This window comes from Paraburkholderia phytofirmans, assembly GCF_046028095.1.
In the GTDB taxonomy this organism is placed as follows: Bacteria; Pseudomonadota; Gammaproteobacteria; order Burkholderiales; family Burkholderiaceae; genus Paraburkholderia; species Paraburkholderia phytofirmans_A.
In genome coordinates this window covers 113,471-228,813 of record NZ_JAQQDJ010000005.1, presented here as the reverse complement: position 1 = coordinate 228,813, position 115,343 = coordinate 113,471, and the positions used below count along the sequence as shown (strand labels likewise).

Annotated in this window: 94 protein-coding genes and 1 pseudogene (2 of these 95 running past the window's edge); 56 read left to right on the top strand and 39 right to left on the bottom strand. The window is 63.3% G+C overall.

Features of this window, described 5'->3' with window-relative positions; translation table 11 throughout:
* Positions 1–321, bottom strand: partial view of a mannose-1-phosphate guanylyltransferase/mannose-6-phosphate isomerase gene (locus tag PQR54_RS16830; protein ID WP_408247558.1) — the beginning only. It extends 1,233 nt beyond the left edge of the window; the window shows 321 of its 1,554 coding nt (coding positions 1–321); it begins with the start codon at positions 319–321; its stop codon lies beyond the left edge, outside the window.
* 633 nt (positions 322–954) lie between these two features.
* Here PQR54_RS16830 and PQR54_RS16825 point away from each other — a divergent pair.
* From PQR54_RS16825 to PQR54_RS16780, 10 genes are all read left to right on the top strand, one after another.
* On the top strand, positions 955–2,352 hold the full coding sequence (locus PQR54_RS16825) for an undecaprenyl-phosphate glucose phosphotransferase (RefSeq protein ID WP_408247556.1): 1,398 nt from the start codon (positions 955–957) through the stop codon (positions 2,350–2,352).
* A 135-nt stretch (positions 2,353–2,487) separates the two neighbouring features.
* Positions 2,488–3,942 (top strand): UDP-glucose dehydrogenase family protein, encoded by a 1,455-nt coding sequence (locus PQR54_RS16820; protein ID WP_408247553.1) that lies wholly within the window; start codon positions 2,488–2,490, stop codon positions 3,940–3,942.
* Between the two features lie 42 nt (positions 3,943–3,984).
* On the top strand, positions 3,985–4,440 hold the full coding sequence (locus PQR54_RS16815; RefSeq protein ID WP_408247551.1) for an arsenate reductase/protein-tyrosine-phosphatase family protein: 456 nt from the start codon (positions 3,985–3,987) through the stop codon (positions 4,438–4,440).
* Positions 4,434–5,663: a polysaccharide biosynthesis/export family protein gene (locus PQR54_RS16810; protein ID WP_408248068.1), complete on the top strand. Its 1,230-nt coding sequence runs from the start codon at positions 4,434–4,436 to the stop codon at positions 5,661–5,663. The genes PQR54_RS16815 and PQR54_RS16810 overlap by 7 nt, the downstream gene beginning before the upstream one ends.
* 136 nt (positions 5,664–5,799) lie before the next feature.
* Positions 5,800–7,998: a polysaccharide biosynthesis tyrosine autokinase gene (locus tag PQR54_RS16805; RefSeq protein WP_408248066.1), complete on the top strand. Its 2,199-nt coding sequence runs from the start codon at positions 5,800–5,802 to the stop codon at positions 7,996–7,998.
* A gap of 62 nt (positions 7,999–8,060) precedes the next feature.
* Complete coding sequence (locus PQR54_RS16800; RefSeq protein WP_408247549.1) at positions 8,061–8,993, top strand: glycosyltransferase family 2 protein; 933 nt, start codon at positions 8,061–8,063, stop codon at positions 8,991–8,993.
* Between the two features lie 106 nt (positions 8,994–9,099).
* Entirely contained in the window at positions 9,100–10,278 is a 1,179-nt protein-coding gene (locus PQR54_RS16795; protein ID WP_408247547.1) for a glycosyltransferase, read from the top strand.
* A gap of 3 nt (positions 10,279–10,281) precedes the next feature.
* Positions 10,282–11,763 carry a glucose-6-phosphate isomerase gene (locus tag PQR54_RS16790; RefSeq protein WP_408247544.1) on the top strand — a complete coding sequence of 494 codons (1,482 nt, stop codon included), beginning with the start codon at positions 10,282–10,284 and terminating at the stop codon, positions 11,761–11,763.
* Complete coding sequence (locus PQR54_RS16785; RefSeq protein WP_408247542.1) at positions 11,760–12,989, top strand: glycosyltransferase family 4 protein; 1,230 nt, start codon at positions 11,760–11,762, stop codon at positions 12,987–12,989. Before PQR54_RS16790 ends, PQR54_RS16785 begins: the two co-directional genes overlap by 4 nt.
* Positions 12,990–13,068: 79 nt before the next feature.
* Entirely contained in the window at positions 13,069–14,235 is a 1,167-nt protein-coding gene (locus PQR54_RS16780) for a glycosyltransferase family 4 protein (RefSeq protein WP_012432972.1), read from the top strand.
* A 144-nt stretch (positions 14,236–14,379) separates the two neighbouring features.
* Here the strand turns inward: PQR54_RS16780 and gmd are convergent, their stop codons facing one another.
* From gmd to PQR54_RS16765, 3 genes are read right to left on the bottom strand one after another with little or no spacing between them, the layout of a single operon-like run.
* Positions 14,380–15,423: a GDP-mannose 4,6-dehydratase gene (gene gmd / locus PQR54_RS16775; RefSeq protein WP_408247540.1), complete on the bottom strand. Its 1,044-nt coding sequence runs from the start codon at positions 15,421–15,423 to the stop codon at positions 14,380–14,382.
* A 41-nt stretch (positions 15,424–15,464) separates the two neighbouring features.
* Positions 15,465–16,184: an SGNH/GDSL hydrolase family protein gene (locus PQR54_RS16770; RefSeq protein WP_408248064.1), complete on the bottom strand. Its 720-nt coding sequence runs from the start codon at positions 16,182–16,184 to the stop codon at positions 15,465–15,467.
* Positions 16,185–16,189: 5 nt separating this feature from the next.
* Positions 16,190–17,287 carry an acyltransferase family protein gene (locus tag PQR54_RS16765; RefSeq protein ID WP_408247538.1) on the bottom strand — a complete coding sequence of 366 codons (1,098 nt, stop codon included), beginning with the start codon at positions 17,285–17,287 and terminating at the stop codon, positions 16,190–16,192.
* 667 nt (positions 17,288–17,954) lie between these two features.
* Between PQR54_RS16765 and PQR54_RS16760 the strand changes: the two genes are divergently transcribed.
* The 3 genes from PQR54_RS16760 (at position 17,955) to PQR54_RS16750 (ending at position 24,150) form a co-directional block, all read left to right on the top strand.
* Entirely contained in the window at positions 17,955–20,156 is a 2,202-nt protein-coding gene (locus PQR54_RS16760) for an NHL repeat-containing protein (RefSeq protein ID WP_408247535.1), read from the top strand.
* Positions 20,157–20,230: 74 nt separating this feature from the next.
* Complete coding sequence (locus PQR54_RS16755) at positions 20,231–21,697, top strand: flippase (protein WP_012432977.1); 1,467 nt, start codon at positions 20,231–20,233, stop codon at positions 21,695–21,697.
* Positions 21,694–24,150, top strand: a complete 2,457-nt coding sequence (locus PQR54_RS16750) for a glycosyltransferase family 4 protein (RefSeq protein ID WP_408247532.1) — start codon at positions 21,694–21,696, stop codon at positions 24,148–24,150. Before PQR54_RS16755 ends, PQR54_RS16750 begins: the two co-directional genes overlap by 4 nt.
* Positions 24,151–24,265: 115 nt before the next feature.
* On the opposite strand, the gene PQR54_RS16745 is transcribed toward PQR54_RS16750, so the two are convergent.
* The gene (locus PQR54_RS16745; RefSeq protein ID WP_408247530.1) at positions 24,266–25,477 is read right to left on the bottom strand and encodes an acyltransferase family protein; all 1,212 of its coding nucleotides are present in this window, start codon (positions 25,475–25,477) and stop codon (positions 24,266–24,268) included.
* A gap of 261 nt (positions 25,478–25,738) precedes the next feature.
* Between PQR54_RS16745 and PQR54_RS16740 the strand changes: the two genes are divergently transcribed.
* Positions 25,739–25,882 (top strand): hypothetical protein, encoded by a 144-nt coding sequence (locus tag PQR54_RS16740; RefSeq protein WP_165923841.1) that lies wholly within the window; start codon positions 25,739–25,741, stop codon positions 25,880–25,882.
* Positions 25,883–26,188: 306 nt separating this feature from the next.
* On the top strand, positions 26,189–27,106 hold the full coding sequence (galU, locus tag PQR54_RS16735) for a UTP--glucose-1-phosphate uridylyltransferase GalU (protein WP_408247528.1): 918 nt from the start codon (positions 26,189–26,191) through the stop codon (positions 27,104–27,106).
* Between the two features lie 205 nt (positions 27,107–27,311).
* On the opposite strand, the gene PQR54_RS16730 is transcribed toward galU, so the two are convergent.
* Together PQR54_RS16730 and PQR54_RS16725 are read right to left on the bottom strand one after the other, a co-directional pair.
* Positions 27,312–29,486 carry a malate synthase G gene (locus PQR54_RS16730; RefSeq protein ID WP_408247526.1) on the bottom strand — a complete coding sequence of 725 codons (2,175 nt, stop codon included), beginning with the start codon at positions 29,484–29,486 and terminating at the stop codon, positions 27,312–27,314.
* 122 nt (positions 29,487–29,608) lie between these two features.
* The gene (locus PQR54_RS16725; protein WP_408247524.1) at positions 29,609–30,013 is read right to left on the bottom strand and encodes a GlcG/HbpS family heme-binding protein; all 405 of its coding nucleotides are present in this window, start codon (positions 30,011–30,013) and stop codon (positions 29,609–29,611) included.
* Between the two features lie 401 nt (positions 30,014–30,414).
* Here PQR54_RS16725 and PQR54_RS16720 point away from each other — a divergent pair, with 401 nt between their 5' ends.
* Positions 30,415–31,290, top strand: coding sequence for an MOSC domain-containing protein (locus PQR54_RS16720; protein WP_408247522.1), 876 nt, complete (start codon positions 30,415–30,417; stop codon positions 31,288–31,290).
* Positions 31,291–31,385: 95 nt separating this feature from the next.
* Here PQR54_RS16720 and PQR54_RS16715 read toward each other — a convergent pair whose 3' ends face one another.
* Positions 31,386–31,766, bottom strand: coding sequence for a response regulator (locus tag PQR54_RS16715; RefSeq protein WP_408247520.1), 381 nt, complete (start codon positions 31,764–31,766; stop codon positions 31,386–31,388).
* A gap of 116 nt (positions 31,767–31,882) precedes the next feature.
* Here PQR54_RS16715 and PQR54_RS16710 point away from each other — a divergent pair, with 116 nt between their 5' ends.
* Positions 31,883–33,091 (top strand): GAF domain-containing sensor histidine kinase, encoded by a 1,209-nt coding sequence (locus PQR54_RS16710; RefSeq protein WP_408247518.1) that lies wholly within the window; start codon positions 31,883–31,885, stop codon positions 33,089–33,091.
* A gap of 33 nt (positions 33,092–33,124) precedes the next feature.
* Here PQR54_RS16710 and cobA read toward each other — a convergent pair whose 3' ends face one another.
* Positions 33,125–33,940 carry a uroporphyrinogen-III C-methyltransferase gene (cobA, locus tag PQR54_RS16705; protein ID WP_408247516.1) on the bottom strand — a complete coding sequence of 272 codons (816 nt, stop codon included), beginning with the start codon at positions 33,938–33,940 and terminating at the stop codon, positions 33,125–33,127.
* A gap of 705 nt (positions 33,941–34,645) precedes the next feature.
* Between cobA and nirB the strand changes: the two genes are divergently transcribed.
* The 8 genes from nirB (at position 34,646) to PQR54_RS16665 (ending at position 45,681) form a co-directional block, all read left to right on the top strand.
* Positions 34,646–37,186, top strand: coding sequence for a nitrite reductase large subunit NirB (gene nirB, locus PQR54_RS16700; protein WP_408247515.1), 2,541 nt, complete (start codon positions 34,646–34,648; stop codon positions 37,184–37,186).
* 32 nt (positions 37,187–37,218) lie between these two features.
* Positions 37,219–37,572: a nitrite reductase small subunit NirD gene (gene nirD / locus PQR54_RS16695; RefSeq protein WP_408247513.1), complete on the top strand. Its 354-nt coding sequence runs from the start codon at positions 37,219–37,221 to the stop codon at positions 37,570–37,572.
* Positions 37,573–37,604: 32 nt separating this feature from the next.
* Positions 37,605–41,816, top strand: coding sequence for a bifunctional nitrate reductase/sulfite reductase flavoprotein subunit alpha (locus tag PQR54_RS16690; RefSeq protein WP_408247511.1), 4,212 nt, complete (start codon positions 37,605–37,607; stop codon positions 41,814–41,816).
* A gap of 200 nt (positions 41,817–42,016) precedes the next feature.
* Positions 42,017–43,384: an MFS transporter gene (locus PQR54_RS16685; protein ID WP_408247509.1), complete on the top strand. Its 1,368-nt coding sequence runs from the start codon at positions 42,017–42,019 to the stop codon at positions 43,382–43,384.
* 102 nt (positions 43,385–43,486) lie between these two features.
* A complete protein-coding gene (locus tag PQR54_RS16680) occupies positions 43,487–44,161 on the top strand; it encodes a type IV pili methyl-accepting chemotaxis transducer N-terminal domain-containing protein (RefSeq protein ID WP_408247507.1) in 675 nt (224 codons plus the stop codon).
* A gap of 61 nt (positions 44,162–44,222) precedes the next feature.
* Positions 44,223–44,711 (top strand): MgtC/SapB family protein, encoded by a 489-nt coding sequence (locus PQR54_RS16675; protein ID WP_408247505.1) that lies wholly within the window; start codon positions 44,223–44,225, stop codon positions 44,709–44,711.
* A gap of 159 nt (positions 44,712–44,870) precedes the next feature.
* Positions 44,871–45,332 carry an SRPBCC family protein gene (locus tag PQR54_RS16670; protein WP_408247504.1) on the top strand — a complete coding sequence of 154 codons (462 nt, stop codon included), beginning with the start codon at positions 44,871–44,873 and terminating at the stop codon, positions 45,330–45,332.
* The gene (locus PQR54_RS16665) at positions 45,316–45,681 is read left to right on the top strand and encodes an ArsR/SmtB family transcription factor (RefSeq protein ID WP_408247502.1); all 366 of its coding nucleotides are present in this window, start codon (positions 45,316–45,318) and stop codon (positions 45,679–45,681) included. The genes PQR54_RS16670 and PQR54_RS16665 overlap by 17 nt, the downstream gene beginning before the upstream one ends.
* Before the next feature lie 10 nt (positions 45,682–45,691).
* On the opposite strand, the gene PQR54_RS16660 is transcribed toward PQR54_RS16665, so the two are convergent.
* Entirely contained in the window at positions 45,692–46,849 is a 1,158-nt protein-coding gene (locus PQR54_RS16660) for a porin (RefSeq protein WP_408248062.1), read from the bottom strand.
* A 286-nt stretch (positions 46,850–47,135) separates the two neighbouring features.
* Here PQR54_RS16660 and aldA point away from each other — a divergent pair, with 286 nt between their 5' ends.
* The 4 genes from aldA to PQR54_RS16640 all read left to right on the top strand — a co-directional run bounded on the left by aldA (position 47,136) and on the right by PQR54_RS16640 (position 52,999).
* Positions 47,136–48,572: an aldehyde dehydrogenase gene (gene aldA, locus PQR54_RS16655; protein WP_408247500.1), complete on the top strand. Its 1,437-nt coding sequence runs from the start codon at positions 47,136–47,138 to the stop codon at positions 48,570–48,572.
* Between the two features lie 154 nt (positions 48,573–48,726).
* Complete coding sequence (locus PQR54_RS16650; RefSeq protein WP_408247498.1) at positions 48,727–50,049, top strand: MFS transporter; 1,323 nt, start codon at positions 48,727–48,729, stop codon at positions 50,047–50,049.
* On the top strand, positions 50,050–51,267 hold the full coding sequence (locus PQR54_RS16645; protein ID WP_408247495.1) for a mandelate racemase/muconate lactonizing enzyme family protein: 1,218 nt from the start codon (positions 50,050–50,052) through the stop codon (positions 51,265–51,267).
* Between the two features lie 70 nt (positions 51,268–51,337).
* Positions 51,338–52,999: a GMC family oxidoreductase gene (locus tag PQR54_RS16640; RefSeq protein ID WP_408247493.1), complete on the top strand. Its 1,662-nt coding sequence runs from the start codon at positions 51,338–51,340 to the stop codon at positions 52,997–52,999.
* Positions 53,000–53,015: 16 nt separating this feature from the next.
* Here PQR54_RS16640 and PQR54_RS16635 read toward each other — a convergent pair whose 3' ends face one another.
* From PQR54_RS16635 to PQR54_RS16620, 4 genes are all read right to left on the bottom strand, one after another.
* Positions 53,016–53,951 carry a LysR substrate-binding domain-containing protein gene (locus PQR54_RS16635; RefSeq protein ID WP_408247491.1) on the bottom strand — a complete coding sequence of 312 codons (936 nt, stop codon included), beginning with the start codon at positions 53,949–53,951 and terminating at the stop codon, positions 53,016–53,018.
* A 114-nt stretch (positions 53,952–54,065) separates the two neighbouring features.
* A complete protein-coding gene (styD, locus tag PQR54_RS16630; protein WP_408247489.1) occupies positions 54,066–55,544 on the bottom strand; it encodes a phenylacetaldehyde dehydrogenase StyD in 1,479 nt (492 codons plus the stop codon).
* Between the two features lie 37 nt (positions 55,545–55,581).
* Complete coding sequence (locus PQR54_RS16625; protein ID WP_408247487.1) at positions 55,582–56,589, bottom strand: hypothetical protein; 1,008 nt, start codon at positions 56,587–56,589, stop codon at positions 55,582–55,584.
* A complete protein-coding gene (locus PQR54_RS16620) occupies positions 56,570–58,555 on the bottom strand; it encodes a primary-amine oxidase (protein ID WP_408247485.1) in 1,986 nt (661 codons plus the stop codon). The genes PQR54_RS16625 and PQR54_RS16620 overlap by 20 nt, the downstream gene beginning before the upstream one ends.
* Positions 58,556–58,753: 198 nt before the next feature.
* Here PQR54_RS16620 and PQR54_RS16615 point away from each other — a divergent pair, with 198 nt between their 5' ends.
* The 3 genes from PQR54_RS16615 to PQR54_RS16605 all read left to right on the top strand — a co-directional run bounded on the left by PQR54_RS16615 (position 58,754) and on the right by PQR54_RS16605 (position 62,774).
* Positions 58,754–59,758, top strand: coding sequence for an AraC family transcriptional regulator (locus PQR54_RS16615; RefSeq protein ID WP_408247483.1), 1,005 nt, complete (start codon positions 58,754–58,756; stop codon positions 59,756–59,758).
* A gap of 263 nt (positions 59,759–60,021) precedes the next feature.
* Positions 60,022–61,473: an APC family permease gene (locus tag PQR54_RS16610; RefSeq protein WP_408247481.1), complete on the top strand. Its 1,452-nt coding sequence runs from the start codon at positions 60,022–60,024 to the stop codon at positions 61,471–61,473.
* Positions 61,474–61,559: 86 nt separating this feature from the next.
* Entirely contained in the window at positions 61,560–62,774 is a 1,215-nt protein-coding gene (locus PQR54_RS16605; protein WP_408247479.1) for a porin, read from the top strand.
* A gap of 2 nt (positions 62,775–62,776) precedes the next feature.
* On the opposite strand, the pseudogene PQR54_RS16600 reads toward PQR54_RS16605, so the two are convergent.
* A pseudogene (locus tag PQR54_RS16600) lies at positions 62,777–63,660 on the bottom strand (LysR family transcriptional regulator).
* Positions 63,661–63,804: 144 nt separating this feature from the next.
* Between PQR54_RS16600 and tam the strand changes: the two are divergent.
* Entirely contained in the window at positions 63,805–64,581 is a 777-nt protein-coding gene (gene tam, locus PQR54_RS16595; RefSeq protein WP_408247477.1) for a trans-aconitate 2-methyltransferase, read from the top strand.
* 185 nt (positions 64,582–64,766) lie between these two features.
* Entirely contained in the window at positions 64,767–65,132 is a 366-nt protein-coding gene (locus PQR54_RS16590) for a hypothetical protein (RefSeq protein WP_168793855.1), read from the top strand.
* A 114-nt stretch (positions 65,133–65,246) separates the two neighbouring features.
* On the opposite strand, the gene PQR54_RS16585 is transcribed toward PQR54_RS16590, so the two are convergent.
* The 4 genes from PQR54_RS16585 to PQR54_RS16570 all read right to left on the bottom strand — a co-directional run bounded on the left by PQR54_RS16585 (position 65,247) and on the right by PQR54_RS16570 (position 69,746).
* Positions 65,247–65,894, bottom strand: coding sequence for a GntR family transcriptional regulator (locus tag PQR54_RS16585; RefSeq protein ID WP_408247475.1), 648 nt, complete (start codon positions 65,892–65,894; stop codon positions 65,247–65,249).
* A gap of 60 nt (positions 65,895–65,954) precedes the next feature.
* Positions 65,955–67,313 carry an aspartate aminotransferase family protein gene (locus tag PQR54_RS16580; RefSeq protein WP_408248060.1) on the bottom strand — a complete coding sequence of 453 codons (1,359 nt, stop codon included), beginning with the start codon at positions 67,311–67,313 and terminating at the stop codon, positions 65,955–65,957.
* 53 nt (positions 67,314–67,366) lie between these two features.
* Positions 67,367–68,716 carry a glutamine synthetase family protein gene (locus tag PQR54_RS16575; protein WP_408247473.1) on the bottom strand — a complete coding sequence of 450 codons (1,350 nt, stop codon included), beginning with the start codon at positions 68,714–68,716 and terminating at the stop codon, positions 67,367–67,369.
* Between the two features lie 199 nt (positions 68,717–68,915).
* Entirely contained in the window at positions 68,916–69,746 is an 831-nt protein-coding gene (locus tag PQR54_RS16570) for an oxidoreductase (protein ID WP_408247471.1), read from the bottom strand.
* 219 nt (positions 69,747–69,965) lie between these two features.
* Here PQR54_RS16570 and PQR54_RS16565 point away from each other — a divergent pair, with 219 nt between their 5' ends.
* The 3 genes from PQR54_RS16565 (at position 69,966) to PQR54_RS16555 (ending at position 72,129) form a co-directional block, all read left to right on the top strand.
* Positions 69,966–70,913 (top strand): AraC family transcriptional regulator, encoded by a 948-nt coding sequence (locus PQR54_RS16565; RefSeq protein WP_408247470.1) that lies wholly within the window; start codon positions 69,966–69,968, stop codon positions 70,911–70,913.
* Positions 70,914–71,021: 108 nt separating this feature from the next.
* Positions 71,022–71,645, top strand: coding sequence for a glutathione S-transferase family protein (locus PQR54_RS16560; RefSeq protein ID WP_408247468.1), 624 nt, complete (start codon positions 71,022–71,024; stop codon positions 71,643–71,645).
* 139 nt (positions 71,646–71,784) lie between these two features.
* Entirely contained in the window at positions 71,785–72,129 is a 345-nt protein-coding gene (locus tag PQR54_RS16555) for a hypothetical protein (protein ID WP_408247466.1), read from the top strand.
* Positions 72,130–72,168: 39 nt separating this feature from the next.
* Here PQR54_RS16555 and PQR54_RS16550 read toward each other — a convergent pair whose 3' ends face one another.
* On the bottom strand, positions 72,169–72,528 hold the full coding sequence (locus tag PQR54_RS16550; protein WP_408247464.1) for a darcynin family protein: 360 nt from the start codon (positions 72,526–72,528) through the stop codon (positions 72,169–72,171).
* A 109-nt stretch (positions 72,529–72,637) separates the two neighbouring features.
* Between PQR54_RS16550 and PQR54_RS16545 the strand changes: the two genes are divergently transcribed.
* Positions 72,638–73,279: a TetR/AcrR family transcriptional regulator gene (locus PQR54_RS16545; protein WP_408247462.1), complete on the top strand. Its 642-nt coding sequence runs from the start codon at positions 72,638–72,640 to the stop codon at positions 73,277–73,279.
* A gap of 53 nt (positions 73,280–73,332) precedes the next feature.
* On the opposite strand, the gene fabV is transcribed toward PQR54_RS16545, so the two are convergent.
* Positions 73,333–74,529 carry an enoyl-ACP reductase FabV gene (fabV, locus tag PQR54_RS16540; protein ID WP_408247459.1) on the bottom strand — a complete coding sequence of 399 codons (1,197 nt, stop codon included), beginning with the start codon at positions 74,527–74,529 and terminating at the stop codon, positions 73,333–73,335.
* Between the two features lie 182 nt (positions 74,530–74,711).
* On the opposite strand from fabV, the gene PQR54_RS16535 reads away from it, so the two are divergent.
* Positions 74,712–77,216 carry a penicillin-binding protein 1A gene (locus tag PQR54_RS16535; protein WP_408247457.1) on the top strand — a complete coding sequence of 835 codons (2,505 nt, stop codon included), beginning with the start codon at positions 74,712–74,714 and terminating at the stop codon, positions 77,214–77,216.
* Positions 77,217–77,410: 194 nt separating this feature from the next.
* Here the strand turns inward: PQR54_RS16535 and PQR54_RS16530 are convergent, their stop codons facing one another.
* A complete protein-coding gene (locus tag PQR54_RS16530; RefSeq protein WP_408247455.1) occupies positions 77,411–78,763 on the bottom strand; it encodes an MFS transporter in 1,353 nt (450 codons plus the stop codon).
* Between the two features lie 94 nt (positions 78,764–78,857).
* Entirely contained in the window at positions 78,858–80,729 is a 1,872-nt protein-coding gene (locus PQR54_RS16525; protein ID WP_408247452.1) for a glycoside hydrolase family 15 protein, read from the bottom strand.
* Between the two features lie 200 nt (positions 80,730–80,929).
* On the opposite strand from PQR54_RS16525, the gene PQR54_RS16520 reads away from it, so the two are divergent.
* Positions 80,930–81,301 carry a hypothetical protein gene (locus PQR54_RS16520; protein WP_408247450.1) on the top strand — a complete coding sequence of 124 codons (372 nt, stop codon included), beginning with the start codon at positions 80,930–80,932 and terminating at the stop codon, positions 81,299–81,301.
* Between the two features lie 101 nt (positions 81,302–81,402).
* Here the strand turns inward: PQR54_RS16520 and PQR54_RS16515 are convergent, their stop codons facing one another.
* The 4 genes from PQR54_RS16515 to PQR54_RS16500 all read right to left on the bottom strand — a co-directional run bounded on the left by PQR54_RS16515 (position 81,403) and on the right by PQR54_RS16500 (position 84,562).
* Entirely contained in the window at positions 81,403–82,818 is a 1,416-nt protein-coding gene (locus PQR54_RS16515; RefSeq protein ID WP_408247448.1) for a tetratricopeptide repeat protein, read from the bottom strand.
* Complete coding sequence (locus tag PQR54_RS16510) at positions 82,815–83,249, bottom strand: hypothetical protein (protein WP_408247446.1); 435 nt, start codon at positions 83,247–83,249, stop codon at positions 82,815–82,817. The genes PQR54_RS16515 and PQR54_RS16510 overlap by 4 nt, the downstream gene beginning before the upstream one ends.
* A gap of 201 nt (positions 83,250–83,450) precedes the next feature.
* Positions 83,451–83,882 carry a cupin domain-containing protein gene (locus PQR54_RS16505; protein ID WP_408247444.1) on the bottom strand — a complete coding sequence of 144 codons (432 nt, stop codon included), beginning with the start codon at positions 83,880–83,882 and terminating at the stop codon, positions 83,451–83,453.
* Complete coding sequence (locus tag PQR54_RS16500; protein ID WP_408247442.1) at positions 83,879–84,562, bottom strand: FMN-dependent NADH-azoreductase; 684 nt, start codon at positions 84,560–84,562, stop codon at positions 83,879–83,881. The genes PQR54_RS16505 and PQR54_RS16500 overlap by 4 nt, the downstream gene beginning before the upstream one ends.
* 233 nt (positions 84,563–84,795) lie before the next feature.
* On the opposite strand from PQR54_RS16500, the gene PQR54_RS16495 reads away from it, so the two are divergent.
* The 5 genes from PQR54_RS16495 to PQR54_RS16475 all read left to right on the top strand — a co-directional run bounded on the left by PQR54_RS16495 (position 84,796) and on the right by PQR54_RS16475 (position 90,312).
* Positions 84,796–85,233 carry a MarR family winged helix-turn-helix transcriptional regulator gene (locus PQR54_RS16495; RefSeq protein WP_408247440.1) on the top strand — a complete coding sequence of 146 codons (438 nt, stop codon included), beginning with the start codon at positions 84,796–84,798 and terminating at the stop codon, positions 85,231–85,233.
* Between the two features lie 70 nt (positions 85,234–85,303).
* Entirely contained in the window at positions 85,304–86,821 is a 1,518-nt protein-coding gene (locus PQR54_RS16490; RefSeq protein ID WP_408247438.1) for an efflux transporter outer membrane subunit, read from the top strand.
* 42 nt (positions 86,822–86,863) lie between these two features.
* Complete coding sequence (locus PQR54_RS16485) at positions 86,864–88,105, top strand: HlyD family secretion protein (protein WP_408247436.1); 1,242 nt, start codon at positions 86,864–86,866, stop codon at positions 88,103–88,105.
* Positions 88,106–88,185: 80 nt separating this feature from the next.
* Positions 88,186–89,748 (top strand): DHA2 family efflux MFS transporter permease subunit, encoded by a 1,563-nt coding sequence (locus PQR54_RS16480; RefSeq protein ID WP_408247434.1) that lies wholly within the window; start codon positions 88,186–88,188, stop codon positions 89,746–89,748.
* A 372-nt stretch (positions 89,749–90,120) separates the two neighbouring features.
* Positions 90,121–90,312, top strand: a complete 192-nt coding sequence (locus PQR54_RS16475; protein ID WP_408247432.1) for a DUF2964 family protein — start codon at positions 90,121–90,123, stop codon at positions 90,310–90,312.
* Positions 90,313–90,444: 132 nt separating this feature from the next.
* On the opposite strand, the gene PQR54_RS16470 is transcribed toward PQR54_RS16475, so the two are convergent.
* The 6 genes from PQR54_RS16470 to PQR54_RS16445 form a co-directional block, all read right to left on the bottom strand.
* Positions 90,445–91,140, bottom strand: coding sequence for an HD domain-containing protein (locus tag PQR54_RS16470; RefSeq protein WP_408247430.1), 696 nt, complete (start codon positions 91,138–91,140; stop codon positions 90,445–90,447).
* 252 nt (positions 91,141–91,392) lie between these two features.
* The gene (locus tag PQR54_RS16465; RefSeq protein WP_408247428.1) at positions 91,393–92,571 is read right to left on the bottom strand and encodes an ABC transporter substrate-binding protein; all 1,179 of its coding nucleotides are present in this window, start codon (positions 92,569–92,571) and stop codon (positions 91,393–91,395) included.
* Between the two features lie 124 nt (positions 92,572–92,695).
* Positions 92,696–93,277 carry a peroxidase-related enzyme gene (locus PQR54_RS16460; RefSeq protein WP_408247426.1) on the bottom strand — a complete coding sequence of 194 codons (582 nt, stop codon included), beginning with the start codon at positions 93,275–93,277 and terminating at the stop codon, positions 92,696–92,698.
* Positions 93,274–93,810 carry a CMD domain-containing protein gene (locus tag PQR54_RS16455; protein WP_408247424.1) on the bottom strand — a complete coding sequence of 179 codons (537 nt, stop codon included), beginning with the start codon at positions 93,808–93,810 and terminating at the stop codon, positions 93,274–93,276. The genes PQR54_RS16460 and PQR54_RS16455 overlap by 4 nt, the downstream gene beginning before the upstream one ends.
* 27 nt (positions 93,811–93,837) lie before the next feature.
* Entirely contained in the window at positions 93,838–95,334 is a 1,497-nt protein-coding gene (locus PQR54_RS16450) for an NAD(P)-binding domain-containing protein (RefSeq protein ID WP_408247422.1), read from the bottom strand.
* Complete coding sequence (locus PQR54_RS16445; RefSeq protein WP_408247420.1) at positions 95,331–96,353, bottom strand: LysR family transcriptional regulator; 1,023 nt, start codon at positions 96,351–96,353, stop codon at positions 95,331–95,333. Before PQR54_RS16445 ends, PQR54_RS16450 begins: the two co-directional genes overlap by 4 nt.
* A gap of 338 nt (positions 96,354–96,691) precedes the next feature.
* On the opposite strand from PQR54_RS16445, the gene PQR54_RS16440 reads away from it, so the two are divergent.
* Genes PQR54_RS16440 through PQR54_RS16425 form a run of 4 tightly spaced genes read left to right on the top strand, consistent with a single transcriptional unit; the run spans position 96,692 to position 101,424 of the window.
* The gene (locus PQR54_RS16440) at positions 96,692–97,870 is read left to right on the top strand and encodes an ABC transporter substrate-binding protein (protein WP_408247418.1); all 1,179 of its coding nucleotides are present in this window, start codon (positions 96,692–96,694) and stop codon (positions 97,868–97,870) included.
* 40 nt (positions 97,871–97,910) lie between these two features.
* On the top strand, positions 97,911–99,734 hold the full coding sequence (locus tag PQR54_RS16435; protein ID WP_408247416.1) for an ABC transporter permease: 1,824 nt from the start codon (positions 97,911–97,913) through the stop codon (positions 99,732–99,734).
* Between the two features lie 11 nt (positions 99,735–99,745).
* Positions 99,746–100,615, top strand: coding sequence for an ABC transporter ATP-binding protein (locus PQR54_RS16430; RefSeq protein WP_408247414.1), 870 nt, complete (start codon positions 99,746–99,748; stop codon positions 100,613–100,615).
* An 8-nt stretch (positions 100,616–100,623) separates the two neighbouring features.
* On the top strand, positions 100,624–101,424 hold the full coding sequence (locus tag PQR54_RS16425) for an ABC transporter ATP-binding protein (protein WP_408247412.1): 801 nt from the start codon (positions 100,624–100,626) through the stop codon (positions 101,422–101,424).
* Positions 101,425–101,484: 60 nt separating this feature from the next.
* Here PQR54_RS16425 and PQR54_RS16420 read toward each other — a convergent pair whose 3' ends face one another.
* On the bottom strand, positions 101,485–102,297 hold the full coding sequence (locus tag PQR54_RS16420; RefSeq protein ID WP_408247410.1) for a VOC family protein: 813 nt from the start codon (positions 102,295–102,297) through the stop codon (positions 101,485–101,487).
* A 275-nt stretch (positions 102,298–102,572) separates the two neighbouring features.
* On the opposite strand from PQR54_RS16420, the gene PQR54_RS16415 reads away from it, so the two are divergent.
* The 3 genes from PQR54_RS16415 (at position 102,573) to PQR54_RS16405 (ending at position 105,781) form a co-directional block, all read left to right on the top strand.
* Positions 102,573–103,919: an LLM class flavin-dependent oxidoreductase gene (locus PQR54_RS16415; RefSeq protein ID WP_408247408.1), complete on the top strand. Its 1,347-nt coding sequence runs from the start codon at positions 102,573–102,575 to the stop codon at positions 103,917–103,919.
* A gap of 257 nt (positions 103,920–104,176) precedes the next feature.
* Complete coding sequence (locus tag PQR54_RS16410; protein WP_408247406.1) at positions 104,177–105,394, top strand: acyl-CoA dehydrogenase family protein; 1,218 nt, start codon at positions 104,177–104,179, stop codon at positions 105,392–105,394.
* Positions 105,395–105,436: 42 nt separating this feature from the next.
* A complete protein-coding gene (locus PQR54_RS16405; RefSeq protein ID WP_408247404.1) occupies positions 105,437–105,781 on the top strand; it encodes a DUF3088 domain-containing protein in 345 nt (114 codons plus the stop codon).
* Between the two features lie 141 nt (positions 105,782–105,922).
* Here PQR54_RS16405 and PQR54_RS16400 read toward each other — a convergent pair whose 3' ends face one another.
* Positions 105,923–107,152 (bottom strand): porin, encoded by a 1,230-nt coding sequence (locus PQR54_RS16400; RefSeq protein ID WP_408247402.1) that lies wholly within the window; start codon positions 107,150–107,152, stop codon positions 105,923–105,925.
* 2 nt (positions 107,153–107,154) lie between these two features.
* The gene (locus PQR54_RS16395; RefSeq protein ID WP_408247400.1) at positions 107,155–107,583 is read right to left on the bottom strand and encodes a hypothetical protein; all 429 of its coding nucleotides are present in this window, start codon (positions 107,581–107,583) and stop codon (positions 107,155–107,157) included.
* On the opposite strand from PQR54_RS16395, the gene PQR54_RS16390 reads away from it, so the two are divergent.
* From PQR54_RS16390 to PQR54_RS16375, 4 genes are read left to right on the top strand one after another with little or no spacing between them, the layout of a single operon-like run.
* Entirely contained in the window at positions 107,584–109,188 is a 1,605-nt protein-coding gene (locus PQR54_RS16390) for an ABC transporter substrate-binding protein (protein WP_408247398.1), read from the top strand.
* A 13-nt stretch (positions 109,189–109,201) separates the two neighbouring features.
* The gene (locus PQR54_RS16385; protein ID WP_408247396.1) at positions 109,202–110,182 is read left to right on the top strand and encodes an ABC transporter permease; all 981 of its coding nucleotides are present in this window, start codon (positions 109,202–109,204) and stop codon (positions 110,180–110,182) included.
* 40 nt (positions 110,183–110,222) lie between these two features.
* Positions 110,223–111,194, top strand: a complete 972-nt coding sequence (locus tag PQR54_RS16380) for an ABC transporter permease (protein WP_408247394.1) — start codon at positions 110,223–110,225, stop codon at positions 111,192–111,194.
* Positions 111,195–111,250: 56 nt separating this feature from the next.
* On the top strand, positions 111,251–112,966 hold the full coding sequence (locus tag PQR54_RS16375; RefSeq protein ID WP_408247392.1) for an ABC transporter ATP-binding protein: 1,716 nt from the start codon (positions 111,251–111,253) through the stop codon (positions 112,964–112,966).
* Between the two features lie 77 nt (positions 112,967–113,043).
* On the opposite strand, the gene PQR54_RS16370 is transcribed toward PQR54_RS16375, so the two are convergent.
* The 3 genes in view from PQR54_RS16370 to PQR54_RS16360 are tightly spaced (at most 38 nt apart) and all read right to left on the bottom strand, a layout consistent with a single transcriptional unit that may run on beyond the window.
* A complete protein-coding gene (locus tag PQR54_RS16370; protein ID WP_408247390.1) occupies positions 113,044–113,901 on the bottom strand; it encodes a MetQ/NlpA family ABC transporter substrate-binding protein in 858 nt (285 codons plus the stop codon).
* A gap of 2 nt (positions 113,902–113,903) precedes the next feature.
* The gene (locus PQR54_RS16365) at positions 113,904–114,953 is read right to left on the bottom strand and encodes an aldo/keto reductase (RefSeq protein ID WP_408247388.1); all 1,050 of its coding nucleotides are present in this window, start codon (positions 114,951–114,953) and stop codon (positions 113,904–113,906) included.
* Between the two features lie 38 nt (positions 114,954–114,991).
* Positions 114,992–115,343, bottom strand: partial view of an ABC transporter substrate-binding protein gene (locus tag PQR54_RS16360; RefSeq protein ID WP_408247386.1) — the end only. The gene runs 1,280 nt beyond the window's last position; only the last 352 of its 1,632 coding nucleotides appear in the window; its start codon lies off the right edge, out of view — the gene reads right to left on this strand; the stop codon is at positions 114,992–114,994.

Sequence of the window (115,343 nt, the reverse complement as noted above, 5' to 3'; positions counted from 1 at the left end):
AATCAGGCGGGTCGGTTTGCCGCTCGTGCGCAATTGCTCGGCAGTGGTGAAGCGCTGTTCTTCATTGGCCACCACGACGAGTTGCTCGGTGAGCGGATAGCCGGCTTCGAGTCCTTCGAGGCGGCGCGTGGTGGATTGCAGCAGCGAATCGTCGCCGAGCAGGCCGATCAACTGTTTCGGATGCTGTTCGCGCGACATCGGCCACAACCGCGTGCCGGAGCCGCCCGCCAGAATCACGGGATGAACCTTGAGCTTGACGTTCAGGGACTTGACTTGCGTGGACCGGGTGTCGGCGGGCGTTGCCGTAACCGGAGCTGTCATGATGGACTCCTCGAGGCTGGGTGAATGCGTCGAGTTTTATCACGAACTCAGGAATCAATAAAAGCGCGTTAAATAGAAACTATATAAAATGCCTAATCAGTTTCTCAATTTCGTGAAGAAAAAATGTCCGGGTAATTTTTTAAAAAGAAAAATTACCCGAAAAAAATCACGGGTCATTTTTTTACCGTCGTCCATGCGTCAGAATGATGGCGGAGGGCGATGTGTAAGCTTCGCAGGAAAACGCTCTGAATTTACGAGATCGGCTTAAATCAAGGCTTGCAGGATGCCTGTCAAACGCCGAATTCGGTAACAATTGCCGAACAAAATTCAGAAAAAATGCCGAAACAATGACCGATACAATTTGAGATATTTTGCGGTCTTGCAGCGGGAATTTTAATATCGCTTTATCTATACCTGAACAAGGGTATTCACTCATTCCGACACAGATTTCCCAATCGGCCGTTCAGGCATTTTTTCGAGTGGGAAACAGAAGGGCAATTAGCACCGGTTCAAACAGTTACGCGTCGCGCATGGAATTGCATGACGCGGTTACCGGCGTTGTGCGTCCCGTCGCCGGACTGCATTTCAACCAACCAACGGATGGCACTTGACTGACGAACTGAGGGGCAGCGCATGCTGAGCGTTCTATCGAGAATCATCGACATCGCCATGGTCGCGCTCGGCGCCGCCATCGCGGCGGCCGTGCACAGCGGGAAAGTCGTGTGGCTGGACGATATGCAAAGCGTCTCGCTCGCGTTCGACTGCCTGCTGGTGGTGGTGTTTTTCCCGGCGCTCGGGATCTATCAGTCGTGGCGCGGCAAGCCGCTCTACGACCTGCTGTGCCGCGTGGCGGGCGGCTGGCTGCTGGTGGAAGTCACCGGCGTGCTGATCAGCTTCAGCCTGCACCGCTCGGACAGCCTGTCGCGGCTGTGGCTCGTCTATTGGGCCGTGGCCACGATCGTGCTGCTGGTCGTCACCAAGGTAATCGTCTATTCGATTCTGCGCGGACTGCGCCGCGAAGGCTTCAATCAGCGCGCGGTGGCGATCGTCGGCGGCGCGCCGTATGGGCGCTTTCTGATCCAGCAGATGCGCAGCCGTCCTGACGCGGGCTTCTCGCCGGTCGTGGTGTTCGATGAAGACAGCACGATCAATCACTACGAAGACCCGGACGCGGGCGAAGCGATCGAAGGCGTGCCGGTCGAGCGCGACTATCAGCGCATGCTGCAGCTCGTGCGCCAGCGCGCGATTCGCGAGCTGTGGCTGGCGCTGCCGATCTCGAAGGAAAAAGCGATCCATCGTTTCGTGATGGATCTGCGCAACGACTTCGTGAACATCCGCTTCATTCCGGACGTGCGCAGCCTGACGCTGTTCAATCAGCCGATGGTCGATCTGCTCGGCGTGCCGGCGATCAACCTGGCCGCCTCGCCGATCACCGATCTGCGCGTGCTGCCCAAGCGCGTGTTCGACCGTCTGTTCGCGCTCGCCGCGTTGACCGCGCTCGCGCCGGTAATGCTGGTGATCGCCGTTGCGGTGAAGATCAATTCGCCGGGCCCCGTGTTCTTCCGGCAGAAGCGCAAGGGCATCGACGGTCATCAGTTCGAGATCTACAAATTCCGCTCGATGAAGATGCACAAGGAAGAGCACGGCAAGATCACCCAGGCCACGCGGCGCGACCCGCGCATCACGGCGGTCGGCGCGTTCCTGCGGCGCACCAGTCTCGACGAACTGCCGCAGTTCATCAACGTGCTGCGCGGCGAGATGTCGGTGGTCGGTCCGCGTCCGCATGCGCTCGAGCACGACGACATCTACAAGGATCTGGTGAAGGGCTATATGCACCGCTACCGGATCAAGCCGGGCATCACCGGGTGGGCGCAGATCAACGGCTATCGCGGCGAAACCGACCGCATCGAAAAGATGATGGGCCGCGTCAAGCTCGATCTGTACTACATGCAGCACTGGACCTTCTGGCTCGACATCAAGATCGTCGTGCTGACGCTGTGGAAGGGCTTCGTCGGCAGCAACGCTTACTGACGGCCCCCACCTGTCGCTTCGCGCCAGCCCCCCGAGGGGGTGCAAGAAGACTTGGGGCGGCCCGGCGTTTTCTTGCGGGCTTCGGTCACGCGTCTTGTGACTTTTTATTGGATTCCATTTTCCGAGGTGCAATACATGAACCTGACGATCATCGGTAGTGGCTACGTAGGCCTCGTGACGGGCGCTTGTCTGGCCGACATCGGCCACGATGTGTTCTGTCTCGACGTCGATCAGCGCAAGATCGACGTGCTCAACAACGGCGGCGTGCCGATCCATGAACCGGGTCTGCAGGAAATCATCGCGCGCAATCGCAAGGCCGGCCGCCTGAAGTTCTCGACCGACGTCGAAGCCGCCGTCGCGCATGGCGATATCCAGTTCATCGCGGTCGGCACGCCGTCCGACGAAGACGGTTCCGCCGACCTGCAATACGTGCTCGCCGCCGCGCGCAATATCGGCCGCCATATGACGGGCTTCAAGGTGATCGTCGATAAATCGACGGTGCCGGTCGGCACGGCCTCGCGCGTGCGCGAAGTGATCGCCGCCGAACTCGTCGAACGCAACGCGGCGCACATGTTCTCCGTGGTGTCGAATCCCGAGTTCCTGAAAGAAGGCGCGGCGGTGGAAGACTTCACGCGGCCCGATCGCATCGTGCTCGGTTGCGACGAAGACGTGCCCGGCGAAAAAGCGCGCGACCTGATGAAGCGCCTGTACGCGCCGTTCAACCGCAATCGCGAACGCACGCTGTACATGGACGTGCGCTCGGCCGAATTCACCAAGTACGCGGCCAACGCGATGCTCGCCACGCGCATTTCGTACATGAACGAACTCGCGAATCTGGCCGATCGCGTCGGCGCGGATATCGAGGCCGTGCGTCGCGGCATCGGTTCCGATCCGCGCATCGGCTACGACTTCCTGTACGCCGGTTGCGGCTACGGCGGCTCGTGTTTTCCAAAAGACGTGCAGGCGCTGATCCGCACAGCCGCTGATTTCAAGGCGAATCTGCGCATTCTCGAAGCGGTCGAAGCCGTCAACGACACGCAGAAGAAAGTGCTCGCGCACAAGATCGTGTCGCGTCTGGGCGAAGACCTGTCGGACCGCACCTTCGGCGTGTGGGGCCTCGCTTTCAAGCCGAATACCGACGACATGCGCGAAGCGCCGAGCCGTCCGCTGATCGCCGAACTGCTGCGCCGTGGCGCTCGCGTCAAGGCATATGACCCGGTCGCGATCGACGAATCGAAACGCGTCTTCGCACTGGATCTCAAGGACGTGCCGCAACAACACGCGCGCCTCGAGTTCGTCAAGGAAGAGATGGATGCCGCGGAAGGCGCCGACGCACTGGTGATCCTCACCGAGTGGAAGGTGTTCAAGAGCCCGGACTTCGACTCGCTCAAACGCATCCTGAAGACGCCGCTGATTTTCGACGGCCGCAACCTGTACGAACCGGACGCGCTGCTCGAACTCGGTATCGAGTATCACGCGATCGGCCGTCAGCACGCGCTGCGCATCGCACCGGCGAAGGTCGGCACGAGCGCCTTGCCGCAAGCGCAAGCGCAAGTGCAAGCGGCAGACACGGCCGAAGCCGGCCGCTGATCCGTCGCCACGTACCGACAAGCCTTCATCACGGAGCCCGCCATGTTCGCCAACGTACTGATCGTCTGCCATGCAAACGTCTGCCGTTCGCCCGCCGCCGAAATGCTCTTCAAGGCCCGGCAACGCGCGGCGCAGCGTTCGCAGGCGGCGCCGATCGCGTTTCATTCGGCGGGCTTGCGGGCGATGAACGGCCACGCCATGGACCCGGTCATGCAACGCCTGCTCGCCGAGCAGGGCGTGGCCTCCGGCATCCACTACTCGCGGCGGCTCGACCGGCAACTCGTGCGCGACGCCGATCTGGTGCTGGTCACCGAGCGCGCGCAGGTGAGCGACGTCGAAGCGCTCGATCCGGCTTCACGCGGCAAGGTCTATCCGCTCGGCAAGTGGGAAGCGGATTCCGACGTCGCCGATCCGCACGGCGGTGCGGAAACCGCTTATAGGGAGAGTCTCGTGCTCATCGAACATCTGGTCATGGGATGGCTGAAAAAAATATGCTGATGAAAAAACCCGCTGCACACTCACTCGCGAACGGCAAGTCCAAGAAGCTCAAGTCGAATCTTGCCGCCACGCTTCTGCTGACGTCCTTTCTGTCGGCTTGCGCCACCGCACCCGGCAATTACCTCGATACGTCCCGTCTGAAAGACGACGGCAAGCACGACAGCCAGGCCGCCGAGACCTATCCGGTCCATGTGATCGATGCCGCCGTCGTGACCGCGCAGGCGCAAGCCGCCGCCGCGAAGACGCAGGTGCTGCCGCCCTCGAACCTGAGCGACCCGTCGCAGTACGTGTACCGCCTCGCACCGCAGGACATCCTCGGCATCACCGTGTGGGATCACCCTGAATTGACCACGCCGCAAGGCAGCACGCTGTCGGCGGGCGGCAACACCACGCAGTCGATCGGCGGCGCCTTGCAGCAGCCGTACACGGCCGCGCTGCCGGGCCAGGCCGATCCGTACGGCCAGACCATCGCTGCCGACGGCACGATCTTTTTCCCGTTCGTCGGCCGTATCCGGGCCGCCGGCAAAACCGTCGGCGAAGTGCGCGACCAGTTGAGCACCGGCCTCGTGCGCTATATCCGCAATCCGCAGGTCGACGTGCGCGTGCTGTCGTACCGCGGCCAGAAAGTGCAGGTGACCGGCGAAGTGAAGACGCCGGGCCCGCTCGCGATGAGCGACGTGCCGCTCACGCTGGTCGACGCGATCACGCGCTCGGGCGGCACGAACTCCGACGCCGACATTCAGCGCGTGCGTCTCACGCGCAACAACAAGCTCTATGTGCTCGACGCCGATCGCATGCTCGATCGCGGCGACACCACGCAGAACGTGATGCTGCAAAACGGCGACGTGATCAACGTACCGGACCGCACCGACAGCCGCGTCTTCGTGATGGGCGAAGTGAAGACGCCGATCCAGCTGCCGATCATCAAAGGCCGCATGACGATCGCCGATGCGCTTACGCAAGGCGGCGGCATTCTCGATACCGACGCCAATCCGCGCCAGATCTTCGTGATGCGCGGCATGAAGGATCACCCGACCACGCCGGACGTGTATCGCCTCGACATGACGCAGCCGGACGCCATCATGCTGTCCTCGCAGTTCCAGTTGCAGCCGCTGGATGTCGTGTACGTGGGCACTGCCGCGTCGACCACCTTCAACCGTGTGTTGCAGCAGGTGTTGCCGAGTGTGCAGACGTTGTTCTACCTGAAACAGCTGACGCGTTGATCGCCGTAACCGCAGTCTGAGCCGTCGTCAGGCCCCGCGCCGCGCCGTGTCCGTGATGGACGTGGCGCGGGACCGAAGCAAATACCGCTGTAACCGATACGGGAAGCGAATTGTGAGCAACCAAATCTCTCCACACATGGCCGGTCCGATCAAGACCGAAGAAGAGGACGTCGTCCTCGGACAACTGGTGCAGGTGATCCTCGACGACATCTGGTGGCTCATCGCCATCGCCGCGGTGATCGTCGGGATCGCCGGCGCCTATTGTTTTCTCGCCAAGCCGATCTATTCGGCCGACGCGCATGTGCGGGTCGAGCAATCGGACAACACGTCGCAGGCGCTCACGCAGACGCAGACCGGCGCGGCGATCACCACCGGCTCGACTTCGCTGCCGACCGACGCCGAGATCGAAATCATCAAGAGCCGCGGCGTGGTCGGCCCGGTCGTGCAGCAACTGAAGCTGAACTTCAGCGTCACGCCGAAGACGTTCCCGCTGCTCGGCAGCATCGCCGCGCGCATGGCCACGCCGGGTCAGCCGGCGCGCCCGTGGCTCGGTTTGTCGTCGTACGCATGGGGCGGTGAAGAGGCCGACGTCGATTCGATCGACGTGATCCCCGCGCTGGAAGGTCAGAAGCTGACCATGAAGGTGATCGACGCCCAGCAATACAACCTGTACGCCGCGAACGGCTCGCTGCTGCTGCACGGCCAGGTCGGCCAGCAGGAACAGGGCGGCGGCGTGACCATCATGGTCAACAAACTGGTGGCGCGGCCGGGCGAGGAATTCACGGTGATGCGCGCCAACGACCTCGACGCGATCTCCGCGTTCCAGTCGGCCATCACGGTGCAGGAGCAGGGCAAGCAGACCGGCGTGATCCAGATCTCGCTGGAAGACAAGAGCCCTGAACATGCCGCGCTGGTCGCCAACGCGCTCGCGCAATCGTATGTGCGCCAGCACGTGTTGAACAAGCAGGCCGACGCCAGCAAGATGCTCGACTTCCTCAAGAGCGAAGAGCCGCGCCTGAAGTCCGATCTCGAACGCGCCGAGGCCGCATTGACCGCGTATCAGCGCCAGTCCGGCTCGATCAACGCGAGCGACGAGGCCAAGGTGTACCTCGAAGGCAGCGTGCAGTACGAGCAGCAGATCGCCGGCTTGCGTCTGCAGATGGCGCAGCTCACCGAGCGTTACGGCGACGATCATCCGATGCTGGTAGCCGCGCGTGAGCAGATGGCCGAATTGCAGGCGCAGCGCACCAAATACGCCGACCGTTTCCGCGATCTGCCAGCCACCGAAGTGAAGGCCGTGCAGTTGCAGCGCGACGCGAAGGTGGCGGAAGACATCTACGTGCTGCTGCTCAACCGCGTGCAGGAGTTGTCCGTGCAGAAGGCCGGCACCGGCGGCAACGTGCATATCGTCGACGCCGCGCTGCGTCCGGGCGTGCCGGTCAAGCCGAAGAAGGCGCTGATCCTGTCGGCGGCGGTGATTCTCGGGCTGATCGCGGGGACCGGCTTCGTGTTCCTGCGCCGCAATATGTTCAAGGGCATCGACGACCCGGATCACATCGAGCGCGCGTTCCATCTGCCGGTGTTCGGCCTCGTGCCGCTTTCCGCCGAACAGGGCGTGCTCGAAGCCAGCTTCCAGCGCGGCGGCGAACGTCTGCGCTCGGTGCTCGCGAACGCGCGGCCGAAGGACGTCACCGTCGAAAGCCTGCGCAGTCTGCGCACCTCCATGCAGTTCACGCTGATGGACGCGAAGAACCGCATCGTCATGCTGACGGGCCCGATGGCGGGCGTCGGCAAAAGCTTCCTGACGGTCAACCTCGCGGTGCTGCTCGCGAATTCCGGCAAGCGCGTGCTGATGATCGACGGCGACATGCGCCGCGGCGTGCTCGAACGCTATCTGGGCGGTGCGCCGGATAACGGCCTGTCCGAATTGCTGAGCGGCCAGATCTCGCTGGAAGAAGCGATCCGCAGCTCGCAGGTCGACGGCCTGAGCTTCATCTCGTGCGGCCGCCGTCCGCCGAATCCGTCGGAACTGCTGATGTCGCCGCGTCTGCCGCAGTATCTCGAAGGGCTCGCCAAGCGCTACGACGTGATCCTCATCGACACGCCGCCAGTGCTGGCCGTGACCGATGCGTCGATCATCGGTGCGTATGCCGGTTCGACCTTCTTCGTGATGCGCTCGGGCATGCACAGCGAAGGCGAGATCAACGATGCATTGAAGCGTCTGCGCGCGGCCGGCGTGCACGTGCAGGGCGGCATTTTCAACGGCATGCCGGCGCGCTCGCGCGGCGGCTACGACCGTGGCTATGCGGCGGTGCAGGAATACCTGAGCACCTGAGGCGGCGGGTTTGCATATGCACTGCAAACCTCGCGCAACGACGATAACAAAAGGACATCACGATGAAAGTGACGGTACTGGTTCCGACTTACCGCCGGCCGGCCGATCTGGCGCGCTGCCTCGCGGCGCTGCAACGGCAGTCGCGGCGGCCTGACGAAGTGGTGGTGGTGGCGCGCGCCGACGACGAAGCGACCCACGCGTGCCTGCGCGATCGGTCGGTAGCGGGCGCGTTGCCGCTCGCGCTGGCGCTTGTCGAAGTGCCCGGCCAGGTCGCGGCGCTCAATCGCGGTCTGGACGCCGCGCGCGGCGACGTGATCGCGATCACCGACGACGACGCCGCGCCGCACGTCGACTGGGTCGAGCGCATCGCGGCTGCATTCGAGGGCGACGCGCGCCTCGGCGCGCTCGGCGGACGCGACTGGGTGCACGAAAAAGGCCGCGTGCTGGACGGCGAGCGGCCGCTGGTAGGCAAGGTCACGGCGCACGGCAAGATCATCGGCAATCATCATCTGGGTGTGGGCGGCGCGCGCGAAGTCGACATTCTGAAGGGCGCCAACATGAGTTACCGCCGCGAGGCGGTGCGCACCATCCGCTTCGACGCACGGTTGCGCGGCGCGGGCGCGCAGGTCCACAACGACATGGCGTTCAGCCTCGCCGTGAAGAACGCAGGCTGGAAGCTGATGTACGACCCGCGCGTGGCGGTCGATCATTTCCCCGCCGAGCGTTTCGACGACGACCGGCGCGACGCGCAAACCATGGCCGCCTTGCGCAACGCCGCGTTCAATTTCCATCTGATCCTGCGCGACCAGTTGCCGCCGCTGCGTCGTGAAACGGCCTGGTGGTGGTGGACGCTGGTCGGCACGCGGGTCTATCCGGGCCTCACGCACGCGGCGCTCGCGCTGCTCTCGAAGCAGGCGGGCCTGAAGCTCACGCGCTGGCGCGCCGTGCGCAGCGGTGCACACGAGGCGCGTCGCGCGCTCTCACGCGCCGCGTGAGCGCCGGTTCGTTCGCATCGTCCACGTCCCGCACGTTCGCGCATCGGCGCACGGCCCGCGTCCGGGCCGCCGATGCCCCTTTCCACCGGCAGAGCGGAGTGCCTGCATGAGTACGAAAGTTCACGTTCATCTGTTTTACGGCGCCGACCCGCGCTTTTATCGACCGGGCGACAACATCGGTTGTCTGTACGGCTATCACCACGCGGAATCCGACGCGTTCAGGCTCACCTATTCGCAGGATGCCCGCGAAAGCAAGCCGGTGCGTTTGCTGCGCCGCGCGCTGAAGGCGGCGCTCGGCTTCGACTTCATCCACACGTGGCGCAACCGCGCCGAGATGCTGCGCGCGGACGTGATCTGGACGCACACGGAACAGGAATGGCTGTCAGCGGCCCTCATGCTGCTGCTGAGCGGCCGCGAGGCCGGCGCTGAGGCTTCCCCCTTGCTGCTCGCGCAAAGCGTCTGGCTGCTCGATAAATGGCCTTCCTACGGCATTCTGCGCAGCTGGCTGTATCGCAAGCTGATGGCGCGCGCCGATCAGCTCACCACGCTCGCCAGCGAAAACGCCGAACTGTGCCAGCGCTATTTCGCTCGCGACGCCAAGCCGCTGCTCTATGGCCTGAACACGCAGGACTTCCCCGTCAAGACGCCGACCGAATGGACGCCGCACACGCCGATCCGCATCGCCGCGATCGGCAACGACCGTGACCGCGATTGGGAGACGCTCATCAAGGCGTTCGGCAATGACGCGCGCTACACCGTGAAGCTTGCGACGCGTCGCAGGATTCCCGCATCGCTGCGCGCGCCGAACGTCGAGATCGCGCTGTTTTCCGGCATCAGGAAGCAACACGAACTGTACGACTGGGCCGATGTGATCGTCGTGCCGCTGCGGCCCAATTCGCACGCGTCGGGCATTACGGTGATGCTCGAAGCCGCGGCGGTCGGCAAGCCGATGGTGGTCACGAACGTCGGCGCGTTGCAGGATTATTTTCCGGCCGGCGAGGCGTTCTATATTCCGCCGTTCAACCCGCAGGCGCTGCGTGAAGCGGTCGATCAGCTCGCCGCCGCGCCGCTCGACGCGCTGCGCCAGGCGCAGGCGGCCGCTGCCGGCTTGCTGTCGCGCGATCTGACCACGCAGCACTACGCCATGCAGCACGTGCGGATCACGCAGGAGATGCTGCGCGCGCGGGCTGCGGCGCGCACGCGCTCGGCGGCCGGCATGGCGACGGCCGCGGGCGTGTCCGAGTCCGAGCGGCGGCCGGCGCGCCAGTCGCGCGGAGGTCTCTGAACGATGTCGACGCTGACGCGAAGCGCCGCTAGCGCAAACGGCAATGGACGGGCATCGTCCAGCGGCCGCAAGGAATGGCTGCCGGAGGCTTTGCTGTGGTTCGTCACGACGCTGCTGATCGGCGCGCATCAGGGCACGGTGCTCACGCTCGCGTTTCCGGTGCTCGCGATCCTGACGGGCCTGTGGCTCTACTTCAAGAGTCCGGCGCGCTATATCGGTTTCATGTGGTGGCTGTGGTTCCTGAGCCCGGAAGTGCGGCGTCTGGCCGACTGGTCCAAGGGCTCGTTCACGCCGACCAGCCTGATCCAGGTCGCGCCGCTCGCGGTGACGATGATCAGCGCGCTGTCGCTGCTGCGCTACTACAAACTGCTCGCGCAACGGCGCGGCCTGCCGGTGCTGCTGGTCCTGCTCGGGCTCATCTATGCGTTCCTGGTCGGCGTGATGTCGAGCGGGCCTCTCGCGGCCACCTACGACCTCGCGAACTGGCTGTATCCGATCCTGATCGGCTTTCACATCATGGCGCACACGCGCCAGTATCCGAAGTACCGCGACACCATCGTCAATACGTTCATCTGGGGCATGCTGGTGATGGGCGGCTACGGCCTCGTGCAGTTCTTCATCATGCCGCCGTGGGACGCGCTGTGGATGCTCGGCTCGCAGATGAATTCGCAAGGCGACCCGGTGTCGATGGGCGTGCGCGTGTTCAGCACGATGAACTCGTCGGGACCGTTCGCGTTCGCGATGATGGGCGCGATGGTGTTCGTCATGGCGGCCACGCACCGGGTGCGCTGGATCGCCGCGGCGCTCGGTTTCTTCGCGTTCGCGCTGAGCCTCGTGCGCTCGACCTGGGGCGGCTGGGTCATCGCGCTCTTGATCCAGCTCGTCAAATCGAACAACAAGGTGCGGGTGCGCATTGTCGCGAGTGCCGTGCTGTTGGCGGGGTTGTGCGTGCCGCTGCTGGCGGTCGGCCCGGTGGCCGAGCGGATGCAGGCGCGTCTCACGACCATCGTCAATCTGAACGACGACCAGAGCTACGCCGCGCGTAACGAGTTCTATGCGACCTTCGCCAAAACGGCCTTTACCGATGTCTCGGGCGAAGGCATGGGCGCCACCGGCACCTCCACCAAGCTCTCGAACGATGGCGGCCAGCTCGGCCAGTACGGCAACTTCGACAGCGGCGTGATGAACATTCCGTTCGTGCTCGGCTGGCCCGGCACGCTGCTCTACATGTCCGGAATCATCTGGCTGGTGACGCGCGCGGTGCTCGCGTCGTTCAAGCTGCGTAACGACAAGTTCGTGTCCGCCTGCATGAGCCTGAGTCTCGCGACCTTCGCGATGCTGGTGTTCACCAACTCGCTGGTCGGCACGGGCGGATTGCTGCTGTTCATGAGTGTTTTTTCGATTCTTTCCGCGGTGCATTACGAAAAGATCAACCGCGCACGTCTATCAAATCACACGCTATTTTTCCACGGAGGCACTGATTGAGAGTCGCCATTGTCACGCACGTCGTGCGCCATAACGACGGCCAGGGGCGCGTCAACCACGAGATCGCGCGCGCGGCTCTCGACGAGAATATCGGCGTCACGCTGGTCGCCTCGCACGTCGCGCCGGATCTGCTCGCGCATCCGAACGTCCGCTGGGCGCCGATCAAGATCGGCCGCTGGTGGCCCACCAATCTGCTGCGCCAGCAGGTGTTCGCGTTCAAGAGCGCGCTGTGGCTGCGCGCGCATCGCCGCGAATACGACGTGCTGCACGTGAACGGCTTCATCACGTGGATGCCCGCCGACGTCAACACTTCGCACTTCGTGCATAGCGGCTGGTTCGGCAGCAAGTACTACCCGTTCGGACTCACCAAGGGCGTGTGGTCCGCGTATCAATCCGTTTATACGCGCTGCAATGCGCTGCTCGAACGCTGGGCTTACCGGCGCTCAAAGGTGATCACGGCGGTGTCGCAAAAGGTCGCCGACGAAATCCGCGCGATCGGCCTCACGCCCGATAACCGTGTCGACGTGATCTACAACGGCGTCGATACGCAAGGCTTCGCCGCGGCCACCGGCGACCGCGAGAAATTCGGTTTACCGAAAGACGCGTTTTTGCTGCTGTTCGTCGGCGATCTGCGTACGCCGCGCAAGAACCTCGGCACCGTGCTCGCCGCGCTCAAGCATCTGCCCGAACACGTGCAGATCGCGGTGGCCGGCTTCCTGCCGGGCAGTCCGTATCCGGAAGAAGCGAAGGCACTCGGCATTGCGCATCGCGTGCATTTTCTCGGTCTCGTGAAAGAGATGCCGGTGCTGATGCATTCGGTCGACGCCTTCGTGTTTCCATCGCGCTATGAAGCGATGAGCCTGTCGCTGCTCGAAGCGATGGCGGCGGGCTTGCCGGTGGTCACGGCGCGCACCGCGGGCGGCGCTGAGATCATCACGCCGGAATGCGGCATCGTGCTCGACGATCCGGACGATCCCAAGGCGCTGGCCGGCGCGGTCGCAAGGCTTGCTGACAACCACGTGGCGCGCCGCGCGATGGGTGTCGCCGCCAATGAACTCGCGACCGGCTTCGGCTGGGCGCGCATGGCCGCGCAATACATCGCGCTGTATCGCCAACTCGCTGGACAGCAGAAGGATCGCCGACGCAGCGAGGCGGAAGCGGCCGCGGTCGCCAAGACCGACGCGCTGACGCTGAACACGCTGGCCGGCCAGAAGAGCGCGGAATGACGTTGTGGGTTTTACTCACTCGCCTGACGCATTTATCGCTCGACTATCACAACTCTCAAAACGCACAGGGGTCACAAACATGACGACGAGTTCTATCAAATCGCTGCAGATCGGAATGCACTGGTTCCCCGAGCGCGCGGGCGGCCTCGACCGCATGTACTACTCGCTGGTCGGCGCGCTGCCGGGCGCGGGCGTCGCGGTGCGCGGCGTGGTGGCCGGTTCGCCGAAAGTGGCGGCCGACACCGGCGGCGCCATCAACGGCTTCGGTTCCGCTGCGCAATCGCTGCCGTTGCGGCTGATGGCGGCGCGCCGCGCGCTGCGTCAGGAAATCAGCACGTCGCGTCCCGACGTGATTTCGTCGCACTTCGCGCTCTATACCTTTCCGGGTCTCGACGTGACGCGCGGCATTCCGCAGGTTTCGCACTTTCAGGGGCCGTGGGCCGACGAGAGTCACGTGGAAGGCGCCGATTCGCTCGGCCAGCGCGCCAAACGTTATCTGGAGCAATCGGTCTATGCGCGTTCGTCGCGGCTGATCGTGTTGTCCGAGGCATTCGGCAAGATTCTGACCTCGCGCTATCGCATTGCGCCGGACCGTGTGCGCGTCGTGCCGGGTTGCGTCGACGTCGAGCAATTCAATCTGCCGATCACGCCCGCAGAGGCGCGTCTGAAGCTGCAATTGCCGCAGGACCGGCCGATCGTGCTGGCGGTGCGGCGTCTGGTGCGCCGCATGGGTCTCGAGGATCTGATCGATGCGGTGAAGCTGCTCAAGCGCACGGCGCCGGATGTGCTGTTATTGATCGCGGGCAAGGGGCGGCTCGAAGGCGAGTTGCAGGCGCGCATCACCGAGGCCGGTTTGGAGGACAACGTGAAGCTGCTGGGTTTCGTGCCCGATCAGCATCTGGCGGCGCTGTACCGCGCGGCGAATATCAGTGTCGTGCCGACGGTGGCGCTCGAGGGCTTCGGCCTGATCACGGTCGAATCGCTGGCTTCCGGTACGCCGGTGCTCGTGACGCCGGTGGGTGGCTTGCCGGAAGCGGTGGCGGGCTTGTCGCCGAATCTGGTGCTGCCGGAGACGGGCGCGAAGGCCATCGCGGATGGCCTCGCCGGTGCGCTCAACGGCACGCTGAAATTGCCGGATGCCGAGGCATGCCGCCGTTATGCGCGCGAGAACTTCGATAACTCGGTGATCGCGAAGCGGGTGGCGTCCGTGTATGGCGAGGCGATTGCGGCGGGTGGGGTGCACTAACGCTGAGGCAGGACGCACGACAAAAAACGCGGGGCCTGATGTAAGTTCCGGCCCCGCGTTTTTTTGCGCTGAGATTTTGCGCTAAGAATCAGGAGCGCGGTTTAAAGCGCGGCCGTTTCGGTGGCCGCGCGCGCTCATCGCGAATCAAAACGTCTCGTGATGCTCGTTGCGCCCCAGATCCGCATGAACCATCATGTGGCACAACTGCTCCAGCGTGGTTTCCGGTTTCCAGCCGAGTTTTTCGTGAGCCTTATCCGCGCAGCCGATCAGCAGGTCCACTTCGGCCGGGCGATAGAACTTCGGATTCACGCGCACCAAGGTCTTGCCGGTGGCGACATCGATTCCCGACTCGCGCTCTTCCTTACCCGACCATTCGAGCTGATAGCCCGCTGCCGCAAACGCCATGCGCACGAAATCGCGGACCGTTTCAGTGCGGCCGGTAGCGAGCACGAAGGTGTCCGGCTCATCGGCCTGCAACATACGCCACATGCCTTCCACGTATTCGAGCGCGAAGCCCCAGTCGCGCTTCGCGCTCAGGTTGCCGAGTTCGAGCACGTCCTGCTTGCCGAGCTTGATCTTGGCGACGGTGTCGGTAATCTTGCGGGTGACGAATTCGCGGCCACGTAGCGGCGATTCGTGATTGAACAGAATCCCGCTGCTCGCAAAGAGGCCGTACGACTCGCGATAGTTGATGGTCGACCAGTGCGCGAACAGCTTGGCGACGCCATACGGGCTGCGCGGATAGAAGGGCGTGTCCTCGCGTTGCGGAACCGCTTGCACGAGCCCGAACATTTCCGACGTGGACGCCTGGTAGAAACGCGTCTTCGGATTCAAAATGCGGATGCCTTCGAGCAGATTCAGCGCGCCGATGCCGGTCACTTCGGCGGTCGTCACGGGCTGGTCGAACGAAACGCCCACGAAGCTCTGCGCGGCGAGGTTATACAACTCGTCGGCCTGCGCGCCTTCGAGCAGGCGCAGCGTCGAACCGAGGTCGGTCAGATCGTGTTCGACCAGACGCAGATTCGGATGATCGATCACGCCGAGCTCACGCATGCGCCAGAAATTGACGGAGCTCGTGCGCCGGTAAGTGCCGGTCACGATATAGCCCTTGTCGAGCAGCAGTTTGGTCAGATAGGCGCCGTCCTGTCCGGATACGCCGGTGATGATCGCTTTGCGTGGTTGGCTCATAGCTTGCCTTCGTGATTGTTAAAAGAGAAAGAAAAAGCGCTTCAGGGCGTGCCTTCCAACAGCCGCCGCACCAAAGGTTCGACGACCTGAAAATCCTGTTCGGCCTTAAGCTGATACAGACCCGGCTTGGGATGCGCACCGTCGGACATCAGCGTCTTCCAGTCCGGCAAACTGCTGATGTACGCGAACTGGTCGACGAGCGGCACTTGCTGCTCGGCGGCCACGCGGCGCGTCATCGCGACCATCGTCGCGAGCCGCGCGTTGAGGCGGTTGTCGGGCATCGGGTTCGCGGTCTGCAGAACCGGCTGCTTGCCGAGTGCGCGAGCGGTTTTCACGAGCGTCGTTTCGGCCGCGTAGAACTGCTCGGGCGTCTGGTTCTGCATCACTTCGTTGATGCCGTAATTGATCAGCACGATCTGCGCGGACGAAGCGGCGAGCCGTTCCTGCCACGGCAAACCCGCCGTCGGCCCGGCGCGGCGATTGCCCGTGCCGTCGCGCAGTTGCGTCGCCATCGTGTTGCCCACGCCGTAGTTCGTCACACGCACCCGTTCGCCGTGATGCGCCTGCAATTCGTCCTGCAGATACGCCACCGCGTTTTGCGCCTGCGGGCCGCAATGGCCTTCGCTGCAGGTAATGCCGAGCGTTGTCGAATCGCCGTAGGCCTCGATCAGCACCGGCGTTCGCGGGCCCGGCGCCGCGCCGAACGCGAGCAGCGATGCAGCGGCGCATACGCTTGCAGCGAGCCATGCGCGGCGCGTCATGCACTTCATGCGCGGCTTTGCGGCGCCGTGCTGACGCCACCGCCGTTGGCGGCCTGCGCCGGCGCAGGCGCTGGTGCCTTGCCCGCCGAGCCAAAAATCAGGCGCTTCTCGAACGCGAACCACGTGATGCTGGCGTAGACGAGCGTGATCGCGAGCGCGAGCGCGGCGGTCACGAAGCGGTTCAGATGCAGCGGCCACAGCGCATACAGCACGCTCAGGTGAATCAGATAAATCGTGTAGCTGATGGTGCCGATATAGACCAGCACGGGATTGCACAACAGTCGTTCGACGATGCCCTTGCTCTGCAGGGCGATGACCACGACTGAAGTACAAAGCACTAATGAAACGCTGTAGAGCCCGGCGTTCGAGAGCGGCGTATTGGCCGCGCGAAAGCGCGGAAAGTGCAGATGCAGCCACGCGAGGACGGCCAGCGCCGCGACCAAGCCCAGCACGGCAACGCCCTTGTAAGGCGCGAGCGCATTGCGATCGCGCCGCACGGCAACAGCCAGCAGCGCGCCCGCCGCGAGCAGGTCCATGCGGAACGGCGTGAGGTAATAGATCGGCCAGAACGAATCGAACCAGGGCGTCGCCACCGCGCGCAGCAAGGGCACCAGCAGGATCAACGCGGCCGCCACGTAGCCGAGCACGCGCTCGGGCAAGAGCAGGATCACGAACGGCCAGACAATGTAGAACTGCTCTTCGACGGCGAGCGACCACAGCACATTCAGGCTGTCGTGACCGCTCTGATTGAGCGCGTCGCCGATATTGGTCGCGAAGAACGCGTACCACTGCCAGTGCTCTGCCCAGCCGAGGCCGAACAGAAGCGACGACACCACCATCAGCAGCACGTACGGCGGCAGGATGCGGCGCGCCCGGCGTGCGTAGAAGTAGCCGAAATACGACTGCTGACGCGCCTTGCGTTCGAGCAGGATGCCGGTAATCAGAAAACCGCTCAAAACAAAAAACAGATCGACGCCCATCCACAGCGGCGCTTTCAACGCGTGCTGCGCGAATACGGCGAGTACCGCGATGGCGCGCAAGCCGTCGAGCTGCACGATGCGGCGGGAGTGGGAAGGCGCTAAGGGCAGTGCGCTGGCAGTCATGAACCGTCCATGGTGTGAAGCAGATGGGCCGGGCGAAGGATCGCGCGAGGGTTTCGTGGAGCAGGCGCGCTCGCTTCGCATCGCAACGGAAGTGCAATCGATTCTAGGGAAAATAAAATCGTGAAAAAACGGGAATGAATTGGATAAATGAATCAGATTGCAACAGGGTGTTTCGTTATCCATTCGCAATGGATTTTTATGCTTATGTCGAACGGATGACGGGATATGTAATAAGTGCGGATCGCCTTGCTTTGCATCGGTAAGGATGGGTGATGGTGGGTCTGCGGACATGCCCGCCATAGCCGATTTCGTTTTAATCCATTTTTAATTGGTTTCTTTCACGACGCTTAAAGCGTCGAATATTTTTGAATTATTTTCGATTTTCGTCGCGGCGTTTTTTCCGCGTAATGTGAGCCGTGCGGATTGGGTGGCCAAGGACGGCGCGTGGGCCTCACGCTCTGATTGCTGTCTAGGCGCGCGGACTCGCGGCGTTCGTCCCGTCGACGCTGTGCCCGAGTCCTGTTCCCGCATGAATCTGTTCTACGTCCTTGCACGGCTTCTAGCGGTCTGCATCACGAGATCGACCGCGATTCGTAACGTCATTCATTGAGTTGTGTTTTCGCGCGAGCTTCGTTGCCCGCGCGCGGCGCTGATTGGAGGAAATACCTTGCCCCGTTTCACGTTCAAAAGCTGGCTCGCTATTTTTGCGTGCGCCGCCGGACTGACTGCGGGAGCGGCCAGTTTCACGGCGCATGCGGAAACCGCGTTGAACGCGAAAACGTCGTGGATCGGCAATACCTTCGGTTTCGGCGACGGCAGCTGGGCGCAGATCAACATCACCGCGATTGCGGTGGCGCCCGACGGCAAGGTCTATACGAACGCGCCATGGGACGAAAGCGGCGCTGAAGCGAGCGTCTATCAGAACGGCAAGATGCTCGGCTTCGCGGGCGGCACGCATGGCTGGGGCAATGGCGGCGGCAACGCGGTCGCTTTGAATCGCAAGTACGTGTTCGTTGCGATCGCGGTCGGCAATGAAAAAGGACGCCTGGTCGAGCAGGGTGTGTGGCCGGAGAAGGGCAAGCAGTGGTACGGCATTTCGCGCCGGGAGATTGCCGATCCGAAGCGTGCCGCGCCGTTCCAGCCCGCCGCGAAGAGTGCCGATCCGCATGCGCAACTGGCCGCCGGCTTCCTGATGATGAACGAAGTGCCGACCGGCACGAGCGCCGAGATCGGCGGTCTCGCCGCGAACGACACCACGCTGTACGCGGCCAACACGACGCGCGATCGCATCGAGGTGTACGACGCGGAATCGATGCAGCAGAAAACCACCTGGAGCGTGCATGAGCCGGGCCGCATCGCCTTGGCGCCGGACGGCACGCTGTGGGTGTTGAGCGGCACGCGCAACGATCGTGAGCCGCATGTCGAGCACTACACGTCCACGGGCAAACGCATCGACGAAAACTTCACGCTGCCTGGCGGAACGATCGCGGTGGATATCGCGGTCGACGCGCAAGGCCGCATCCTGATCGCGGATAACGGTCCGCGTCAGCAGGTGCTGTATTTCAGCAGGAGTAACGGACGTTATAGCGAGTCGGGCGCGCTCGGCGAGCGCGGCGGCATTTTTAGCGGCGTCGCCGGCAAGCCGGGCCCGCAGCGTTTCAACGGACTCACTGGCGTGGGCGTGGATGCGCGCGGCAACGTGTATGTGTCGACCAACGGCATCGGTCCGCGTTACGACCCGATCGGCGCGGGCCTCGGAGCAACGCTCGAAAGCTATGCGCCGGATGGCAGGCAGAACTGGCAGGTGCAGGGGCTCCTGTTCGTCGATGGCGCGTGGATCGATCCGTCGCGCCCGGACAGCGTCTATACCGGCAACAAGCGTTTCGAACTCGATCTGTCGAAGCCGGCGGGACAGGACTGGAAATACGCAGGTTTCCTCTCCAACCGTTTCAAGTACCCGGACGATCCGGTGTTCCACACCGATCAGTATCCGGGCCTGCCGATCGCCCGCAAATTGAAGGGCCGCACTTTCCTGTACCTCACGGACATGTACGCGGACCATCTGAAGATCTATCGCTTCGATGCGCAGCACGACGGCGAAACGGCGATTCCTTCTGGCTTCATCGCGGGACGCGAGCGCGCGGTGGCCAAGGTGCCGAATGCGCCGCCGGGCGGCGACTGGATCTGGCGCGATACGAACGGCGACGGCAAGTTCAACACCGACGAATTTACGCTCAACACGAGCGGCACGAAGCTCGCGGGGGGCTGGGGCTGGTGGGTCGACACCGGCGGCGACATCTGGCGCACGCGCGACACCAAGGGCATCTATCGCTTCCGTTTCGGCGGGCTGGATGCGAAGGGCAATCCGGTCTACGCGTATTCGAACATGACGCAGTACCCGGTGCCGCAACCGTTCACGGAACTGCATCGCGCGATCTACGACCCGGACACCGACACGATGTACGTGAGCGGCTACACGCCCGACACGCCGGTCGATCGCGGCTTCTGGAAAGAAGTGGGCCGCGTGCTGGTGCGCTACGACAAATGGTCGAGCGGCAACCCGGTACAGCGCTATGCGATCACGCTGCCGTGGCAGACGCAGAGCAAACCCATCGCCACCATCATCGGCCTGACGGTCGAAGGCCAATACATTTTCGGCGTCGAGCCGGTCGGCGCGGTGCACGTGTGGGACAAGGACAGCGGCAAGGAGCTCGGTGTGATCCGGCCAGGCCCGGAAGTGGGCCGCGCGTCGGGCTGGGTCGATGTGCCAAACGGCATCAGCGCCGCCAAACGCGCCAATGGCGAGTACCTCGTGTTCGTCGAGGAAGACGCGCGCGGCAAAGTAATGATGTACCGCTGGAAGCCTTGATGAACGAGGCATGAGCGCTTCAGGCGCATGACAAGGCAACCCGCAGGCAAACGTAGTCAAACCCAAGGCATCCGATGGACAAAGGCATTCTCAAGAACGTAGCGATCAACTTCTTCGGGCTGGTGCTGCCGACTTTCGTCTCGCTCGTGACCGTGCCGTCGTATATCAAGCTGCTCGGCGTCGAGCGCTACGGCGTGATCAGCCTCGTGTGGACGCTGATCGGCTACTTCGGCATTCTCGATCTCGGCATGAGCATGGCCGCGCAGAATCACATCTCGAAGGCGCGCGCATCCGGCGACAAGGAAGAGAGCGCGCGTGTGTTCTGGAGCGCGACGTGGCTCAATCTTGCGACCGGCGTGATCGGCGGATTGATCATTTATTTCGGCGCGTTTCTCTACACGGCGTATTTCACCAAGGTGTCGCCCGAGCTGCAGCACGAGGTGTATATGGCGCTGCCGTGGCTCGCGGTCGCGATCCCGATTGCCAACGTTTCGTGGGTGTTCGCCGGCGCGATCAACGGCGCGGAACGCTTTGGCGTCTACAACACCAATCAGACCATCGGCACGTTTCTATTCCAGTTGCTGCCGCTCGGCGCCGCGCTGTGGATGGGCGCGACCTTGCAGAACGTGCTGGCCGCCGCGGTGTTCGCGCGGATCGTGGCTGCGCTTTTGCTGGGCCGCTCGGCGCTGAAAGTGCTGGAAATCCGCCGCATTCTGCCGCCGCAATTCGGCGTGGCGAAGGGGCTGTTCAATTTCGGCGGCTGGATGCTGATTGCGAGCGTCACCACCATGATCGCCGATTCGCTCGACCGCGTGATGCTCGGCACGAGCCTTGGCGCGCGTTTCGTCACGTATTACACGGTGCCGCAGAACCTTGTCACGCGGTTGAACATCGTGCCGACGGCGCTGGTGCGCACATTGTTTCCGCGGCTCTCCGCAGTGGGACGCGCCGATGCAGACACCATCACGCAGCAGTCGCTCGAATTTCTCAACGGCGTGTTCACGCCGGTCGCGCTGGTCGCGATGCTGGTGCTCGAACCGTTTCTGCATCTGTGGGTGGGCAATGAGATCGCCACCGTGGCGGCGCCCGTGGGCCGCATCATGATCGTCGCCGTGTGGCTCGTCGGGCAGGCGAACGTCACGCGGATTCTGATCCAGTCGCAGGTCAATCCCGCTACGGCCGCGCGCGTCGGTTTGTTCGAATTGCCCTTGTTTGCAGGGGCATTGTGGTTCGGCATCACGCGTTTCGGCCTGACCGGCGCGGCGGTGGCCGTGGCCGGCCGCGCGCTGTTCGACTACGCGGTGCTGCTGCGATTATCCGCGATCCGTGCAAAGCAGATCGCGCTCGACATGCTCGCTCACCTTGCTTTCCTGCTGGCCAGCCTGTGGCTCGCCAGCTTCCTGCCGGGTCTCGCAATGGCGATTGTCGCCGGCGTATTGATGGTAGGCGCGAATGTCGCCTGGTCGATCACGATGACACCCGCCTTGCGCGATCTTGCGCGTTCACTGCTGTTGCGACTGAATCCGAGGAAAAGCGCATGAACCACGAAGTCCTTGAAGAAGCCGTGCTGCAACCCGCGACGCGCAGCGCACTGGCCGAACTCACCACCGTTCCCGGCGTTCAGGCGCCGACGCGCCGCAACGCGCTGCGCGCAGATAAAACAGTGCGCGTCGCGATCGTGCACGACTGGCTCGTGACCTACGCGGGCGCGGAGAAGGTGCTTGAACAGATCGTCGCGTGCTTTCCGGACGCGGACCTGTTCAGCCTCGTCGATTTTCTCGACGACCGCAGCTTCCTACGCGGCAAGTCCGTCACGACCTCGTTCATCCAGAAGCTGCCGCTCGCGCGCACCAAGTACCGCTCGTATCTGCCGCTGATGCCGCTCGCGATCGAACAGCTCGACGTGTCCGCGTACGACGTGGTGATTTCGAGCAGCCACGCTGTTGCCAAGGGCATTCTGACCGGCCCCGACCAGGTGCATATCAGCTACGTGCATTCGCCGATCCGCTATGCGTGGGACTTGCAGCATCAATACCTCAAGCAGTCGAAGCTGACCAACGGCCCGAAATCGGCCATGGCGCGGCTGATTCTGCATTACATGCGCAACTGGGATATCCGCACTTCGAATGCAGTGGATGGCTTCGTCGCCAACTCCGAGTTCATCGCGCGGCGTATCAGGAAGGTCTATCAGCGCGACGCGAAAGTGATCTTCCCGCCGGTCGATGTCGAAGCCTTCGCACTGTGCACCGACAAGGACGACTTTTATCTCACCGCCTCGCGCATGGTGCCGTACAAGAAGATCGATCTGATCGTCGAGGCATTCGCTCGCATGCCGCAGCGCAGGCTCGTCGTGATCGGCGACGGTCCCGACATGCAGAAGATCCGCGCGAAAGCGGGGCCGAACGTCGAGATCATGGGCTATCAGCCGTTCAAGGTGCTCAAGGAAAAGATGAGCCGCGCGAAGGCCTTCGTGTTCGCCGCGGAAGAGGACTTCGGTATTTCGGTCGTCGAAGCGCAGGCCTGCGGCACGCCGGTGATCGCCTACGGCAAGGGTGGCGCGCTCGAAACCGTGCGCGATCTGTCCGAGCCGCGGCCCACCGGCATGTTCTTCGACGAACAGAACGCCGAGTCGATCATCGCCGCGGTCGAGCGTTTCGACGGCCACGTGAAGCGTTTTTCGCCGCTCGACTGCCGCGCGAACGCCGAGCAGTTCTCCGCCGCGCATTTCCGCGAGCGCTTCTTCTCGCATGTGCGGGCGGCGGTGCCGGCGCTGCGTACGGCGACGCTGCCGCCGTACGTGCCGTATAAAGCGCCAACCGTGGCGAACGGTCCGCGCATTCTGGCGGTCGATCAAAGCGGTGTGCTGGGCGGCGCTGAACTGTCGCTGCTGGAAATCGTCAAGGCGTTGCGCTCGCGCATCGAGGTCGTGCTGTTCGACGACGGCCCGTTCCGCACCGCGCTCGCCAAAGCGGGCGTGGCCGTCGACGTGCTGGATGCAGGCGCGCTGCGCCATGTTCGCAAGCAGGGCGGCTCGATGCCGAAGGGCCAGGCGCTCAAGGGTTTGGTATCGCTCGTGCGCGCCACTGCCAAACGCGCGCGCAACGCTGACGTGATCTATGCGAACACCCAGCGCGCCATGGTGATCGGCGCGCTCGCCGGCAAGCTGGCGCGGCGTCCGGTAGTCTGGCATCTGCGCGATATCGTGAGCCCGGAGCATTTCGGCGGCAAGCAACTGGCGATCATCAAATGGTGCGCGCGTCTCGGCCTCACGCATGTGATCGCCAACTCGGCCGCGTCGGCGCGCGCGTTCGCCGAACTCACGCAGTTCGACGAAAAGCGTATCGACGTGGTGTTCAACGGCATTTCCGCCGCGCCGTTCGACGCGTTGCGCGCGGTGCCGCAAGCAACGCTGCGCAAGCGCCTCGGCTTGCCGGAGGACGCGTTTCTGGTCGGCTCGTTCAGCCGCCTCGCGCGTTGGAAAGGGCAGCATGTGCTGCTCGAAGCGATGGTGCTCAATCCGCAGATGCATGCGGTGCTAGTGGGCGCGCCGCTCTTCGGCGAGGACCAGTACGAGATCGAACTGCACGCGTTCGTCGCCGCGCACAACCTCGGCGCTCGGGTGCATTTTCTCGGCTTCCAGCACGATATCGCGGCCTGCATGTGCGCGGTCGACGCGGTCGTCCATACGTCGATCACGCCGGAGCCGTTCGGCCGCGTGATCGTCGAAGGCATGCTGGCGCAGCGGCCGGTGGTGGCGGCGCGCGCGGGCGGCGTGCTGGAGATCGTCGACGACTACGAGAACGGCGTGCTGTGCACGCCAGGGGACGCGCACGGCCTCGCCGACGCGCTTGCCGAATTGCGCTCGAACGACGAACTGCGCAACCGGCTGGTCAGGAACGGGTATCAGACGGCGCTGAGCCGGTTCGGCACCGCCGCCTATGTCGAGGGTGTCGAACGGATTCTGAAGCGCGTGACGGGGCCGAAAACGGCTTAGGAAGGTTCTACGCGGGGTAGGCAGGGACTCGGCCGGTTCCTGCCGTTGGCGCAGCGGAGCGAAAGTCTCACGACGATCGCTCCGTTTTTTTATCGCGCGGTTTTGCTGCGTTGGCTCAGGCCTCTTTCAAAGCCGCTTTCGGCTTGAAACTGGCCGACCACTTCATCGCCGGCAACTCGACCAGCCGGTAGAACACATACGCCACCGGCACGGCGACCAGCATGTAGCCGAACGACGGCCAGATCGACATTTGCAGCGACGAGCGGAACAGCAGCGACGACAGCAGCACGAAGATCGGCAGATGGATCAGATAGAGCGAGAAGCTGAAATCGCCGAAGCGCGACAGCAAACGCGTGCCGAAGGTGGGGCCGCGCTCCGGATTGCCGCGCTCCAGCGCCTTGTACAGGTAGAACGCGAAGCCGACCGCCCAGAGCTGGAACGCACCATACTGGCCGAAATGAAAGGCGGCGCAGCCGAGCGCGACGAAGCCCGCGGCGAGCGCGTAGAGCCACATCGACGAGCGGGCCTGCGGCGCGCGATGCGCGCGGGCGTCGGCGATCCACGCGCCGAGCGTCCACGAAAACCAGTACGACGTGAAGAACTGGATGTCGTGGCGTTCGAGCACGTAAGCTGACACGACGTTGACGAGCGCGACGATCGCCAGCACGGAGGTCATGCCGATACGCCGGCGCAGCGCGAACAGCAGCGGATAGATTGCGTAGAACTGCACTTCGAGCGAGAGCGTCCAGAGCGCGCCGTTCGATCCGAACGTCTTGCCGGCCACGCCTTGCAGCGAAAACAGATTGACGAGGAAAGCCTGCAGGCCGATCTCGCGGATCTTGTGATTGACGGGCGGCAATTGCAGGCTGAACCAGTCGAGCGCGAAGGTCAGCACGAGCGCCGCGAGCAGCACGGGATAAATGCGTGCAAAGCGGCGCACCCAGAAATTGCCCGTATCGAGCCGGTAAGCGGGATTGCGGGCCAGGCGCAGCGCGCCGCCGCGGTGAATGCAATAACCGCTGATCACGAAGAAAATCGGCACGCCGGCTGAGCCCCATGCAATCGGGAACGTCAGATACGCGGCGATCGCATTCAGACTGAATGCATGGCCGACGCTCTGGTGAAACGCCTGCATGCCGACCCATTCCACCTGGCGGCAATGAAAATACGCCACCAGCAGCGCGGCGAAGCCCCGCATGGCGTCGATGACATGCTCCTTGCCGGCGCTGTCGGCGCGCGCTTCGCTCTGGGCGCGCGGCGCGGCGGCGGTGCGAGGCGGGGAGAGGGGCAGGGATGAGCCGGCGGCATCCAGTGCTGAGTCGCTCATACGCGGTCCTTATTCTGACGGAGGGGAGAAATGCAGATTCGCAGATTGGCAGATTCGCGCGGGCGCCATTCGCGCCCGCGGTGCATGACATGCTAGTGCACGATGCGGGTAAAAAATCGATAAAAAATTGCGTGCTGAATCGAATTAAACGGCGATTTTGTGACTAATTGTAATTGAGCATAAGCAGATGCAGCCGCGAATTATTTACCGCTTTTGTCGTGCTAATTTAAGCCACGGATTCTCTTGACCCGAGGTGAAGTCATGAACCTGCATTTACTCGCCGGCATTGCCGTGCTACTGATCCTTGTCGCTGCGTCCGCCTATCGGGAGGCGCTGCGCAATGAGCCGATTCGCCGTTTTCGCATGAACCCCGGCAAGCTGCCGCAGCTCGACGAGAACGAATAACGCGGGCGGGAAGAGACGCGAGGCGCGCCCGCGGCCGATCCGCCGGCGGGCCTGGCGTATCTGAAGGCCAGTTGTCAGGATATGTAAAATTTTCGGAATTGCCGGAAAATAATTCGATTTCATTGCGTAATTGTTGCTCGCTGTTAGCACGATGCGGCATATCGAAAGAGAATGAATTTATTTATTCGGATTGAGGAAATTTCACATACGTACTGGCGTCATTTTTTTGCTAGTCTTTCCGGCGACATCGATTGGCCGCCAGGCCCGCGAACACACTAATTTCTAACCGATGTGGGAATGCCTACCATGCTGAAAGTCACCAAAGCCGTGTTTCCCGTAGCGGGCCTCGGGACACGATTCCTGCCGGCTACCAAAGCAAGTCCTAAGGAAATGCTGCCGATCGTGGATAAACCGCTGATTCAATACGCGGTGGAAGAAGCGATCGCCGCCGGCATCACCGAGATGATCTTCGTGACAGGCCGCAGCAAGCGCGCTATTGAAGATCATTTCGACAAGTCCTACGAGATCGAAGCCGAACTCGAGGCGCGTAACAAACAGAAGCTGCTCGATCTGGTGCGCAGCATCAAGCCGGCCAACGTCGATTGTTTCTATGTGCGTCAGGCCGAAGCGCTCGGTCTCGGCCACGCGGTGCTGTGCGCCGAGAAACTGGTGGGCGAGAGCCCGTTCGCCGTGATTCTGGCCGACGACCTGCTGCACAGCTCGAAGCCGGTGATGAGCCAGCTCGTCGATACGTTCAACCACTATCACAGCTCGGTGATCGGCGTCGAAACCATCGCGCGCGAAGACAGCCGCTCGTACGGCGTGGTGGACGGCCGCGAATGGGAAGACAACGTGATCAAGCTGTCGGGCATCGTCGAGAAGCCGGCGCCGGACAAGGCGCCGTCGAATCTCGGCGTGGTGGGCCGTTATGTGCTGATGCCGACCATCTTCAAGCATATCCGCGCGTTGAAGCCGGGCGCGGGCGGCGAACTGCAATTGACCGACGCGGTGCAATCGCTGCTGACGGAAGAGCAGGTGCTTGCGTATCGCTATTTCGGCACGCGTTTCGATTGCGGCAGCAAGCTCGGCTATCTGAAGGCGACGGTGGAATTCGCGCTGCGCCATCCGGAAGTGAAGGCGGATTTTGAAGCGTATTTGCAGGCTTACATGCAGGGCAATATGCAGGAAGGCGTGCCGGCGCAGCTTGCGGCGGAAGCGGCTTAGTCGCAACGTCAACACAACTGCTGAGGCAAGCTTGGGCGGCTGCGGCGCGAACTCACAAGCACCGGCACGACAGCCGCCGCAACACTCATCACGCAGATGAACGCGCAGCAGCATCGCGCACATTAAAACGGGCACCGCTAACCACGCGGCGCCCGTCTTTCTTTCAGCCGGCCCACGCATCACACGCGGTCCGGCAAACCAGCTCTTAACCTTCCTTCTTCACTTCCAGCCGGAACTTGTGCAGCAACGGCTCCGTGTAGCCGCTTGGCTGCTGGCGTCCTTCGAACACCAGCGCCTGCGCGGCCTTGAAAGCGATCGTATCGAAGCCCGGCGCCATCGGCTTGTAGAGCGGGTCGCCCGCGTTCTGCTCGTCGACCACCTTCGCCATGCGCTTGAAGGTCTCTTCGACGAGCTCGCGCTGCACCACGCCGTGATACAGCCAGTTGGCAATGTGCTGGCTGGAAATACGCAGCGTGGCACGATCTTCCATCAGGCCGACATCATGAATGTCCGGCACCTTCGAGCAACCCACGCCCTGATCGATCCAGCGCACCACGTAGCCGAGAATGCCCTGCGCGTTGTTGTCGATCTCGCTGCGGATCTCCTCGTCGCTCCACTTCGCCTCGGCGACGACCGGAATCGTCAGCAGGCCGTCGAGCAGTTCGTCGCGCACCTGCGCGTAATCCGTGCGCTCCAGTTCCCGCTGAACCGCTTGCACGTCGATCTGGTGGTAATGCAACGCATGCAGCGTGGCGGCGGTCGGCGAGGGCACCCATGCGGTGTTCGCACCGGCTTTCGGATGCGCGATCTTCTGTTCGAGCATGGCGTGCATCAGATCGGGCATCGCCCACATGCCCTTGCCGATCTGCGAGCGGCCGCGCAGGCCCGCGCTCAAACCGGCCAGCACGTTGCTGCGTTCATAGGCGGCGATCCAGGCGCTCGACTTCATGTCGCCCTTGCGCATCATCGGGCCGGCTTCCATGGCCGAGTGCATTTCGTCGCCGGTGCGGTCGAGGAAACCCGTGTTGATGAACGCGACACGCTCCGACGCTTCGGCGATACAGGCGAGCAGGTTCACGCTGGTGCGGCGCTCCTCGTCCATGATGCCCATCTTGATCGTGTTGCGCGGCAGCTTCAGCAGGTCTTCCACGCGCGCGAACAGCTCGCTCGCGAAGGCGACTTCGGCCGGGCCGTGCATCTTCGGCTTGACGATATAGATCGAGCCGGTGCGCGAATTCAACTGATGCTTGCGGTCGTGCAACGCGCACAGCGTGGTGATGACGGCGTCGAGAATGCCTTCCGGAATCTCATGGCCGTCTTTGGTCAGCACCGCCGGGTTGGTCATCAAATGACCGACGTTGCGGATGAACAGCAGCGAGCGGCCATGCAGCACCACCGGCGCCGTGCCGTTCGCGGCGGTGTACACGCGGTCGGCGTTCAACCGGCGCGTGAAGGTCTTGCCGTTCTTCGTGACCTCTTCGGTCAGGTCGCCGGTCATCAGGCCGAGCCAGTTGCGGTAGAGCAGGACCTTGTCGTCCGCATCCACGGCCGCGACCGAGTCTTCGCAGTCGATGATCGTGCTCACCGCCGCTTCGACCACCACGTCCTTCACGTGCGCGGAATCGGTCCTGCCGATCGAGTCGCTCGCATCGATCTGGATTTCGAAGTGCAGGCCGTTGTGCTTGAGCAGCACCGCGGACGGCGCGCTTTCCTCGCCCTGATAGCCGATGAATTGCGCCGGCGTCTTCAGCTCGCTCGTGCCGTTCTTGAGCGTGACGACCAGCTTGCCGGCTTCGACGCTATAGCGCGTGGCGTCCGCATGCGAGCCGTTCGCGAGCGGCGCGGCCTGGTCGAGAAACTTGCGGGCATAGGCGATCACCGCGGCGCCGCGCACCGGATTGAAGGCTTTCTGCTTTTCGGCGCCGCCGGTTTCGGGAATCGCGTCGGTGCCGTACAGCGCGTCGTACAGGCTGCCCCAACGCGCGTTCGCCGCGTTCAGCGCATAGCGCTGATTCGACAGCGGCACCACGAGTTGCGGGCCGGCCTGTTCGGCGATTTCGCTGTCCACGTTGTCGGTCGTGGCCTTGACGCTGGCAGGCACCGGCACGATATAGCCGATGCCTTCGAGAAACGCACGATACGCTCGCAGATCGCGCACCGGACCCGGATTGGCGCGATGCCAGTTATCCAGCTCGGTTTGCAGTCGGTCGCGCTCGGCGAGCAACGCACGGTTCCTGGGCGCCAGCTCGTGCACGAGGGCGTCGAAACCCGACCAGAATGCGGCGCTGTCGATTCCGGTGCCGGGCAGGGCTTCGGTTTCGACGAACTGGTCGAGGTTGGCGGCGACTTGCAGTCCGCCGCGCGTGTTCATCTGAGTCATCGACTGCTCCATCTATCTGAATGGGGCCGATGAGGGGGCATCGGCCCGCGTTGTGCAACGGTTGGATTCTTTGCTTCAGGGCCGCCGTTCTGGTCGGCTTGTGAACGGAACGGCCAGCAAACTCAAGCGGCAATAGCCGCGATACCTGCCTTGGCGATCTGCGCGTCCTGATCCGACTTGACGCCCGACACGCCGACCGCGCCGATCACCTGGCCGTCGACGATCACCGGCACGCCGCCTTCCAGCGTGCCTTGCAGCGGCGCGCTCAGGAAGGCGGTGCGGCCGTTGTTGATCATGTCTTCGTATACCTTGGTTTCACGGCGGCCGATCGCCGAAGTGCGGGCCTTTTCGGTCGCGATGTACGAACTGGCCGGCGCGCTGCCGTCCAGACGCAGCATGCCGAGCTGATGGCCGCCATCGTCCACCACCACGATGGCGACGGCCCACTGGTGTTTCTCGGCTTCGGCGCGGGCGGCTTCGAGGATGCGGGTCGTTTCGGCGACGGTCAACACGGGTTTGCTCAGCATAGTGAATTTCCTGGTTCGTTTAGAGTAAGGATCGACTCGGCCACGTCGCCACTCGCGCCTGGCACGATGGCTTCGGCCTCGATGGCTGGCCGCCGCGCGCGGGTATGACACCGTGCACGCCTGCGGCGGCCGCGTTGATGTTCGGTGACGGCGCGGGTTGCACGCAGCCTTCCAGTATCCGCATTGTGCGCGGATGCCGCGGCGCCGGCCTTGTCCTTGCCCAAGCGCTTTGCCTGGGGATTTTACGTCCAAGCGCCGCCGGAAGAAACGGCGGCAACGCGAGGTCCGGTATTCGGCGGTTCGTTTGGCCGATATTCCGTCTGGAACGAAGAGAGGCTAGGGCTTTACAATCAGGCATCAAACACAAGAATTCGCACGCTCCCCACGTGCACACCCACGCCATGCCGACCATCAGCGAACTATTCGTCTATCCGATCAAATCCTGCGCGGGCATTGCGCTCACCGAGGCGCGGCTGCTCGCCACCGGCCTCGAATACGACCGCTGCTGGATGGTCACCGACCCGGCCGGCGCCATGCTCACGCAGCGCGCGTATCCGCGCATGGCGCTGATCAAGGTCGAACTCGGCGCCGAGGACCTCGTGATCCGCGCGCCCGGCATGAGCGAGTTGCGCACGCCGCTGGAAAGCGCGCGGCTCGCGGCGCCGCCCGCGGTAGAGACCAGGGTCTGGCGCGACGCGGCTTACGGGCTCGACACCGGCGACGCATGCGCCGCGTGGTTCTCGACGTTTCTCGGCGTGCCCGCGCGGCTGTTGCGCTTTAATCCCGAACGCGAGCGCATTGTCGATCCGGACTACACGGGGAGCGTGGGCGGCGCGACCACCCATTTCGCCGATGGTTTTCCGCTGCTGGTGATCGGCCAGGCGTCGCTGGACGATCTGAACACGCGCCTGAACGGCAAGGGCGCGCCGTCCATTCCGGTCGACCGGTTCCGTCCCAACGTGGTGCTGACCGGGCTCGACGCGTATGAGGAGGACTATGTGGAGACGCTGAGCGTCGACAAAGAAGCGGGTGGGGGCGCGCAACTGCAACTGGTCAAGCCGTGCACGCGCTGTCCGATGCCGACCATCGACCAGGCGAAAGGCGCGCGCGATCCGGACTGGCCGAACGAGCCGACCGACACGATGAGCGTCTATCGCGCGAATTCGCAGCGAAACGGAGCGGTCACGTTCGGTAACAATGCGTTGGTCGCGAGCGGCGCCGGGACATGGCTGCGCGTGGGGCAGGCGGTGGAAGCGGAACTTGGCTTCGGCGATTGACGGACGGTGATTGGGTAAAACGCGGATAAAACCGGTCAAAGCCTCGGGCGCGCGAGTTGCGCGCGAACCCGGAGCACCTCGGTGGACAACACCGGCTAATGCCGCACACGCGCGGTCAACGCCGCGAGAATCACCGGCATCGGCACTGGCTTGACGAAATGATGATCGAAGCCCGAGCGCAGCGATTCGCTCACTTCCTCGGCGCGTTCGAGCCCGGTGACCGCGACCAGCGTGGGCGCCGGAGTATCGCCCACGTAGCGGATGCGCCGCGCCACCGCGCGTCCATCCAGACGCGGCATTTCGACGTCCAGCAATGCGGCATGCGGATGCCACGCGCAGTATTGAGCCAGCGCATCGAGGCCGTTGCGCGCGGTCCGGATCTCGAAACCATGCGCGCTGAAGTAGAGTACGTAAGCGGCCAGCAGATTCGGGTCGTCGTCCGCGATCAGAAGGCGTGCGGCTGGGTGATGGGCCATCTGATTTCCCTCAGGTTGTGGTCCTGACAGGTGAGCAATTTGAAGTCCCGATAGAATCGATGTTCAATAAAGTGATTTTCAGGCCGGATCGTCAAGGATAAGCGGCACCGCTTCTTATGAATAAATTACCGCCCGGCAACGACGAAGACGGTGACATCGCCCGCGATATCGCGGCGGTCCAGCGGATCGACGCCGTGCCTTCCATCCTGCGCATGATCTGCAAGAACACCGGCATGGGCTTTGCCGCCGTGGCACGGGTCACGGAGCAGCGCTGGACGGCGTGCGCGGTGCAGGACGAAGTGAACTTCGGTCTGGCGGCCGGCGGCGATCTGGATCTGCACACCACGCTGTGTTTCGAGTCGCGCTCCGCGCGGGCTTCGATCGTCATCGACAATTTCCACACGGACCCGGTTTATCAAGGCCATCACACGGCGCAAATCTACAAGCTGGGCAGTTATATTTCCGTACCGATCATTCTTCCCGACGGAAGCTATTTCGGTAATCTCTGCGCGATCGACCCGAATCCGGCCGAAGTTTCGAATCCGCGCACCTTGCGCATGTTCGAAGTATTCGCCGAGCTGATCGCGATCCAGCTCGCTACCGAGGGCCGCCACCAGGCCACCGAGGCCGCGCTGCGCCACGAGCGGGAGAACTCCAGCCTGCGCGAGCAGTTCATCGCTGTGCTCGGACACGACCTGCGCAATCCGCTGTCGGCGGTGAGCGCGACGGCCGAACTGCTGTCGCTGCGCAAGAACGAGCCGGATCTCGTGAAGATCGGCCAGCGTTTGAAGTCCACCACCTTGCGCATGGCCCGCCTGATCGACGACGTGATGGATTTCGCGCGCGGCCGGCTCGGCTCGGGCATCGGCGTGTCCATCGACGACGTCGACGATCTGGCGATGGCGCTGCGAGTGGTGGTCGCCGAAGTGCGCGAGGCCAATCCGGACCGGATCCTCGCCGACGATATCGCCATCCCTGCGCGGGTGCGCTGCGACCGCACGCGTGTGCAGCAGTTGCTCTCGAACCTGCTCGGCAACGCAGTGACGCATGGCGCGGCCGAGTTCCCGGTGCGGATGCGGGCACGCATCGAAGACGGCGAACTCATGCTGAGCGTTCTGAACGGCGGCAATGCCATCGCGCCGGAGAGTCTGAGCAAGGTTTTCGAACCCTACTGGCGGCCGGCCACCAGCAAGCCCGGCGGCGGCCTCGGGCTCGGCCTTTATATCTGCAAGCAGATCGTGAGCGCACATGGCGGTACGCTCGAAGTAAGATCGTCCGAAGAAGAGGGCACGTGCTTCGTCGCGAGGCTGCCTACGGGCGTTTGAGCTTGAGCAGCTGAGAAGCGCGTAGACGGCTCATCACGCGGCCTGCGCGATTGCCTCGCGCGCGTTCGGCATGTCGGTTTGCATCATGGCCGCTTCGTCGCGCCGTCCGTTATCACCCGCCCACACGCGCTCGACGCTTTCGCCGATCGCGCTGCCCACCAGAATCACTGCCGGGCTGCCGAAGCCCGCGTTCGTCGCATCCGCAGCGAGCCGGTCAAGGCGGCTCATCAGACGCCGTTCGTTGCTGCCACCGGCCCATTGCACGACCGCGGCGGGCGTATCGGCCGGCAAACTCGCGAGCAGCGCGGCCGCGATACTGTCGATCCGCCGCATCCCCATATAGATCGCCAACGTTGTTCGTGTCGCGGCCAGCGCGGCCCAGTCCGGCTCGCCGTGATCATCCGTATGCGCGGTCACGAAACTCACGCCATGGCAATGGCGGCGATGCGTGAGTGAAATGCCGAGTCCCGCGGCGGCCGCGAACCCGGACGAGATGCCATTAACGATTTCGACCGGAATGCCGGCGCCGCGCAAGACCGCGAGCTCTTCGCCGGCGCGCCCGAACAATAGGGCTTCGCCGCCTTTCACCCGCACCACGTGCAAGCCCTTGAGCGCATAGCGCCGCATCAGCCGTTCGATAAAAGCTTGCGGCGTGGAGCGGCAGCCGCCGCGTTTGCCGACGCGAATCACCCGTGCTTGCGGCGCCAGCGTCACGATCTCCGGATTCGCGAGGTCGTCGAGCAGCACGACATCGGCGGCGGCCAGCGCTTTCGCGGCCTTGAGCGTAAGCAGATCGAGGTCGCCGGGGCCGGCGCTCAACAAGGTGACCTTGCCGGTGTTCGTGTTCATCGCGGTGTTTATCACGGTGTCCTTCGCTTCTGTGTCGGCCGGCGATCGCTGTCGCGCCGGCGCCCAATAAAAAAATGGCGTCCGCTCGTGATGATCACGAGGGGACGCCGTTGTCCGTTTACTGCGTGGTGTGCTGGTTTGCCGCTTCGCTTGAAGCGCGGCGACACACAGCGTTGTGTTTCGCCCGCATAGGTATATGCCGCATGTCGTGGCGGCCGCGTTGCCGCCATCAACTCGCCACTGCTTATGCAAGGACTAAGCCATCCATCGGCCAGACGCTCTGTATGCCTTGCCGTGCCTCACGATTAACGCCTTTAACGCTCACGCCGCGCACCGTTCGCGAGCGCGCATCTCGCACGTGCAGGGTGCTGCGTCGCACCATCCATGTGCTCCGCTGCATCAAAACGCGTCGTGCGCCCGCTTCGCCGCGCATGCGTGCGATTCGCCGCAAAGCCCCGCGCCACGGCCTCGCCACGGGCATTTCGTGCAACTGGCATAGGCTTTGCATTAAGCCTTGCCATCAGATCAACGTGGATCCGGCGCGAGTGCACACAAAGTACTCGCTGCAGCACAGGTCAGGACAACGGCGTCCCCCGAATTCAGTCATCGACTGGGTTCGCGGGACGCCGTTTTTATTTCCAGAATCGTTTTCGCCGCATGCCATACGGCGTTGCTCGCAACCAGCACATTGAGGAAACCGCGCTCATGAAAATCATCGTTATCGGTCACGGGATGGTCGGTCACAAACTGGTCGAGTGCCTCGCACAAGACGCCGCGCACGGACTCGACATCACGGTGCTGTGCGAGGAATCGCGGCCGGCCTACGACCGCGTGCACCTGTCCGAGTTTTTCGCGGGCAAGACGGCGGACGATCTGTCGCTGGTCGAGCCGGGCTTCTTCGAACGCCAGAACGTGTTGCTCAAGCTGAATGCGAAGGCCGTGGCGATCGATCGCAATGCGCGCACCGTGACGGTATCGACGGGCGAAACATTGCCTTATGACAAGCTGGTTTTCGCCACCGGCTCCTATCCGTTCGTGCCTCCCGTGGCGGGCCGTGAACGCGCCGATTGCTTCGTGTACCGAACCATCGACGACCTTGAAGCGATGCGCGAATGCGGCGCGCGCTCGAAAACGGGCACGGTGGTCGGCGGCGGACTGCTCGGTCTCGAATGCGCGAAGGCGCTGCGCGACATGGGCCTGCAAACGCACGTGGTCGAATTCGCGCCACGTCTGATGGCCGTGCAGGTGGACGACGGCGGCGGCCGCGTGCTGCGCAGCAAGATCGAAGAACTGGGCGTGACGGTGCATACGCAGAAGAACACCACGGCGATCGTCGACGGTGAGCAGGGCACGCACCGCATGCAATTCGCGGACGGCAGCCATCTCGACACCGACATGATCGTGTTCTCCGCGGGCATTCGTCCGCGTGACGACCTGGCGCGCGCAAGCGGCCTGACGCTCGGCCCGCGCGGCGGCATCGTGATCGATAACGCGTGCCGCACGAGCGATCCGCACATCTATGCGATCGGCGAATGCGCGCTGTGGAACGGTCAACTGTTCGGCCTCGTGGCGCCCGGTTACGACATGGCCCGCGCGGTGGCGAAACAACTGCTGGGCGATACGGCCGAATTCGCCGGCGCCGACATGAGCACCAAGCTCAAGCTGATGGGCGTGGACGTGGCGAGCATCGGCGACGCGCACGGCAACACGCCGGGCAGCCGCTCCTACCAGTTCAGCGACGAGCGCAAGCAGGTCTACAAGAAGCTGGTGGTGTCCGAGTGCGGCAAATATCTGCTAGGCGGCGTGATGGTGGGCGACGCCGGCGAATACGGCACGCTGCTGCAGATGATGTTGAACCGCATCGAACTGCCGGCGTCGCCTGAATTCCTGATCTTGCCGGCGGCCGACGGCAATGCGAAACCCGCACTCGGCGTCGATTCCTTGCCCGCTTCCGCGCAAATCTGTTCGTGCAACAACGTCTCGAAGGGCGAGTTGTGCGCCGCCGTTTGTGCAGGCGCGACCGACATCGGCGCCTTGAAATGCGCGACGACCGCCGGCACGTCGTGCGGCGGTTGCGTGCCGCTCGTCACGCAGGTCATGAAGGCCGAGATGAAGAAGCAGGGTCTCGCGGTCAACAACCACGTCTGCGAACACTTCGCGTATTCGCGCCAGGAGCTGTATCACATCGTGCGTGTGGAAGGCGTGCGCAGCTTCGGCGAACTGCTCGCGAAGCACGGCCACGGCCTTGGCTGCGATATCTGCAAGCCGGTGGTGGCGAGCGTGCTCGCGTCGTGCTGGAACGAGTTCGTGCTGAAGAAGGAGCACGCCTCGCTGCAGGACACCAACGACTATTACCTCGCCAACATTCAGCGTGACGGCACCTATTCGGTCGTGCCGCGCATGGCGGGCGGCGAAGTCACCCCCGACGGTTTGATCGCGGTCGGCCAGGTCGCCAAGAAATACGGCCTCTATACGAAGATCACCGGCGGTCAGCGTGTCGATCTGTTCGGCGCGCGCGTCGAGCAATTGCCGCTCATCTGGGAAGAGCTGATCGCTGCCGGTTTCGAATCCGGCCATGCGTACGGCAAGTCGCTGCGCACCGTGAAGTCGTGTGTCGGTTCGACGTGGTGCCGCTACGGCGTCGGCGATTCGGTGGGTCTCGCGGTGGAGATCGAGAACCGCTACAAGGGCCTGCGCACGCCGCACAAGATCAAGTTCGGCGTGTCGGGCTGCACTCGCGAATGCGCGGAAGCGCAAGGCAAGGACGTCGGCATCATCGCGACCGAAAAGGGCTGGAATCTCTATGTGTGCGGCAACGGCGGCATGAAACCGCGCCATGCCGAACTGCTCGCGTCGGATCTCGATAAGGAGACGCTGGTGCGCTATATCGACCGTTTCCTGATGTTCTACGTGCGCACCGCCGACCGTCTGCAACGCACCAGCGTGTGGCGCGAGAGCCTCGAAGGCGGCCTCGATTATCTGATCGACGTGGTCGTCAACGATCGTCTCGGCGTGGCCGAAGAACTCGAATCGGAGATGCAGCACGTGGTCGACACCTACGAGTGTGAATGGAAGAAGGCCGTCACCGATCCCGAAACGCGCAAGCGCTTCCGCCATTTCGTCAACAGCGCCGAGTCGGACAGCAACGTTGCGTTCGTCGAGGAGCGCGGCCAGATCCGGCCCGCCACGCCCGCCGAGCGGCGCTCGAAGCTAGCCGAAATTCCCGTTGTCGTCGAAACCGTTTGATCGAACCGCATCATTCACCGAGGACTTCCGTCATGAACAACGATCGCTTGCCACGCGCCTGGACGCCGGTTTGCCCGCTCGACGACATCGTGCCCAACACGGGTGTTTGCGCGCTCGTCAACGGCGAACAGGTCGCGGTTTTTTACGTAAACAACGGTGACGCGGACCCGATCGTGTACGCGATCGAAAACTTCGATCCGGGCTCGCAGGCGGCGGTGCTTTCGCGCGGACTGATCGGCAGTCTCGGCGATCGCATCGTGGTCGCTTCGCCGATCTACAAGCATCACTTCGATCTGCGCACCGGCGAGTGCCTCGAAACACCGGCGCATTCGGTCGGCGCGTTTGCCGCGCGCGTGGAAAACGGCCAGGTGTGGGTCGCGGTTTGAATCGCTGAATCTTTTTAACGACGTTGCCCTCCATGTCCTCTACAAACGTAAAAACCGTGTGTCCCTATTGCGGCGTTGGCTGCGGGATGGTGCTGCACGTCGAGGACGGCCAGGTCGTGAAAATCTCCGGCGACAAGGAGCATCCGGCCAACTTCGGACGGCTGTGCACGAAGGGTCAGTCAGCGCATGTCGCGTTGCGCAAGTCGGGGCGTCTCGAAGGCGCATTCGTGCGTCACGCGCGCGGCCAGGACCCGGCGCCGCTGCCGATGGCGCAGGCGATCAGCACCACGGCTGCGCGCTTGCGTGGCCTGCTCGATGAACATGGGCCCGACGCGCTGTCGTTCTACGTCTCCGGGCAGATGTCGATCGAGGCGCAGTACCTGGTCAACAAACTCGCCAAGGGTTTTGTCGGCACCAACAACATCGAATCGAATTCGCGACTGTGTATGGCGAGCGCGGGCAGCGGCTACAAACTGTCGCTCGGCGCGGACGGTCCGCCGGGATCGTACGAGGACATCGATCACGCCGACCTGTTTTTCGTGATCGGCGCGAATATGGCCGACTGTCACCCGATTCTGTTCCTGCGCATGATGGATCGCGTGAAGGCGGGCGCCAAACTGATCGTCGTCGATCCGCGCCGCAACACCACCGCGGAGAAAGCCGATCTGTTCATGCAGATCAAGCCGGGCACCGATCTCGCGTTGCTCAACGGTCTGCTGCATCTGCTGCACGAAAACGGCCATACGGATGCCACTTTTATCGCCGAGGCCACCGAAGGCTGGGACGCAATGCCCGCGTTTCTCGCCGACTACACGCCGGAGAACGTCGCGCAAATCACCGACCTCACCGTCGAAGATATCCGCCAGGCCGCGCGGATGATCGGCACGGCCAAAGAGTGGATCAGCTGCTGGACCATGGGCCTGAATCAGAGCACGCATGGCACGTGGCACACCAACGCGATCTGCAACCTGCATCTGGCGACGGGCAAGATTTGCCGGCGCGGCAGCGGCCCGTTTTCGCTGACGGGCCAGCCCAATGCGATGGGCGGCCGCGAGATGGGTTATATGGGGCCGGGCCTGCCGGGTCAGCGCTCGGTGCTGGTCGAAGAAGACCGCGCGTTTATCGAAGAGCTGTGGGGTATTCCGAAGGGCTCGCTCAAGCCGCAGGTCGGCAACGGCACGATCGATATGTTCACGCGCATGGCGGCGGGCGAGATCAAGGCGTGCTGGATCATCTGCACGAATCCGGTGGCGAGCGTGGCGAATCGTCAGAATGTGATCGACGGATTGAGCGCGGCGCAACTCGTGATCGCGCAGGACGCGTTTCTCGACACCGAGACCAACCGCTACGCCGACGTGCTGCTGCCCGGCGCGCTGTGGGCCGAAGCCGAAGGCGTGATGATCAACTCGGAGCGCAATCTGACGCTCATGCAGAAGGGCATCGAGCCGCCTGGCGCCGCGTTGCCGGACTGGCAGATCATCGCGCGCGTTGCGTGTGAAATGGGTTTCGCCGATGCCTTCACTTACGCAAGCGCCGAAGAAGTCTTCGCGGAAATCACCCGCGCGTCGAATCCGAAGACCGGCTACGACCTGCGCGGCGCGAGCCATCGCCGGTTGAAGGAAACGCCGTTGCAATGGCCGCTTGCATCGGATGATTCCACCGATCGAAACCCGGTCCGCTATCTCAACGACGGCGTGAGTCAAACGCTCAAGGAACGGCCCGACGGCAGCCGTCCGCGGCTTGCGTTTCCGACGGCGAGCGGCAAGGCGATCTTCTTCGCGCGCGCGTACGCGGCGCCGGCTGAATTGCCGGATCGTGAGTTTCCGATCGTGTTGAATACGGGCCGCCTGCAGCATCAATGGCACACGATGACCAAGACCGGCAAGGTCGCGATGCTCAACAAGCTGAACCCCGGCCCGTTCGTCGAGATTCATCCCGAAGATGCCGCCATGCTAGGCATCAAGGCAAAAGACCCGGTGGAGATTCGTTCGCGCCGCGGTCGCGCGGTGTTGCCGGCTGTCGTGACGGAACGCGTGAGCGCGGGTCAATGCTTTGCGCCGATGCACTGGAACGACGTATTCGGCGACGACCTGTGCATCAACGCCGTGACGAGCGACGCCATCGACCCGGTCTCGCAGCAGCCCGAACTCAAGTTTTGCGCGGTGGCGTTGAGCCCGGTTGTGTCCGAGCGCGTCGAGCCTCTCCTGAATGACGACGAGGTATCGCTGGCGGATGCATCCGTTGCAGTCGCTGCGAGCGCTGCGCCAGTCAACACCGTATCGGCAAGCGCCGAGGATCTGGATATGCCCCGTATCGATGCACTCACCAGCCTGTTGCAGTTGCCGCCGACACTCGCGCCTTCGTTCACCGACCAGGAGCGCATCTATCTGGCGGGCTTCGTGAGTGGACTACGTTCGGCGGAAGCGCAAGGTATCGACCGCGTGCCGGTTCTGCCGGCAAGCGCGCCGTTCGATGCGACGGGCCGGCTTTACGTCGACGGTTTGTTGGCCGGTCTTTATAGCCGCAGCGCGACCGCTCCGGCTGCTGCGTTGACAACGCCGCACGCCGTGGCGAATGCAGAAACATTGCACGCGTCGTCCGGCGTGCGGATCGTGCGCGCAAGGCCGAAGGTCACGCTGCTGTGGGCCTCGCAAACCGGCAACACCGAGTCGCTGACCGAAGGCTACGCCACGCGCTTAATGGAGTCGGGTTTTGAAATCCGCACGTCGTGCATGGCGGATTATCAGGCGTCGACGCTCGCCAAAGCCCAATACGTGCTGCTGATGACGAGCACTTTCGGCGACGGCGATCCGCCCGACAACGCGCAAAGTTTGTGGACGCAATTGAACGCCGAGAGCGCGCCGCGCCTCGACGGCGTGCGCTTCGCGGTGCTGGCGCTCGGCGATCGCAACTACGACCAGTTCTGCGGCCACGGACGCCGCCTCGACGAGCGGCTCGCCGGACAAGGCGCGCTGCGCCTGATGGAGCGTGTGGATTGCGATAGCGAGTATCAGGAAAGCGCGGACGCATGGCTCGAACGCGTCATCATGCATATCAAGGAAGAGGATGCCGCGCTGTATGCCGTGCCGCCGGGCGGCATGATCAACGCCGTGGTCCCGGGCACGGTGGCGACCAAAACGCGGCCGGCCGCGTCGCGGCTCGTCAGTAATCTGCGCCTGAACAAGCAGGGCGCGGCGAAAGACACGCGCTACTTTTCGCTGAGCACCGGCGACTCAGGACTCGAATACGAAGCAGGCGACGCGCTCGGCGTCTGGCCGAGCAACTGTCCTGATCTGGTCGACGAATTGATCACGCTGAGCGGCATAAGCGCGGATGCCGCGGTGAACGTGGCGGGTGTGGGCGAGATGCGTCTTGCCGATGCACTCGGCAAGCACTACGAGATCGCCCGGCCGAGCCCCGATCTTCTCGCGTTCGTCGCCGCGCGCAGCCATAACGGCGCGCTGCGCGATCTGCTGTCGCCCGAGCGCAAGGCCGACCTCAAGCAATGGTTGTGGGGCCAGCAGATCGCCGACGTGCTGCACGAATTTCCGGTGAGCCTCACGGCCGCCGAATTGACCGGCATGCTCAAGCGGCTGCAGCCGCGTCTCTATTCGATTGCATCGAGCCCGAAAGCACATGCGGGCGAAGTTCATCTGACCGTTGCCGCGGTGCGCTACAGCAATGGCCGCCGTCATCGCAAAGGCGTGTCGTCGACGTTTCTCGCCGACCGTGCGGGCGATGTCAACGTGCCCGTGTTCGTGCAGAAGTCCGCACACTTTCGTCCTCCTCATGGTTCCGATACGCCGATGATCATGGTCGGTCCCGGCACAGGCATTGCACCGTTTCGCGGCTTTCTGCACGAGCGGCGTGCGCGCGGCGATACGGGACGCAACTGGCTCTTCTTCGGCGAGCAACACGCCGCTTCGGATTTCTACTATCGCGACGAACTCGAATCGATGCGCGATACCGGTGTGCTCACCCGGCTCGACGTCGCGTTCTCGCGCGACCAGGCGGACAAGGTCTATGTGCAGGACCGCATGCGCGAACAGGGTGCGCAACTGTGGTCGTGGCTCGAAGACGGTGCGCATTTCTACGTATGCGGCGACGCCAACCGGATGGCGAAGGATGTCGACGCGGCGCTCAAGGAAGTGGTGGCCCGTCACGGCGGCATGAGCGATGAAAAAGCCCTCGAATACGTGAACCGCCTCGCGCAGGAAAAGCGCTACGCACGCGACGTTTATTGATAGTCACGCGGTTTTCAGCGCAACGAGCGCGCTTGCGGTTTCAAGGTTTCAAAGAGTACGCAGTACAGCTTCAAAAGAAGGAGCCGCATGGCATGGAGGTTGCATGTTTATGCCGGTTATCAACATCGTGATCATTCCGGTGCGTGGCGCATGGCGCGATCTGCTGGATAGTCGAAAAATCAGTTTTGTGAGGATATCTGATGAAAAACGTGATGAGCTCCCTAAAGAGTGGGGACTGGCGCGCGCTAGTGGCGTGTTTCCTCTATTTCGACACGGGCTTCACCGTGTGGGTCCTGTATGGACCGCTCGCACCGTTCATCAGCAAGAGCATCGCGATGACGCCCGCGCAACAGGGTTTGCTGGTCGCGGTGCCGGTGCTGTCGGCCGCGATTCTGCGCGTGACGCTCGGTAACCTGTATCAATCCGCGCACGGCAAGCGCATTGCGCTGATGGGCGTGCTGTTGTCGGCGGTGCCGACTATCGTGTTGCCGTTGATGCCGTCCGTGCCGTCGTACACGGTGCTGCTGGTGCTCGGCGTGTTCCTCGGCGTGGGCGGCGCGAGTTTTGCGGTGGCGCTGCCGATGGCGGGCAGCAACTATCCGCCGAAGGTGCAGGGCCTCGTGCTGGGCCTCGCCGCGGCCGGCAATATCGGCGCGGTGCTCGACGGCTTTCTGTTCCCGCAACTGGCGACGCATTACGGCTGGCAGATGGCCGCCGGCGGCGCTCTGCCGTTGCTCGCGATCGCCGCGATCACGCTGTATTTCTGGGCCAACGACTCCGGCGTGAAAACAGGCAGCGTGCTGCGCGCATTCGGCAGCTTCGCGGTGACGCTGGTCGGCCTGATCGTGCTGGTGCTGCTGGTCGAAGCCGGCATGTTCGGCTCCGGCAAGACGGGTGTGCTGCTGTTGCCGGTGATCGGCGCTCTGCTGGCGATTGCGGTGCTGCCCAAGCGTTATCGCGCGGTGCTGGCCGAGCGTGACACGTGGGCGATCATGCTGGTATACAGCATTACGTTCGGTGGTTTCGTCGGCATGTCCTCGTATGTGACGCTGCTGCTGACCAACCTCTATCAGCTCTCGAAGATCGACGCGGGCCTCTTCATGGCGCTGCTCGCCGCGACCGGCGCGATGGTGCGCCCGCTCGGCGGCCTGATCGCCGACAAGGTGTCCGGCGTGCGCGCGCTGACTTTCCTGCTCGCGATCATCTCGCTGTGCGACTTCGTGTTCGCCGCGGCCATGCCGGCAATGGCCGGCGGCATCACGCTGCTGCTGTGCCTGTATGTGGCCTTCGGTCTCGGCAACGGCGCGACCTTCCAGCTGGTGCCGCATCGCTGGGCCGGCCGCACGGGGTTGATGTCGGGCATTGTCGGCGCCGCGGGCGGCATCGGCGGATTCTATCTCCCTGTCGTGATGGGTATCGCGAAGGAAAGCACGGGCAGCTATCAGATGGGCTTCGCGACGTTCGGCGCGCTGGCGGCCTGCGCATTCGTCGCAATCGTCGCGCTGCGCCGTCCGTGGATGGCGTGGTCGATGCACACCGGTGTGATGCACGCGCACGCAACGGAGTGATGGAGCGATGGAGTAAAGCAGTAACGCGGGCGATCCGGCTGCCACGCTGACGCGGCGGTGCGGATCGTGCGACGGGGCCGATCAAAATCATAAGAAGTCGACATGAGCATCACGATAGAACGGGTTCACGCACCACAGTCCGACGCGGACGTCTCCAGCGAGGTGTTGAGCTCGTTGATCAATATGGCCGGGCGTCAGCGGATGCTTTCGCAGCGCATCGTGTTGAAAGCGGTGCTGGCGCTTCAACGGTTCGACGGCGCGCTGGCGATCGCGCGCGACACGCTGAACACATTCACCGACAGTCATACGGCGCTGATTCAAGGCCGCGATGGTTTGCCCGGCCTGTTTTCGCCGGCGTTGCGCGAAGCATTTCACGGCCGCGAAAATGTGGCCGGGAAGATCGCGGACTTTATCGCGCTGGCTTCAACGGCGTTGGAGGCGATCGGGAGCGCTTCGCCGCGCGCGGGCGACGCACTCAAAGCGTTGGTCGATTCCGTCGATCCGTTGCTCACGCATCTGCACGGCGTCACGGCTGTCTATGAACAGGAAAGCCGGCGCATAGCGCGATTGCAGAAGAAAGAGCAGCAGCAATTGATCGAGCGGATCAAGGCCATCGCGAAAGAAGCGCACATCGTCTCGTTCAACGGTCAGATCGTGGCGAGCCGCGCGCATGTGACCGGCCGCGAGTTCGCCGTGGTGGCGGGTGTGATGACGACGATCACGAAGGAACTGGAGGACGTGGTAAGCGCGTTCGTGAAGAAAACGTCGGCGGGATGAAGCACGCAGTGCGGCGTTATTGTCGTATGCTTGGCGTTTTCCGAAACGTCAGGTAAATGTAATGGATAACTGGTGGCACGCGGTGTGGGCAACCGCCCGGGGAGAGTTCTCCGATCTCGGCAGCGCGGCCGACGTCACTCAGGTTCTGATGCGCCTCGGGCTGGCGTTGATACTCGGCGGCATACTCGGTTTCGAGCGTGAGTTGTCACGGCGCGACGCCGGCATGCGCACGCACATGATGGTGTCGGTCGGCGCGGCGCTGTTCGTGGTCGTGCCGCTGCAGGCCGGTTTCTCGCAGGACAACATGAGCCGGGTCTTGCAGGGACTCGTGTCCGGGATTGGTTTTCTGGGCGCGGGCGCCATCATCAAGCTCAGCGCTGAGCGCGAGGTGCGCGGTCTGACGACGGCGGCAAGCTTGTGGCTCACCGCGGGCGTCGGCGTGGCGGCGGGGCTTGGGCGCGAGGCCACGGCGATTCTCAGCGTGGCGATCGCGCTGGCCATTCTGTCGAGCGCGCGCCTGTTCAAAAGTCGCGAAGAGGAAGACAAGTAGTGGCGTGACGGGCCCTCGATCCTACGAAAGCCGCCATCGGAATATGCAGGCAAATACTTGCATGTTGACCACAGTGTTCCTAATATGCAGTTCGCAACTACGTTGCATGGGACCAGAGTAAGCGCTAAAGCGCCAACTCTGGTCGACAGGAGACTGCATATGAACACATCCACTGATCGCATCGAAAAACAGATTCTGCTGAAGGCGCCGCGCTCGCGCGTCTGGCGCGCGCTGTCCAATGCAGAGGAATTCGGCAACTGGTTCGGCGTGAATCTCACCGGCAAAGAATTCGTGGCCGGTCAGTCCGTGCAGGGCAACATTACCTATCCCGGCTACGAGTATCTTGTCATGGACGTACATGTCGAGCGCGTCGAACCCGAGCATCATCTTTCGTGGCGCTGGCATCCTGCCGCGGTCGATATCAACGTGGACTATTCGCCCGAGCCGACTACGCTGGTGGTCTTCGAATTGACTGAAGTCGAATCGGGCACCTTGTTGCGCGTGGTCGAGTCAGGCTTCGATCAGCTTCCCCCCGGCCGCCGTGAAGAAGCGTTCCGGATCAATAGCGGCGGGTGGGATGAACAGATGACGAACGTCGAACGGCATGTCGCCAAGGGTTAAGAAGACGCCTGGCTCAGTCGCTCTGAAGGCGGCGGCGCTACGCAGTTCCGCGGCCATTTTCGCGGCGCTCGGCGATGAAACACGCCTGCGTCTGGTCGCGGTATTGTGCGCGGGCAGCGCGATGTCGATCGCGCAACTCACTGCGGGAACGGACATCACGCGGCAGTCCGTCACGCAGCACTTGCAGGTGCTCGTCAATGCGGGTCTGGTGCGCGACGTGAAGGTGGGCCGTGAACGCCTGTGGGAATTCGAGCCCACCCATCTCGACGCAGCGCGCCGCGCGCTCGACGCGATCTCGCGACAGTGGGATCACGCGTTGTCGAGGTTGAAGGCGGTGGTTGAGGAGTGAAAACCGCTGCTTAAAACTTATGCCGCAGCGCGACCCGAACAGCGACCTGCGTACCCGTCGACGACGGCGCCTGCACACCCGGAATAAACGCGTCGTCGAGAATCGAGTGAGTCGAATCGCCGGCGACCTTCTGGTACTCGCCCTGCACATACACGTCGGTGCGCCGCGACAGGTTGTAATCCGCCATCAAACCCACCGAGTGAATCTTCGGCTTCACGCTGCCTGACGACGCATCGTAGTTTTCCATCGTGTACACGTACTGGGCGCCCACGAAAAACGCCGGCGTGAACTGGTATTTGCCGTTCAGCTCGAAGTTCTGATACTTCAGCGTATTCAACGTGACACCGGGCGCGGCCAGCGGAATGCCGATATAGCCGTTGCCGGTCGGATTCTTGTAATTCGAGTTGGTGTAGGCAAAACCGGCCGTCGCCGAGCCGAACGTGTAGTTGATGCCGCCACCGAACACCCGCATACGTCCCGCGATAAAGCTCGCGTCGTTCGCGGTAATCGCGCCGGTCGAGCCCACGCCGGGATTGTCCGCTTGCATATACGCCGCCGCGATCAGCAGGCCGCCGTTCGCATACTGCCCGCCGAAGCTATACGCGCGGTTGTTCGCGAAGTTGGTGTCGTTGCTGAACGCGTAAGCGCCGCCGAACTGGAAGCCCGCCATCTCCGGGCTCGCGTATTTCACGCTGTTGCCGAGGCGAAACGAGTTGTCGGTGTTGTCGTTGTCATACGGATGCGCAAACAGGTAGCCGGCCCAGTTGCCGTTGGCCGTGGTCTGCGCGAGATAGTCGACCACGGAATCGTACTGGCGCCCGAGCGTGACCGTGCCGAAGCGAGCGTCGCTCAGACCCACATACGCCTGGCGGCCGAACATGCGGCCGCCCTGGCCGAGCCGTCCCGAACTCACGTCGAAGCCGTTTTCGAGTTGAAACACGGCCTTCAGACCGCCGCCCAGATCCTCCGAACCCTTCATGCCCCAGCGGCTGCCTTGCGCATAGCCGCTCGCCATTTCCCACACCGCGCCGTGCCCCGCGTTGTTGGTGTAGTCGATGCCTTCGTCGAGCACGCCGTACAGCGTGACGCTGCTTTGAGCGAAGGCCGGCGACGCCGCCAGCGAGGCGAGTGCGGTGAATGCGGCGGTAGCAATGCGGTTCTTTTTCATCATGAGCTCCAGACCTTGGTAGTGGGCGGACCGAACGCGCCGGTCGATTCCGAACGCGTCTACAGCCCGCTGCTTTTTTGGCAAAGCCCGGATTCTGCTATTCGGGATGCGAATCGCGAATGAGGCACATCCCTGGATAAACGTGATTTTTTCGAATGTTTGTCCCGCGAATTATTCGCTTGTGGCGGGCGGTGACCCGGAGAAAAATTCCGTTCATGCACCTTTGGCATGAAGGCCATAGCCGAGGGCAATGCGTTTTTCGCACCATGCTTTTCAGGAGACGACCATGCGACTCGATCGGAATTTTACTAACGGCCGGTTCATCGAACCCGCGTCCGACACCGCTCGCCGCGATCTCATCGCCGTTTGCAATCCGGCCACCGAGGCCGTGATCGCCCATGTCACGGGCGCCACCCAGGCCGAAGTCATTGCCGCGGTCGATGCCGCCGCCGTCGCGCAAAAAGCCTGGCGCAAGCTGCCGTCGGCCGAGCGTGCGGTCTATCTGCACAAGCTCGCCGATGCGCTGACCGAATGCGCGCCCGCCATCGGCGCGGCGCTCGCGCTGGAGTCGGGCAAGAGCGTGGCCGACGCCACCAACGAAGCGATCTACGCCGGCCAGATCACGCGTTACCACGCAGAGTGGGCGCGGCGCATCGAAGGCGAAGTGATTCCAAGCGATACGCCCGACGAAAATCTCGTATTGCATCGCGAGCCGATCGGCGTGGTCGCGTGTCTGATCCCGTTCAACTATCCCGTCTATACGTTCATGCGCAAAGTGGCGCCGGCGCTGATCGCCGGCAACACGGTCGTCGTGCGCCCGAGCAACAACACGCCGACTTCCGCATTCGAAATCGCCAGGGCAGTGGAGAAGGCCGGTTTGCCCGCGGGCCTCGTGAACATTCTGGCGATGAACCATGCCACCGCCGAGGCGCTTTGCACGCATCCCAAGGTCGGCATGATCACGCTGACGGGCAGTGTCGGCGCGGGCCGCAAGGTGCTCGACTATTGCAAGGCCAACATCGCCAAGCCGTCGCTCGAACTGGGCGGCAAAACGCCCGCGATCATCGAGGCCGATGCGGATCTGGAGAAAGCCGCGCGTGACCTCGTTGCTTCAAAGACCACGCATTGCGGCCAGTTGTGCACGGCAATCGAACGCGTCTACGTGCAGGAAAGCGTGCATGACCGCTTCGTCGCGCTGCTGAAAAAACACATGAGCGCAGTGGAAAGCGGCGATCGCAGCGAGCAGCCGTCGCTGATGGGTCCGCTCGTCAACGACGCGTCGCGCCAATCGATTCACGCGATGGTGGAACGCGCGGTCGCGGCGGGCGCTACGCTCGAAACCGGTGGCAAGCTGCCGCAAGGCAAAGGCTTCTTTTATCCGGCCACGTTGCTGTCGAATTGCCGTCAGGACATGGAAATCATTCAGGAAGAGACCTTCGGTCCGATCATGCCGGTCGTCAAATACCGCACGCTCGACGAAGCGCTGGAGATGGCCAACGATCATCAATTCGGTCTCTCGTCGGTGCTGTATACGGAGAACTATCGCGGCGCGATGAAGATCGCCAACGGCATCGAAGCCGGCGAACTGTACGTGAACCGTACGCCCGCCGATCCGTATCAGGGCTTTCACGCCGGCTGGAAACGTTCGGGCCTCGGCGGCGACGACGGCAAGCACGGCATGCTCGAATTTACCCAGACCCGTCTCGTGGTCATGAAGTACTGAAGCTAACCGGCACGCGCCGCTTGTCGAAACCTCGCGGCGCCTGCCTTCCTGAAACGCAAGAAAGCCGCAGCGATTCTGCTGCCAGTCCATAACAAAACATATTGGAGACCGGGCGGCCCAAAAAGCCGGCACTGTGTCTCTGAGGAGCGCTCACGTGTCATCCCAACCCGTTCGAACCGATGCTTCGCTCGCTTTAAGCGACGAAGAGGCCGCCCTGCAAAACAGCAAGACGCAGCGTTATATCCAGCTCATCCTGCTGGTGATCGCAGCCGGCGCGATCTATCCGATTCTGTACCTGCGGCAGGTGTATCAGCCGACGATGCTCGAAGTGTTCCACATCACCGATAGCCAGCTCGGCTATCTGTATTCGTCGCTGGGCACGATCTTTCTGTTGAGTTATCTGCCGAGCGGCTGGCTCGCGGATCGCATCGCGCCGCGTTTGCTGATCTGCTTTTCGCTGATCGCCACCGGCGTGCTCGGGCTGTGGTATTCGAGCGCGCCTTCTTTCCCCATGCTGATGATGATCTTCGGCGGCTGGGGTTTGTCGACCGGTTTGACGTTCTGGGCCGCGGTCATCAAACGCGTGACGATGATTGCCGGCGCGCATGAGCAGGGCCGTTTCTTCGGCTTGCTCGACGGTGGACGCGGCCTGATCGAAGCGATGCTTGCGACCATCGCGATCACGCTATTCGCATGGATGACGCAGACCAAGGGCGAACCGGTCGCGGCTGGTTTCAAGCTGGTGGTCTACATGTACGCGTTTCTTTGCATTGCGCTCGGCGTGGTACTAGCACTCGTCAAGGACCCGCAAGGCACCGAAGACGCCGCCGCCAATCGCGCCGCGCGTCAACGCAACAACGTGCTGACCGATCTGAAGACGCTCGCAAAGATTCCCGAACTGTGGCTGGTCGCCGCCATTGTGTTCTGCGGTTACCAGGTGTTCTGGGCGACCTATAGTTTCTCCGCGTATCTGCATGAAGGCGAAATCGGCCTCACGGTCGTGATGGCGGGCACGATCACCACGCTCAAGCTGTGGATGCGGCCGATCGGCGGCATCGGCGGCGGCTTTCTTGGCGATCGCTATTCGAAGGTGTCGGTGCTCGTGATTGCGCTCTTTCTCGCCGCGCTGTCGCTGTTGGGTCTGATGGCGGCACCGCGTATTTCGAGTCACGTGTTGCTGGTGTTCCTCGTGCTGTTCATCGGCATTCTGACTTACGCGATTCGCGGCCTGTACTGGTCGCTGCTGGACCGCTGCAACATTCCGGTTGCCACGATGGGCCTCGCGATCGGCCTGATCTCCGTGCTCGGCTATTCGCCGGACGTGTTCCTGCCGCTCATCAACGGCTATCTGACGCAGACGTTCCCGGGCGTCTTCGGCTACCAGCTCTACTTCGGCTATGTGGCCGCCATGGCGGCGCTCGGCGGCTTTGCCGGGCTCGCGCTGAGAAACATGCTCAATAGAAAAGAGGTTGCGTAAATGAAAGTCGTCTCGCTCGAAACGCATATCGTCGCCGTACCGCCGCCGCACGTGGGCGGCATGTACTGGATCTTCGTCAAGCTCAAGACCGATTGCGGGATTGAAGGTGTCGGCGAAATCTATTCGGCGACGTTTCATCCGAAAGCGATGACCCACATCATCGACGACGTATTCGGCCGCTATCTGCTCGACAAGGACCCGCATCACATCGAGCGGCTCTGGCGCGAAGCGTATTCGAGCGGTTTCACGCAACGCCCCGATCTGACCATGATGGGCGTGGTCAGCGGCCTGGAAATGGCGTGCTGGGACATCATCGGCAAGGCGGCTAACAAGCCGGTGTACGAGTTGCTGGGCGGCATGGTGAATCAGCGTCTGCGTTCGTACACGTATCTGTATCCGAAGAACAGCCGCGGCGAGTACGACTACGACGATCCCGATCTCGCCGCCGAATGTGCGCTTGAAAACGTCAAGCGCGGCTTCACGGCGGTGAAGTTCGATCCGGCCGGACCGTACACGGCGTACTCGGGCCATCAACTGTCGATGGAAGTGCTGGACCGTTGCGAGACCTTCTGCCGCCGTGTGCGCGAAGCTGTGGGCAGCAAGGCGGATCTGCTGTTCGGCACGCATGGGCAAATGGTGCCTTCGTCGGCGATCCGGCTCGCGAAACGCCTCGAAAAATACGATCCGCTGTGGTTCGAAGAGCCGGTGCCGCCGGGCCAGGAAAGCGCGATGGCACAAGTCGCGCAGCACACCAGCATTCCGATTGCGGCGGGTGAACGTCTCACCACCAAATACGAATTCTTCAAGCTGCTCGAAGCAGGCGCCGCGTCGATTCTGCAACTGAACGTGGCGCGCGTGGGCGGCTTGCTCGAAGCGAAGAAAGTCGCGACGCTGGCCGAGGTGTACTACGCGCAGATCGCGCCGCATCTGTACAACGGCCCGATTGGCGCGGCGGCCAGCATCCAGCTCGCGACGTGCACGCCGAACTTCCTGATTCAGGAAAGCATCGGCACGTGGGACGGTTTTCATGCGGCCGTGCTGAAGAAACCGATTCAATGGGAAGACGGCTACATCATTCCGTCGCAGGAACCGGGCCTCGGAGTCGAGCTGAACATGGAAGTCGTCAGGCAGCACACGCCGTACACCGGCGAGCGTTTGCATCTGCAAATGGCGGCGCAACCGGCCGATGTGAAGGATCTCGCGCCGGCCAAGGGTTGAGTGCGCCTTACATCCGGCGGGTTTCACCACTACGTTTCAATGGATTGAGCGCCGTCTGGCGATATAGAGCATGAACTACGATTACATTATCGTCGGCGCGGGTTCGGCGGGCTGCATTCTCGCCAATCGCCTGTCGGCGTCGGGCCAATATTCGGTGCTGCTGCTTGAGGCGGGTGGCAAGGACAGCTCGTTCTGGTTCAAGATTCCGGTGGGTTTCACCAAGACGTATTACAACGAAACCTACAACTGGATGTACTACAGCGAACCGGAAAAAGAACTCGACAACCGGCCGATCTATTGTCCGCGCGGCAAGGTGCAGGGCGGCTCGGGCTCGATCAACGCGATGATCTACGTGCGCGGCCAGCCGCATGATTTCGACGATTGGGCCGCCGCCGGCAATACAGGTTGGGCATTTCGCGACGTGCTGCCGTATTTCCGCAAGCTCGAATCGCATCCGCTCGGCAACACGGACTATCACGGCGCTGACGGCCCGATCCGCATTTCGCCGATGAAAGACGCGGTGCATCCGATCTGCCACGTGTTTCTGAAAGGCTGTGACCAAGCCGGCTATCAGCGCAGCGACGACTTCAATGGCGCGCAATTCGAAGGCTCCGGCATTTACGACGTGAATACGCGCAACGGCCAGCGCTCGTCGAGCAGCTTCGAGTATCTGCATCCGGTGCTGTCGCGCAAGAACCTCACCGTCGAGCGCGACGTGCTGGCAAGCCGCGTTCTATTCGACGGTAACCAACGCGCGATCGGCGTGAGCGTCACGCAGAACGGCAACACGCGGCAATTCATGGCGACGCGCGAAGTGATTCTGTCGGCGGGCGCGGTCGATTCGCCGAAGCTGCTGCAACTCTCCGGCGTGGGCGACAGCGCGTTGCTGGCGAAGCATCGCATCGCGATGGTCAAGGAACTGCCCGCCGTGGGCCAGAATCTGCAGGACCATTTGTGCGTGAGCTTCTACTATCGCGCGAACATGAAGACGCTGAACGACGAGATGCGGCCTCTGCTCGGCAAGCTCAAGCTCGGTCTGCAATATCTGCTGACGCGCAAGGGGCCGCTCGCGATGAGCGTGAACCAGTCGGGCGGCTTCTTCAAAGGCAACGATCGGCAAGCGCAGCCGAATCTGCAGTTGTACTTCAATCCGCTCTCGTACCGGATTCCGAAGAGCAACAAGGCGAATCTCGAACCGGAACCGTACTCAGGCTTTCTGCTGGCGTTCAATCCGTGCCGGCCGACGAGCCGCGGTTCGATCGAGATCGCGTCGAATCGCGCCGAAGACGCCGCGAAGATCCGCATCAACGCGCTGACCACGGAGAAGGACATCGACGAAGTGATCCAGGGTTGCGAACTGGTGCGCAAGGTGATGGCGTCGCCGGCGTTGAAGGCGATCACGGTCGAGGAAATCTCGCCGGGGGCGCAGGTGAATACGCGTGAGGGCTTCCTGCAGTACTTCCGCGAGCAATCGGGTTCGATCTATCACCTGTGCGGTTCTTGCGCGATGGGCGACGATCCGCGCACCTCGGTGGTGGATGCGCGATTGCGTGTGCACGGTATCGCGGGCTTGCGCGTGGTCGATGCGTCGATCTTCCCGAACATCACGTCGGGCAATATCAATGCGCCGACCATGATGGTGGCGGAGAAGGGCGCCGACATGATTCTCGAAGACGCCGCGAGCGACGTTGCGTATCGGCCTGTAACCGCGGAGATGGCTGCGGCGGCGTGATCCGGTAACGCACGCTTCAACCGGCGTCGCTCAAAGGCGCCGATTCCGACGCATCGAGCGCGCGTCCGCTCAACCAGATTTCCTGCTGCAGCCAGTCGCGGAACAACGCGACGTGCGGCAGTTCGTCCTGTTCGGCGCGCGTGACGAACCAGTACGACTGATGCCCGTCCACGTGCACGTTCAACACTTGCACGAGTTGACCCTCGGCCAGTTCGCGCGCGATCATGTGACGGTCGGCGATGGTTACGCCGAGCCCGTCGATTGCGGCGCGAATCGCGTGATCGAGCAGATCGAATTCATAACCGCCACGCGTATCCACGTTTTCAATGCCCGCCGCCTTGAGCCAATGCTGCCAGGTGAGGTAGCGCTGATCGGCGCTCGCGAGCACATGCAACAGCGTGAACTGATTCAGATCGATTGCCGCGCTGCTCGCCTCGCGCGCGAGCAAGGCGGGCGAGCACACCGCGATATGCCGTTCGCTCATCAAGAGACGGTTTTCGACACCTTCCCACTCGCCATTCCCAAAACGGATCGCGCAATCGAGCACGCCGGATTCCGCGAGGTTGTCGTCGACGCGCGTCGACAGACTCAGTTCGAGTTGCGGATGCGCGTCACGCAAGCGGCCGAGGCGCGGCATCAGCCAGCGGCTCGTGAAGGTGGGTGGCGCATTGATGCGCAGGCGATTGCGATGGGTTTTTTCCTGCAGGCCGCGAACCGTGAGTTCGATACGGTCGAACGACTGCTGCAGTGCTTGCAGAAGAACACGGCCGGCAGCCGACAGTTCCAGATGATGATGGTGACGCTGCAGCAGCGTCTCGCCCAATTGCGCCTCGAGTTGCCGAACCTGCCGGCTCACCGCGCTTTGCGTGACGTTGAGCAGTTCCGCGGCGCGGGTGAAGCTGCCCGTGCGGCCGGCGACTTCGAAGGCTTTCAGCGCATTCAGCGCGGGCATTTTGCGTTTCAAGATGTTCGACCGGGACGTGGCGCGGTAGCGCGATGTCCCGGTATTTTACTGGTTTGCCTGCGCGGCGCGTCGCCCATGATGCGCCGCGCAGGCGTTGCCGCGTCAATAGGCAATACAGACCGACTTGCTTTCCGTATAGGACTCGATGATCGACTTGCCGTGTTCGCGGCCGATGCCCGACGCCTTGAAACCGCCGAACGGCATCGCCGGGTCGACCATGTTGTGCGTGTTGACCCACACCGTTCCGGCCTCGATGCCGTCCACGAGCCGCAGCGCCTTGTCGAGCTGATTGGTCCAGACGCTCGCGCCGAGACCGTACTCGGAGGCGTTTGCCTGAGCTAGCACTTCGTCGAGGTCGTCATAGGGCATGGCGACCAACACCGGGCCGAACACCTCTTCCTTGACGACTGAAAGCGGCTTGCAGGCGCGATTGGCGATCACAGTTGGACGCACGAAGTAACCCTCGCGCTCCACGCGCGCATCGCGCGACAGGATCACGCCGCCTTCGTCCTTGCCCTGCGCGATCATGCCGGCCACTTTGTCGCGATGCCGCGCGGAGACCATCGGACCCATCTGCGTCGCCGTGTCGAAACCGGAGCCGAGGGTGATGCCGTCGGCGACGGCGGCAATGCCTTGCACGACTTCGTCATAAATGGAGCGCGCGACATACAGGCGCGAGCCCGCCGTGCAAACCTGGCCGTGATTGAAGAAGATCGCGCCTGCCGCGCCTTCGATCGCCTTGCGCGGGTCGCAGTCGTCGAGCACGATCACCGGGCTCTTGCCGCCCAATTCTAGCGATGCGCGCTTCAGATCGTCCGCGCATTGACGGCCGATGATGCGCCCGACTTCGGTCGATCCCGTGAATGTGACCTTGTTCACTAGCGGATGCCGCACGAGCACCGCGCCTGCAGTTTCACCACGGCCGGTCACCACGTTGAACACGCCGGCAGGGAAGCCCGCTTCGTGCGCGAGTTCGGCGAGACGGATGGCCGTCAGCGGCGTTTCTTCAGCGGGTTTCAGCACCACGGTGCAGCCGCAGGCCAGCGCCGGGGCGATTTTCCATACCGCCATCAGCAGTGGGAAATTCCACGGGACAATTGCGGCGACCACGCCGGCCGGCACGCGTTTGGTCGATGCGTTGTAGCGCGTGCCCGGCGGGAATGGAATCGACAGATCGAACGTGCTGCCTTCGATCTTGGTCGCCCAGCCGGCCATATAACGCAGCCATTGGACGCTGCCGGCTACTTCCAGCATCTTCGAGAAACCAATCAGCTTGCCCTGATTCAGCGTTTCCAGCGTGGCGAGTTCGTCGCTATGTCGCTCGACGAGGTCGGCGAGTTTCAGCAGCAGACCCTCGCGGACGGCCGGCGGCATTCTGCGCCACGCGTCGGATTCGAAGGCTGCCTTCGAGGTTCTGACCGCGTGATCGATATCCGCTTCGGATGCGTCGGGGATCTGCGCGATTTCTTCAGCGGTGGCCGGGTTGAAGACCGGAAAGGTTTTACCCGCGGCGCTGCCGGTTTTTTCGCCGTTGATGAACATGGTGTGCGGCAATGTGGCCGCTAGCTTGTGTTCGGTCATGGTGGTTCGTCTCCGTTGGGGTTGAATGGCCGTGGCGCTAGCCGGAAGGGTTCGTCTGACGGCGGTATGGGTTCAGGTGCGGGTGGACGTGTTGCTTTGCGCGCCAACGCGTTGCTAACGACGCGGCGCAGATTACGTTCGCCGTCGCGCTCAATGCGTACAGCAAGACGAATCCATCGCCGAAAAAATAGGGGCTCGTGGATAACGCCGCGCCGAGCACCATGCCGAGGTGATGCGCAACGCCGGGGCAACTAGCGCTCAATACGCTGGTCGAGTTGCCGCGCAAGTTCACGAGCGCCGGAATCGTCAGGCAGTCGAGAATCAGAAAGACCGCTGCCGCGAGTGGCGCGAGCGCGGGATTGTCGTTCGCCGCGAGCGTGCCGATCAGCGTCGCGCGCGCGATGTACAACGCCATCAACATGCGATTGCCGCGCGAGCGCTCGGCGATCAATGCCAGCGCGCAGACTGCTGCAAGCGAAAGCGCGATTTGCCAGAACGGTTGTGCGCCGCTGACGCCGCAGATTGCAAAGAGCTGGAAGCGGGCGAGACTGCCGCTGGATAGTCCTGCGAGCAAGGCGAGGAGAGCCGTTGCAGTTGATGGTGTCGTCAGCTTGATCGAATCGGGATCTTGCTCAATGCCGCGATCCACGTCGCGACGCGAGTCGGCGTTGGCGCGCGGCCGATTGATCAACATGCCGACGCCCGTCGCGATCATCAGCACGGCAATCGCAATGCCGTGCGCCGAACCATTCAAATACGCCGGCACGCTATTCATCGCGCTGATCGTGACGATAAGCGTCGCGGCGCTCGCCAGCAGCGTGGTTCGGCCGGACGAGCGCGACATCAACAACGGCACGCTCATCATGGCCGCCAGCATCAGCGCGCTCATCCATAGCTCGGTGGCGTGCCGGCCGAGGGCGGCCTGCATCAACAGCGCAGCGCCGCCGCCCGCGAGGCACACGCATGCCGCGCTCGCGCACAGCATGCGTGCCAAAGCGGCGTGCCGCGCACGAGGCATCAGCGGATCAGTGCTTGCAGCAGCCATGATCCGTGGACTTGCCGTCTTCGACGCTGTTCAGATCACGCTCGGCCGGCAAGTCCATCGTCGGGTTGGCCGAGAAGAAGTTGTTCGGCTTGAGCATGAAACCGGCGTACTCCACCGGCATCACCGGGAAATCCTCGGGCTTGCACACGTGTGTGTGGCCGAAGCTGTGCCACAGCACGACATCTTCGTTCTCGATGTTGCGGTTTGCCTCGATATAACGCGGCAGGCCGTCGCCACCCGAATGCTGATTCGGATAATCGCCGCTTGCATAGCGCTCAGCCGGATCGAACGGCGTGACCCACACGTGGCGCGTGGCAAAACCGCCGCGCTGACGTACCTTCGAACGTTCGTCGGCGAGCATCAGTGGCGAGTCGTTCACGACCAGTTTGTAGCCCGGATTCGCGCCCACGGCATTCTTCACGTTCGGGTTGCTGACCTTCCAGTAACGGCCTGTGCTGCCATTTGCGTTGCGGGCAGCTTCGCTTTCGGTTTTCAACACGCGTTTGGTCGTATCGAACACATTGCCGTACGGATTGTTCTCGCCCATTGGACGCGGCACGAATTCGTGCTCGGTCACCGTGTTGCGCTCGCCGTCCACCATCATGTGCATGCGGGCGTTGAAGAAGTGCTGGTGCGTCGGGCCGCCGAGGTTCTCCGTGATCATGCCGCCCCACGGGTAGGTGTCGCCATCGGCCACGGCCGACGTTTGCACAATGCCGGTCAATTTGCATTCGAGCTGGATCGTGCCGTCCTGGTACAGATACCAGTAGAAGCCGTAATCGTAATTGCCGACCGTGGCGAAGAACGAAATCACGAGGCGTCGCGAGCGGCGCATTTCGAATACGCCGGTGCGGAATTCATAGTGTTTCCACAGCGTGCCGTAGTCTTCTTCGTGCATGCAGACGGCGTTCTTCATCACGAACTGATTGCCGAAATCGTCCGCGGACGGAATGTCGAAATAGCGGATCGTGCCGAGGCAATCGCAACCGAGTTCGAGCTGATTCGCCAGTTTGCCGAGACCGTATTCGCCTGCGTCGAACGCGCTCTTCCAGTAGTGGTTGGTGGTCGGGTCGGAGTAGGGCACGCACATTTCCGTGACGCTCGCACGGTAAATGATCGGGCGGGTGCTCTTGCCGTCGTCCCATGACAGTTGATGCAGCACCAGCCCTTCGCGCGGCGTGAAGCCGACACGGAAGTTCCAGTTCTGCCAGTTCACGTGCCAGCCGTCGATCGTGAAACTCGGGCCGTCGGGCTGGTTGATCGACAGCGGTTTGAGCGTGCTGCGCGGTTCGCCGAGACTCGGCGTGTCGTAATTGTGTTTGGTGCGCGGAATCGGAATGATGCGGCCGTCGTCCACCAGTTCGATCACTTTCTTTTCGAGCAGATCGACCACGGCCATCACGCCTTCGATTGGATGCGCGTAGCCGTTATCGGTCAGCGTCTCGCGGTAATAGCTCACGCAACGCACGAGACGCCGGCCGTTTTCGTTCTCGCGATCGAAACAGCCTGCCGAGAACGGATCGACCTGCACGCGTTCCAGATCTTTCTCGCTGAGGCCGCGCTTCATGACTGCCACGCGCCATGCTTCATCGCTCTTGACGATCTGTTCCGCGTTCATGAAGTCGTCGATCATGATGGGCGGCTGGCCGTACGGCGCCTCGCCGAACGGCATCACACGGCGCGCGGCGAGTTTCTTTTCTCTCAGGTCCACCTCGAATTCGATCGTCGCGCCATTCGACCGATCGATCGCGAGCACGAAGGCCGTGCGCGAAAAATATTCACCGGTCTTGAATGCCACCACTTCGGCTTTCGGCGGCTCGCGCAATTCGACCATCGGAAAACGTGCGTGCGAATCGAGCTTCTCGGCGGCTTTCACGAGATCGCACGCGAGCTGCATTTCTGCGCCGCTCAGCGGATCGAGCGGATGAACGGGGGCGTGAGCGGCTTTCGTGGCATTCGTGTTCATAAGATTCCCGTAAGGAGTTGCTGGACCGGACAGCGTGCTCGCGACGCGAATGAGACGCGGCGAACGCTGAGTCGATGGCAAATCGTAGGAACCCAATAATATTTTCGCGCTTGCGTATCGCGCCAAATGAACGATAAAGTGCGCCAGGAGAAATGACTCGAGCAATCATCAGCGAAGACTGGAGAGGAGACGCTCAGGATGAAGAAGGTCACGCTCAACGGCAGTTTCCCGATGATCCGCGCCGCGGTCATGGGGCCGGTTGTGCGCGCACTCGACGCATCGGGCGCGCAATGCGACGCGCTACTGGAGGAGTTCGGCATGAGCCGCAAGCTCCTATCGAATCCGTATGAAATCCTGCCGCTTACGCGCTACGTCGCGGCGTTCGAACGGGCCGCGGAGGTACTTGGCGAGTCCGCACTCGGCCTGCGTTTAGGCAGTGAAGTGCAATTGACGGAACTCGGGCCTGCAGGTCTGGTGTTTCTTTCGTCGCCCACTTTGAACGCGGCCATGCGCAAGTTCGTTCTCGCGCTCGCGTCGTGGCAAAACACCACGACCTGCGAATTGCTGCGCGACGACGAATGGCCGATCTGGACCTACCAGATCGCCAGTCCGCAAATCTGGCCGCGCCGGCAGGATGCGGAATACAGCCTCTCGACCATGTGCCACATGGTCCGGCTCGTGCGCGGCGCGACGTGGAATCCGGTCGAAGTGCATTTCGAACATGCCGCGCCCGCCGATCTCAAACCGTATGCGCGCATCTTTCGTGTGCCGGTGCGCTTTCAGCAGCCTTTCAACGGCTTGATTCTGCGGCCGCAGGATCTCGACGCTTCGCTCAAAAGCGCCGACTCGCAGATGGCGCGCATGATGGAGCGCCACGCCACCGATCTGATCGCGCGGGATGCGATGCCACACAGCATTGCCGAGCAGGTTCGCGATCTGGTGACGCGGCGGCTCGCGCGCGAAAAACTGATCGTCGCCGACATTGCGAAGGATCTCGGTCTTTCGCATCGCTCGTTGCAGCGGCACCTCGCGCAAGAGGGCACTTCCGTGCGGCAGATCGTGCGAGAGGAACGGCAGCGCAGCGTCGAAGGCCTGCTCGAACGGGAAGAGCTCACCAATGCGGCGATTGCACGCGCTGTGGGTTATGCGGATGCCACTGTCTTGTGGCGCGCCACACGTAGCTGGAAGAAAAATAACCCGTGACGTGTCCGTGTTTTCTTTCAACGTGAAAGCGTTGCGCGAGAATAGTTCAGGTTCCTAAATATCCGCCGAAAAACGGCCGTATTCGGGCTTCCCCGCATTGGCGCAAATTATCGAAAATTTGGCGCGGTTCGCGAAGTCGCTTTATTTTTTAGCTACCTACCATGCGCTCACACCGAAGCATCGGCGATCGGTCAAACGAGCGTCTGGATCAGCAGTGCAGGGTTCAGGCGAGTCCCGGACTAGCCAACACAACAGAGGCAGCGATGAGTGAACCCTATTCTCCGACCCGAGCGGTCGACGCGGAGAACCCCGTGGAATTGAAAGGCAATACGCTGGGCTTATGGCAGATCGTATTCCTGGTGATTTCGGCGGCCGCGCCGCTGACCGGCATGCTCGGCGCGGTGCCGCCCGCGATCAGTCTCGGCAACGGCGCGGGCATTCCGGGCGCGTTCGTGATTGCCGGCGCGGTGCTGCTGATTTTCAGCGTGGGCTTTGCGTCGATGAGCCGGCATGTGGTGCGCGCCGGTGCGTTTTACGCGTATATCACCGCCGGACTCGGGCGGCCGTTGGGCATGGCGGGCGCGCTCGTCGCGCTGATGTCGTACACGTTCATCCAGATCGCGCTATACGGACTGTTTGGTTTCTTCTGCACGGTGATCCTCTCGCCGCTCCTGCATACCGCGTTACCCTGGTACGGGTATTCGCTGATCTGCGTGGCCGTGGTGCAATTCACCGGCATTCGCGGCATCGATCTGAATAGCCGTCTGCTCGGCGTGCTGATGTGCCTCGAACTGGGCATTCTGCTGGTGCTCGCCATCGCGATCGTCGCGCATGGCGGCGGACCGAACGGGCTCACGCTCGCACCGTTCACACCGCAGCATGTGTTCAGCGGCCACCTCGGCATTGCGGTGATGTTCGCGTTTGCGTCGTTCATCGGCTTCGAAGCGACCGCGATATACGGCAAGGAATGTCGCGATCCGAAGGTGACGGTGCCGCGCGCCACGTATGTGTCCGTGATGCTGATTCTCGTGTTCTTCGCCTTCGTCACGTGGACCATTGTTTGTGCGTACGGCCTTGCCGATGTGGTCACGGTCGCGACCAAACAGCCCGGCGATTTCTGGTTCATCCAGTCCGGCAAATATCTGGGCAATGCAGTCACCACGGTGATGAGCTTCCTGCTGCTCAGCAGTATCTTCGCGAGCCTGTTGTCGTTTCATAACACGCTGGTGCGTTATATCCATGCGCTGAGTCTCGAAGGCATCCTGCCGCAAGTCCTCAACCGTGTGCATGAAAAATATCGTTCGCCGTATGTGGCGAGCTATCTGCAAACGCTCTCCGTGTGCGTGTTGCTCGGCCTCTTTATCACGGCAGGCAGCGACGTGTTCAACGTCGTGTTCAGCTGGAGTTCGGCGCTCGGCACGATCGGCATTGTGATGTTGCAGGCGGTGACGAGTTTTTCGGTGATCGCGTTCTTCCGCAAAACACGCAAGGACACGCGCGTATGGCACTCGTTCGTTGCGCCGCTGGTGGGTGGCTTCGGCCTGTTGTATATCGGTGTGATTCTGGTGCGCAATCTCGACGCGCTCAGCGGCTCCGATAGTCCGATCGTCAAATCGTTTCCCTGGATCGTGTTCACGGTGGCGCTGGTCGGCGTGGTGATCGGCCTCATCCTGCGCAAGAAGCGCCCGGATATCTACGCACGCTTCGGCCAGTAAAAGCAAACCGCGCAAACCGCGCGAACCACGCGAATCGCGCCAACCCGGCGCGACAACCACCTACCTCACCTCTCGACAAGACAATCATGGCAGACACTTTCGTCAAGCGCTCGGCGCTTGCGCTGGCCGCGTTCGGCCTTTCGATGGGCGCGCACGCGCAATCTTCGGTGACGCTTTACGGCACGGTCGACGCCGGCCTCATCTACACGAGCAATCAGCAGACGACGCTCGCCAACGGCAGCACCAACGGACACGCGAACTATCAACTCGGAGGCGGCAATCTGGTGCCGTCGCGCTGGGGCCTGATGGGCACGGAAGATATCGGCGGCGGCACGACGGTCAACTTCGCGTTGGAGAACAGCTTTCTGATCGGCAGCGGCGCGCTGCTGCAATCGAATACGCTGTTCAATCGCAATGCGTGGGTCGGTGTGAACAACGCGACGTATGGCGCGCTGACGTTCGGCCGTCAATACGATCCGTTCTCGGATTACATGGGTGCGTATGCATCGAGTAATAACTGGGCGACGTTGTACGGCTCGCATTTCGGCGACGTCGATAACCTGAACGAGGCGTTCAACTTCAACAATTCGATCAAGTACATCAGCCCGAGCTTTGGTGGTTTCACGGTTGGAGGGTTGTTCAGCCTCGGCGGCGTGGCGGGGAATTTTTCGCAGAACAAGGGCTGGGCGCTGGCGGCGAATTACGCGCAGGGGCCGCTGTCGCTGAGCGCGGGGTATCTGGAGTTGAATCAGCCGTTGCAGACGGCGCTGGGAGGCACGAGCAGCTATATCGGCGACTTCAGTTGCGCGAACGCGGACGCGTCGTACTGTCTGCTACAGGATGCGAGCAAGGTGCGGATATTCGGGGCAGGGGGTTCGTATTCGTTCGGCAAGGCGAACGTGGCGGTGACTTATACGCACACGCGGCTGTCGCAGAGCCAGTACTTTGCGAGCGCGGCACGGCCGGCCGGCGCCGATGTTTCATTCGATATCGCCGAGCTGAACACCACCTATGCGCTTGCGCCGGATTTGCAGCTTGGGCTGGCCTATATCTTCAACGATGTCAAGCCGAGCGGAAGCGGCTCGACCCGCGTGCATCAGATCAATCTCGGAGCGGTATATAGCTTGTCGAAACGGACTGCCGTGTATGCCGTGGCGATTGGGCAGAAGTCTTCCGGTGCCGGGTTAGGGGTTGATCCGGTTACCGGGGCGAGTGAGAACCTGGCACAGATTCCGAACGTGGTGAATTCGGATACCGATAAGCAGGTTTCGGTGGTTGTGGGGTTGCGGCACAACTTTTGAAATCACCCTTTGAACGTCGCCTGCTCGAGAATCATGTCGTAGAGCGCCTGCGCGGCAGGTGACAGCTGAGCGGTTTTGCGCGCCACGAGCACGAGCGTGCGCGACACGGCCGGCTGCGTGAGTTCGACAATGCGCACCGTCGGATACGCGCCTTTCTGCAACGCGAGCGCCGGCACCACCGCTGCACCCACACCCTGCGCGACCAGCCCGACTGCCGTGGAACTGCGCTGCACTTCGTAGAACGAGCGCAGCGCCAGTTGGCTCGGCTCCAGCGCGACGTCCAGTAACGCACGGTTGCCGCTCACCTCGCCGGCAAAGATTAGCGGATACGATTGCAATTGCTTCCAGGCGATGCGGCGCCGCTTTGCCAATGGATGATCCTCGTGGCAAATCAGAACATAGCGGTCCTCGGTGAGCGGCACGCTCGCCAGTTCGGGATGATGTTCGCCGGCGATATTGATGCCGAATTCGACCTCCCGGCGCAGGACGGCCGCTTCCACCGCGGACGACGCGTGATCGAGAATCCTGATGCGGTTATGCGGATAACGCGCCGAATACGCGGCAGATACTGCACGCCGACCGTCGGCACGCAGGCGATCGACACATCGCCGCGGCGCGCCACGCCTGTCTCGCGGATTTCGACTAGCGCATCGGCGAGTTCGCCGAGCAAGCGGCGCGCTTGCGGCAGAAAACCTTGCCCGATTTCGGTGAGCGCCATGGAGCGCGTGGTCCGTTCGATCAGCGTGACGCCGAGATAGGTTTCGAGCTTGCGCAGACGCTGCGTAATGGCCGTTTGCGTGACGTGCAGCGAATCGGCGGCGCTCTGGAAGCTGCCGCGATCCGCGATGGCGACGAACGCCTGAACGCCGAGCGTGTCGATTTTCATCAGTAAAATTGAGGAATCGGAGTGATAAATTCATTTTACTCCGCACGTCGTGCCGCCGAGAATGGGCGGATTGGATCGGTCGGATGCCGCGCAGCTCAGATCGGCCGTCACCGATCCCGCCACCTCGAACACAAGGAGTCCCAGATGACGTCGAACAAGGATTGGCACGCGAAGCAGTATGTGTTGTTCGAAAACGAGCGCACGCGTCCGGTCAGGGATCTGCTGGCGGCTGTGCCTACGGCGGATGTGAAAACCGCGGTGGACATTGGCTGCGGCCCCGGCAACTCGACCGAGACACTCGCGGCGCGCGTGCCGGGCGCGGCGGTCAGCGGCATGGACAGCTCGCCCGACATGATCGCGGCGGCCCGGCAGCGCTTGCCGCAATTCCGCTTCGACGTGAGCGACATCGCCACGTGGGACGCACCCGGACCCTACGATCTCATTCTCGCCAACGCGGTGCTGCAGTGGGTGCCGGACCACGAGCGGCTGTTTCCGTCGCTGCTCGGCAAGCTCGCGCCGGGCGGCAGCCTCGCCGTGCAGATGCCGGACAACCTCGACGAACCCGCGCACCGTCTGTTGCGCGAGATTGCCGTCGATGGCCCGTGGGCGCACAAGCTCGAAGGCGTCGAGCGCACCATGCGCTACGGCGCAGAGTGGTATTACGCGTTGCTCGAACCGCTGTGCGCGCGGGTCGACGTGTGGCGCACCGTCTACCATCACCCGCTCGCGGGTGGCGCGGACGCGGTGGTCGAATGGTTCAAGGGCAGCGCGCTGCGGCCGTTCCTCGCCGAACTCGACGACGCGGAGCAAGCCGCTTTCCTCGGGCGTTACCGCGAGGCGATCGCCGCGGCTTATCCGGCGCTCGCCGACGGCACGGTGCTGCTGCCGTTTCCGCGCCTGTTCATGGTCGCTACCCGCTAGCGGCGCCGGCTCGCGAGCGAGGCGCGGTGCGGTCCGCGAGCGGGCTGCCGTGCCGCTGTGGCGGCGCCGCGCCAGGGTACTCAGGAATTGCCGCGCTTGAATTCTGCGTGATATTGTTCTATCGAAGCGGGGGCCGGCGACACGCCGTCCTCACCGGAACGCAATCCACCGCAGCGAGCGTCGCCATGAGTGATGTACGCCATCATCTGAGTCCACGGGACCGTCTGGAGCTATTGTGCTGGCTCACATGCGGGAGTCTTGGCGCTTATTACCTGAATGAGGACTGGCCCGACGCGGCTTTCCATGTACAGGCCGCGCACAAGTGGCTCGACCGCCGGGCGCGCGAGGCCGACTGGCTGACGGTCGCCAAGCTGACCGCTACCGCGGTGGAGATCGCGCGGCGCCACGCGCAGTTTGTCGAGGCGGACTGGGCGAGAGATGCGGTCGAGGAGATTCTCGATACCGATGAACTCGATCCTCAGGCCCGGCTCGTTCGGCAAGTCATCGCCGATTGTCAGAATGCTCTGGCGGATAAAAGGTTGGCGGATTAGCGTTCCAGTGTTCGCTCGCGCACACACGCCACCAGGTGATTGCCTCGTGCTAAAGCGCTCGCAATCGCATCGCCGCCAGCCGCGCGAGTTTGCGTTGGATTGCCCGTCGCGCGCTCACAGGCACTGCTCGCGCAAACACATCGCCGCATGATTCAGATCACGCTCGATCGCCCGCCGCACGCCGGCCGCATCGCGCGCTTTCGCGGCGTTCAGCAGATCGTCGTGCGCGTCGTTCAGCGTATCGGCGAATAGCGCCTCGCCAAACAGCAGATTCGAAATCGGCCCGACCTGCAGCCACACGGTTTCGATCAACTCCAGCAGCAGCGGCGAGCCGGCCGCCCGGTACAGAATCAGGTGGAATGCCTCATTGGCGTCGAGATAGCTTTTAGCGTCGGCGCCGCGCAACGCCTGCGCCATCTGCGCGTTCAGTTTTTCCAGCGTGTCGAGATCATGCGCCGTGAGATGCGGCACGCCGAGTTCGGCCGCCTGGCCTTCGAGGATCAGACGCACGCGCAGCACATCGTCGAATTGCTCCTTCGATAGATGCGGCACCGTCACGCCGCAATTGGGCACGTTGACGAGCGCCGATTCGGCTGCGAGGCGCTGCAACGCGGAGCGCACCGGCATTTCGCCCACGCCGAGTTCGGCGGCGACGTGGCGGATCTTGATGCGCTCGCCGGGCACGAAGCGTCCGATCGTCAGCCACTGCCGCAGCGTGTCGTAGGTCTGATCCTGCAGCGTGTGATGGCGCGATGTTTTCATAAAACTCGATGCAAAACCCCATGGAAAATGGGGTAAAAAAACCGGCGCGTCGGCGCGAGCTCAGATCAGTTCGCCAAGACACGCGTCGAACGCGGCGATCAGCTTGTCCACGTCTTCCACCGACGTGTCAGGGCACACCAGGATCATGTTGTGAAACGGCGTGATCAACACGCCGCGATTCAGCAGATACAGATGCAAAACGTTTTCCAGCTCCGGATCGAGCTGGCGTCCGGCTTCGCTGCCGTTACGCGGCGGTGTCGGCATGAACTGGAATTCGTTGCGCGCGCCGACGCGCGTCACGCACCACGCGAGGCCGTGCCGCGCGATCGCGTCGCGCAGCCCGCTCTCGATGCGCTCGGCCAGCGCGAACATATGCGCGTAGGCCGCGTCGGTCATCACCTCGGTGAGCGTGGCGCGGATCGCGCTCATGGCGAGCATGTTCGCGGTGAGCGTCGTGCCGATGCCGGAGTGTCCCGGCGGCGCACTGCGCTTGGCCTGTTGCGCACGCGCGGCGAGTTCGGCGCTGAAGCCGTACACGGCGCACGGAAAGCCGCCGCCGACCGGTTTGCCGAGAACGAACAGATCGGGCTCGAGCCCGTGCGCCTTCGTATAGCCGCCGGGGCCGCAACTGATCGTGTGCGTTTCGTCGATGGCGAGCAGCGTGCCGTAGCGGCGCATCAGCGCCTGCGCGTCGCGCCAGTAGTGCGGCTCGGGCAATACCATGCCGATGTTGGTCATCGCGGGTTCGGCGAGTACGCAGGCCACGTCGCAATCCTTCAGTGCGTTTTCCAGCGCGGCGAGGTCGTTGAATTCGATCACGCGCGTGCTGGCGAGCAGGTCGTGCACCTGGCCGATCAGACTGTCGCGCTGTTGCGGCCGGCCGTCGACCAGATCGACGAAGACGTCGTCCACGGTGCCGTGATAGCAGCCGTTGAAAATCACGATCTGCTTGCGCCCGGTCGCCGCGCGCGCCCAGCGCAGCGCGAAGCGGTTGGCGTCGCTCGCGGTCATCGCGAACTGCCAGTACGGGAGCCCGAAACGGCGCGCGAGTTCTTCGCCGACCCACGCGGCGTCTTCGCCCGGCAGCATGGTCGTGAGGCCGCGTTGCGCCTGCGCGGCGAGCGCCCGTGCGACCGGCGCCGGCGAATGGCCGAACATCGCGCCGGTGTCGCCAAGGCAGAAGTCGGCGTAGCGGTGGCCGTCCACGTCAGTGAACGCGGCGCCGCGCGCTTCGTCGACATACAGCGAGAAGGGCGTCGACCAGTCGTTCATCCAGTGCAGCGGCACGCCGAACAGCAAATGGCGCGCCGCGCGTTCGGACAGCGCGCGCGACTTCGGCATGGCCTCGACGAACGCGCGGCGTTCACGCTCGACAAGCGCCTGCGCGCGCGCCCAGTTGATGCCGTGACGGGTATTCAATGGCAATTGCATGCTCTCCAGTCGGGGTATCGGCCGTGCTCCGTGTTCCGCGCTCAGACGAGCAGTTGCAGATGCTCGCGTTCCCACGCGGTGATGCCTTGCGAGAAGGTCTCGAATTCCTTTTCCTTCACCGCGCAATACGCCTGCACGAAGCTTTCGCCGAGCACCTCGGCGAGTTCGCTGCATTTCGACAGCGCCTTGAGCGCGTCTTCGAGACCGCGCGGCAATTCGTATTCGAGGTCGTAGGCGCTTTCGACCATCGGCGCCGACGCTTCCTGCTGTTCCACCATGCCGAGATAACCGCAGGCGAGGGTGGCCGCCATGGCGAGATACGGGTTCACGTCGACGCCCGGCACGCGGTTTTCGAGCCGCCGCCCGTCCGGCCCGGAGTTCGGCACGCGGATTCCGCAGGTGCGGTTGTCGTAGCCCCAGCGCACGTTGATCGGCGCGGCGGTGAAGCGCGACAGGCGCCGGTAGGAGTTCACGTACGGCGCGAACATGGGCATGGCTTGCGGCATGTACTTCTGCAAGCCGCCGATATAGTTGAAAAACAGCGGGCTCGCCGAGCCGTCCGGCAGCGAAAAAATGTTCTGCCCGCTTTCGCGATCGACGATGCTTTGATGAATATGCGTCGCGCTGCCTGGTTCATGCTCCATCGGCTTGGCCATGAAGGTGGCGAAAATGCCGTGACGGAAGGCGGTTTCGCGCACCGCGCGCTTGAACAGGAACACGCGGTCGGCGAGGTCGAGCGCATCGCCGTGCGAAAAGTTGATCTCCATTTGTCCGGCGCCGACTTCGTGCACGAGCGTTTCGACGCCGAGTTGGGTCATTTCGCAGAAGCGCGACAGGTCCTGAAAGAACGGATCGAATTCGTTGACCGCGTCGATCGAAAACGACTGGCGGCCGGCTTCGTGGCGCCCCGCGCGGCCGAGCGGCGGGCGCAGCGGTTCATGCGGATTCTTGTTCTGCGCGATCAGGTAGAACTCCATCTCCGGCGCGACCACCGGGCGCCAGCCGCGCTCCTCATATAGCTGCAGCACGCGGCGCAACACCGCGCGCGGCGAGATGCCGATCGGCTTGCCGTCGAGGCCTACGCAATCGTGAATCACCACGGCAACCTGTTCGATCGCCCACGGCACCAGCCGCACGGTGTTCGGATCGGGTATGCAGACCATGTCGGGATCGCTCGGCCCGACAAAGCGCTCGAAATTCGCGAATTCGCCGTTGACGGTGATCATCAGCAGCGCATTCGACATATGCATCTTGCCTTCCGAGAGAAACAGGTTCTTCGGCACGATCTTGCCGCGCGCGACGCCGGTCATGTCCGGTATCACGCACTCCACTTCATGGATCCGGTGATGTTCCAGGAATTCGCGCAGATCGCCGCGTAGGTCGCTTTGCAAGGTTGACTCCAGTCGGTGGAAGACAGCGGCGCGAGGCGCTTTCGACAACGGAGCGCGCTGAGCCGCCTGTTCGGAAAAGCTGGATTTTTTTGTATCGTGGGATTTGATCAAATCATGACACGGCTTTCGCTTTTTGTAAAACTGGATGAAACCCGCGCGCGCCTCGCAACTTCGCAAGCTCGGTCGAGTTTCTTTTGCTTCAGGCGAAGTCAGTCGAGCGTGACAGCGTCTCCCACTGTTCGATCTCCGCGTTAAGCGCCGCCAGCTTCGTCTTCACCAGGTCGAGCGCATCGTTGCCGAGCAGCAGATGCACCGGCGGATTCTTTGCCGCGACGATTTCCAGCAGCGCCTGCGCCGCCTTGCGCGGATCGCCCGCCTGCTTGCCGCTCTTCGCCTCGCGCGCTTCGCGGATCGGGTCGAACAGGGCGTCATAGTCGGCGATGCTGCGGCCTGCGCGGACCATCGAGCGGCCGGCCCAATCCGTGCGAAACGAGCCGGGGGCGACGGCCGTGACCTTGATGCCGAAGCCCGCTACTTCTTTGGCGAGCGTATCGGTGATGCCTTCGAGCGCGAACTTGCTGCCGCAGTAGTACGCAATACCGGGCATCGTGATGAAGCCGCCCATCGACGTAATGTTGACGATGTGGCCCGAGCGCCGCTCGCGCATGGCGGGCAGCACGGCCTTGATCATCGCGACCGCGCCGAACACGTTGACGTCGAATTGACGGCGCAGATCGTCGAGCGGCGATTCTTCCAGCGTGCCTTCGTGGCCGTAGCCGGCGTTGTTGACGAGGACGTCGATCGGGCCGACCGTTTGAATAATCGCGGCGACGGCGGGCGCGATCGCGTCGAAATCCGTGACGTCGAGCACGACGGCGTGCGCCCGCTTGGCCGCCAACGCCGTGAACGCATCGCGCGCCGCCTCGTTGCGCACCGTGCCGACGACGGTATGGCCCGCGTCGAGCGCCGCCTGTGCGAAAGCGCGGCCGAAGCCGGAACTGACGCCGGTGATCAGAAACGTTTTGCTCATGGTGATCCACTCCTTGATTTAGTCCGTCGTCACATGGCGTGTTCGGTTGAAAACGCGTGGCATCGACGGAAACAGCTCAGGACTGGATAGTAGGAGCAGCAGGGCCGGGCGCGAATGCCGGGTCGTCTGTGTTGATTGCCTAATCCTATGAGTGGCTGGATTTTCCAATAGGGCGGTGGCACAGTGCAATCTGCTTAGCCATTGGGGACGAGGCCCGCAATGAAGCACAAACATCAAGATCCGGGCGCGCGCCAGCGCATGGTGGCCTTGCTCGAAAATCTCGCGCCGCTCGAAGGCTACAACCTCACCGTCCTGCCCGACGTGCGTTTTCTGCGCTCGAACCGGCCGCTCAGCCGCACACCGGTGCTGTACGACCCGGGCGTTGTGATCGTCTGCCAGGGACGCAAGCGGGGCTTTCTCGGCGAGACGGTCTATGTGTACGACGCGCAGCACTATCTGGCGGTTTCGGTGCCGGTGCCGTTCTCAATGGAAACCGAAGCAAGCGAGGCCGAGCCCTTGCTCGCCATCTATTTCCGCCTCGACTTCAAAGTAGCCGCCGATCTGATGCTGCAGCTCGACGAGCGCGACGCGGGCGTGCCGGCCGAACCGCGCGGCATGATGTCGACGCCGCTCGACGCGAAGCTGAGCGCGACCGTGTTGCGCTTTCTGGAAGCGATGAGCGTGCCGTTGGAAGCGGAGCTGCTAGGCCCGACGCTGGTGCGCGAAATCTACTTCCACGTGCTGACCGGCGAGCAGGGCGGATCGATGCGCGCCGCGCTGACCGCGCAAGGCCAGTTCGCCCGGATCGCCAAAGTGATCCGCAAGATTCACGCGTGTTATCGCGAACCGCTCGACATCGGGCAGCTCGCGCTGGAAGCGAACATGAGCGTGCCCAGCTTCCACTCGCACTTCAAGGCGGTGACGCGTACGTCGCCGATGCAATATCTGAAGTCGACGCGGCTTCATCAGGCGCGCTTGCTGATGGTGAGAAACGAGGTGACGGCGGCGCACGCGTGCGTGCAGGTGGGCTATGAAAGCGCCTCGCAATTCAGCCGCGAATTCAAGCGCCTGTTCGGCCGCAGTCCGGTCGAAGAGGCCGAGCGAATGCGCAAATCCTTCGCCGTGCCGCCGCCCGCGCCGGGGTCGATTTTCGTCGCGTCGCACTGAGTGGTGCATGAGCGGGGCATGAGCAGGGCATGGAGCGGCGCTGGCCTGGTGCCCACGGCGCAAAGTGTGCCTGTCCGTTCCATCGAGCCGCCGATACGCTTTGAACCCATGCTAAAAATACTCGGCAAGTCCTCGTCCATTAACGTCCGCAAAGTCCTTTGGACCTGCGCGGAACTCGCGCTGCCATTCGAACAGGAAGACTGGGGCTCCGGGTTTCGCGCGACCGGCGTGCCGGAATTTCTCGCGCTGAACCCTAATGCGATGGTCCCCGTCATCCAGGACGGCGAGTTCGTGCTGTGGGAGTCCAACTCGATCATCCGCTATCTGGCCGGCCGCTATCACGGCGAGTGGTTATATCCGGTTGACCCATGCGAGCGCGCCCGCTGCGATCAATGGATCGACTGGCAGGCGAGCGAGTTGAACCGTTCCTGGAGTTACGCGTTTCTGGCGCTGGTCCGGCATTCACCGGCGCACCAGGACCCGCCGCAGATCGAGCAGTCGTGCGCGAACTGGGCGAGGCATATGGCCATGATCGAAGGCCAGTTGCAAAAGACCGGCGCGTTCATCGCCGGAGACGTGTTTTCGCTCGCGGACATTCCGCTCGCGCTGTCCATCAACCGCTGGCTGGAAACGCCGCTGCAACATGGCGATTTGCCAGCGGTCGACGCGTATATGGCGCGTCTCGCCGCGCGCGAAGGCTACCGGATGTATTGCCGCAACGGTACGCCGTAACGCTTGCGCAAACACCCGCGCGGCTTACAACAATCCGTACGCGATGCTTACGGATTCCCGCCCATGCACGCGCTGATGCGCGGCGCGCGGCGACTCGCCTACAATGGCCACTTTTGCGACATCGATTGAAGGTTCCACGATGCGGGTATCGAAAGTTGCGCTGGCGTTGCTGGCCGCGTGTTTCACTCTGAATGCGAGCGCCGAGATGACGGCCGCGCAGTACAAACAATGGGCGCATGCCGATAACAACTCGGTCTACGCGGCGTACATCACCGGCACGATCAACGCGTTCGGCTGGGCGAACGGCGAACTGGTGTCGAAGAAGAAGCCGCCGCTCTTCTGTCCGCCGCAAAATCTCGCCATCGGCAACCAGAACGTTTATCCGTTGCTCGACGCGTTTTTTACCAACCATCCGGGTCTGTCCGACGATTTTCCGATCGGCCTTGCGATTCTCCGCGTGCTTCAAGCCGCGTTTCCCTGCTGAGGTGTGGCGCGACCGCGTAATGGGCGCGGTCCGCGCGGTTCAAGCCGCCGTCAGCGCGCCGCGCTCGTCGTTCTTCGCGTAGCCGTTCTCCACGCCCGGCAGAATCTCCACGATGTCGAAGTAGCGGTCCCAGAACGGCGTCTCGCGCAAGGCTTCGACCATGCGTTCATACGCGTGATGACTCGTTGCGTGCCACACCCAGATATCGGTGACGCGCGCCGAATAAAACTCGATGTCGTAGTAGCTCAGGCTGATCTCGTCGGCGTGATGCTTCAGGATCGGCTCGACGTGCGCGGCCAGCTGGCGGGCGCGATCGTCGGCGGGCATGGCGAGCCATTCCGGCCGCGTTTTGACGAGCATGAAGACGGTCAGTACGGATTCTTTCGCAGATGAAGTCATGAGGTTCGGTTCCTGTTGAATGTTCGGGCGCGTTGAGGCTGATGCGGTTTTCACGAAAACAGGAATAGAATACGAGCGAACACTCACATTTAAAACTCGCATTCCCGACATGGCCAAATCCGCTTCCACGCAGCATCTGAAGCCCCGTAAAGCGCCGCTTCAGCGGCGTTCGGCGCAAACCGTCGAGACCGTGCTCGAAGCGGCGGCTCGCATTCTGGAGACGCGCGGACTCGAGGGCTACACGACCAACGCGGTCGCCGAGCGGGCCGGCGTCAGCATCGGCTCGCTCTATCAATACTTTCCGAATCGCGATGCGTTGACGGTGGCGTTGATCGAACGCGAAACGGCGCAACTGGTGGCGGACATCGAGGCGGCGGCGTTACTGGAGAACTCGCGCGACAGCGTGCAAGCGATGGTGCACGCGTCCGTCGCGCATCAGATGCGCAGGCCGGTGCTCGCGCGCATCATCGATATGGAGGAGCGCCGCCTGCCGGTGGACGAGCGCAATCAGCGCATCGCCGAAACGATTCATGCGGCGCTGGTCAGCGCGCTGACGGAGAAGACGCAGGCGCCCGAACTGGACGACGTGGATCGGGTCGCGCGCGATCTGCTGGCGATCGTGCGCGGCATGGTCGACCAGGCGGGTGAGCGCGACGAGCGTGACGCCGCCGCGCTGGAAGTGCGCGTGATGCGCGCGGTGGACGGCTACGTGGCGCAGTCGAGAAGGGTGGACGGCAGCAAAGCGCCATAGCCGGCGCGCGGCCTGATGCGGGGCCACTCGAGGCCCCGCCATTCATCAAACCATCAAACCTGCACGAGCTTCGGAATCTGCACGTCCGGATTGACGTCCGCTTCGTAATCCACGCCCGCGATCTCGAAGCCGAACAACCGCAGGAAATCTGTCTTGTAGCCGCTGAAGTCGGTGAGTTCGTAGATATTCTCGTTGGTCACCTGGGTCCACAGTTCCTGCACGCGGTTCTGCACTTCGGGGTCGAGCTCCTTGTAGTCCGCGCGCAGACGGCCTTCTTCGTCGATGTGCGGCGCCGCGCCGTACAGGCTGTCCTTGTACAGGCCATAGACCTGCTCGATGCAGCCTTCGTGCGTGCCTTTCTCCTTCATGACCTTGAAGAGCAGCGACAGATACAGCGGCATCATCGGGATCGCCGAACTCGCTTGCGTGACGACCGCCTTAAGCACGGAGACGCGCGCGTCGCCGCCCTTGGCCGCGAGCTTCTCGCGAATGCCCAGCACCTTCTGGTCGAGGTCCTTCTTGGCCGCGCCGATCGAGCCGTTCCAGTAAATGTCGTGCGTGATCTTCTCGCCGAGATAGGTGAACGCCGTGGTCTTCGCGCCGTCCGCGAGCACGCCGGCTTCGAGCAGGGCGTCGATCCACATCTGCCAGTCTTCGCCGCCCATCACCGCGACGGTGTCGTCGATTTCTTTCTGGGTGGCGGGTTCGAGCACGGTTTCCTTGATGACTTCTTTGTCCGTGTCGATGCCGCGCAGATTGACGGCCTTGCCGACCGGCTTGAGCGTCGAGCTGAACACTTCGCCGCTCTTCGGATGCGTGCGCTTGGGCGCGGCGAGGCTGTAGACGACCAGGTCGACCTGACCCAGATCGCGCTTGATGACTTCGATGGTGCGCGCTTTGACTTCATCGGAGAACGCGTCGCCGTTGATGCTGGTCGCGTACAGGCCTTTTTCCGTGGCGAATTTCTCGAAGGCGGCGGTGTTGTACCAGCCGGCCGTGCCGGCCTTGGTTTCGCTGCCGGCGCGCTCGAAGAACACGCCGAGCGTGGCGGCGTCCGAGCCGAACGCCGCGCTGATGCGGGCGGCGAGGCCGTAGCCCGTGGATGCGCCGATCACGAGCACTTTCTTCGGGCCGTTGGCGATGGGGCCGCGCGCCTTGACGTAGTCGATCTGTTCGCGGACGTTGGCTTCGCAGCCGGTCGGATGGGTGGAAACGCAGATGAAGCCACGCACGCGCGGTTTGATGATCATGAAGCACCTCTTGTCGGAATTGGCGACATTATAGTGGGCCGCGTAGCGGGCCGCGATGGTTGCGGGCGCGCCGCGGCGGTTTGGCTTCGGGCAGCACTTAGGCCCCGCGCCGCGGGCAAAAAATCGGCCGCTGCCGCGCAACTTGGTAGGATTGCGCCTTTCCCGTCCGACGATTGGCTAGTGTGAAGCGCCTCATCCCCTCATTTCTGGCGGCCCTCGATAAAGGGCTGACCCTCGCCAACCCGCTCATCGCTCAAGCGCTGTGGCACCTGCGCCATCCTACGCGCCGTGGCGTGCTGAAGGCTTGCGCGGCGCTTCCGCTGCTGTTCGTGCTGTATGTGCTGATCCTGATTCCGTTTACACCGGGCATCGGCGATATCCGCAAGGCCAAGATCGAGCAGCCGGCGCAGATCCTGTCGGCGGACGGCAAGCTGCTGGCCGAATTCAAGCCGTCCAATCGCGAATGGGTCAAACTCAAGGACATCTCGCCGAACGTGGTGAATGCGTTGATCGCCACCGAAGACCACCGCTTCTACCAGCATTGGGGCCTCGACTGGCGGCGCACGGCCTCCGCCGCGCTGCATACGTTTTCCGGCGACCGGCAGGGCGGCTCGACTATCACGCAACAACTCGCCCGCAATCTCTATCCCGACGAAATCGGCCGCGCGCCGACGCTCACGCGCAAGCTGAAGGAAGCGATCACGGCCTTCAAGATCGAGGCGCTCTACAGCAAGGACGAGATTCTCGAGACGTATCTGAATACGGTGCCGTTCCTCTACAACGCCTATGGCATCGAGATGGCGGCGCGCACCTATTTCGACAAATCGGCTTCCGACCTGAATGTGCTGGAAAGCGCGACGCTCACGGGCATGCTCAAGGGCAACAGCTACTACAACCCGGTGCTGAACCCCGAACGGGCGCTGCAGCGGCGCAATACGGTGCTCGGCCAGCTGGTCAAGTACGGAAAACTGACGCCGGCCGCCTACGCGACGTTGAGCCGCCGGTCGCTGCGCATCGATTTCGAGCGCCAGACCGAGCCGCCCGGACCCGCGCCGCATTTCGCGCAGCAACTGCGCAAGTGGCTGGCGTCGTGGGCGGATCGCAACGACTACAACATGTACGCCGACGGGCTGGTGGTGCGCACCACCATCGATTCGCGTCTGCAGACCATGGCGACTCAGGCCGTGACCTTGCAGGGCAACCAGTTGCAGGGCATTGCCAATGCGGCGTGGGGCACCCGCGCGGGCTGTTCGAACGGCCGCGATCTGCTGCAGACCTTCCTGCGCGAAACGCCTGACTACCGCGTCGCCAAAGACGCCGGCCTGAGCGATGACGACGCGCTCAAGCGCGTCTCGTCCGACCGCGATCTCGTGAAGTCGGTATGCGAGTCCAAGACGCGCGTGCAGGCCGACTTTCTCGCGATGGACCCGCGCAACGGCCAGATCCGCGCGTGGGTGGGCAGCCGCGACTTCAGCCAGGACCCGTTCGACCATGTCCAGCAGGCGCGCCGCCAGCCGGGCTCGACCTTCAAGCCGTTCGTCTACGCGGCGGCTTTCGAGTCGGGCGCCAAGCCCGCCGATACCTTCGTCGACAAGCCTGTGGAAATTCCGCTGGCAGGCGGCGAAATCTGGCGTCCGAGCGACGAGGACGAGCCGAGCGAGCGCAAGATCAGCCTGCGCGACGGCCTTGCGTACTCGCGCAACCGCATCACCGCGCAAGTGATGGAGACGGTCGGACCGAACAAGGTCGCGAAACTGGCACGCGCGATGGGCGTGCGTGACAGCGAACTGGATCCGGTGCCGTCGCTCGCGCTCGGCACGAGCCCCGTCACGCTGAAGGAAATGGTTTCGGCCTACGGCACGATCGCCAACCTCGGCGGCTACGTGGAACCGGTGATGGTGACGCGCATCGAGAACCGCAAAGGCGAGGTGCTGGCCGAGTTCGCGCCGGTGTCGCCGAAACAGGAACTGCCCGCCGACACCGACCGCGTGCTGATCGACGTCATGCGCGACGTGGTGAACCGCGGCACGGGGTCGAGCATTCGCAGCCGCTTCGGCGTGCGCGGCGACGTCGCGGGCAAGACGGGTACGACGCAGGGCAACGCGGACGGCTGGTTCATCCTGATTCATCCGCAACTCGTGGCGGGCGCGTGGGTCGGCTTCAACGACAGCCGCGTGACCTTGCGCAGCGACTATTGGGGGCAGGGGGCGCACAGCGCGCTGCCGATCGTCGGCGATTTTTTCCAGCGCGCGCAGCGTTCGAGGCTGGTCGACAGCCGCGTCAAATTCGCAACCGACCAGGAGCCGGGCTGGTTCGCCGAACGCTCGGGCAGATTGCGCAATTGGTTCCAGAATCTGTTCGCGGGGTCGCCGGCTAAGCCGGAGGCGCCGGTTGTGCAGCGCGGGACGACGCGTCGGCCGCCGGCTGCTGTGCCCGAACAACCTGCGGTCGCGCCGTTGGCGTCGGCCTCGGTGGCCGAGCCGCGCGCAGTGCCGCAGCCGCCGATGCTGCCGGCGCCGGGTTCAGCGCCGGCGGCGGCGAGCGGGGCGGTCGATGGTGAAGCGCGCGGCGGCGGCGAACCGGCACTGGCGCCGACGCCCACGCCGGACGATGTGGTGCCGCCGGACGCGGGCAGTCCGGCTAACGCGTTGCCGGAGACGTCGGCGGGTGGGCGCGGGTCGCCGTGAGCGGTGTTGCGTAGCGCTGCGTGGCTGAGCCGAGGCAGCGCTTTTCGCTGGTGCGGCTCAACGCGCGCGGCGCATTCCACAAATGCGCCTGAGCCGCACATTAATTTTCATCAGCGCGGCCGGCCACAAGCCACGCTTTCTCATCGTCACGGCGACCTTTAGCGCTTCGCTTCGCCCGCACCCAGCCAGCGCCGCTACGACCCCGCCGCCTTGCCTGCCCCCGCCACCTCCGGATCCGAAAACCCCGCTGACGCCTCAAGCGCAGCATCGTGATGCAGCAACAGCACGGCCGCGACGCCGACGAGCCCCGCGCCCGACAGGCACAGCAAACCGGCGCCGAAGCCGCCGGTGCTGTCCTTGATCCAGCCCATCGCATACGGTCCGAAGAAACCCGCCAGATTGCCCAGAGAATTGATCGCGGCGATGCCGCCCGCCGCCGCCGCGCCCGACAGGAACGAGGCCGGCAAGGTCCAGATCACCGGCAGGCAGCCGAAGATGCCGAACCCGGCAATCGACAGCGCGATCATCTTCTGCACCGGATTGTCGAGCCCGGCGGCCGCCGCGATGCCGCCCGCCGCCACCAGCAGCGCAATCGCCACGTGGCGTTTGCGTTCGAGCTTGCGGTCCGAGTGCCGTCCCCAGAACACCATGCTGATCACGCCGACGATGTACGGCAGCGACGTCACGAAACCCGTCTGCAAGTTGGTGAGCCCAAACGCTTTGACGATCTGCGGCAGGAAGAAGCTCAGCCCGTAGTTGGTTGCATTCGCACCGAAATAGATGAGCGCGACCGCAAGCACGCGTGGATTGAACAACGCTTCTTTTACGCTGAACGTATGCACAGCTTCGCGATGCGCGCGCTCCTGCTTCTGGCGCGCGACCAGCCAGTCGCGTTCGTCGGCGGCGAGCCAGGTGGCGTCGGCGGGCTTGTCGGTGAGGTAGGAGAGCACGACGAACGCGAGCACCAGCGCGGGCGCGGCCTCGATCAGATAGACCCACTGCCAGCCGGCCAGTCCGGCGAAGCCGTCCATCGACAGCAAAGCGCCCGAAATCGGGCCGCCGATCACCGTGGACAGCGGAATCGCCGCCATGAAATAACCGACCACGCGACCGCGATACGCAGCAGGAAACCATAGCGTGAGCAGGAAGATGATGCCCGGAAAGAAACCCGCCTCGGCCACGCCGAGCAGAATCCGCAGGCCGTAGAACACGTGCGCGGCGGAGAGTCCCGTGAAGCGCGCAATATCTGGGATATACGCCATCGCACCCGCGAGAATGCCCCACGTGAACATGATCCGCGCGATCCAGCGGCGCGCGCCGAATTTCTCCAGCAGCAGATTAGATGGGACTTCGAAGAAAAAATACGCGATGAAGAAAATCCCGGCGCCGAAACCGAAAGCACTCGCGGACAGGCCGAGCGCCTTGTTCATCTGCAGTGCAGCAAAGCCGACGTTGACCCGGTCGAGATAGGCAATGAAATAACACAGGATCAGGAACGGCACGAGCCGAACCGTTACGCGTTTCATGGTGCGTGCTTCGAGCTCCATCGATGTCTCCTCCGGTTCAGCGTCCGGCTGGTTTAAATGATGTCGTTACAGACTAGACGCTGAAAACCGATTCCGGAAGATTTTTGCGCAGTGCTCAGGTCCATGGAACGTGAACCTTGTCGAGATTGCGGTCGAGCTGGTATGCCGCGCTGATCAGCGCGAGATGCGTCAGCGCCTGCGGAAAATTGCCGAGCGCTTCGCCGCTGGTGGCCACTTCCTCGGAAAACAGGCCGACGTGATTCGCGTACGCGAGCATCTTCTCGAACACGAGGCGGCCTTCGTCGACGCGTCCGGCGCGCGCCAGCGCTTCCGCATACCAGAACGAACAGGCGCTGAAGCCGCCTTCGATGCCGGGCAAACCGTCGAGCGTCGTGCCGCGCGTGTAGCGGAAGATCAGCGGATCCACTTTCAGTTCGCTGCCGATCGCGTCGAGCGTGCCGAGCCAGCGCGGATCGGTCGGACCGATGAAGCGCACGAGCGGCATCATCAACGCGGACGCATCGAGCCGTTGCGAATCCGGCGTCTGCACGAACGCGTTCAGTTCCTCGTTCCAGAAGTGCTCGTGGATATCGGCGTGGATTGCGTCGCGCGTGTCGAACCAGCGTTTGAGCGGCGCGGGCAGGGAACGCTTTTCCGCGAGACGTAGCGCGCGGTCCACCGTGACCCAGCACATCAGCCGCGAATGGAGCAGGGGCCGCAGGCCGTTGCGAAACTCCCAGATGCCGTGGTCCGGTTCGCGCCAGTGTTCGACTACGTAGTCAACCGTGCGCGTGACGTCGCGCCAGCCGTCGTGCGAGATCGCGGCGCCGTACTTGTTGTACAGATAGATCGCGTCGAGCAGCGCGCCGTACACGTCGAGCTGGACCTGATCGCGCGCGGCGTTGCCGACGAGCGGCACGCCCGCCACGCCGTTCTCGTTCGACAGCGCCGTGATTTCGGTTTCTTCCGGCGGCTCCTTGCCGTCGATGGTGTACATGACGTTCAGCGAGCCGTCCGAGTCGCATTGCCGGCTGCGTCCGGCGATCCATGTCATGAAGTGCCGCGCTTCGCCGGTATAGCCGAGACGCAGCAGCGCGTACACGGAGAACGCGGCGTCGCGAATCCACGTGTAGCGGTAGTCCCAGCGGCGCGAACCGTCGAGCGCTTCGGGAAGCCCGAAGGTCGGCGCGGCGACGATCGCGCCATGCTCGCTGGAACTCAGCAGCTTCAAGGTCAGCGCCGAGCGCATCACGACTTCGCGATAGCGGCCGCGATAAGTGGATTGCGCCGACCAGCTTTGCCAGTAGCGGATCGTATCGGTGAGCGCCGCTTCGCAATCGAACGATTTTTCGCGCAAGTCTTCGGCGTCGCCGAAAACGAAGCCCGCCGTCTCGCCATGGCTCAGCTCGAATTCCGCGTGCGCGGCGCCGTGGTCGAGCGCGAGCGGCAAGGTGCTGTTCAAACGCAGTCGCATGCCGCCTTCAATGCCAGCGTTCGCGGCGGCGAGAAAATTCACGCTGCCTTCCTTGTCGATCTGAGCCGTGTGTGCGCCGCGCGCATAGTCGAAGCGCGGCTCGCAACGCATCCTGAACGCCATGCGCCCATGCACGACCCGCACTACGCGGATCACGCAGTTGGGTAGCGGCGTGGCGCCGTCGGCGCCGCTGCCATCCTCGGGCACCGGCATGAAGTCCATCAGTTCGCACACGCCCTCGGGCGTCATGAAACGGGTCAGCAGGACATTGGTGTCGGGCAGATACATCTGCTTGACGTTGGCGCCTTCGAACGTGGGTTCGATCGAGAAAGCGCCGCCGCGCGACGGCTCGAGCAGGCCGGCAAAAATCGCCGGTGAGTCGATGCGCGGAAAGCACATGAAGTCGATCGAGCCGCGCAGCGAGACGAGCGCCGTGGTCTTCATGTTGCCGATCATGCCGCGCGCGTCGGTCGGCAGGGCGGGTCTCGGTGGAACAGGTCGTTGATCGGGCATGTCTGCACACTCCGTGAAGCGAGCCGCGATGCGCTCATACGAAACCCGTGAGCAATGTCCGTGCCGCGCCGTTCGAGCGGGCCGGGCGGCGATTGTTCGGACGCCGGCAACAGTGTTTTCGGATGGTGAGGCTGATCTCTGACGCGTGATTGCGGATAATTTCGCGATTGGTCAATCCGCAAAAATTGTGCAGGTGATACATGTTCAACACTGTCTCAGGCCGCATACCTGAACGGGACGAGGCACCCGGGGCGCTTGCGGCGCGAAACGCATTGTCGGGACGCGCCCGTGCCTTCATCGCGGCTGTGGCCGCGTGCGCGAGCCTCGTGGGCTGCGCCAGTTCCAGCGACGTGGTCGCCACCAGCAAAGCCAATACTTATACGGTCGCGGCCAGCGCGACAGGCGGACGCCTCGCGTGGGCCCGCGCGCATGAGCATGCGATGAGCGAGGCGCGCGATTACTGCGAGCGTCGCGGCATGCAGACCAGCGTGACGACGGAAACCGTTAGCGGCGTGCAAGGGCTGACGGAGCATGGGTCGTCGATGAGTTTTGAATGTCATCCGAAGTTTTAGGGGCAATGCCCGGCACAAAGCGAATGGCTCGACGACGCGTTGCTAGCGCACGCGAGAACGCGTGGCTGGGCAATCCCGCGCGCGAGCTGGCCTGAGCATGATCACTGCATGGCTAGCCATGTCGCTGCGTTTTCCACGACGGGACCCCAGTCGCCCTCGTGTGTCTGCCGCAGCACGGTCACGCCTTTCACCCACGGGCTGGCGGTTCCGTGGCGGCCCCAACGCCAGTCGCCGGAAGTGTTGAGCGGCACGCAAGTCGGTTTGCCCATCATCGCGGCAAGATTGGCGACGGCCGAGTCCACCGCGACCACCGCGTCCAACTCCCCGATGCACGCGGCGGTATCGTCGAAAAAATGGATGCCGGGCAGATAGCGGTCGACATCGCCGGCCGGTGCGCCGGCCGCGGCTTCGGTCACCGGGTGGTGCAGATTCACGAACCGTATCCGGTCGCTCAGGAAGGAGTCCGTCACGATCCGGTTCAGCGCCCCGAGCGGCAGGCTGCGGCGGGTAGCCCAGCACCGCATCGTGCTGCCGACGTGAGGCAGGTGTCGCTGATAGCAATCCCAGAACAGGCCGACCAACCGCTTTCCCGGATGTTGCTCGCGCAGTTGCCGAGCCCACTCCGCCGCAATCTGCTGTTCTGCATGCGGAGCCCGCATGTATGGCCGGAACCGGAACCCGGAGGGTTGCCGCGCGGCACTGAGAAGCGGCAGATGCAGCAGCGTCGCGTACAGATGCGGCGCGAACGCCTCCACGCGCAGCTGTACCGCGTCGGGCAGTGCACCGTGCGAGGCCGACGGACGTTTCGCGCTGACGACTTCGCACTCGGGCAGCGACGCCTGCATGAGCGCATGCGCCTGCGGGTCGCAAGTGATCATCACAGTCGCGCCGGCGGCCCGCCAGTCAGCCACGCAGGCCGCCAGCAGAAAGTTATCGCCGAAACCCAGCTGATGTGTGATGAGCACGCGTCGATCGCGCAGGTCGGATTCGCCGGCCCATTCAGCGACGCCAACCGGACGATAACTGGCTGCATCGCCGGATTCGTTGCGTTTGAGCCAGTGGGCGAAGCCACGCGTGTCTGCTGCCTTGAGCATCGCCTCGCCCAGAAGATGCCCGGCCGTCGCGACGATCCGCGGCGTCGCTGATGCAGAGCGCTGGCGCGCCTCGTCCAGTTGCGGGATCGCGCGTTCGAGATCGCCGGCCATCATCAGGCTATAGCCGAGTCGCAGCCGGGAGAGCGCGGGCTCGCTCGACATCGACGGATCATGCGCGCGTGTCTCGACCGCCTCGACGTGGCGGCCTTGCAGGTCCAATGCGCAAGCGCGCATCGCAAGAAAATCGGGGTGCTGCGCGCCGAGCGCCAGCGCCCGGTCTGCCCACGGAAGGAGTTCGTCCTCACGCGTGAGCGCGATCAGCGTGTCGCAGATCGCGCTCACGTTCGCAAGATCGTGCGGATCGTGCTCATGACGCGCATAGGCGGCGTGAAGCCGCTGTTCAAGTTCGATGGTGGTCGTCAAGTGCCGAACGCTCGGTAGTCATTGTTCACGAGCCTTTCGCAGAGCTCGACATACTGCAGGACAGCTTCGCCGGGCACCCCGGTTGCCAGCATGTTCTGCACGATCTGCTGCGGGCTCCAGAGACTCCGGTAGCGGTCATACATCACCTTCATGCAGGCGAATTTGCGCAGGTTGCAGTAAGCCATGAGCAATTGCATGACCTCGCTGGAGGCGAAGGTCCGGACGTCGAGCGCGCCGACCATTCCCATCATCGTGTCGTCGTCGACATGCCGCCACATGTTGAACGCGGCATGAAAACCGAATGTCGGGCTGTCAGGGCGGCCGTGCTCACAAGCAAACCGGGACGCGACATGCGCAGGCGCAAAACGGATACCGTACTCTGCTTCGAGCAACGGCCGATAGGCCCGGCAGATCAGGTCGTCTTCGTTCACGTCAGGCAGAAATCGCTACAACATATCGGGAGACGACAAGGACGCGCATTGTACGACCCGAGCTCGAGCATACCTTGTCAAATGTGTGGAGCCGCTGCGGCATCGGTTCGCATGCCGATGACATTCCCGTTTCGGGGAAGCAGGGGCTGAAAAGCCCCCGCGCCGGTCTGGGTGCCGGCTCATCCGGTCACGCCAATTCCATCACTTCTTATCGAATGTAACCAGGTTCTTGTCTTTCGTATCAGCCACGAAAATCGCCAGCAACTTCGCGGGTTCCGTATCGCTCGCGTTTTCGCTCACGGTGTGATGCACGCCGGGCTTCTCGGTCCAGTGCTCACCTGCATGGTAGACGCGTTCTTCGCCGTTGTTCACGCGGCTGCGGATCGCCCCCGACAGCACGTAGCCGACCACGAAAGCCTGGCCGTGCCGATGCGGCGTCGACTTGCCGCCGGGTGCATACTCGACGACGAGCGCCGTCATCGTCTTGCCCGGCACGTTGGCGATCGCCTCGGTGAACGCGGGCGTGATCGTTTCGTGCGGCGCGTCTGCGTCAGCGGCGAATGCGGACTGTGCAGTCCCGAGAACGGAGAGGCTGGCGAACGTGGCCGTCGCGATCAGTGTGCGGATTTTCATGCTGTGACTCCTGACAAAACGTTAAAGGTTTCCTTGCTCGATTCCGCTGACGACGACGCCCAGCTCGACGCCACCGCGTCCAGTTCGGCACGCGCGCGGTGAAGCGCTTCAGTACGCGCCTCGGGATTGGCAAACTGCAGCGGCTGGGCATCGACAAAGGTCGGCTCGGCCACGCCGAGAAAGCCGAACGCGGCCTTCAGCGAAGGCGTCAGCGCATCCATGCCTTCATAAGGTGAACCCGCGCGCAAATCCGCGCCGCGGCTCGTGATGAACAGCACCTTCTGACGTGAAAGCTGACCGACCACGCGGCCGTCGTCCGCATTCACATAGGTCAGGCCAGTACGCGTGATGCTGTCGATAAACGCCTTGAACGCGGAGGGCATCGACCAGTTGTACATGGGCATGGCGAAGACAAACGCATCGGCGTCGAGCAGGCGCTGGCACAACGCATCCGAACCGGCCAGCGTCGCCTTCATGGCAGGCGTGCGATCCTGCGCGGCCGTGTACGTGGCGATGGCGAAAGCCTCGTCGACGTGCGGCGGGGTGTCGATCGTGACATCCAGATAATCGACTTCGAACTGCGCGCCTTCTTCGCGCAGGCGTTCCAGAAAATAGCGGCTCAATGCGCGGGAGTTGGATCGCTCGCGCTTCGCGCTGGCGTCGACGTGCATGATCTTCATGATTTCCGTCCTTCCGTGAGGCTGGGTGGTTTAGCTTGGGAGCAGATTAAATGCTCGAATGGCTTTGTGAAATGACCGATTTCCGGTAATTCAAGGTGACCACTTGGCCAGCCTCCAGTAGGCGGCACGGAGCGGACTAGCGCATAAAAATGAAACAGTCATATGCCGGAAGCGACCCTTGAGAATATCTGACTTTGCAGATAAAGTTAAACGCACTGAACAAGGGGGCACGAATGGACCACTACACGCCGGAAAGTTTCAGCCTGACGCTGAGCGTGGGTTTCTCGATCAACAAGGCACGCAACCTGTTGATCAACGAAATGGACGCGGCGCTGAAGGATCTGGACATCACCAGTCAGCAGATGGGCATTCTGCTGTCCATGCGCCGGGGCATCGCCACCACGCCGTTGGAATTGTCGCGGCTGCTCGGCATCGACACTGGCCTGATGACGCGCATGCTCGACAAGCTGGAGATCAAGGGCTTGCTGGAACGCTCGCGCAGCATCGAAGACCGCCGTGTCGTCAACCTGAAGCTGACGAAAGAGGGCGAGGCCATCGCCGCGCAGCTTCCGGAGATCGCGCCGGTGGTGCTGAACCGCCGTCTGAAGAAATTCACGAAAGCCGAATTCGAGGAGTTGCGCCGTCTGCTGAACAAGTTTCTCGCAGAGTAGGCGAGGCCGGCCAAACAGGCTGCGAACGCTCGCGGCATTTTTTTCAACCTTTTATCTGACAAGTCAGACAATGAAACCACAGTTAATTCCACGGATAGCCGGCTCGCGGATCGCGAAGACCGGCGTGACGGTGATCTTCGCGGCCGTACTGTCCGCCTGCGCGAATTACGCCGGTATCTCGAGCGACAAGCAGATGGCGCAGCCGCAGACCTACGCGACTCAGCAAAGCATTCCGCAGGACAACGGCCATTGGCCGGCCGCCGATTGGGCGGATCAGTTCGGCGACGCGCAACTGAAGGCCTTGCTCGCTGAAGCGTTGAAGGGCAATCCGTCGGTCGAGCAGGCCCGCGCTCGCGTCGCCGCGGCCGCCGCGTACAGCGACACGGCGAAGGCCAGCACCCTGCCGAAAGTCGGCACGGACTATTCGCTGACGCGCCAGCAGTATTCGGGCACGGCGCTCGTGCCGCCGCCGTACGGCGGTTCGTGGCAAACGGAGAACAAGGGCTTGCTGTCCGCGTCCTACGATCTCGATCTGTGGGGCAAAAATCGCGAAGCGCTGAAAGCCTCGCTGTCGCAGCTGCAGGCGACCCAGGCGGACGAGGAAGTCGTCAAGCTGTCCCTCACGTCGGCTACAGCCCGCGACTACAACCAGCTTGCGCGGCTCTACACATTGCGTGACATCGCGCAGGAAGAAATCACGCAGCGCGAACAGATCGACCGCATTACCGCCGGTCGCATTGCAACGGGCCTCGACACGCAAGTGGAACGCAAGACGGCGCAGGCGAATCTCGCCACCAGCCGCGCGACGCTGGCTGCGATCGACGGCAGCATCGTCACGACGCGCTATCAGTTGGCCGCCTTGCTCGGCGCCGGACCGGACCGCGGTCTCGCCATCGCGCGCCCGACACTCGGCGTGGGCGACGAAGTGCGCCTGCCCGACAACCTGCCGGCCGATCTGGTGAGCCGCCGCCCGGACCTGGTCGCGGCGAAATGGCGTGTCGACGCGCTCACGCACGACGTCAAGGAAGCCAAGGCCGAGTTCTATCCCGACATCAACCTGAGCGCCGCGATCGGTCTGGACGCGTTCGGATTCGGCCGTTTCCTGACGGCGGCGAGCCGGACGGCGTCGGTCGGCCCGGCGATTCATCTGCCGATTTTCGACGGCGGTCAATTGCGCGCGCAATTGAAAGGGCGTTACGCCGATTTCGACTACGCCGTCGCCACGTATAACCAGACGCTGGTCACCGCCTTGTCCGAAGTCGCGACGCAGCTCGCGCAAATCCGTTCGACGGACGAGCAGCTCGCCGACGCACAAGCCGCCCAGGAAGCCGCCCGCGGCGCCGATCAGTTAGCGCTCGTGCAATACAAGGCCGGCCTCACGAATCAGTTGACGGTGCTGAACGCCGATACCACGGCGCTCGCCGCCGACCAGCAGGTCGCGAATCTGAAGATGAACCGGCGCGACCAGCAGATCGCGCTGGCCGCGGCGCTCGGCGGCGGTTATGTCGATAACGCCGCCTCCGTCGCCAGCAGCGGCGCCGCCGTTCCAGCCGCTTCCGCCAATCCCGTCGTCGCCGCCGCGCGTTAAAGCGCCATCGCGACACTTTGCCAATCTGTCAGGACCCACATCATGAGCGACACGATCAAAACCAGCCGCACGACGGCGGAAGCGGACAAACCCCTGCAAACGCAGGCCCCCGCGAAGCGCAAACTGCTGCTTTCCCTGCTGGCCGCCACCGTCGTGCTGGCCGGCGCGGGCTACGGCGCGTACTACTACACGAGCGGGCGCTACTACCAATCCACCGACGACGCCTACGTGAGCGGCAACCTCGTGCAACTGACGCCGCAAGTGAGCGGCACGGTGGTCGCGGTCAACGCCGACGACACGCAGATCGTCAAGCAGGGCGCGCCGATCGTCACTTTGGATAACGCCGACGCGAAGGTCGCGCTGTCGAACGCGGAAGCGACGCTCGGCCAGACCGTGCGCCAGGTGAGCGGCCTCTATGTGAACAACGATTTCTACGCGGCGACCGTCGCGCAACGTCAGTCGGATCTGGCCCGCGCCAACGACGACCTGAAGCGCCGTCAGGCAGTGGCCGAAACGGGCGCGGTGTCCGGCGAGGACATCGCTCATGCGCGCGACGCCGTCAGCTCCGCGCAGGCCGCGCTCGACGCCGCGCGTCAGCAGGCCGAGGCCAACCATGCGCTGACCGACCGCACGTCGATCGAACAGCACCCGAACGTGCAGGCCGCGGCCTCGAAAGTGCGCGACGCCTACCTGAGCTACGCGCGCAACACCTTGCCCGCGCCCGTGACCGGCTACGTCGCGCGCCGTTCGGTGCAGGTCGGCCAGCGCGTGGCGCCGGGCACCCCGTTGATGGCGATCGTGCCGCTCGACGGCGTGTGGGTCGACGCGAACTTCAAGGAAGGCCAACTGCGGCACATGCGCATCGGCCAACCCGTCACGCTCACCGCGGACGTATACGGTTCGAGCGTCAAGTATCACGGCCGGGTCGAGGGCTTCTCTGCGGGCACGGGCGCGGCCTTCGCCACGCTGCCCGCGCAGAACGCCACCGGCAACTGGATCAAGGTCGTGCAGCGTCTGCCTGCGCGGATCCTGCTCGACCAGAATGAACTGAACGCGCACCCGCTGCGCATTGGCCTGTCGATGGATGTGGAAGTGGACACGCACGATGAAACCGGCGCTCAACTCGGCGCGGCGATCAACACCTCGTATCACACCGACGTATTCGCGCGCTACGGCGACGAAGCCGACGCGGAGATCGCCCGGATCATCGAGCAGAACATGCCGGCGAAGCACGAGGTGGCCGCAAGCCCCACGCAGAAAAATACCCCACGCAAGGCCGGTTGAATCCGTGACCACCGAGCGCCTTTTTTTCGCGCATTTAACTGATAAGTCAGATAGTTTTGCCTTCCTCGACAGGTGATGAAATGAATGGATCGACGCAGCCCGCCACGCTGCCGCCGCTGACCGGCGGCAAGCTGGTGCTGGCGACGCTTGCCGTGGCGCTCGCCACGTTTATGAACGTGCTGGACTCATCGATCGCGAACGTGGCGATCCCGACGATTGCCGGCAATCTCGGCGTCTCGGTGGACGAGGGCACGTGGGTGATCACGCTGTTCGCCGCCGCCAACGCCATCGCGATTCCGCTGACCGGCTGGCTCGTGCAGCGTGTCGGGCAGATCAAGCTGTTCGTCTGGGCGATTCTGTTGTTCGTGCTGTCGTCATGGCTGTGCGGAATCGCGCCGAATCTGCCGGTGCTGCTCGCCGCGCGGATTCTGCAAGGCGCGGTGGCGGGTCCGTTGATCCCGCTGTCGCAAGCCATTCTGCTCGGCTCGTATCCGAAAGAGAAATCCGCGACCGCGCTCGCCTTGTGGGCGATGACCGCAACTGTCGGCCCGATTGCCGGCCCGGCGCTCGGCGGCTGGATTACCGACAGCTACTCGTGGTCATGGATTTTCTACATCAACATTCCGGTGGGCCTCTTCGCAGCCGGCGTGACGTGGGCGATCTATCGCACCCGCGAAACCCCGACGAAGAGCTTGCCGATCGACAAGGTGGGCCTGCTTTCGTTGATCGCATGGGTCGGTTCGTTGCAGATCATGCTCGACAAGGGCAAGGATCTCGACTGGTTCAACTCGCCGGTGATCATCGCCCTGACCGTATTCGCGGCGATCAGCTTCGCGTTCTTCGTGATCTGGGAGTTGACGGAAAAGAATCCGATCGTCGATTTGCGCCTGTTCGGCAAGCGCAATTTCCTTGGCGGCACGATCGCGATTTCGGTGGCGTACGCGGTGTTTTTCTCCAACCTCGTGCTGTTGCCGCAGTGGATGCAGGAGTATCTGAACTACCGTTCCGTCGATGCCGGTCTGGCCACCGCACCGCTTGGCATCTTCGCCGTCATTCTCGCGCCGGTCATGGCGAAGATCATGCCGAAGTCCGATGCGCGGGTTCTGGCGACGCTGGCTTTCGTCGGTTTTGCCGGCGTGTTCTTCATGCGCTCGAACTACACCACCGGTGTGGACACGTGGACGCTGGTCTTGCCGACGCTGTTGCAAGGTATTCCGACGGCGCTCTTCTTCGTGCCGCTGACCGCGATCATTCTGTCCGGCCTTGCGCCCGACCGGATTCCGGCCGCGGCCGGCCTGTCGAACTTCGCGCGGGTGTTCGCCGGCGCGGTGGGCACGTCGCTGGCCTCGACGGGATGGAACGACCGGACGATCCTGCATCACTCGCAACTGGCCGAGCAGACGAGCGTGAACAATCCGACTTACACGGCCGCGCTGGATGCGCTGCAAACTACTTTGGGCGGCAGTCACGCCCAGGCGATGGCCTTCTTCGAACGCTCGATGAACACTCAGGCGGCCATGCTCGGACTGAACGATATTTTCTGGCTGTCGGCGGTGATCTTCGTATTGATCATCCCGCTGATCTGGGTGACGAAACCGGATCGCTCCAGTTCGGCCGCGGCGGCGGGAGCGGGTGGTCATTGAAGGAAGCACAGGCGGCGAGCGGCATGGTTACCCGTATTTACTATTGCCTGTTCGCCGCCTACGATAGATTCATATTTCCGGCTGAAAACACGCGTGAGCGTCATGGCTGAAATCCGATAGGCGGCTTTTAGACCAGCTTACAAACTAACTTACAAGCCAACTACAAACCGGCTTGCAACGGGATCAAGTCGAACCGATGCAAGCTTTCCGACAGGCACCGTCGATACATGAGCGATCTGGCTCAACACGGTGACCTGAGCGGAAGACCCGAGCGTAGCGCGCAACAGCGGTTGCCATAAAAAATACCGCGCATCCGAGGTCTTCCGTTGTTCCTGTGCGTCTTACGGCACTAACGTCTTGCGGGAGAGCGCCATGATTCGCGCCGAACGTCGGATTGTGTTCGCGGCCATTGCGGTGTTCGTCGCGCTGGGTGGCATGGCGACAGTCATTCACGGTGTGCTGTTCGACATTCGCGATTCCATGTTATATGGCGGGATCTCGCTGGTGCTCGGCGTCGCGGTGCTGGCGCTGATGCTGACGCCGCGACCGACGGATAGCTCCTGAAATCAGGCTCGAAACTGCAAACTGAAATATCGCCGAGCCAACAAAAACGGCGCGCCACCGGTTTCCCGGTTGGCGCGCCTTTGAGTTTTGCATCGGCCGGCCCGCAATGCGCCGGCCGTCTTGCGCAGACCGTTATTCCGCCGCGGCCCCGTGATTGCATCCCGCGTGATGGACGTGACCCGCCTGGCTGTCATCCCATGCCGAGCCGAGAATGATCTTGCAGAAGTTAAGCCGCTTGTAGCTGGGATCTTTCATTTCCAGCACATCGGCTTTGACGTTGCCGAACGTGGTTTCGGGTTTGCTGATCGTGCCTTGCGCGAACGCGTCGATGATCATGTTCTTGAAGTCCTGCTCGCGCGGATGCGCGGCCACCACGCTCACGCGTTGCGCGTCGTCGAACTCGTGATAGCGCATGCCGAGCACGTCCATTTCGACGCCCGCGGTCACCAGCGAAACCACCGGCTTCAGATGCTCGGGAACACCCGGCGTGGTGTGAAGCGCGATCGACAACCAGACCTGTTCGATGTCGTACTCGTTGACGCCATAGCTCTTGAGAAAGTCGCGCGCGGCATTGGCGCCGTCCACTTCGAAGCGATCTGTCTTGCTGGCGTAGCCCGGCGTGAGGCCCATGTCATGAAACATCGCGCCGATATACAGCAACTCGGGGTCGTACGCGAGGTTGCGGCGCGCACCGGTCAACGCACCCCACAGGAAAACGCGGCGCGAGTGATTGAACAGCAGATCGTTCTCGGTGTCGCGGACCAGATCCGTTGCGGCTCTTGCGAGACGGCTGTCTGGGATTTGAATGCCGGCAATGGTCGTACTCATCGAATTTCTCCTGGACAAAGATAGTGCCTCGTGAGGCGATGGACTTCGTGTCGTTCGGGCAATGTCCATGCAGCGGTCTGGATTGGGTCGCTGTGAGCACTGTCCGGGGATGTCCAAGTATCCGTCGGAGTCGTATCGAGGGGAGTGGCAATCGACCGGCAAAGCGTGCCAGTGATACGCCGTTTTCTGCCACCCGCGCGCGCGGTTTGCGGCGGACGGCAATTCCCAGCGCGCCTCCTGCGCGGCCGCCGCTTATTTCGCGGCCAGCGCCGGCTTGCTGCCGAGCAGCGCCCACTGCCCATTTTCGACGACGAGGTTGACGCTCTTCACGCCGATCACGCGACGCGCGGCCGGGTCGAAGGTCGCCTTGCCGAATACGACGCTCGGCACGTCATGCAGCTTCGGCAGCGCGTCGCGCACGGCGCGTCGATCGGTGCCGCCCGCGCGCAGTGCGTACGCGGCGATGATCGTGGCGTCGTAGGCGAACGCATTGAAGGCGTCGGGCTGATGGTGATACTTCGCTTCGAAGCCGCGCACGAAATGCTGGACTTCGGGGCTGGGGTCTCCGGGGAAGAAACTGGTGTTGGTCGTCACGCCGTTGACGGCATCGCCGCCGAGTTCCATGAACTTCGGCGAATACACCGAGCTCGCGGCCACGATCGGCAAAGTAATGCCGCTCGTACGGGCCTGCCGCGCGATCTGCGCGCCGTCGGAGTAGTACGAGATCAGCACGAACGCGTCGGGATGCGCATCGCGCGCACGCAGCAGCGTCGCGCGGAAATCTTTGTCGGTGGGCTGGTAGCCTTCGGCGGCCACGACCTGCGCGCCACGCGCGGCAGCGGCCTTCACGAACACGTCCTTGCTCGCGCGGCCCCAGTCGGTGTTCTGGAACAGCACGGCGATCCGCTTGAAACCCTGCTTGACGGCAAGGTCCGCGAGCAGCGGTTGCGCGTCCGCCTGACTCACCGACGGGCTCCAGATGAAGTCGCCGCCTTTGGTGAAGTCGGGATGCGAATTGGTGAAACCCAACTGCACGAGGCCGGCGCGCTGATAGATCGGCGAGGCCGCCATCGAAGCCGGGCTCGAGAAGTCGCCGAGTTCGATCAGGATGCGTTTGTCGTCGACGAATTTCTGCGCGATGCCGACCGCCTGGCGCGGATCGCTCTGGCTGTCTTCGAACACATACTGCAAAGGATGGCCGTTGATGCCGCCCTGGCTGTTGATCTCGTCGAGCGCGAGATCGAAGCCGGCTTTCCATTGCGCGCCGTATTGCGCGTTCGGACCGGTCAACGGTCCGCTGACGCCGAAGAAAACCGGCTCGCCGCTGGCCGGCGCGGCGTGGGATGCGGTGTGGAAGGAGAGGGCGAGCACGGCAGCGCCGACCAGGGTGAAGAGTCGCTGGTACAGCGTGGATGGACGCAACGCGGACATGAGTGGTTCCCCGGAAATAAGTCGGACTCCGAGTCTCCAACGCATCACATCGTGCGGCAACGAAGCGATTGGCATATCCATATTCGCTGGCCGCCGTGCTGCGACGCGCGACGCGATATGAGGCCTAAGGTTGCGCCGGAAACACCGGCTCGCCCAACGTGAGCATTAGCCGGTTCGCCCACGCGAAGATCGCAATCGCGTGGCTCAGATCGACAATCTGCGTATCGTCGAGTCCTACGCGGCGCAGCGCGTCGAGCGATTGCGGGTCGATCGCTTCCGGATGTAGCGTGAGATCGATCGCATAGCGCACGATGACGCGTTCGCGCTCCGTTGTGCCGGCGGTTTCAGGGTCGGCGAAAATCTGCTGGATCACGTCGTCGCGCTTCGCGAGTTGCTGGAAGCGCTGCGCATGCACCGACGCGCAATACACGCAGCCATTCACGCGCGACACCACCGTGCTCGCCAGTTCGCGCTCGGCGCGCGACAGGCCGCCGGGCGCATACATGATGCTGTTGAATGCGCCCGAACGTTGCCGCAGGATTTCGGCTTCGTGTACCAGCAGCAGGTAATAGTCGGAGGTCTTCGCTTGCGGGTGACTCGTTTCGAGTACGGCGGTCTGTGCAGGCGTTGCCTGGGCGAGCGGGACCACGTCGAGCCATGCGCGCCAGCCGAGTGTTTGCGACGTGAAGCCGTGATCGGTGCTCATGCGTTTGCCTCCAGGGCGCGCAATGCGGCGACGACCCGCACTTGATAGGTGACGAACGCCACCAGTTGCGAGAGCGCGACGATGGCGCGCGTGGTTAGTCCCGCGCCCTGCAGTTCAGAGAGGGCTGCCTGACTGGTCGCAGCGGGATTTACGACCAGGGCTTCGGTGTGAACGAGAATCGCCGTTAGTCGCTTATCGACAACCGTTTCGACTGGAAGCTCATGATGCTGCGCGATGGCATCGAGTAGCGCGTGCGTCGCGGCACTGTCCGCCGCTGCGAGCGCCAGCAGACGTTCGCGATAAGCCTGCGCGGTATGGCTTGCGCGCGACAGCAGCGCCGCATACCAGGCTGCGATCAGTCGTTCCTGAAGCGTCAGATCGGTGACATCGTTCGAGAAAAGCGCGTCGTGGCTGCCTTGCGTATAGCGTGTCGCGTCGGCGCGGAAGGCGCGCAACGCGGCGACGGCACCGTTGGGCGCGAGGCCCGCTAGTTGTGCGACGAAGTCGTCGCTCGCTGCTGGCAATGAAGACATGAGGTGTCGGTCCGTGAGAAAGAGTGGTTACGCAGCGGTGTCGATGGAACGCACGTCGGCATCGGCGTCGGCCCATTCGTCGCCGGCGAGTTCGGCGGTGTCGAACGCCTGCAGCGCGGCGAAATGCGTCTCGCAGTCGGCGTCGAACAACATCGCGGCGATCGCGCGGGCCAGCCGTTGCGCGCCGTCGCTGATCGCGGGGATGTCGCCGGCGATCTTGCCGTGCGTCAGGCTCGCCGCGTGATTGAAGCAGTGGATGCGCGCGAGTGCCGGACAGCTACCCGGAATGCGCTCCTGGAAGGCGAGATTGCGATCGAGGTCCGGCGAGCCGGCGAGTTCGTCGTTCGGCAGATCGGCCGCCGGTGTGAAGCGGTCGCGCCAGCGGCGCACGTGCGGCGCGATCAGCGCGAACTCGTCGCGCGTATCGATCTCCGAATGAAAGCCGGTGGCGAAGATCAGGTAGTCGAGCGCATAACGCCCCTTCGGCGTGTCGACCACGACCGTCTCGCCTTCGTGACCCACCTGCGTGAGCGGACTGGCGAGATGCAGCCGCGCCTGCGGATGTCGCGCGACCCGCAGCACACTGTCGCGCGGCGGCGGCGCTTGCGTTCGTGCTGAGTAGTGCAGAAAGCGCCACTTCCAGGCATCGGGCAGACTTGCGAAACCGTGAACGAGTCCGGGGCTGCCGATTCCGGTCAGCTTGTTGATGCGCGGCAGCGCATCGCGGCGCACGAACAGATCGACCTGCGCGGCGCCGGCTTCGAGCGCGCTCGCGGCATTGTCGAACGCCGATGCGCTCGCGCCCACCACGCCGACACGTTTGCCGCGCAACGCGGCGAAGTCGATCGCATCGGACGAGTGCGCGTAGAGACGCTTCGGAAGATCACCGACCACGTCGGGAATGAACGGGCCGCCGAGACCCTCGCGGCCGGTGGCGAGCACGACATGGCGAGCCCGCACGATTTCGCGCCGCGTGTGACTGCTGTCGCCGGCCGGTGCGTGCAGGAGATCGAGTTCGAGCAGGCCGTCACTGCGCGTATGCAGCTTCACGACACGGGTCTCGTTGCGTACCGGCAGGTCGAGCACGCGGCGATACCAGCGCAGATAATCCATCCACTGCGCGCGCGGAATCTTGTACAGCGCATTCCATTGTTCGCGGCCAAACTGCGCTTCGTACCACGCGCGAAAGGTCAACGCGGGCAAGCGCAGCGCGGGGCCGGTCAACTGTTTCGGCGAGCGCAAGGTCTGCATGCGTGCATAGGTGACCCATGGGCCTTCGTTGCCGGCCGGCGCCTGATCGAACAATTGCTGGTTGTCGATGCCGAGCAGCCGCAACTCGGCGCTCGCCGCGAGTCCCGCCATGCCGGCGCCGATGATGGCGACGTCGAGCACGCGTTGCGCGTCGACGCTGCGCGCCGGCACCCAGGAAGGCGCGGGCAGTTCGAGCCAGTCGAGGTCTTCGCGAAGCCGGGTTTCGAGCGCGGCCAATCCGTCGGCGGCGTGTGGAGAATGCGTTGCGGTCATGCCGTGACTCCGGTGTCGCGGTGAGGAGAAGAGGCGTCGTCGTCGGCGTTATCCGCGCGATCGTGAGCGACCAGCGCGCCGTGTTGCGACGCCGCGTGCCGTACAGCGCCCGGCAGCAATGCGCGCGACACGTCCGCCAGCGCGTCGATCATGGCGTCCACTTCGGCGGTGCGCGGCCGGCCCGACAGCGTGACGACGCCGTAGAGAAACGGAATGGACACGTCGAGCGGTCTCACTTCGACGTCGGCTAAACGCGTGCCGAACGCCGTCGCCGGATCGACAATGGCCACGCCGAGCTTTTCCTGCGCGGCCATCATCGCGTTGAGCGACGCGTTCGTTTCCAGCGCCACGTGAAGCTCGATGCCGGCCTGATCGAACGCGCGATCGATCCGGTTGCGCAGCCGGTAACGGTTCGCCAGCGTCGCGACCGGCCGGCCCGCAAGCTCGGCAAGCGGCAGCACGGCATGCTGCGCGAGCGGATCGTCACAGTGCAGGACCGCCACGCACGGCGCTTCGATGATGTAGTGCACGTCGAGGACCGCATGATCGAGCGGCAGCGTCGCGATGCCGACGTCGGCTGCGCGTGAGAGCAGGGCCTGGACCACCTGCTCGGCGGAGGCGCTGCGCAGTTGCGCGGCGGTGTGTGTGCTTCCCTGTGCGTGACCTTGCGCCGATTGGGTGAGCTGCGCGAGCGCGCGTGGCGCCAACGCCGCCGCAAGTGCGGGCGTCGCCACGACGCGCAGCGGCATGGACTCGTCACGCCCGATGGCGCGCGCGCTCGCACGGATCGCGTCGAGCCCGATCAGCGAGCGCTCGACCTCGTCATACAGCAGAAACGCGCGACGCGTCGGCGTGACGCGCGGTCCTTTGCGGTCGAACAGCGCGTAGCCGATCTCCTGTTCGAGATCCTGGATCATTCTCGTCACGCCCGGTTGCGAGCGGCCGAGCAACCGGGCGGCGCCGGTGATGCTGCCCGTCGACATGACCGCCGAAAACGCTTCGAGTTGATGCAGCTCCATGCAATGCCTCGTTCATGTGATGCCTGCATTCTAGAGGCGCTTGAATGCACGATTCTTATAATAAATTCCGCTATGCATTTGACGGAAGTTGCTGTGCGCCGACGCGCAAGCCAAAACGAGTGATGGCTCGGCTGCAGTCCTAGATCGAGAAAAGCCCATGAAATAAGGGGTTTTGTGCAATTGCCCGCACTTCGCACAAGCTTTGTCAGGCTGTCCGCCGAGTCTTCTTCATAAGCTTTGCGCTCGCGCTGGAATAAGCTTTGACGCTTATCTTCGTTGGCCCGCTTCCCGGCGACATGGTTACATCGGCTCACTCTAATTCAAGGCGTGAGAACAGCATGTCGATTCTGTGGACCCACAAGCGCGGCGCCGCCCGCACACTGCTGCAACTGGCCGGCGCACTGACGATCGCATTCGGCGCCGCCATGCCCGCGGCCAACGCGGCCGATCCGTACTGGGTCGGCGTGACCGGGCCGCTCAGCGGCCAGGACGCGCAATACGGCGAGCAGTGGAAGCGCGGTTTCGATCTCGCACTCGAGCAGATCAACGGCAACGGCGGCATCAACGGTCATCCGCTCAGCTACGACTTCGAGGACAGCCGCAGCGATCCGCGTCAGGCGGTCGCCATCGCGCAGAAATTCGTCGACGACAAACGCATCCTGCTCGAACTGGGTGACCTGTCGAGCGGCGCATCGATGGCCGCCTCGCCGGTCTACCAGCGCGCCGGTCTCGTGCAGTTCGGCTTCACCAACTCGCATCCCGACTTCACCAAGGGCGGCGACTATATGTGGAGCACGGCGATCAGCCAGGCGGAAGAACAGCCGATGCTCGCCCACTACGTCACCAAAGGGCTCGGCTTCAAGAAGATCGCCGTGCTCTATCTGAATACCGACTGGGGCCGCACGAGCAAGGACATCTTCGCGAAGGCCGCCGTGGCGAACGGCGCGCAAGTGGTCGCGGCCGAGGCGTATCAGCCGAACGAGAAAGACTTCCGCGCGACGCTTACGCGCGTGCGCAGTGAAGAACCCGACTCGATCGTGTTGATCTCGTACTACTCCGACGGTGCGCAGATCGTTCGCCAGGCGCGCGCGGCGGGTGTGCGCACGCCGATCGCGGCGGTCGGCTCGGTGTATTCGCCGAAGTTCCTCGATCTGGGCGGCGCCGCCGTGAACGGCGTTTATACGGAATCGAATTTCTTCCCTGGCGACCCGCGCCCGGAAGTGCAGAGCTTCGTGCAGCGTTACCGCGCGAAGTACGGCGCAGAACCGGACACTTTCGCCGCGCGCGCTTACGACGCAATGATTCTCGCGAGCGAAGTGATCCGCCGCTATGGCGCGGACCGTACCGCCGTGCACGACGGTTTTTCGAAGATCAGCGACGTGCCGAGCGTGATCTTCGGCAAGTTCAAGTTCGATCCGCAGACGCGCCGCGTGGCCGGTGCGAAGAACCTCGACCTCGTCGTGAAGGACGGAAAATTCGCCTTGTGGGACGGCGCCAGCGCCGTGCACGCGCAATGATCGAACGCACGAACTTCTTGCGCCACGGGACCGACACGCCATGACTGCCTGGTTCGATTACACGATCAACGGACTGATCGTCGGCAATATCTATGCGTTGCTGGCGGTTGGCCTTGCGCTGATCTTCGGCGTATCGAATCTGATCAACTTCGCCCACGGTTCGGTGTACATGGTGGGCGGCTTTATCGGCTGGCTGTGTCTGACGCGCCTCGGCTTGCCGTTGCCCGTCGCGCTGCTCGCGACCGTCGCGGGCTGCGCGCTGCTCGGTATCGTGATCGAGCGGATCGGCTTGAGACCGTTGCAGGGCGCCGCGCGCATCGCGCCTCTGCTTGCCACCATCGGTATCAGTTTCGTGCTCGACCAGTTGGCGCAGATCTGCTTCGGTCCCGATCCGCGGCCGGTGCCGAGCCCGCTGCCGCAATGGACGCTGTCGATCGGCGGAGCGAGCCTCGGCTCGCTGGATCTGCTGATCGCGGCGATCGGCGTCGGCGCCGCGGCCGTGCTTTACGTGTTCCTGCGCTTCACGCGGCTCGGCTGGGCCGTGCGCGCAACCGCGCAGGATCGCGACGCCGCGCAGCAGATGGGCGTCAACGTCAATGCCGTGAATCAGGCCGTGTTCGCGATCGCCTGCGGCCTCGGCGGTTTGAGCGGGCTGCTGGTGGGCATGTACTACAACAGCATCGATCCCGCGATGGGGTTCCAGGCGACGCTGAAGGGCGTTGTCGCCTTGCTGATCGGCGGACTGGGCAACGTGCCGGGCGCGATCGCGGCGAGCCTGCTGCTGGGCCTCGTCGAGAGCTACGGTGTGGCGCTGTTCGGCACGAGCTATCGCGACCTGTTCGCGTTCGTGCTGTTGCTGGCGTTTCTCGTGTGGCGTCCCAATGGACTGTTCAGTTCGAACCGCCGGCTGCCGCCCGAGCCGCTGACAGGCACGTTCCTGTCGAATCGCCGCGCGGTGCGGATTCCGCGTCGCGTGATCGTCGCGGTGGTGGCGCTCGCGTTCGCGTTGCCTTTCGCGACGCCTTCGTCATATGTGCTGCAGACGCTCACCAATGGCTGGATTTATGGGCTGCTTGCGCTGAGCCTGACGCTGGTCGCGGGAACGGTAGGGCAGATCTCGCTGGGCCACGCGGCGCTGTTGCTGATCGGTGCATATGCATCGGCACTGCTTTCGGTGAACCTGGGCTGGTCGCCCGCGCTGACGATTCCGCTCGCCGGTCTTATCACCGCGGCGATCGGCACGCTGCTGGTCTATCCGTCGTTCCGGCTGCGCGGCCATTATGTGTCGATCGCGACGCTCGGAATCGGCGAGATCATCGGCCTCGTGGTGCTCAACTGGGACAGCCTGACGCGTGGCCCGATCGGCATCACCGGCATTCCGCCGTTATCGCTATTCGGCTGGCAATTGACGGGAGTGCGTGCGGTTTACTGGTTCACGCTGGCGGTGCTCGTTCTACTCGCGCTGCTGCAGGTGCGGCTGCTGCGCTCGCATCTGGGCCGCACGTGGCGCGCGATCCGCGAGGACGACGTCGCCGCGCGCGCTTACGGCATACGCCCCAACCGCTACAAGGCGATCGCTTTCGCGTGCGGCGGACTAGCGGCGGGTATCGGCGGCGGCATTGCGGCGCATCTGTACAGCTATATCAACTACCAGACCTTCGACTCGCAGGTGTCGATCCTCGCGCTGACGATGGTGATTCTCGGCGGCCTCGGCAGCGTGATCGGCGCGGTGGCGGGCGCGATCGCGCTGATCAGCCTGCCGGAGCTGTTCCGCTTCGCCGCCGATTACCGGATGCTGATCTACGGCGTGATCCTGTTGCTGCTGGTGCGCTTCCGGCCGCAAGGTCTGTTCGGCGCGGTATGACGGAGACGGCCATGAGCTCTACTTCCACTAACAATGCGGACATTCTGTTCGACGTGCGTCGCGTGACGCGCCGCTTCGGCGGTCTCGTTGCCGTCGACGAAGTGAATCTGTCGGTCGCGCGCGGCGAATGCGTGAGCGTGATCGGACCGAACGGCGCGGGCAAGTCGACACTCTTCAATCTGCTCACGGGAATCGACACACCGGACGCGGGCGAGGTGCGCTTCGGCGGCGAGGACGTGACCGGCATGGCGCCGGAGCTGCTCGCCGCGCGCGGCATCGCGCGCACGTTCCAGCATGGACGCGTGTTCGGCAACCTGAGCGTGCTGGACAACGTGCTGATCGGCGCGCACGCGCGTCTTGCCACGACGCGGCGCGGCTGGCCCGTGGTCGGCGCATTCGCGGAAGTGCTGCGCGCGCTGATCGGCCCGGCAGCGGTGCGCCGCGAGGACGCCGAACTGCGCGAAGAAGTGACGGCGCTGCTGGCGCGCTTCGGTACACGTCTCGCGCCGCGCATCGACGAACCGGCGCACAGCCTCTCCTACGCGAACCGCCGGCGCGTCGAAATTGCGCGCGCGCTGGCGCTGCGTCCGCGCATTCTCCTGCTCGACGAACCGACTGCCGGCATGAACGAGTCCGAGACCGCGGAGATGCTCGAACTGATCCTCGAACTCAAGCGCGAGGGCCTGACGATCCTGCTGATCGAACACAAGCTCGACCTCGTGATGCGGCTCTCCGATCGCGTACTCGTGCTCGACGACGGCCGCAAGATCGCGCAGGGTTTGCCGGACGAGGTGCGTAACGATCCGGCCGTGATCGAAGCGTACCTTGGGCACCGGCAGGTCGGCGCGCAGGCCGGCCAAAGCGAGACGGCCGCCGCATGAATAGCGCCATGAATACCCCGAGCCTGCATCTGGTTTCGTCGAACGAATTACCTTCCACTTCACCCGCCATGACTGAGCCGTTGCTGAAACTCGACCAGATCGACACGTTCTATGGACAGATCCAGGTGCACTTCGGCGTGAACCTCAGCATCGGACGCGGGGAGATCGTGAGCCTGCTGGGCGGCAACGCCAGCGGCAAATCGACGGCGATGAAGGTCATTCTCGGTTTGCACAAGCCGCGAGCCGGCACGGTCAGCTTCGAAGGCAAGCCGCTGAACGGCCTGCCGACCTCGCAGATCGTGCGGCGCGGCATCGCTTCCGTGCCGGAAGCGCGCCGGCTATTCGGCGACATGACGGTGCGCGAAAACCTGCTGATGGGCGCCTTCACGCGCAAAGACCGCGCGGGTATCGCCGAGGATTACGAGCGCATGCTCGAACTGTTTCCACGCGTGAAGGAACGCCTGACGCAGCGCGCCGGCACGCTTTCCGGGGGCGAACAGCAGATGCTGGCTATGGCGCGCGCGCTGATGAGCCGGCCCGCGCTCGTCTGCATGGACGAACCGACCATGGGCTTGTCGCCGCTCTACGTCGACAAGGTGCTCGAACTGATCCAGACGATCAATCGGCAAGGCATCACGTTCTTCATGGTCGAACAGAACGCGAGTCTTGCGCTGCAAATCGCGCATCGCGGTTATGTGCTGCAGACCGGCCGCGTGGTGTTGTCCGGCACCGCGAGCGAATTGCTCGGCGATCAGCGGATTCGCGATGCTTATCTTGGCGGAGCGCTCGCGGCGGAAACCGCGTCGTGAGTAAAAAGACGTAACGTCCCGCGCTTTACGCTGCGGGACGTTAAACGCGCATCGGCGCGATCAGGAACGTGCGACGAGTTCGAGCGTCGCGCCGTGCGTGGTTTCGTGTGGAAGCTCGCGAGCAGCGTCGCTGGCTTGCGTCTCCAGTGCGACGGCGAAGATGCCTTCGCCGCGCGTGGCCAGATGCTTGCGAATGTCGGATGCGAGGCTCGCAGCGGGTTCGTGAGGCGCGCGCGTAGGGCTGACCAGCGTCAGCGTGGTCGCGCCGAGCGACAGGATGGCAAGCGTAATGGCGTAGCCTGGCAGGGGCGCACGCTGTACGTCGAATTCGCCGAGCAGCGCGCGATATCGTGTGAGGCTCGCCTCCACGTCGTTCACGGCAAGCGTGATGTTCGCGACGCTGCTTACGCCGTTGGCGTGGTGGCGCACGTCGCCTTCAGCCACACGCAGACGGCGCGGCGTCAAATCTCCGCAAAGGAACGGCAGGTCGGCGACAGGCGGTTTGCCGATCTGCCATTCGAGCCGTTCGCCGTCGGGCCTGATGCGTCCGCCGGCGATGGGGCCGTCGTAAAGAAGACCGCGCTGGTGAGCCGCATCGATCGTCGCGCCAACCGATTGCGGCAGCAGCGCGAAATCGACGAAGCCATCGCCAACGCGATGCCCGGCGTCCCACCAGCGATGCTCAGGCGCGTCGCGCAGAAAGGCGATCAGTTCGAAGTAGCTGCCGTCGGCGAAACCGATCAACGCGTTGTGCGTGGCGCCGTCGGCGTGCGTGCCGCCGCGCTGCACCGTAAAACCGAGCGCGCTGAAATGGGCGATGGCCTGGTCGAGATCCTGCACGCGGATCACGATGTGGTCGAGTGAAAGGGACATGCCGGACGATCTCCTCAGGTGAGTGGGTGATGAGTATGCGAAGCCGTTTGCCAAAACGCTAACAACGGATTGTCGATTGCATAGCGCTTCCGCTGGAATGGCCCGGCGAGTTGGTCATTAAAAGGTCTCCGCATAACGATCATGCTTTCGGTTCGATTTCGTTAGTTCACTGACGAATATGGATCGATGGATTTGTTCGTGGCGAGATACGCGGCACGCGCCGAGAATCGGGTAAGTCGCCCGACACACTCCTCAATCCACTTTCCCGAACCTCCATGAGCAAACGTAGCGGACATCTGCGCCTTGGTGCTTTCCTTTATCCTGCCGGGCATCACATTGCGGCATGGCGTCATCCCGAGGCGCAGGCCGATGCGGGCGTCAATTTCCGTCACTATGTCCAGCTTGCGCAGCAGGCCGAGGCGGCGAAGTTCGATCTGATCTTTCTCGCCGACGGCGTGGGCACGCGCGGCGACGACGTCGACTTCCTGAGCCGCACGGCGCACAGCTATGTGGCGCAGTTCGAACCGATCACCTTGCTGTCGGCGCTGGCGGCGGTGACGGAGCGCATCGGCCTGGTCGGCACGGCTTCGACGAGTTTCAACGAGCCGTATCACATCGCCCGCAAATTCGCCTCGCTCGATCACATCAGCGCAGGGCGCGCGGGGTGGAATCTGGTCACGTCGTCGAGCGAGCATGAAGCGAAGAACTTCAACCGCGACAAGCATTTCGACCATGCGGAGCGCTATGCGCGCGCCGCCGAATTCGCCGAAGTCACCGCAGGACTGTGGGATAGCTGGGAAGACGACGCATTCGTGCGCAACAAGCAGGAAGGCCGTTTCTTCGATCCGCGCAAGCGCCATGTGCTCGATCACAAAGGACGCTTCTTTCAGGTGAAGGGGCCGTTGAACGTTGCGCGCTCACCGCAGGGGCATCCGGTCGTCGTGCAGGCGGGATCGTCCGAAGCCGGCCGCGATCTGGCGGCGAGTACAGCCGAGGTGATTTTCACGGCGCAGCAAACGCTGCCGGACGCGGTGGCTTTTTACGCGGACGTGAAAGGCCGCATGCAAGCGTATGGCCGCGATCCGGAGGATCTGAAGATCATGCCGGGCGTGCTGCCGATCGTCGGCCGCACTGAAAGGGAGGCGCGCGAGAAATTCGACCGGTTGCAGTCGCTCGTCGATCCGAAGGTGGGACTCGCGCTGGTGTCCGGACTGACGGGCGGATTCGATCTCTCCGAGTATCCGCTCGACGGTCCGATTCCCGAGTTGCCGGAAACGAATGCCAGCAAGAGCCGGCAGTCGCTGACGCTGGAACTGGCCCGCCGCGAGAATCTCACGATTCGCCAACTCTATCTGCGAGTGGCGGGTGCGCGTGGTCACTGGCAACTGGTCGGCACGCCGGCGCAAATCGTCGATCAGCTCGAAGAACGCTTCGTGAATCACGGTGCCGACGGCTTCAACGTGATGCCGCCGGTGCTGCCGGACGGCCTGACCGATTTCGTCGGACTGGTGCTGCCTGAATTGCGTCGGCGGGGCCTGTTTCGCGAGGAGTATGAGGGCCGCACGCTGCGCGAGAACCTGGGGCTGCGCCGGCCTGAACATCGTCGCTCTGCAACAGCTTGATTGGATTTACTCCGCGCGCGCGTGCCTCGGGCGTTTGAACATCCAGTCACGGCTTGAGCGATTCGCCGGTCCACACCGGTCGCGCGCATTTCAGAATCGCGCATATCCATAGCTCGATTCGCTGGTTTTGCACGACGTGCCGCGTCCCTATACTGATCCGTCAAATCGGCGCACGCCCGGCGCGTGTGCCGAATCACGCTCCCAATGCTAACAGCCGGATCCGCTGCGATCCGTGCGCTTTAACAAGGAATCAAGGCATGCAGGTCTCTCAGGACACCGCAGCGCGGGCAAAGCTTCAGGCGGCACTGGCCGCGTTGCCGGCGCTGGCCAAGGCGATCGGCGAAGACGCCGCGCAACGTGAAGTGCGGCGCGAGTTGCCGTTCGACGGCTTCGCATTGTTTCGCGAATCCGGTTTGGGTGTGCTCCGTTTTCCGGTGGAGTGGGGCGGCCTCGGTGGTTCGCTGGAGGATCTCTTTCATGTGATCGCGACGCTGGGCGCGCATGAATCGAATGTCGCGCACGCCTTGCGGATTCACTACGATCTGACCGAGCAGTTGCTGCTGTCGCCGCGTTCGGCGTTCAACGACACACAGATCGAACGCGTGCGGAACGGGGCGATCTTCGGCGGTGCGTCGACCGAACTCGGCACCTCCAGGCCGGGCGAGATCGTGACGAAACTGGTGCGCGACGGCGAGCACTTCCGCGTGACAGGCAAGAAATATTATTCGACCGGCACGGCGTTTTCCGACTATGCACGGATCAACGTGCAGGATGAGAACGACGAGAAGGTGTCGATCGTGATACCGGTGTCGCGCGAAGGGGTGCAAGTGCTCGACGACTGGGACGGCATGGGGCAGCGCATGACGGCGAGTGGCAGCCTCGTGCTCGACAACGTCCAGGTCTTTTCTCACGAGATCGCCACGCGCGGCTATACGAGTCTCGCCGGACGGCATGGCAGCGCGGTGCGGCAGTTGCATCTGGTGACGGTCGCCGCGGGCATCGTGCGCAACATCGTGGAAGATGCGCGGCGCTATGTCACGCAATACGGCCGCCCGGTGTTGCATAGCCCGGCGCCTTCCGCACGCGAGGACGGTTTCGTGCAGCAGGTGGTGGGCGATCTAGCGGCGCACAGTTTGTCGATCGACGCGCTGGTCGCGCAGAACGCGCGTACGCTGGACCGTTCGGCGAATGCGATCCACAGCGGCGCGGCCAACGCGGAAGAATTGGTGCTGGAAGGCGCGCTGGCCACGGCCAAAACCCAACTCGTGGTGAGCAAGCTGGCGCTGTATGCCGGCGAGCGTCTGTTTGAGATCGGCGGGGCTTCGGCCACGGGGCGCGCGCACAATTTCGACCGGCACTGGCGCAATCTGCGCACGATCTTCAGCCACAACCCGCTGCTGCACAAAGCCCGGGTGATCGGCGATTACGAGTTGAACGGGGTAACCACGCATCTGACCGAAGGACGCGTGTTCTAAAGCGCGTCGCCATCCACTCATCCATTACGGGCATTGCACACCATGAGCCGAGATTTGCTGCTACTGCTGGAACCGGGATTTACCGATCCGAAACATCCCGGTGAGCGTTTTATCTGCCCGGACGGGGCGCCCATTGAAGGTTTGCTCGCGAGCGATCCGGCGCTTAACACGCGCCTGGAGATTCGCCGGTTGCCGTTTTCGCGTCCACGCGCCGTGGTGATCGAAGCGCTCGACGCGGAGCACCAGAGTCTGCCCGTGCTGATTCTCGGCGACGAACAGCCGGCGCCTGCCGATGCACAGACCCTGGGCGCGAAACGCTTCGTGACGGACACGCGCCGCATTCTCGATCTGCTCGCGCAGCGTCACGGGTTTCCTAAAGTGCATTGACGGGATTCAACTCGAAAAAACGCGTCATTCCGCGTGACCTCATAACGCAACGCGAAAAACAACGCGCCTCGATCAGCCAACCAATCGAGGCGCGTCGCATCAGAACGGATGCATCAGAACAGATGCATCAGAACAGATGCATCAGAACAGATGCTTCACACCGGCCGAGACAGCTACCTGTCTGTTCGTTGCCGACGGTGTCAGATACCCGATTGCCGCAACCGCGGGGCGCCCGAGCGAGTCCGTTCCGCTAGCGTGCTGAAATGCCCCCGTCACATAGACGTCGGTGGCCTTGGAAAACGAATACGCCGCGCCCAGGTTCAACTGCTCGTACTTCGCGCCTTCCTTGCCGCTCACGCTGCCGCCAGCCGTATAGTCGAACGATGTGCCGAAGCGCAGGAACGGTGTCGCCTGATAACGCAAGCTCGCACTGATGGTGCTCAGCGTTGGCGAGCCGTTGTAGTGCAGCGTATTGAGCGACGAGTTCGAACCGAGCCCGCGGAACTGCGTAGTCGAGTAAGCCGCGCCGAAGATCGCGCCGCCCGCGGTGTACGTTGCCGCCACCGAAATTGTCTGCTGGGTGCTAGCCGAGGCGAAACCGGCGATCGCGGGATTGGACTCGGCGCTCGCCGCCGATCCGGCGGAGCCGAGGTTATTGCCGGTGGCGCTCGCATTGGCGTTGGTGCCGTATAGCGAGGTATTCGGATTGCGCGCATTGACGATCGACGCGGCGATCGCGAACGCTCCGCCGGTATAGCTCGCGCCCGTGGACCAGAGTTGATTCTGCGTGACATTCCCGGCCACGCCGCCCACGCTATACAACGCACCGAAACGGAAGCCGTTGAAAGAGTCGGACAGGTACTTGAGCGAATTATTGATGCGGTGCGTGAAGTTCAGATTGTCGTAATCGGCGGGATGGATCGCGAGGTTGCCCCAATACCAGCCGTGAATCAACGGCGACACGAACTCCACCGACGTATCCGCCTGGCGCCCCAACGTAAATGTACCGTAGCGTGCGGCATTTACGCCGACCCAGGCCTGGCGGCCGAACAATGTGCCGCCTTGTCCGATGGCGCCGTTGTTCACGCTGAAGCCGTTCTCGATCTGGAACACAGCCTTCAATCCGCCGCCGAGATCTTCCACGCCTTTCAGGCCCCAGCGGCTCGACGACAACCCCGATGAACCGTTGTCGAACTGCGCGACTTGCGAGCCGCCCCGTGGTCTACCGGACGCCGGCGTTGCAGCCGTTTGCGCGTTGTTCGAGTAAGTGACATTGCCGGTCACGATCCCATACAGCGTGACGGTACTTTGAGCACTGGCCGTGCCGACCATTAGAGAGGAAACGCTGAAAGCGAAAAGCAGTTTTTTCATGGTTATTTGAATCGGTGTTGAGGGAGCGTCGGAGAAGTGAGTGACCGATGAACATCTTCAAGTCGGCGACAAAAGATAAGCAAAACGAACCGATCGAACAAACAATCAAATTCGATATTGATATCGATGAATTGTCTCGAATAAGCGCTAAAACACCAATATTTGAGCGATAACACCAACCATCTGCGGCAGATATGCAATCCTGAATTAATTCGTTCTTCTGTCGAGCGACGGTTGATATCGTGCGGCGCATCCGAGTCCGATGCGGTCTTTCGTCCGCGCCGTGCTTTGCATATGCAGAACGATTGGTTCTTTTGCTGCCGCAGCGGCTTTATCGTGAGCGCTGCGGCAGCAGCATTGCCGACAACACCACTACGACAATTCATTCGGCGCGAACCGGCCGAACCATCGGCAAAAAGGATCTGAATCACATGGCAGGGCTGAATCGACGCGATTTTCTGATTTCATCGGGCGCAGCGCTCGCGGCCGCCGGTATGCCGGCACTGGCGTTCGCCCAGGGCGAGGCGCTCGCGCCGAAGCGGGGCGGCACGCTAAACATGCTGATCAATCCCGAGCCGCCGGTGCTCGTGTCGATCTTCCAGACCACCGGGCCCGCGCTCGTCGCGAGTTCCAAGGTACTCGAAGGCTTGCTCGCTTACGACTTCGACCTGCGCCCCAAGCCGCAATTGGCTACTGCCTGGGCCGTCAGTCCGGACGGCTTGAAGTACACGTTCACGCTGCGGCAGAACGTCAAATGGCATGACGGTCAGCCGTTCACGTCGGCCGATGTCGCGTTCTCGATCGACTTGCTCAAATCGGTGCATCCACGTGGGCGCAGCACGTTCGCCAATGTCACGCGAGTGGCGACGCCGGACGCGCGCACCGCGGTGATCGAATTGTCGAAACCGGCGCCGTATCTGTTGAAAGCACTGTCCGCCGGCGAGTCGCCGATCGTTCCGAAGCACCTGTACGCGCAGGGCGATCCGCTGTCCAATCCGCACAACAACGCGCCGATCGGCACCGGGCCGTTCCGCTTCAAATCATGGACGCGCGGCGCCAATATCGTCTACGAACGTAATCCGGACTACTGGGACGCCGGCAAGCCGTATATCGACGGCCTCGTCTTCAAGGTGATTCCCGACGCCGCGGCCAGGTCCGCCGCATTCGAAACCGGCGCGCTCGATCTGGGCGGCGAGAATCCGGTGCCGCTCACCGATCTGCCGCGTCTCACGCAATTGCCGCAACTGGCCGTCGAAACGCGCGGCTATCGCTTTCTCGAGCCGCTCTCCGAGATCGATTTCAATCTCGAGCATCCGATCCTGAAAGATCTGCGCGTGCGCCAGGCGATCGCGCATGCCATCAATCCGCAAGTGGTGCAGCGCACGGTCGCCTACGGCTATGCCGATCTCTCGCCCACGCCGATCACGCCGGGCTCGCCGTATCACGACGCCAAACTCGCGCCGTATGCATTCGATATCGGCAACGCGGAGAAATTGCTCGACGCCGCGGGCTATCCGCGCAAGGACGGCGGTGTGCGCTTCGGTCTCACGCACGACTTCCTGCCCTACGGCGACATGTACCGCCGTCAGGCTGACTACGTCAAATCGGCGCTGGCGAAAGTGGGCATCGACGTCACGGTTCGCTCGCAGGATCTGCCGGCGTTCCTGAAACGCGTTTATGCGGACCGTCAGTTCGACTTCACGAGCATCGGCGTCAACACGCTATTCGATCCGAGCGTGGGCGTTCAGCGCCTCTACTGGTCGAAGAATATCCGCCCCGGCGTGCCGTTTTCGAATGCGCCGCATTACAGCAATCCGGAGGTCGACCGCCTGCTCGAAAGCGCCGCGGTCGAAACCGACGAGAGCAAACGCGTTGCGCTGTATCAGCAGTTCCAGCAGATCGTTTATCGCGATCTGCCGATTCTCACCCTGGTCGCACCGCGCATGATCACGCTCGCGAACCGGCGCGTTCGTAACCACACCGTGTCCGCGCAAGGCCTCGAAGGCAATCTCGCGGACGTCTATCTGAGCGCATGACAGGAGCGACGCGATGAGTCGAGGTTTGCGTTTTGGGGCGATTCTCCGGCGTACCGCGTGGCAGGCATTGCCCACGGTAATCGGCATCGTGATCCTGAACTTCTTCCTGCTGAAGCTGATGCCGGGCGATGCCGCCGACGTGCTGGCCGGCGAATCCGGCTCCGCGACCGCGGAAACGATGCAGGTGCTGCGCGCGAAGTTCGGACTCGACCAGCCGGTGCTGCACCAGTTGTGGTCGTACCTCGCGCATCTGTCGCACTTCAGTCTCGGCTACTCGCCGCGCTACGACATGCCGGTGATGCAGCTGATTCTGTCGCGACTGCCCAATACGCTGCTGCTGATGGGCGTGGCGTTGACGTTCGCGATTCTTGCGGGCGTGGTGCTCGGCGCGGTGATGGCGCATTGGGCCGGCAAGTGGCCGGACCGTGTGCTGTCCGTGCTGGCCTTGCTGTTCTATTCGACGCCGGGCTTCTGGATCGGACTGCTCGCGATCGTGCTGTTCTCCGTGCATCTGGGCTGGCTGCCGAGCGGCGGCAACATCACGCTCGGCGTCCAGCTCCACGGTTTCGCTTATTTCGCCGATGCGGCCAGACACGTGCTGCTGCCGGCCGCGACGCTGGCGACTTTTTTCGTCGCGATCTACGCGCGGCTGACGCGGGCCGCGATGCTGGAAGTGCAGCGCCAGGACTTCGTGCGCACCGCGCAGGCCAAGGGCTTGCATCCGTGGCGCGTGACGGTGCGGCACGTGTTGCGCAATGCGCTGATGCCGCTCACGACCATCGTCGGGATTCATTTCGGCACCTTGCTGGGCGGTGCCGCGGTGACCGAGACGGTGTTCAGCTGGCCCGGCCTCGGGCGCCTCGCACTCGACGCGGTGATGGCGCGCGATTTCAGCGTGCTGCTCGGCGTGCTGCTGCTGTCGTCGCTGCTCGTGATCGTCGCCAATGTTCTGGTCGATCTGCTGCAGGCATGGCTCGACCCCCGCGTCGCGTGACGGATCGCGCTGACGCCCGCTGTTTTTCCAGAAGGATGACATGGCTTCCGACTCTTCCAATCTGATTCCCACGACGCCCGATGCCGAAGTATCGCCATGGCGGCGTCAGTTGACCGGTACGCTGTTCGGTCTGCGCCGCGGTAACACGGCGGTTACGGCGCGCCGCACCTCGGCGGGGCGCGGCGTGTGGCGTACCTTGCTGCGCAATCCGTCGGCGCTCGCCGGGCTCGTCCTGCTAGGCACCTTCATTGCGCTCGCGCTCAGCGCGGGGCACCTGTTTCCCGGCGATCCGCTCGATATGGTGGCGGCGCCGTTCGAATGGCCGGGTGTCGATCCGCTGTACCGGCTAGGCACTGACTCGCTGGGACGCGACGTGGCCGCGGGCATCGCGCACGGCACGCGCGTGTCGCTGCTGATCGGCGCGGCGTCGGCGGGAATCGGCCTCGTGATCGGCACGCTGGTCGGCGCGACGGGCGGCTTCTTCGGCGGCGTGATCGACGATGTGCTGGTGCGGGTGACCGAACTCTTTCAGACGGTGCCATCGTTTCTGCTGGTGATCGTGATCGTCGCGATCGGCCGGCCGAGCGTGACGATCATCGCGCTCGCCATCGGCATTGCGTCATGGCCGACCGTCGCGCGGATCGTGCGCGCCGAATTCCGCACGCTTCGCCAGTCGGACTTCGTGCTCGCCGCACGCAGCCAGGGCTTCAGCAACGCGCGCATCATCTTCGGCGAGATATTGCCGAACGCGTTGCCGCCGGTGATCGTCACTGCGTCGGTGATGGTGGCGAGCGCGATTCTGATCGAGTCGTCGCTGTCGTTTCTCGGCATGGGCGACCCCAACGTGGTCAGCTGGGGCGGCATGATCGGCGCCGGCCGCGATTCGCTGCGCACCGCCTGGTATCTGACCGCCGTGCCCGGCGCGGCGATCGTGCTCGCGGTGCTCGCACTGAACCTGCTCGGCGACGGCCTGAACGACGCGCTCAACCCGCGCCTGCGCGAACGCGTCTGAGCGGACCCAACACCTGGCCGATGGCATCGGCCGACAACGTACCCAAGGAATGCACCGTGGCAAACCTGCTTGAAGTACGCGACCTGCGCGTCAGTTTCGGCGCGCATGACGCCGTGCGCGGCCTGAGCTTCGATATCGCGCAAGGCGAGACGCTGGCGCTGGTCGGCGAATCGGGCTGCGGCAAATCGGCGACCGCGCTGTCGCTGATGCGTCTCGTGCCCACGCCGGGACGCGTGACGGGGAGCTTGCGCTTCGACGGCCGCGAGCTGCTCGATCTGTCGGCGCGCGAGATTCGTGAGATTCGCGGGCAGCAGATTTCGATGATCTTTCAGGAGCCGATGACATCGCTCAATCCCGTGCTGTCGATCGGCGCGCAGATCGTCGAGACTTTGCGGCAGCATGAGAGCCTCTCCAAAGCCGCCGCATGGAAACGCGCGGTCGAACTGCTGGCGCTGGTGCAGATTCCCGAGCCGCAGCGGCGCGTGTTCGATTATCCGCATGAGCTGTCCGGCGGTCAGCGGCAGCGGGTGATGATCGCGATGGCGGTGGCCTGCCGGCCGCGCCTCTTGATCGCGGACGAGCCGACCACGGCGCTCGACGTCACGATCCAGGCGCATATTCTCGAACTGCTCGACGGTTTACGGCGCGAGTTGTCCATGTCCTTGCTGCTGATCACGCACGACCTCGGCATCGTTTCGAAGCACGCGGATCGCGTTGCGGTGATGCTGGCCGGCGAGAAGGTCGAGGAGGCGCCAGTCGCGCGGCTCTTCACGCAAGCGCGGCATCCGTACACACGCGGACTGCTGGGCGCATCACTGAATCTCGCGGACGATCTGCATTACCGCGGCTGGAAACTGCCGGAAATCCGCCACGGTATCGGCGACGACGGCAAACCGAGCTTCGCGGTGGTGCCGCGCTCCGTGCGCACCGGGCCGTATGTGGCGGACGTCGATCCCGCTCAGCGTGAAGCGGCTGCCGGTGAAGCGCCGTTGCTCGAACTGCAGGACGTGCGGATCGACTACCCGCAACGTCACGGTAAAACCACGCTGCGCGCCGTGGATGGCGTATCGCTGCGGATTGCCCGCGGTGAGACGATCGGGCTGGTGGGCGAATCGGGCTGCGGGAAATCGACGCTGTCCAAAGCGATCCTGCGGCTCGTGCCGACAGCGAGCGGTGCGATCCGTTTGCGTGGCACCGATCTCGTGCCCTTGGGCGAGCGTGAATTGCGGCCGCTGCGGCGTCACGTGCAAATGGTGTTTCAGGACCCGTATGCGTCGCTCAATCCGCGCCGCACGGTGGCGGAGATTCTGGATACGGTGCTGGTGGTGAACGGCATCGGCAACGCGCAGCAGCGTCGCGCGCGGATCGCCACCATGCTCGACCGGGTCGGGTTGCCTGCGTCGGCGCTGGGCCGCTTTCCGCACGAATTTTCGGGCGGCCAGCGGCAACGCATCGGCATTGCACGGGCTCTCGTGCTCGAGCCGGATCTGCTGATCTGCGATGAACCGGTGTCCGCGCTGGACGTGTCGATTCAGGCGCAGATTCTTAATCTGCTGGTCGATCTGAAACGCGATCTCGGCCTCGCGTATCTGTTCATCTCGCACGATCTTTCAGTGGTGCGCTATATCGCCGATCGGGTGCATGTGATGCAGGCGGGGCGCATTGTCGAGAGCGGACATCATCGGGACATCTGGCGGGCGCCGCAGCATGCGTATACGCGTACGTTGCTCGAAGCGATTCCGGGCAAGACTTTCGACGCGCAGGCGGCTTGATCTGTCGGGGCCGCTTCTTCGCACGAAGGTGACGGCGCAGGGCGGCTCATGCCGCCCTTGCCATCTTTCAGGCGTTCTCACTCGTTGCCGAAGTACGCCGGCAATCGAAAGCCGTCATAAAAACGATTGCCGCGAATCGCACGCTGGAACTCCACCGACTGATACGCCTGCACGATATCCTGAGTCGCGCGTGCGTTGCGATTCGATGCCTTCACGACGACCTGGTTGATATACGGCGGCGTCATTTCCTCGAGCGCGAGCGCGTCGGTCAGTTTGTGGCCGCTGAAGGTCGCGAAATTGCCCTGAATCGCCGCGTAATCGACATCGTCGAGTGCGCGCGGCGCTTGCGCCGATTCGAGCGGCACGATCCTGATGCCTGCCGGATTGGCGATCACGTCCCGCTCGGTGACGTCGACGGGATTCGGGTTCGGTTTGATCCTGATCCAGCCGATGCGCTGAAGTATCTTCAACGCGCGTTCCAGATTGACGGGATCGTTCGGCACCGCGACGCGCGCGCCGGCTTTGACATCCGCGAGCGAACGATGCTTGTTCGAATAGAGTCCCATCGGCGGAGTCGGCACCTGTACTACGCCGACTAGATCAGTGCCGTTGCGGTCGTTATACGACTTCAGATAAACCTCGTGCTGCATCACGTCGGCGACGATCTCGCCGCGGTAGACGGCCTGGTTCGCTTCGAGTCCGGTGCTGAACTCGACGTATTTGATCGCGTAGCCCTTCTTGCGCAGTTGCGGTTCGACACCCGCCTTGAATTCGTCCGCGTAGGGGCCGGGCACGAAACCGACACGCAGTTCCTGCGCGCTGCCGCCGCTGTCGGCGGCGTAGGCGGTGAAGGTGGCGAGCGTGGCGGCCAGCAGGAAGGCGCCGGCGAGGCGGCGTCGGATGGTTGATGGAGCAGCGGTGCGGTTCAGGTTCATGACTATCCCTGCTGAACCAGCGCTTGCTGATCCTGAGTCGCCCCATGCCGCACAATCCGCCCAAAAAACGGATGCCCCGGATCGTTGAAACCAGGCGTCGACGGATGCCCGCTCGTGACGAGCGAATCCACAAACGCCTCGTCTTCGGCCGTCAAGCGATAGCGCAGCGCCGGCAGATAATCCTGCCATTGCGCCTCGGTACGCGGACCGCCGATCGTCGAACTGATATAGCGGCTGTTGAGCACCCACGCGAGCGCGAATTGCCCGGCCGACAGCCCGCGTGCTTGCGCATGCTCGCGCACGCGCCGCGCCAGTTCGAGCGATTCGGGACGCCATTCGGTCTGCTCCAGGCGCCGGTCGCTGCGGCCCGCGCGCGTGTCCGCGCCGGGTGTCGCGCCCGGTTCGTACTTGCCGGTCAGCACGCCGCGCGCGAGCGGGCTATAGGAAATCACGCCGAGCCCGTAGCGGTGCGCGGCCGTCAACTGTTCGGCTTCTGCCTGACGGTTGGCGATGTTGTAGAGCGGCTGGCTCGCCACCGGCGCATCCAGCCCCAACGCCTGCGCGGTGTGGCTGAACTCGGCGATCTTCCACGCGCGATGGTTCGACAGTCCGTAATAACGCAGCTTGCCCGCCCGGATCAGATCGTTCAGAGCACGCACGGTTTCTTCGACGGGCGTCTCGTGGTCTTCGCGGTGGATATACAGCAGGTCGATGTAGTCGGTATTGAGGCGTTCGAGGCTGGCATCGACAGCCCGCACGATGTGTTTGCGCGATGCGCCTCGCGCGTTCACGTCGCCGGCCTGCAGCGGATTGGCGAATTTGGTCGCGAGCACCCAGCGCTCGCGCTGCGCGGCGATGCCGCGGCCGACCACGCGCTCCGATTCGCCTTTGCCGTAGACGTCGGCGGTATCGATCGAATTGACGCCTTGTTCCAGAGCCTGATCGATGATGCGCGTGGCGCTCGCTTCGTCGGTGGGGCCGCCGAACATCATCGTGCCGAGCGTCAGTGTCGAAACCTTGATGCCGCTCTTGCCGAGTTGTCTGTATTCCATGTGAGTCGGGTTCCGTGTGAGGATGAATCGAAAGAGGTTCAGCGTTGCAACCAGACGTCGGCGAAACTGGCCGACACGCCGTCCGGCGAGGTCGTATGGTTGTGCACCGCGCGCGAGTAGACGCTCAGGTATTGCGGCGACACGAGGTTGATATCCGGCAGATCGCGTTCGAGAATGCGCTGGATCTGCGAGAACAATTGCTTGCGCTTTGCTTCGTCGGTTTCCTCGGCGACCTGCGAGAACAACCGGTCGATCTCCGGATTGCTGTAATGCGAGCCGTTGGTGAACGGCACACCGCGCCGGAAGTTGCCGGTCGTGTAGAGCCGCGCCACGCCCACCACCGGATCGAACAGATTGCTCATGCCGTTGATGGAGAAATCGAAATCGCGG

Coding starts and splice junctions, on each gene's coding strand:
- PQR54_RS16810 (WP_408248068.1), top strand. CDS start 4,434: ATGCTGATGAAAAAACCCGCTGCACACTCACTCGCGAACGGCAAGTCC.
- PQR54_RS16570 (WP_408247471.1), bottom strand. CDS start 69,746: ATGAGCAAAACGTTTCTGATCACCGGCGTCAGTTCCGGCTTCGGCCGC.
- PQR54_RS16485 (WP_408247436.1), top strand. CDS start 86,864: ATGAGCGACACGATCAAAACCAGCCGCACGACGGCGGAAGCGGACAAA.
- PQR54_RS16435 (WP_408247416.1), top strand. CDS start 97,911: ATGACTGCCTGGTTCGATTACACGATCAACGGACTGATCGTCGGCAAT.
- PQR54_RS16425 (WP_408247412.1), top strand. CDS start 100,624: ATGAATACCCCGAGCCTGCATCTGGTTTCGTCGAACGAATTACCTTCC.
- nirD (WP_408247513.1), top strand. CDS start 37,219: ATGAACAACGATCGCTTGCCACGCGCCTGGACGCCGGTTTGCCCGCTC.
- PQR54_RS16770 (WP_408248064.1), bottom strand. CDS start 16,184: ATGACGCGCCGCGCATGGCTCGCTGCAAGCGTATGCGCCGCTGCATCG.
- PQR54_RS16675 (WP_408247505.1), top strand. CDS start 44,223: ATGGATAACTGGTGGCACGCGGTGTGGGCAACCGCCCGGGGAGAGTTC.
- PQR54_RS16490 (WP_408247438.1), top strand. CDS start 85,304: ATGAAACCACAGTTAATTCCACGGATAGCCGGCTCGCGGATCGCGAAG.
- PQR54_RS16660 (WP_408248062.1), bottom strand. CDS start 46,849: ATGAAAAAGAACCGCATTGCTACCGCCGCATTCACCGCACTCGCCTCG.
- PQR54_RS16790 (WP_408247544.1), top strand. CDS start 10,282: ATGTCGACGCTGACGCGAAGCGCCGCTAGCGCAAACGGCAATGGACGG.
- PQR54_RS16605 (WP_408247479.1), top strand. CDS start 61,560: ATGGCAGACACTTTCGTCAAGCGCTCGGCGCTTGCGCTGGCCGCGTTC.
- PQR54_RS16465 (WP_408247428.1), bottom strand. CDS start 92,571: ATGTCCGCGTTGCGTCCATCCACGCTGTACCAGCGACTCTTCACCCTG.
- PQR54_RS16380 (WP_408247394.1), top strand. CDS start 110,223: ATGGCTTCCGACTCTTCCAATCTGATTCCCACGACGCCCGATGCCGAA.
- PQR54_RS16405 (WP_408247404.1), top strand. CDS start 105,437: ATGAGCCGAGATTTGCTGCTACTGCTGGAACCGGGATTTACCGATCCG.
- PQR54_RS16730 (WP_408247526.1), bottom strand. CDS start 29,486: ATGACTCAGATGAACACGCGCGGCGGACTGCAAGTCGCCGCCAACCTC.
- PQR54_RS16725 (WP_408247524.1), bottom strand. CDS start 30,013: ATGCTGAGCAAACCCGTGTTGACCGTCGCCGAAACGACCCGCATCCTC.
- galU (WP_408247528.1), top strand. CDS start 26,189: ATGCTGAAAGTCACCAAAGCCGTGTTTCCCGTAGCGGGCCTCGGGACA.
- PQR54_RS16625 (WP_408247487.1), bottom strand. CDS start 56,589: ATGGCTGCTGCAAGCACTGATCCGCTGATGCCTCGTGCGCGGCACGCC.
- PQR54_RS16745 (WP_408247530.1), bottom strand. CDS start 25,477: ATGAGCGACTCAGCACTGGATGCCGCCGGCTCATCCCTGCCCCTCTCC.
- PQR54_RS16670 (WP_408247504.1), top strand. CDS start 44,871: ATGAACACATCCACTGATCGCATCGAAAAACAGATTCTGCTGAAGGCG.
- PQR54_RS16440 (WP_408247418.1), top strand. CDS start 96,692: ATGTCGATTCTGTGGACCCACAAGCGCGGCGCCGCCCGCACACTGCTG.
- PQR54_RS16610 (WP_408247481.1), top strand. CDS start 60,022: ATGAGTGAACCCTATTCTCCGACCCGAGCGGTCGACGCGGAGAACCCC.
- PQR54_RS16520 (WP_408247450.1), top strand. CDS start 80,930: ATGTTCAACACTGTCTCAGGCCGCATACCTGAACGGGACGAGGCACCC.
- PQR54_RS16365 (WP_408247388.1), bottom strand. CDS start 114,953: ATGGAATACAGACAACTCGGCAAGAGCGGCATCAAGGTTTCGACACTG.
- PQR54_RS16740 (WP_165923841.1), top strand. CDS start 25,739: ATGAACCTGCATTTACTCGCCGGCATTGCCGTGCTACTGATCCTTGTC.
- PQR54_RS16590 (WP_168793855.1), top strand. CDS start 64,767: ATGAGTGATGTACGCCATCATCTGAGTCCACGGGACCGTCTGGAGCTA.
- PQR54_RS16640 (WP_408247493.1), top strand. CDS start 51,338: ATGAACTACGATTACATTATCGTCGGCGCGGGTTCGGCGGGCTGCATT.
- PQR54_RS16415 (WP_408247408.1), top strand. CDS start 102,573: ATGAGCAAACGTAGCGGACATCTGCGCCTTGGTGCTTTCCTTTATCCT.
- PQR54_RS16555 (WP_408247466.1), top strand. CDS start 71,785: ATGCGGGTATCGAAAGTTGCGCTGGCGTTGCTGGCCGCGTGTTTCACT.
- tam (WP_408247477.1), top strand. CDS start 63,805: ATGACGTCGAACAAGGATTGGCACGCGAAGCAGTATGTGTTGTTCGAA.
- PQR54_RS16710 (WP_408247518.1), top strand. CDS start 31,883: ATGAATAAATTACCGCCCGGCAACGACGAAGACGGTGACATCGCCCGC.
- PQR54_RS16565 (WP_408247470.1), top strand. CDS start 69,966: ATGAAGCACAAACATCAAGATCCGGGCGCGCGCCAGCGCATGGTGGCC.
- PQR54_RS16470 (WP_408247430.1), bottom strand. CDS start 91,140: ATGAGTACGACCATTGCCGGCATTCAAATCCCAGACAGCCGTCTCGCA.
- cobA (WP_408247516.1), bottom strand. CDS start 33,940: ATGAACACGAACACCGGCAAGGTCACCTTGTTGAGCGCCGGCCCCGGC.
- PQR54_RS16500 (WP_408247442.1), bottom strand. CDS start 84,562: ATGAAGATCATGCACGTCGACGCCAGCGCGAAGCGCGAGCGATCCAAC.
- PQR54_RS16505 (WP_408247444.1), bottom strand. CDS start 83,882: ATGAAAATCCGCACACTGATCGCGACGGCCACGTTCGCCAGCCTCTCC.
- PQR54_RS16530 (WP_408247455.1), bottom strand. CDS start 78,763: ATGGAGCTCGAAGCACGCACCATGAAACGCGTAACGGTTCGGCTCGTG.
- PQR54_RS16665 (WP_408247502.1), top strand. CDS start 45,316: ATGTCGCCAAGGGTTAAGAAGACGCCTGGCTCAGTCGCTCTGAAGGCG.
- nirB (WP_408247515.1), top strand. CDS start 34,646: ATGAAAATCATCGTTATCGGTCACGGGATGGTCGGTCACAAACTGGTC.
- PQR54_RS16545 (WP_408247462.1), top strand. CDS start 72,638: ATGGCCAAATCCGCTTCCACGCAGCATCTGAAGCCCCGTAAAGCGCCG.
- aldA (WP_408247500.1), top strand. CDS start 47,136: ATGCGACTCGATCGGAATTTTACTAACGGCCGGTTCATCGAACCCGCG.
- PQR54_RS16680 (WP_408247507.1), top strand. CDS start 43,487: ATGAGCATCACGATAGAACGGGTTCACGCACCACAGTCCGACGCGGAC.
- PQR54_RS16475 (WP_408247432.1), top strand. CDS start 90,121: ATGATTCGCGCCGAACGTCGGATTGTGTTCGCGGCCATTGCGGTGTTC.
- gmd (WP_408247540.1), bottom strand. CDS start 15,423: ATGAGCCAACCACGCAAAGCGATCATCACCGGCGTATCCGGACAGGAC.
- PQR54_RS16755 (WP_012432977.1), top strand. CDS start 20,231: ATGGACAAAGGCATTCTCAAGAACGTAGCGATCAACTTCTTCGGGCTG.
- PQR54_RS16825 (WP_408247556.1), top strand. CDS start 955: ATGCTGAGCGTTCTATCGAGAATCATCGACATCGCCATGGTCGCGCTC.
- PQR54_RS16450 (WP_408247422.1), bottom strand. CDS start 95,334: ATGACCGCAACGCATTCTCCACACGCCGCCGACGGATTGGCCGCGCTC.
- fabV (WP_408247459.1), bottom strand. CDS start 74,529: ATGATCATCAAACCGCGCGTGCGTGGCTTCATCTGCGTTTCCACCCAT.
- PQR54_RS16635 (WP_408247491.1), bottom strand. CDS start 53,951: ATGCCCGCGCTGAATGCGCTGAAAGCCTTCGAAGTCGCCGGCCGCACG.
- PQR54_RS16615 (WP_408247483.1), top strand. CDS start 58,754: ATGAAGAAGGTCACGCTCAACGGCAGTTTCCCGATGATCCGCGCCGCG.
- PQR54_RS16445 (WP_408247420.1), bottom strand. CDS start 96,353: ATGGAGCTGCATCAACTCGAAGCGTTTTCGGCGGTCATGTCGACGGGC.
- PQR54_RS16715 (WP_408247520.1), bottom strand. CDS start 31,766: ATGGCCCATCACCCAGCCGCACGCCTTCTGATCGCGGACGACGACCCG.
- PQR54_RS16765 (WP_408247538.1), bottom strand. CDS start 17,287: ATGACTGCCAGCGCACTGCCCTTAGCGCCTTCCCACTCCCGCCGCATC.
- PQR54_RS16370 (WP_408247390.1), bottom strand. CDS start 113,901: ATGAACCTGAACCGCACCGCTGCTCCATCAACCATCCGACGCCGCCTC.
- PQR54_RS16400 (WP_408247402.1), bottom strand. CDS start 107,152: ATGAAAAAACTGCTTTTCGCTTTCAGCGTTTCCTCTCTAATGGTCGGC.
- PQR54_RS16690 (WP_408247511.1), top strand. CDS start 37,605: ATGTCCTCTACAAACGTAAAAACCGTGTGTCCCTATTGCGGCGTTGGC.
- PQR54_RS16620 (WP_408247485.1), bottom strand. CDS start 58,555: ATGAACACGAATGCCACGAAAGCCGCTCACGCCCCCGTTCATCCGCTC.
- PQR54_RS16795 (WP_408247547.1), top strand. CDS start 9,100: ATGAGTACGAAAGTTCACGTTCATCTGTTTTACGGCGCCGACCCGCGC.
- PQR54_RS16720 (WP_408247522.1), top strand. CDS start 30,415: ATGCCGACCATCAGCGAACTATTCGTCTATCCGATCAAATCCTGCGCG.
- PQR54_RS16430 (WP_408247414.1), top strand. CDS start 99,746: ATGAGCTCTACTTCCACTAACAATGCGGACATTCTGTTCGACGTGCGT.
- PQR54_RS16495 (WP_408247440.1), top strand. CDS start 84,796: ATGGACCACTACACGCCGGAAAGTTTCAGCCTGACGCTGAGCGTGGGT.
- PQR54_RS16645 (WP_408247495.1), top strand. CDS start 50,050: ATGAAAGTCGTCTCGCTCGAAACGCATATCGTCGCCGTACCGCCGCCG.
- PQR54_RS16805 (WP_408248066.1), top strand. CDS start 5,800: ATGGCCGGTCCGATCAAGACCGAAGAAGAGGACGTCGTCCTCGGACAA.
- PQR54_RS16390 (WP_408247398.1), top strand. CDS start 107,584: ATGGCAGGGCTGAATCGACGCGATTTTCTGATTTCATCGGGCGCAGCG.
- PQR54_RS16480 (WP_408247434.1), top strand. CDS start 88,186: ATGAATGGATCGACGCAGCCCGCCACGCTGCCGCCGCTGACCGGCGGC.
- PQR54_RS16800 (WP_408247549.1), top strand. CDS start 8,061: ATGAAAGTGACGGTACTGGTTCCGACTTACCGCCGGCCGGCCGATCTG.
- PQR54_RS16420 (WP_408247410.1), bottom strand. CDS start 102,297: ATGTCCCTTTCACTCGACCACATCGTGATCCGCGTGCAGGATCTCGAC.
- PQR54_RS16815 (WP_408247551.1), top strand. CDS start 3,985: ATGTTCGCCAACGTACTGATCGTCTGCCATGCAAACGTCTGCCGTTCG.
- PQR54_RS16385 (WP_408247396.1), top strand. CDS start 109,202: ATGAGTCGAGGTTTGCGTTTTGGGGCGATTCTCCGGCGTACCGCGTGG.
- PQR54_RS16820 (WP_408247553.1), top strand. CDS start 2,488: ATGAACCTGACGATCATCGGTAGTGGCTACGTAGGCCTCGTGACGGGC.
- PQR54_RS16750 (WP_408247532.1), top strand. CDS start 21,694: ATGAACCACGAAGTCCTTGAAGAAGCCGTGCTGCAACCCGCGACGCGC.
- PQR54_RS16560 (WP_408247468.1), top strand. CDS start 71,022: ATGCTAAAAATACTCGGCAAGTCCTCGTCCATTAACGTCCGCAAAGTC.
- PQR54_RS16455 (WP_408247424.1), bottom strand. CDS start 93,810: ATGTCTTCATTGCCAGCAGCGAGCGACGACTTCGTCGCACAACTAGCG.
- PQR54_RS16780 (WP_012432972.1), top strand. CDS start 13,069: ATGACGACGAGTTCTATCAAATCGCTGCAGATCGGAATGCACTGGTTC.
- PQR54_RS16525 (WP_408247452.1), bottom strand. CDS start 80,729: ATGCCCGATCAACGACCTGTTCCACCGAGACCCGCCCTGCCGACCGAC.
- PQR54_RS16550 (WP_408247464.1), bottom strand. CDS start 72,528: ATGACTTCATCTGCGAAAGAATCCGTACTGACCGTCTTCATGCTCGTC.
- PQR54_RS16685 (WP_408247509.1), top strand. CDS start 42,017: ATGAAAAACGTGATGAGCTCCCTAAAGAGTGGGGACTGGCGCGCGCTA.
- PQR54_RS16410 (WP_408247406.1), top strand. CDS start 104,177: ATGCAGGTCTCTCAGGACACCGCAGCGCGGGCAAAGCTTCAGGCGGCA.
- styD (WP_408247489.1), bottom strand. CDS start 55,544: ATGACCGAACACAAGCTAGCGGCCACATTGCCGCACACCATGTTCATC.
- PQR54_RS16585 (WP_408247475.1), bottom strand. CDS start 65,894: ATGAAAACATCGCGCCATCACACGCTGCAGGATCAGACCTACGACACG.
- PQR54_RS16460 (WP_408247426.1), bottom strand. CDS start 93,277: ATGAGCACCGATCACGGCTTCACGTCGCAAACACTCGGCTGGCGCGCA.